This window comes from Enterobacter cloacae complex sp. CDL013 (genome assembly GCF_049238805.1).
Classification (GTDB): Bacteria; Pseudomonadota; Gammaproteobacteria; order Enterobacterales; family Enterobacteriaceae; genus Enterobacter; species Enterobacter hormaechei_C.
The window spans coordinates 1-115343 of sequence record NZ_JBMKGT010000010.1; the positions used below are offsets into that span (position 1 = coordinate 1).

Sequence of the window (115343 nt, forward strand, 5' to 3'; positions counted from 1 at the left end):
GTGTTCACTCGTTGAGACTTGGTATTCATTTTTCGTCCGAGGACGTTAAGAATCCATGTCACTTTGAGTGCCCACACAGATTGTCTGATAAATTGTTAAAGAGCAGTTGCAACGCGGCTTTCAGCACATCGTTGCGAGGTCCCGTATATTACGTTTTCCTCATTCAGAGTCAAGCAATTATTTTCACTTTTCTCTGTTGGCGTTCATCTCTGAACCCCGCTGCCCCGGCGGCTTGCAAGCCGTTGTTCCGTGTCAGTGGAGGCGCATTATAGGGAGTTCTCAGACGTTGACAACCCCTCTTTGAAAAAAAACGTTCAACCGTCTCTTTTTTGCTCAAAACCGTGCTACAGCGCCAGTTTTTCGAGCGTTTCAAAGCCATAACGACGTAAAACGGGCAAAAGTTGTTCAGTTTCTTTTGTTATCGCCACACAAAAAGCGATGTTCGCATCAGCGGATTTCGCATCCGGCGCCTCGTGTTCCAGCAACCAGGCCGTCCGACGCGCAATCGCAGCACCGGAATCCACCAGCCGGGTCCCTTCAGGCAGAACCTTTAACAGCTCTTCCTGTAATAGCGGGAAATGGGTACAGCCGAGAACAACCGTATCCGGTGGTTCCTGCATCCGCAGCCATGGACGCAGAATACGACGCAGCTCTTCAAGCGATACCGTCTCGCCGTGCAGTTTCGCTTCCGCCATTTCCACCAGCTCCGCGGAGCCGAGCATGGCGATCTGGCATTCATTGGCAAAGCGCTCAATAAGCTCACGCGTATAAGGACGTTTTACCGTACCACGCGTAGCCAGCAACCCCACAATGCCGTTCGCCGTCAGACGCGCCGCAGGTTTGATTGCCGGAACAACGCCCACAACCGGGAACGGGAATTTTTCGCGCAGGGCAGGAAGAGAGACCGTGCTTGCCGTATTACAGGCAATGACCGCCAGCGCCAGGGGGTAGCGCTTTTGTACCGCGGTGACGATTTCAACCACACGCTCAACAATAAAGTCTTCACTCTTTTCCCCATACGGGAACGCGACGTTATCGAAGGCGTAGATGTAATGGAGATCCGGCAGGAGCTGCCGAATCTCATCATAGACCGAAAGCCCACCGACGCCGGAATCAAACACCAGCACGGTGGGACGCGGATCAGAAGGTGTAGCTGCCAGACAAGGTGTATTCCCGTCCTGCAGTTTGGTAGCCATAAACTGTCTCGTAATCTTTATCGAACAGGTTGGCTATTTTACCACGAACTGTGAGATGAGAGGTGACGGGATATGAAACCGCGACGTCCCACAGGCTGACGCCGCCCATTTTCACGCGTTCTGTTGCATAGGTATTCGGATCAACGGCAACGTCATAGCGAGTGCCCAGATAACGGTACGCCAGATTCCAGTCGAGATCCCACACCTGCCAGTCAAGCTGATACTTAACCTGCTGCTTTGAGCGACGTGCCAGGACTTCGTTGGTTTTCGCATTGCGCGGGTCGACGTAGTCATAGGAAATTTGGTGCCCTACCGGTCCGGTATCGAACTGCGCCGTCGCCTCAATCCCTTTGATGCGAGCCTCATCCACGTTGTAATAACGGTAGGTCCGCGGGTCGCTGTTAATCAGGTTATCAATATCATTACGATAACCCGTCACGCGCCAGTTTACCGGCCCCGTCAGGCCTTCAAAACCACCTTCCCACTGCTTACTCTCTTCTGGCTTCAGGTCCGGATTGCCGTAATCCTTACTGTGGATCTGGCTCATGGTCGGCGCTTTATACGCTGTGCCGTAAGAACCGATGATGCGATACCCGTCGATGAACTCCCATGCGGCGCTGGTCTGCCAGGTGGCATGATTGCCAAAGTTAGAGTTATCGTCATTACGCGCCGCCGCTTCCAGCGTCACGCTGTTGAACTGCTGCATCGCCGAAAGGAACACGCCGGTATTACGTTGTTCGTAACCTTTTTCCAGATAGCCCGTACCCGCCTGGGTTTTCTGCTTCTGCCAGTCCAGACCCGCGCCGATATTGCCGTGCCCCACTTCAACCGTATTCAGCCACTGGGTGGTGTACTGCTTCACGTCATCCATGGTTGCGGAGTCAGCGTAGCGGCCTTTTTTCGGATCATAGTTCTGATCTTTGCTACGGCCATACCCTGCCACCAGCTGTGACTGGAAAATACCCTGGTTATAGCGCAACCCGGTGTCCCAGTTCTGGCTGTAAACCTGACGCGTGTCCGGCCGCCCATCAATGCCGGTCGCGCCATAGTGATCGTAACCGTCATACGCGGAGCGGTTATCGTAGCCAAAGCCACGGACGAATCCGCTGACGCTGTCGGTAAACTGCTGCTCCACCGAGCCAAACAGCGATTTACTCATAAAACCATCGCGGTCTGGCTGGCGCGGGGCATCTTTTGCGGCAATATCAAAACCACGGGTATAGGTATAATCACCGGCCATGGTGATTTTGGTTTTATCGAACACCTGCTGGAAGGCACCGTTATAGTTTTGATACCCCTTTGAACCGACACCCGCAGAAATTTCCGCACCCGGCTTGTCGCGCCCGGTAATGATGTTAATCACACCGCCAATCGCGTCGGAGCCATACAGCGCCGAACGTGGGCCGCGAATGTACTCAATACGCTGAATCAGCGACGTCGGAATTTGGCTTAAATCGGGAACGTTGCTGATCCCGGCATTATTCAGAGGGATACCATCAATCAGTACCAGAACATGGCGGGATTCCGTACCGCGAATAAACGTTGAAGAGGTCGACCCCATCCCGCCGCTTTGTGCGATGTCCACACCCGGCAGGCGTGACATGATTTCCACAACACTCGTTGCCTGCCAGCGTTCAATATCCTCACGCGTCACGACGGAGGTCGGAGCCAGAACGGTTTTTGCTGGTTGTTCGAAACGGTTTGCTGTCACCACCAACGAGTCGGCACTTTCCTGCGCCCAGCCCGAAAATGCCGTGACGGAAAACACCGTCAACAGCGATACTTTTTTAATCATTGTTAAAGCATCCACAATATAAGAAGGATGCCGCAGGCCTCACCGATAGCACGCGATGATGAAACCAAATGCGACGTGATCCCGGCAGGTCTTCGGGCTGGGTGGCGTTATACGGATGAAGACTTCCCATTTTCACAGTGTCTGCAACTCTCATCCCGCCAGTCTTTACCGCTGCGCGTCAGCTCCAGATTTGCACTGGATTCCCTTTTCACTCTCAGGAGACCGGAAACAGAATGCTACAATTAGACACGTATAGATGTCCAGATAGCTATTAGCCATTAAATCTGGACATCCACTGCACAATCCCTACAATCCCCGCGTAATTCTTTATCACTCAGGACGCATCATGACCCCCGAACACCTCCCGACAGAACAGTACGACGCACAGCTGGCAGAAAAAGTTGTCCGCCTGCAAAGTATGATGACGCCTTTCAACGCGCCCGTTCCCGAGGTGTTTCGTTCTCCGGTCAGCCACTACCGTATGCGCGCTGAGTTCCGCATCTGGCACGATGGCGATGACCTGTACCACATCATTTTCGATCAGCAGACGAAATCCCGTATTCGCGTAGACAGTTTTCCGGCGGCGAGTGAGCTTATCAACCAGCTGATGACGCTGATGATCGACGGTGTGCGCAACAATCCGGTACTGCGCAACAAGCTGTTCCAGATTGACTACCTGACCACCCAAAGCAATCAGGCCATTGTTTCTCTGCTCTATCACAAAGCACTGACTGACGAGTGGCGCGAGCAGGCAGAAGCCCTGCGCGATGCGCTGCGCGCGCAGAATATCAACGTGCACCTGATTGGCCGCGCGACCAAAACCAAAATCATGCTGGACCAGGATTACATCGACGAGCGTCTGCCGGTGGCAGGAAAAGAGATGGTTTACCGTCAGGTGGAGAACAGCTTCACCCAGCCGAATGCCGCCATGAACGTGCAGATGCTGGAGTGGGCGTTGAAGGCGACGGAAGGGTCTAAGGGCGATCTGCTGGAACTCTACTGCGGTAACGGCAACTTCTCGCTGGCGCTGGCGCGTAACTTCGAACGCGTGCTGGCGACGGAAATCGCCAAACCGTCGGTGGCAGCCGCGCAGTACAACATCGCCGCTAACCATATTGATAACGTACAAATTATTCGTATGGCGGCAGAAGAGTTTACCCAGGCGATGAACGGCGTACGCGAGTTTAACCGCCTGCAAGGGATTGATTTGAAGAGCTACCAGTGTGAGACAATTTTTGTCGATCCGCCGCGCAGTGGCCTGGACAGCGAAACCGAGAAGATGGTGCAGGCGTACCCGCGTATTTTGTACATCTCCTGTAACCCGGAGACGCTGTGCAAGAATCTGGAAACATTGAGCCAGACGCACAAGGTTGAACGTCTGGCGCTGTTCGATCAGTTCCCGTATACGCACCATATGGAGTGCGGCGTACTGCTTACTGCACGATAATCTTTAGGCCGGATAAGCGTAGCGCCATCCGGCATTTTTTGGCAGGTGGCGCTTCGCTTACCTGCCCTACAACGACTACAAAACCCTTCTCTACTCCGGCAACTCGCTCTTGCGGCTACGCATGCGAGAGCCAATCCAGAACACCAGCGCCACAGACAGTACCGCAGGCAGGAAGTTAGAGCCAATATCCGGATACTCCGCGCGCACCACCGTGCTATAAAGCAATACACCCAGAATAAAACAGGCTGCGGCCAGTCCCGGTAACCCAACTGGCATCGTGCGGTTCAGATAACGTTGATGCAGGCAGTACACCGTCAGCACCAGCGCGATAATCGGGAAAATCGAGAACGGTACAATTGAGCTGAAAACCGCCGCAAACGTACCATTAATGGATAAGCCAGCGATCAATGCCAGCAACAGCGTTCCTTTATCCTGACCTGACTGTTTCATTACTCACCTTCACTCATCGTTTTGATGTGCCAACTTCTCTTGTTCACGGCGATACCAGTAGTACGCACCTTTAGAAATCATCCGCAGCTGCAATACCAGTCGCTCTTCGAGTTGCTTACGTTGTTCAATGCTGACATCCAGCGCTTCAGCACCCGCGCTGAACACAATCGTCACCATCGCCTCAGCCTGTGCTTCAGTAAACGCACGCGGCATATGGTTTTCGAGTTCAAGATAGTCGGCAAGTTCCGCGATGAAATGCTGAATTTCACGCGCGACGGCGGCACGAAACGCGGCTGACGTTCCGGAACGCTCACGCAACAGCAGGCGAAACGCGTTAGGGTTATTGCCGATAAATTCCATAAATGTCGACACGGAAGTGCGGATCACGCTGCCGCCCTTGGCGATACGCTGACGCGCCTGACGCATAAGCTGGCGCAGCATCAAACCGCTCTCGTCGACCATGGTCAGGCCCAGTTCATCCACATCACGGAAATGACGATAGAAGGACGTTGGCGCAATCCCGGCCTCGCGCGCCACTTCACGCAGGCTCAAACTGGCAAAACTCCGCTCAGCACTCAGTTGACTGAATGCGGCTTCCACCAGCGAACGCCGGGTTTTCTCTTTTTGTTGTGCTCTTACGCCCATCACGATAGTTGAATCCTTCCAAAGGCCCGTTGGCACTATACCAGAGAATAAAATTAATCTGTTTACCTGACTTTGTGAATGATTGTTTACGCGCGGTTTGTGCTCCACTGCCCGAAAAAAGCACAACGATAATTGGGTTACCCTGGCAATGATGTTATGATTCTGTTGCTTTTATGTATAAGAACAGGTAAGCCTTGCCATGCCACATTCCTACGATTACGACGCAATAGTTATTGGTTCCGGCCCCGGCGGCGAAGGTGCTGCTATGGGTCTGGTAAAACAGGGAGCCAGAGTAGCGGTTATTGAGCGCTACCATAATGTCGGCGGCGGTTGCACCCACTGGGGCACCATCCCTTCGAAAGCCCTCCGCCACGCCGTTAGCCGCATTATCGAATTTAACCAGAACCCTCTTTACAGCGACCACTCCCGACTTCTTCGCTCCTCCTTTGCCGATATCCTGAATCACGCAGACACGGTCATTAACCAGCAGACGCGCATGCGTCAGGGTTTCTATGAGCGCAACCACTGTGAAATTCTGCAAGGGAACGCGCATTTTGTGGATGAACACATCCTGGCGCTGGAGTGCCACGACGGTTCGGTTGAGACGCTCACCGCTGAAAAATTTGTGATCGCCTGCGGCTCCCGTCCTTACCATCCGGCAGACGTGGATTTCTCGCACCCGCGCATTTACGACAGCGACTCCATCCTCAGCCTGCACCACGAGCCACGCCATGTGATCATTTATGGTGCGGGGGTGATTGGCTGTGAATATGCGTCGATCTTCCGCGGAATGGAGGTCAAAGTTGATTTGATCAACACCCGCGACCGGCTGCTGGCATTCCTCGATCAGGAGATGTCAGATTCCCTCTCCTACCACTTCTGGAACAGTGGCGTGGTGATTCGCCACAACGAAGAGTACGAGAAAATCGAAGGCTGCGATGACGGTGTGATCATGCACCTGAAATCCGGTAAGAAGCTGAAAGCCGACTGCCTGCTGTATGCCAACGGCCGTACCGGCAACACGGATTCATTGCAGCTGGAGAATATCGGGCTTGAAACCGACAGCCGCGGTCAGCTCAAGGTCAACAGCATGTACCAGACTGCGCTGCCGCACGTTTACGCGGTGGGCGACGTGATTGGTTACCCAAGCCTGGCCTCCGCCGCTTACGATCAGGGCCGCATCGCCGCACAGGCGCTGGTGAAAGGTGAAGCGACGGCGCATCTGATTGAAGATATCCCGACGGGCATCTACACCATTCCGGAAATCAGTTCTGTCGGCAAAACCGAGCAGCAGCTGACGGCCATGAAGGTGCCTTACGAGGTGGGTCGTGCCCAGTTTAAACATCTGGCGCGGGCGCAAATCGTGGGAATGAGCGTGGGTACACTGAAGATCCTGTTCCATCGCGAGACGAAAGAGATCCTCGGTATTCACTGCTTCGGTGAACGCGCGGCGGAAATCATTCATATCGGCCAGGCGATCATGGAGCAAAAAGGTGGTGGCAACACCATTGAGTACTTCGTTAACACCACCTTTAACTACCCGACCATGGCGGAAGCTTATCGGGTCGCTGCGCTGAACGGCTTAAACCGCCTGTTTTAACGCGCTGTCAAAATGGCCATCCATCGCACCGCGGATGGCCTCTGCCAGCTGCTCATAGCGGCTGCGCAGCGGTGAACCCGGGCGATAAACCAGGCCAATCGTACGTCGCGGCTCCGGCTTAATACACGGCAGATAGACCACGCCATCACGTTTACGCTCGTGCGGCACCGCCAGCGCCGGCAACAGCGTAATACCGCTTCCCGCCGCCACCATATTACGCAGCGTTTCCAGGCTGGTTGCGCGGAAATGGGTATCTTCATCGGCACCCGCTTCGAAGCAGAAGCCCATCGCCTGATCGCGCAGACAGTGGCCGTCTTCCAGCATCAGCAGTTTTTCACCGGCCAGATCGGCCATCGGTACGCGATCGCGGTTCGCCCACGGGTGATCTTCATAGATCGCCAGCATCATCGGCTCATCGAACAGCGGTACTTCAATAAACGCTTCACTCTCTTTAACGAGCGCCAGAATCGCACAGTCGAGCTTACCGCTGTCTAACTGCGCCAGCAGCTGATGGGTTTGCGCTTCATGCAGGTACATTTCGAGTTTCGGGAACGTCTGGTGCAGCATCGGAATGATTTGCGGCAACAGGTACGGGCCAACGGTTGGGATCAGGCCAATATGCAGCGGGCCGGACATCGCTTCCCCCTGCTGGCTTGCCATTTCCTTAAGCACTTTGACCTCGCGCAGTACGGTGCGCGCCTGATCCACCAGCAGCAGACCTGCCTGCGTGAACAGTACTTTACGACTGGTGCGCTCCAGCAGCATCACGCCCAGCTCATCTTCCAGCTTGCGGATCTGACCGCTCAGCGTTGGCTGGCTGACATGGCAGGAGTCTGCCGCGCGGCGAAAATGGCGATGCTCAGCTAACGCTACCAGGTATTCAAGATCACGAATATTCATTATTCATCCTCCGTCGCCACGATAGTTCATGGCGATAGATAGCATAGCAACGAACGATTATCCCTATCAAGCATTCTGTTGAATAATACATCACATAGACGAGGCGGCACGTGTTTGACCCTTGACGTCCCCGCACCGTCAGCGAGTTTCTCTCAAAACTCGAAAAACTAAAGCCAACGTGAACTTTTGCGGACCCCGTGGTCCGCTTTTTTTTGCGTAAAAAAAAGCCCAGCACTAAGCCAGGCTCCGTTTTTCTCCCTCTCCCAGTGGGAGAGGGACGGGGTGAGGGCACCAGCCCGCACGGTTTAAACCAACCGGTTTTTCGCATCCGCAATCGCCTGCGCTACCTGCTTCGGTGACACGCCGCCTTTCGCTGCACGCTTATCCAGGCAGGATTGCAGGGCCAGAATCGGGTAGACATCATCCCCGATAACCGCGCTGAATTTTTGCAGGTCGGCAAGCGCCAGCTCTTCAAGGGCTTTACCCTGACGAATCGCTTCCACTACCGCTTCACCCACAATATGGTGCGCCTCGCGGAACGGTACGCCTTTCGCCACCAGGTAGTCCGCCAGTTCGGTAGAGTTAGCATACCCCTGCTGCGCCGCTTCCTGGCAGCGCGGACGTTTCACCTGAATGCCGTCCAGCACCAGCGCGCCCATATGCAGACAGTCCAGCCAGGTGTCGAGCGCGTCGAACAGCCCCTCTTTGTCTTCCTGCATGTCTTTGTTGTACGCCAGCGGCAGCCCTTTCAGGGTCATCATCATACCGGTCAGCGCACCCTGCACGCGGCCACATTTCCCGCGGATCAGCTCCAGCGCGTCCGGGTTTTTCTTCTGCGGCATCAGGGAGGAGCCGGACGTCACACGGTCGGACAGCTCCATAAACCCGGCTTCGCCAGAGTTAAAGAAGATCAGGTCTTCGGCAAAGCGCGACAGGTGCACCATCCCGATAGACGCATTTGAGAGCAGTTCCAGCACGTGGTCACGGTCAGAGACGCTGTCCAGACTATTGCGGGTGGCGGAGGCAAAGCCCAGCCAGCCTGCCAGCTGCTCACGGTCAATTTCATAAGCCGTGCCGGCAAGCGCGCCGCTGCCCAGCGGGCTCACGTCCAGACGCTTTAAGGTATCCTGTAAACGGCTCTCATCACGCGCCAGCATCTCAACATAGGCCAGACACCAGTGCGCGAACGTCACCGGCTGCGCGCGTTGCAGGTGGGTATAACCCGGCATCACCGCGTCCTGATTGTTCTGCGCGGTGTCCACCAGCGCGCCCTGCAACTGACGATTCGCCGCCAGCAGTTCGCCGACGGTCTCTTTGCACCACAGCTTCAGGTCGGTCGCCACCTGGTCATTACGGCTACGCCCGGTATGGAGCTTTTTACCCAACTGGCCGACTTTGTCGATCAGTTTGCCTTCCACCCAGCTGTGAATATCTTCAGCATCGCTCTGGAGGATTTGCTGCGGATCCAGACGCACCTCTTCCAGCAGATTGTTCAGCGCCTCTTCCAGCTGCTGCTGTTCGTCTGCGGTCAGCACGCCAACGGTCACCAGCGCTTTGGACCAGGCCACAGAGCCGACAATATCCTGTTCGGCCAGGCGGTAGTCGAAGCGCAAAGAGTCGTTGAACTGTTTGAACCGCTGATCCGCTGCCTGTGTAAAACGCCCACCCCAAAGTGCCATAACGAATTTCCTTAATGATGATATTTTTGCCCGGTGGCGCTGCGCTTACCGGGCCTACAAAATTCACGTAGGCCGGATAAGCAAAGCGCCATCCGGCACAGAAACTTAAGCCAGAATACGCGTACCAATCGGCGTACCGTTAAACAGCGCCGGGAGTTGCTCCGCGTGCCGCCAGGAGGCGATATCCACCGGGCGACCCAACGTGCGGGCCGCATCCAGCGCCGCATTCACTTTAACAATCATGCCGTCGGTGATAATGCCTTGATCGATCAGCTGCTCGGCTTTTGCGGCGGTCATTTCCGCAATACGCTGGCCTTTGCCGTCCAGTATGCCGCTCACGTCGGAGAGCAGGATCAGGTCTGCGCCCAGCGTGGCCGCCAGCGCGGTTGCCGCCTGGTCAGCGTTAACGTTCATCAGCTCGCCCTCTTCGGTCACGCCGATTGAGCTCACCACCGGCAGGAAACCGCCTTCCAGCAGGGTGTTAATCAGCTTAGGCGAACCCGGCTGCGCCAGTCCAACATGGCCAAGCTCTTCGTCGAGCTGGGTCACTTTCACGCTATCGCCATCGCCCAGACAGAGGCCAACGGAGGCGATATGGTGCTTCTTCGCCCAGGCCAGCAGCGTTTTGTTCGCCGTGCCCGCCAGCGCGCCGGTAATGATGTCAATCTGGTCGGCAGGCGTCACGCGCAGGCCATTTTTCTTTTTCACCGGCAGGTTGAGCCCTTTCATCAGCTCATCCACCACACAGCCGCCGCCGTGCACAATCACCAGCGGACGTTGGTGTGATTCACGATAGTTCACCAGTGCGTTAAACAGGCGCTCCAGCGCTTCTTCGCTGTCCAGCAGTACACCACCGAGTTTGATAATTAATGGATTCATCATCACACCTTAAATAAGAGCCTGCGTTTCAGGGAAGCCGAAACGAATATTTGCACACTGCATTGCCTGTGCGGCAGCGCCTTTGAGTAGGTTATCTTCTGCTGCCACCACGATGAGATGCTCACCCTGCACGGCAAAGCCGATATCGCAGAACGGCAGGCCGACCACATTTTTCAGCGCCGGCACGCCTTTGTCGTACAGACGCACCAGCGGTTTATCCGCGTATGCCTGCATGAAGGCCTCGCTCACCTGCGCCTGGGTCACGCCCGGCTTCAGGCGGCAGGTAATGGTTTCGAGGATCCCGCGCGGGAAGCTGCCCAGATGCGGGGTGAAAATGACGTCCGCGCCCAGATGCGTCGTGATTTCAGGATGATGACGGTGGTTAAACACGCCATACGGCTGAAGGCTCACTTCGCAGAAGCTGTTGGAAATCGCCGCCTTGCGTCCTGCACCGCTCACGCCGCTGGTGGCGTTGATCACCGGCCACTGGTTCAGATCCAGCAGGCCCGCGTCGATCAGCGGCTTCAGGGAAAGCTGCGCCGCCGTCGGGTAGCATCCCGGAACGGCAATCAGGTTCGCTTCTTTCAGTTTATCTGCGCTCCACTCCGCCAGGCCGTAGACCGCTTTTTCAAGCAGATCCGGATGCTGGTGGGTGAAACCGTAATATTTTTCGTAGAACGCGCCGTCGTTAACGCGGAACGCGCCGGAGAGATCGAACACCACGCATCCGGCTGCCAGGAACTGCGGCGCCAGGTCGTGACTGACCTCGTGTGCGGTGGCTAAAAACACCACGTCAACGCCGTCGGTAAACTCGCTGATGTCAGACATGGGCTGCAAAGGCAAATCAACCACGCCCTTAAGCTGTGGATGCAAATCGGAAATTAACTTTCCGGCATCATTGCTTTGCGCTGACACGGTCAAAGCGGTTATGGTCATATGAGGGTGGCGATTTACGTAGCTTACAAGCTCTGCGCCCGCATAACCGCTAGCGCCTACAATCAGCGTATTCAACATCGGGTTCCTTTATGCTCAACGTTAATGTATTTTTATTCACATTTATTGCATGAATATTGATACTATCACGACCTAAGGTGTGTCAACAATGAAAATGAACTTACCGCCATTTATCGAGATTTACCGCGCCCTGATCGCCACACCCTCCATCAGCGCGACGGAAGAAGCCCTGGATCAGAGCAATGAGTCTTTAATCAATCTGCTGGCGGGTTGGTTTAGCGATCTTGGGTTTAACGTTGAGGTTCAGCCCGTCCCCGGAACACGCCACAAATTTAACCTGCTCGCCAGTACCGGACATGGCGCGGGCGGCCTGCTGCTGGCTGGGCACACTGACACCGTGCCGTTTGATGATGGCCGCTGGACGCGCGATCCGTTCACGCTGACCGAGCATGACAACAAGCTTTATGGTCTGGGCACCGCCGACATGAAAGGCTTCTTCGCCTTTATCCTCGACGCGCTGCGTGACGTGGACGTGACGAAGCTGAAAAAACCGCTCTACATTCTGGCGACCGCCGATGAAGAGACCAGCATGGCGGGCGCACGTTATTTCTCTGAAAACACATCGATTCGTCCTGACTGCGCGATCATCGGCGAACCGACCTCTCTGCAACCGATTCGGGCGCACAAAGGCCATATTTCTACCGCGGTGCGCGTACTGGGCCAGTCTGGCCACTCCAGCGATCCGGCGCGCGGCGTGAACGCCATTGAGCTGATGCATGACGCGATTGGCCGCATCATGACCCTGCGCGACGATCTGAAAGAGCGCTATCACTACGAGGCGTTCACCGTGCCTTACCCAACGCTTAACCTCGGCAGCCTGCACGGCGGTGATGCGTCCAACCGTATCTGCGCCTGCTGCGAACTGCATATGGATATCCGTCCTCTGCCGGGCATGACGCTGAGCGATCTGGATGGCTTACTGAACGAAGCGCTGGCACCGGTCAGCGAGCGCTGGCCGGGCCGTCTGACGGTCTCCGAACTGCATCCGCCGATTCCAGGCTACGAATGCCCGCCTGACCATCAGCTGGTTCAGGTAGTGGAAAAACTGCTCGGCGAGAAAACCGACGTGGTGAACTACTGCACCGAAGCGCCGTTTATTCAGACGCTGTGCCCGACGCTGGTTCTGGGCCCTGGCTCCATCAACCAGGCACACCAGCCGGACGAATATCTCGAAACCCGCTTCATCAAGCCCACCCGCGAACTCATTACCCAGGTTGTGCATCACTTCTGCTGGCATTAAAACCGCACCGAAAAGTCCCCTCTCCCTGTGGGAGAGGGTTAGGGTGAGGGCAACAAATCGCATGATCACCGTCACATTTCCATAAGCATCTCTTATCTGACGCAATGCGAATTAAATTTCGTAAATTGCCCGCATTTATTCGTCTGCTGAACCGTTTTCGCAGCAATTGACGACGGGGGTTTTACGTGGCTTTATAAAGGGAGATGACAAAATAATGTCCAGAAGATTTTCGCATGGGCATAAACAAAAATGATGGGGTGACTGGGTTTTTATGAACGAACAATATTCCGCGTTGCGTAGTAATGTCAGTATGCTCGGCAAAGTGCTTGGAGATACCATCAAAGACGCACTGGGGGAGAACATCCTCGACCGCGTTGAAACCATCCGCAAGCTGTCCAAATCTTCCCGCGCCGGTAACGAGGCCAGTCGCCAGGAGCTGCTCACCACCTTGCAGAACCTCTCCAACGATGAGCTGCTGCCCGTTGCCCGCGCCTTCAGCCAGTTCCTGAACCTGGCAAACACCGCTGAGCAATACCACAGCATTTCGCCAAAAGGCGAAGCGGCCAGCAACCCGGAAGTCATTGCCCGCACCCTTCGTAAACTCAAAGACCAGCCCGACCTCAACGAAGCGACCATCAAAAAAGCGGTGGAATCCCTTTCGCTGGAGCTGGTGCTGACCGCACACCCAACCGAAATCACCCGTCGTACGCTGATCCACAAAATGGTGGAAGTGAACAACTGTCTGAAGCAGTTGGATAACAAAGACATCGCCGACTACGAACGTAACCAGCTTATGCGCCGCCTGCGCCAGCTGATTGCCCAGTCCTGGCACACCGATGAAATTCGTAAGCATCGCCCAAGCCCGGTCGACGAAGCCAAGTGGGGCTTTGCGGTGGTGGAAAACAGCCTGTGGGAAGGGGTACCCAACTACCTGCGCGAGCTGAACGAACAGCTGGAAGAAAATCTGGGCTATCGCCTGCCGGTCGACTTTGTGCCGGTTCGCTTCACCTCCTGGATGGGCGGCGACCGCGACGGCAACCCGAACGTGACGGCGGAAATCACCCGTCACGTCCTGCTGCTGAGCCGCTGGAAAGCAACCGACCTGTTCCTGAAAGATATTCAGGTGCTGATCTCCGAGCTGTCGATGGTGGAAGCGACGCCGGAACTGCGCGCGCTGGCCGGTGAAGAAGGCGCCAGCGAGCCGTACCGCTTCCTGATGAAAAAGCTGCGCGGTCAGCTGATGGCCACTCAGGCCTGGCTGGAAGCGCGCCTGAAAGGCCAGCGCCTGCCGAAGCCGGAAGGTCTGCTGAGCCAGAACGAACAGCTCTGGGAGCCTCTATACGCCTGCTATAAATCGCTCCAGGCTTGTGGGATGGGCATCATTGCCAACGGCGAACTGCTCGACACCCTGCGCCGCGTGAAGTGTTTCGGCGTGCCGCTGGTGCGTATCGACGTTCGTCAGGAAAGTACCCGTCATACCGAAGCGCTGGGCGAGCTGACCCGCTACCTCGGCATTGGCGACTACGAAAGCTGGTCAGAAGCCGACAAACAGGCGTTCCTGATCCGCGAGCTGAACTCCAAGCGCCCGCTGCTGCCGCGCAACTGGGAGCCAAGCAATGACACCCGCGAAGTGCTCAACACCTGTAAAGCGATTGTAGATGCGCCGAAAGGATCTGTGGCCGCCTACGTGATCTCCATGGCGAAGACCCCGTCCGACGTGCTGGGCGTTCACCTTCTGCTGAAAGAAGCGGGCATTGACTATGCTCTGCCGGTAGCACCGCTATTTGAGACTCTCGACGACCTGAACAACGCTAACGACGTGATGACCCAGCTGCTGAACATCGACTGGTATCGCGGCTTTATTCAGGGCAAACAGATGGTGATGATCGGCTATTCCGACTCCGCGAAAGATGCGGGGGTGATGGCAGCCTCCTGGGCGCAGTATCAGGCACAGGATGCACTGATCAAAACCTGTGAGAAAGCCGGTATCGAGCTGACCCTGTTCCACGGACGCGGTGGCTCAATTGGTCGTGGCGGTGCGCCTGCACACGCGGCGCTGCTCTCTCAACCACCAGGAAGCCTGAAAGGCGGCCTGCGCGTGACCGAGCAGGGCGAGATGATCCGCTTCAAGTACGGCCTGCCGGAAGTGACCATCAGCAGCCTGTCGCTTTATACCAGCGCGATCCTCGAAGCCAACCTGCTGCCGCCGCCGGAGCCAAAAGAATCCTGGTGCCGGATTATGGACGAACTGTCTGACATCTCCTGCGATCTGTACCGCGGCTACGTGCGTGAAAACAAAGACTTTGTCCCTTACTTCCGCTCGGCCACGCCTGAACAGGAGCTGGGTAAACTGCCGCTGGGTTCGCGCCCGGCCAAGCGTCGTCCGACCGGCGGTGTTGAATCCCTGCGCGCCATTCCATGGATCTTCGCCTGGACGCAAAACCGCTTAATGCTGCCAGCCTGGCTGGGTGCCGGTGCGGCGCTGCAAAAAGTGGTGGAAGACGGTAAGCAGAGCGAACTGGAAACCATGTGCCGCGACTGGCCATTCTTCTCTACCCGTCTGGGAATGCTGGAGATGGTCTTCTCGAAGGCCGACCTGTGGCTGGCGGAATACTACGATCAGCGCCTGGTGAAGCCGGAGCTGTGGGCGCTGGGCAAAGAGCTGCGCGAACTGCTGGAAGGCGACATCAAAGTGGTGCTGGATATCGCCAATGACTCCCACCTGATGGAAGACCTGCCGTGGATCGCCGAGTCTATCCAGCTGCGTAACATCTACACCGACCCGCTGAACGTTTTACAGGCTGAACTGCTGCACCGTTCGCGTCTGGCGGAAGAGGAAGGTAAAGAGCCGGATCCACGCGTTGAACAGGCGCTGATGGTAACGATAGCAGGCGTTGCGGCAGGTATGCGTAACACCGGTTGATCGGTTTTGCCAGGTGGCGCTTACGCTTACCCGCCCTAAAATAGGCTTTTCGTAGGCCCGGCAAGCACCAGCGCCGCCGGGCAATACCCTGGTATCCACACCATGCACCACGACATTACCCAGATCCTGACTAACCTGATCAACGGCACAACGCCGCTGCGTCAGGTGCATTTTGCAAACTCCGCTACCTCCGCCCCCGAACTTGCCTTGCAGGTCGATTTTCCACGTCTGGAGATCGCGATCGAAGGTTCGATGAAAGACCAGGCTGGCTGCGTTTTACAGCAGGGTGATGTTTTATACGTCCCGGCTGGCGGCTGGAATAATCCACAATGGCAAGCACCCGCAACAACGCTGAGCATCCTGTTTGGCAAACAGCAGCTTGGGTTTAGCCTTTTGCACTGGAATGGTATAGACGTTCGAAACCTGACAAAGCAGCACGTTGCCCGCCGCGGTCCCCGTATTGGATCGCTACTCTTACAGACGCTTCATGAAATGCAGATGCAACCGCATGAGCAACAAACCGCGCGGCTGATTATTGCCAGCCTGCTTAGCCACTGCGTCGACCTGCTGGGTAGTCAGATCCAAACCGCCTCCCGCAGCCAGGCTTTGTTTGAAGCAATTCGGGTCTATATTGACGAACACTACGCCACTCCCCTTACCCGGGAATCCGTCGCGCAGGCGTTTTATATCTCCCCAAACTACCTGTCGCATCTGTTCCAGAAAACGGGCGCAGTGGGTTTCAATGAGTACCTGACGCACACCCGACTGGAACACGCGCGCCAGTTACTGAAAGGATATGATTTGAAAGTGAAAGAGGTGGCGCATGCCTGCGGATTTGTCGACAGCAACTATTTCTGCCGGTTGTTTCGTAAAAACACCGAGCGTTCGCCGTCAGAATACCGTCGCCAGTATCACAGCCAGCTCACCGGGAAGGTCATTAGTCCAGAATGACCTGAGTATGCTGCGGAGCGGCTAACATTTTACGCACCGCCCCCATCACCTTTTGTGGGTCGCGTAAAAAGGCGCTAATACCGCACTTCACGTAGCGCGCATGCTCGAAACGTTCGCTGCCCGCCAGTTCGATATCGGTAATGAGCAATACGACATCGGCTCGCCGTATGTCGTCTTCCGTAAGCTCGCACTCAACACCCAGCGCTCCCTGCGTCTCAATGTTAACGCTCCACTTCTCCTGCTGGCAGAGCTTTTCCAGACGTTCGGCAGCCATATAGGTATGTGCGACGCCACTGACACACGCGGTCACCGCCACCAGATGACGTCCCGTTATCACTGTCATGTTCAGCCTCCCACGGTAACATTGAAACCTTCGCGCTCTGCCAGTTGACGCATCGCTGACACCTCATCTTCTGTCGGAGGGGTCGCTTGCCGCATTCCCCACTCCTGTCCCAGCAGACGGTATTTTGGCTCCCCATACTGATGAAAGGGCAATAAATGCAGTTGCCGTATTCCTGAAGGTAGCAGGAAAGCCAGCACGCGCGCCATGTTCGTTTCGTTAAGCGTATAGCCAGGAATAAGCGGCACACGAGGAATCACGTTTATCCCGTCAGCCACCAGCTGGCGGAAATTATCCAGCACTCTGGGAAGATTCATTGCCACAATCGATTGGGCCAGATCCGCGTCCATGATCTTTAAATCAAACAACACTTCATCACACTGGCGAGCCAGCGGCATTAATCGGGACAAAGGGGCATCGCCTGCCGTTTCGATGGCCGTATGCACGCCGAAACGGCGTAAACCCTGTAGAAATTTTGTCGCGAAAGGCGCATGCAGCAACACTTCGCCACCCGAGAGCGTCACCCCACCTCCAGAGGAACGAAAGAAAACATCGTCTTTCATTACCTCGCTTACCAGCTCCTCCAGCGTAACATCCCGCCCAATAGGCTCAAATGCGCCGGAGGGGCACTCATCGACGTCCCGCAAACAGGGTGCGCAGTGAAGACATTTGCTTTCTCTGCGCACCGTTTCGATTTTCGGTGAAATCGACTCCGGATTCGCACACCACGGACAGCGATGAGGACAACCTTTAAAAAAGACCACCGTACGGATGCCGCGACCGTCATTCAATGAGTAGCGCTGGATATTGAAAATACGCGCCACCTCGGCGTGCGTTTCAACCACGTCACAGCTGATGCGCTGTGCGGCGGATAATGTCATCCTGGATCTCCTTCGATAACTCAACAAAGAAGGCGCTGTAGCCAGCAACGCGCACCACCAGCCCGGCAAAATCCTGTGGACGCTGTTGCGCTTCACGCAATGTTTCCGCGTTCACCACGTTGAACTGGATATGCTGCAACTTAAGCTGGGTGAAAGCACGAAGGAAATCCGCCAGCTTTTGCAGCCCGGCATCGCCTTCCAGCGTCGCAGGGGTAAATTTAACGTTTAACAGCGTACCGTTAGATAACAGATAGTTATCCAGCTTGCTTACCGATTTAAGTACCGCCGTTGGGCCCTGCATATCTTGCCCAAGCATCGGGGAGAGCCCACCGTCAGCCAGTTGCTCTCCGGCAAAGCGGCCATCCGGTGTAGCTCCCACCACCGCCCCCAGCGGCACGTGCGCCGATACGGTATAAGAGCCTGGCGTGAACTGTCCGCCGCGCGGGTTCCGGTATTTTTCGACCTCTTTACAGTAATGGCGCAACAGTTCAGCGCTGATATTGTCGACATCATCGATATCATTGCCGTATTTTTCGAAGCGATTGATCAACCTTGCACGCACCTTTTCTCCCTCAGGGGTGGCAAAGTTCGCTTTTAACACGGCTAAGAGCTCATCAAAACTTAAGCGATGCTGTTCAAAGACCAGCCCTTTCAGGGCGTGCAGTGAATCACTCAGGTTGGCTATCCCGATCCCCTGAACGCCAGAAAAGTTATATCGCGCCCCGCCGTCGGTAATATCTTTCCCTGATTCAAGGCAATCGCTGATAAATGAAGAGAGCAACGGTACCGGTGCCCAGTCTCGATGGCCGATATCGCAAATGTTGCTCCCCTCAACCATCAGCGCAATGTAGTGGTTAATTTTGGCCCGAATATGGTCCAGCAAGCCTTCATAACTCAGCGTTGAATTGCCTTCGTTCTCCAGCATCGCGATTTCCATTACTTTCAGCAGGTTAAACATCGCGATATCGTGCAGACCGTAGGTTTTACCCGGAATTGACAGTTCTACACAGCCTACCACCGCGTAGTCGCGCGCATCCTCCAGCGACACACCCCGATTCAGGAAAGCGGGTACCACCACTTCATCATTGAAAATCTGCGGAATACCAGTGCCCAGGCGGATCGTCTCTGCCGTTTTAAGCAGGAAAGGTCGGTCGATAAGTTCATTAACCCGTACGCCAAGGTTCGGTTGAGGAAGCTGAACGCTTTGGTAAGCATCCAGGCACAGGAAGGAAAGCACATTCACTGCGCTACGACCGCTCTCCGTTAAACCGCCCAACAACGCGGTATAACCCGTCGGGAAACCAGCAAAATAACGTGCGCTACTCGTCGAACGTAAAAGCACCACGTCATTGCATTTCACCCACAGCGATTCCAGTAGCTCTTTCAGAAATGCGGGATCGTCCCCCTGCGAAAGCGAAGCCTGATAAAAGGGCAGCATATACTGGTCGAAGCGCCCGATAGAAAGCGAGCTGGCGTTAGATTCGTATTGCAAAATGACGTTCATATACCAGAACAGCTGACACGCCTGCCAGAACGTTTGCGGCTTATGCTGCGCGTTGTGACGCGAGATTTCGGCAATCTTTCGTAGCTCTTCATGCCGTGAAGCGTCATCACAGACGGTTGCAAGCGTTTCAGCCAGCGCAGCATAGCGCAGAATATGGCGCTGGGAGGCTTCAAGCAGAATCAGCGCGGCGGCATAGAACGTGTTCTGCGCATCGCGGGCACAATATTCTCGCATTTGCGCCACCAGCGCACCCAGCCCGTTATTCAGCAGGCGCGGATAATCAATAATGATATGCCCCTGCCCTTTGTCCGTCTGGTTGACGCTGAAAATTTGCGTCCCTACAGCGGCTTTCACCTCATCCGTCATCTGGCTGTTGATGAAATCTTTCATCGACCGTTTTTCCCAGTAGGGATACAGCACGTCGCGGTAGATCTGCTTATCCGCTTCGCCGATCTCGAAGCGGTCCTGCGGACGTGTGGAAAACTGGTCCAGCTCCTTAAGCAGCCAGTACGGATCCATCTCAGGGGACATAATGCCCGCGCGCGGTTTAACGGTCCGGTTTCCGGCAATCAGTTCCTCATCACGAATCGCGATGTTCACATGGTCAAGAATGTACGCCGTGGCTTTTGCTCGCCTGAGGATAACCGGCTCGCCCTCCGTCTGCTGATGGCTGGCGGTATAGAGCAAAGCACGCTCAAGCGAGATTTCACGTGGACTGGCAAAAAGTGCGTCTTTCAAACGCTGGGTACGATTTGTCATGAGGGAACTCCTGTAACGGAAAACGAGCCCGCCCCGAAGGGCGGGAGAGCGTCAGGCGGTTTGCGCCAGGTGGGCATCAATTTTGTTCATGATGGCGTCGGCGCGTTTTACCGCGTCGCTGATATTGACGCGTACAATGGTTTTCCCGGCAAAGCGCTCTTCGAATTTAATGCCGATATCTTTGGTCAGGATCACCATATCTGCGGCGGCAACGTCTTCTGCCGTCAGTTCGTTCTCCAGGCCAATCGACCCTTGCGTTTCAACCTTCACTTCCCAACCTTTAGCTTTGGCGGCACTTTCCAGCGCTTCGGCCGCCATGTAGGTATGGGCAACGCCTGACGGACATGCTGTTACTGCGATAATTCGGGCCATGTTCTTTTCCTCAATCAGTTAATTTCGAAATCCAGATCCAGGTCGTCCTCTTTTTCCTCGACCTGTTTTGCATTCTTGCGTGCAAAACTCTTCAGCACGTTAACGCTAATGGCCGTCACCACAGCCCCCACGGCAACCGCCACGATGTAGCCCAGCTTGCGCTCCACCACAGGGAGAACGATGAGCCCGCCCCAACCGGCATAGCATTGTGCGCCCATCACGGCGGCCGTCACTGCGCCACATGCGGATCCCAGCATGATGGAGGGAATAACGCGCAGAGGATCAGCAGCAGCGAACGGAATGGCCCCTTCGGTGACCCCCACGCAGCCCATCACTAATGCAGCCTTACCCGCTTCACGCTCTTCACCGGTAAAATTCTTGCGATTAATCAGCGTCGCCAGGCCTAATCCTAGCGGTGGTATGCAAATAGCCACGGCGGCAATTGCAACGACGGTATAGACGCCCTGCGCAACGCAAATCAGCATGAAGGCATACGCCACTTTGTTGACCGGGCCGCCCATATCGAACGCCAGCATGAGACCGATAATAATGGCGAGTACCACAATGCTGCCCTGCTGCATTCCTTGCAGCCACTGGGTAAGGCCGGTGGTCAGTGCGCCTACAGGCTCGCCAAGCCCCCACATCATGATGCCTGCTGTGATAAACGTGCCGATAATCGGGATGATGAAAATTGGCATAACGGAGCGCAGCACTTTCGGGACCGGCAGTTTTTTCAGGTACCAAACGACAATCCCACCGAAAATCCCGGCGATAATCGCGCCAAAGAACCCGGCACCGAAGCTGTTGCCCACCCAGGCGGCAATTGCACAGGGAGCCAGCGCGGCGCGTTCTGCAATGGAATAGCCGATATAGGCGGCGAGGAATGGCACCATCAGCGTTAACCCCGCCACGCCGATATCAAAGAGCTTTTTCAGGTTGGGATCAGTTGCGGCATCGGGCACCGCGCCTTTGCCATACAACATGACCGAAACCGCCAGCAGAATGCCGCCCGAGACCACAAAAGGGATCATGTGCGACACCCCGGTCATCAGATGCTGCCGCGTGTTCTTGAGAATATGCACCAACTCTTTCATATGTCGCTCCTGCCCTAAAACCATAAAGATGTTGTGGCAAACAATAGGCAATCAGGAAGACGGCGGACAGGAGACAAAAAGGCCATTTACTGGATTTTTGTAATGTCGAAATAAAAATGCGATCCGCCTCGACATTTCTGATAGACGTTACGCATAAGACAAAGGACCATAACCTGTGAGTCAAATCTCACTTTCCACGTGACATTACATTTGTCCAGCTTTTGGCAGATTTGTCACATGGCGCGCGTCATCAACACACTCGTATGCTGTTGCCCAATGAATGAGGATTGATTTCAGGAGTGTGTATGGCTCTCGTAGTGGAATTTACCTGTGAATTACCCAACGGTGTTCACGCGCGTCCGGCAAGTCATGTGGAAACGCTGTGCAATACGTTTATCTCGCAAATCGAATGGCACAACCTGCGCACAGACCGTAAAGGGAATGCCAAGAGCGCACTGGCAGTCATTGGCACCGATACGCTGGCAGGCGATGCCTGTCGTCTGGTGATCCAAGGTGAAGATGAGCAGAACGCCTATCAGCAACTGGAACAATGGCTCCGGGAAGAGTTCCCACACTGTGATGCGCCGCTCGCAGAAGCCATTAATATTGAGCGCGATCCGCTGCCAGAATCCCTCGCGCGCCTTAATCCAACGCTTTTCCGCGCCCTGCCCGTTTGCAGCGGTAGCGCCCAGGGCGTGTTGACCTTGCTGGCCTCGCTGGATCTCAACGCACTGTCAGATTTACCCGAAGCGAAAGACGAAGGAGATGAGCAGTTAGCACTGGATAATGGTCTCACCCTGCTGGTGAAAAACATTGAGCTGCGCGCGCTGGACAGCGACAGCACCGCCAGCGCCGTTCTTGAAGCCCATCGTTCGCTGGCTACGGATACCTCGCTGCGCCAGCACCTCCTGTCAGGGGTCAACCGGGGCTTAAGCTGCGCCCAGGCCATCATCGCCACGGCGAACCATTTCTGCGAAACGTTCTCTCGTTCCAGCAGCACGTATTTGCAGGAGCGTGTGCTGGACGTTCGCGACGTCTGCTATCAGCTTTTACAGCATATCTACGGTGAAGCGCGTTTCCCGTCTCCGGGGCAACTGACGCAGCCGAGCGTCTGCCTTGCTGACGACCTCACGCCCGGCCAGTTCCTGGAACTGGATAAAACTCTGCTCAAAGGGCTGCTGTTAAAAAGCGGTGGAACAACCTCGCACACGGTTATTCTTGCACGTTCCTTTAATATTCCGACGCTGGTGGGCGTCGACGGTGAAAGCCTGTTGCAGTGGCGCAATCAATCCGTATTTATTGATGGCAATGCTGGTGCCGTCGTGGTCGATGCAAGCGATGCGGTGGCGCGCTACTACCGACAGGAAGCACGGGTACAACAGGCACTACGCGAGCAGCAGGGCATCTGGCTGGACCGGGAAGCCAGAACCGCCGACGGCCTGCGGGTTGAGATTGCCGCGAACATCGCCCATGCGGTGGAAGCGCAGGCAGCCTTTGAGAACGGCGCCGAGGGCGTTGGCCTGTTTCGCACCGAAATGCTTTATATGGACCGCAGCAGCGCGCCCGGTGAAAACGAGCTCTACAACATTTTCTGTCAGGCACTGGAAAGTGCAAACGGGCGCAGCATCATCGTGCGGACCATGGATATCGGCGGCGATAAGCCGGTAGAGTACCTGAAGATCCCGGCCGAAAATAACCCGTTCCTCGGTTACCGCGCCGTACGTATTTACGAAGAGTATGCAGTGCTTTTCACCACCCAGCTTCGGGCGATCCTGCGCGCCTCTGCTCACGGCAGCCTGAAGATCATGATCCCGATGATCTCTTCCATGGAAGAGATCCTGTGGGTGAAAGAGAAACTTGCCGAAGCGAAACAACAGCTCCGCGCTGAGCATATTCCGTTTGATGAGAAAATCCCGCTTGGCATCATGCTGGAAGTCCCTTCGGTGATGTTTATCATCGACCAGTGTTGCGAAGAGATTGATTTCTTTAGCATCGGTAGCAATGACCTGACGCAGTATCTGCTGGCTGTTGATCGCGATAACGCCAAAGTCACACGCCATTACAACAGCCTGAACCCGGCCTTCCTGAGGGCGCTGGATTACGCGGTACAAGCCGTCCATCGCCAGGGGAAATGGATTGGCCTGTGCGGCGAACTGGGTGCAAAAGGCTCGGTGTTGCCATTGCTGGTGGGTCTGGGTTTGGACGAGCTGAGCATGGGGTCGCCCGCTATCCCGGCAACCAAAGCGCGTCTGGCTCAGCTTGATAGCCGCGCCTGCCGCCAGTTGCTGAATCAGGCCATGGCGTGTCGCACTTCGCTTGAAGTGGAGCACCTGCTGGCGCAGTTCCGCATGAATCAGCAGGACACACCTCTGGTTACACCTCGCTGCATTTCACTGGACAATGACTGGAACAGCAAAGAAGAGGTCATGAAAGGAATGACCGATAACCTGCTGCTCGCAGGACGTTGCCGCTACCCACGCAAGCTGGAGGCCGATCTGTGGGCACGCGAAGCGGTCTTCTCCACCGGGCTCGGCTTTAGCTTTGCTATCCCGCACAGCAAATCGGAGCACATTGAGCAATCCACCATCAGCGTTGCACGCCTGAAAGCCCCCGTCATGTGGGGAGATGAAGAAGCACAATTCATCATCATGCTAACGCTGAATAAACACGCCGCGGGCGATCAGCATATGCGTATTTTCTCCCGACTGGCACGCCGCATCATGCATGAGGATTTCCGCAATGCGCTGGTTAACGCCAGCTCAGGGGAGGCGATTGCTTCCCTGCTACAACACGAATTAGAACTGTAAAACGAGGAAGAGTGATGGAACTGTACCTGGATACCGCCAACGTGGCGGAAGTTGAACGCCTGGCGCGCATTTTTCCCATTGCGGGCGTTACCACCAACCCGAGCATCATTGCCGCCAGCCGTGAATCCATCTGGGACGTGCTGCCGCGGCTGCAACAAGCCATCGGGCCGGAGGGCACGCTGTTTGCTCAAACCATGAGCCGCGACGCCGAAGGCATGGTGGCGGAGGCCAAACGCCTGAGTAACGCCATCCCGGGTATTGTGGTGAAAATTCCGGTCACCGCGCAGGGGCTTATCGCCATTAAAGAGCTGAAAAGAGAGGGTATTACCACGCTGGGCACCGCCGTTTACAGCGCCGCTCAGGGTTTACTGGCCGCGCTGGCAGGAGCGAAGTATGTCGCACCGTATGTAAACCGCGTCGATGCGCAGGGCGGTGACGGCATTCGCACGGTACAGGAGCTGCAATCTCTGCTGGAACAACATACGCCAAAGAGCATGGTGCTGGCTGCCAGCTTTAAAACGCCGCGCCAGGCGCTGGATTGCCTGTTGGCAGGATGTGAGGCAATCACGCTTCCCTTAGACGTAGCGCAACAAATGCTCGGCACGCCAGCGGTAGAGTCAGCCATAGAGAAGTTCGATCAGGACTGGAAAAACGCGTTTGGTAACCTCAACCTCTAAGGGAGAACTGTTATGGACCGTATTATTCAATCGCCGGGGAAATACATCCAGGGCGCAGATGTTCTTACTCGCCTCGGCGACTACCTGAAGCCGCTGGCGAATCGCTGGCTGGTGGTGGGCGATAAATTTGTGCTGGGTTTTGCTGAAGAAACCCTGCGTCAGAGTTTTAAAAAAGCCGGACTCCATGCCGAAATCGCACCGTTTGGTGGCGAATGTTCGCAAAATGAAATCGATCGCCTGAAAAAGCTGGCCGACAGCGCCGACTGCCTGGCGGTGCTGGGTATCGGCGGCGGAAAAACGCTGGATACCGCCAAAGCGCTGGCGCACTTTATGGACGTGCCGGTGGCTATTGCCCCGACCATTGCCTCCACCGATGCGCCGTGCAGCGCCCTCTCCGTGATTTATACCGACAGCGGTGAGTTCGATCGCTACCTGATGCTGCCGCACAACCCGAACATAGTGATTGTCGATACCAAAGTGGTGGCAGGCGCACCTGCGCGCCTGCTGGCCGCCGGGATTGGCGATGCACTGGCAACCTGGTTTGAAGCGCGCGCCTGTTCGCGCAGCGGCGCCACGACCATGGCGGGTGGCAAGTGCACGCAGGCAGCGTTAGCGCTGGCAGAGCTGTGCTACAACACGCTGGTTGAAGAGGGCGAGAAAGCGATGCTGGCGGCAGAGCAGCATGTCGTCACACCGGCGCTGGAACGCATTATCGAAGCCAACACCTATCTCAGCGGGGTGGGCTTTGAAAGCGGCGGGCTGGCGGCGGCGCATGCCATTCACAACGGCATGACGGCGGTGCCGGATGCGCATCATTTTTACCATGGCGAAAAGGTCGCGTTCGGCACGCTGACACAGCTGGTACTGGAGAACGCGCCGGTTGAAGAAATTGAGACCGTCGCCGCGCTTTGCCACAGCGTTGGGCTGCCGATCACCCTGGCGCAGCTGAACATCAAAGAGGATATTCCGGCCAAAATGCGGCTGATCGCGGAAGCGTCCTGCGCCGAAGGTGAAACCATTCACAACATGCCTGGCGGCGTCACGCCGGATCAGGTCTATGCGGCGCTGCTGGTGGCCGACCAGTATGGACAGCGATTCTTGCAGGAGTGGGAGTAACGAAAAAAGCCGGGTGGCGCTGCGCTTACCCGGCCTACATGGCACTTTAATTTGTAGGCCGGGTAAGGCGTAGCCGCCACCCGGCACATGGGTTACTTCACGTCAAACCGGTCCAAATCCATCACTCGCGCCCACGCGGCAACAAAATCACGGACGAACTTCTCGTGTGCATCACTGCTGGCGTAAACTTCGGCCAGCGCACGCAGGACGGCGTTTGAACCGAAGACCAGATCGGCGCGGGTGGCGGTGTATTTCACTTCTCCGCTGGCGCGATCGCTACCGGCAAACAGCTCGTTTGAGTCATCGGTCGCTTTCCACTGGGTGTTCATATCCAGCAGATTAACGAAGAAGTCGTTGCTCAGCACGCCCTCGCGGTTGGTAAACACGCCATTCTTGCTGCCATCGAAGTTTGCACCCAGTACGCGCAGACCGCCGATTAGCACCGTCAGTTCCGGCGCGGTCAGGGTCAGCTGCTGGGCTTTGTCGATCAGCAGCGACTCGGTGGTGGACACATCCACCTGCGCACGGTAGTTGCGGAAACCGTCGGCAACCGGTTCGAGCAGGTTAAACATCTCGATGTCCGTCTGGTCCTGACGCGCATCTACGCGGCCTGGGGTAAACGGTACGTTGACGTAAACGCCTGCCGCTTTCGCCGCCTGCTCAACGCCCACAACACCTGCCAGCACGATGATATCGGCCAGTGAGGCTTTATTAGTGGTGCGCTGAATAGCTTCCAGAGCCGGTAACGCCCGTACCGCCGCGGCGTTCACATCCCAGTCGCGCTGAGGCGCCAGCGCCAGACGCGCGCCGTTAGCGCCGCCACGCTTGTCGCCGCCGCGGAAGGTCGATGCCGACGCCCAGGCCACGGAAACCAGCTCGCTCACGGAGAGACCAGAGGCCGCGATTTCCGCTTTCAGGCTTTCAATATCTTCCTGCGTCGGATGGAACACCGGCTGAGGCAGCGGATCCTGCCAAATCAAATCTTCTTTCGGCACTTCCGGGCCAATGTACCGCGCTTTTGGCCCCATATCGCGATGGGTCAGCTTGAACCACGCGCGCGCAAAGGCTTCGTTGAAGGCCTGCGGATCGTTCAGGAAGCGACGGGAAATTTTCTCGAATTCCGGATCAAAACGCAGCGTCAGGTCGGTGACCAGCATGGTTGGCTTGCGTTTTTTCGACGGGTCAAACGGGTCAGGCATAATTTCTGGCGCATCCACGGCTTCAAACTGAATGGCGCCCGCCGGGCTACGCGTCTGCACCCATTCGTATTTGAACAGGTTCTCGAAGAAGTAGTTGCTCCACTGGGTCGGGGTTTGAGACCAGATAACTTCCAGCCCGGAGGTGATGGCGTCAGCGCCAATACCGGTGCCGTGCGTGCTGGCCCAGCCCAGACCCTGCGCTTCAATCGGCGACGCTTCCGGGTCAGTGCCCACATGCGTGGCTTCGCCTGCGCCGTGCGTTTTACCGAGCGTATGGCCGCCTGCAATCAGCGCGACGGTCTCTTCGTCGTTCATGCCCATATTGCCAAAGGTAGCGCGGATCGCCGCCGCCGCAGACAGCGGTTCACCGCTGGCGTTTGGCCCTTCCGGGTTAACGTAAATCAGGCCCATTTCAGTGGCCGCAAGCGGGCGCTTCGCCAGCGCTTCCGGGTCACGGTGGGTCAGCCAGGCTTTTTCATCGCCCCAGTTCACGTCCAGATCCGGTTCCCAGACGTCTTCACGCCCGGCACCGAAACCAAAAGTGCGGAAGCCGGAGTTCTCCAGCGCCACGTTACCCGCGAGGATAAACAGGTCGGCCCAGGAGATTTTTTGTCCGTATTTTTGCTTAACTGGCCACAGCAGACGGCGAGCCTTATCCAGACTGACGTTATCAGGCCAGGAGTTCAGCGGCGCAAAACGTTGCTGGCCGCGCCCCGCGCCGCCGCGACCGTCAACGGAGCGATAGGTACCCGCACCGTGCCAGGCCATACGAATAAACAGGCCCGCATAGCTTCCCCAGTCGGCAGGCCACCACGGTTGTGAGTCGGTTAAAAGGGCTTTGAGATCGCCCTTAAGGGCGGAATAGTCGAGCTTGCTGAATTCTTTGCGGTAGTCGAAGTCTTCACCCAGCGGGTTCGAACGGTTGGAATGTTGGTTTAGAAGATCGATGCGGAGTTGTTTAGGCCACCAATCTTTGCTGCCGGTACCTGCACCCGCGCTGTGATCGACGCCGCCCTGGTGGAACGGACATTTGCCGGCGGATGCCGCGTTATTGGTCTCGTCTGACATGCTCATCGCTATGCTCCCTTTACAGTGTTACCGTTACGATATACACCACTAGCGATAAGAGATAGTTGAATTAATCCACAGATTCGATAGCTAATACCTTTTAACTCTCTGTTCGATTAAAAAGCCCTCGTTTTATGAGGGCTTTTTACTTTACAGCGCCGGGCGAACACCGAGCGTATGGCAAATGGCATAGCTCATTTCCGCGCGATTCAGGGTATAGAAATGGAAATCTTTCACCCCTTCGCGGCTTAAAATCTTCACCATGTCCATCGCGATATTGGCTCCCACCAGCTTGCGGGTTTCCGGGTCGTCGTCCAGCCCTTCATACATTTTGGACATCCACAGCGGAATGCGCACGTTGGTCATATCCGCGAATTTCTTCGCCTGTTTGAAGTTCGAGACCGGCAGAATACCAGGGATGATTTCGACATCAATACCTGCCGAGACGCAGCGGTCACGAAAGCGCAGGTAGCTTTCAACGTCAAAGAAGAACTGAGTAATCGCACGGTTAGCACCAGCCTCCACTTTACGCTTCAGGTTGAGCAGATCCGCCTGGGCACTTTTGGCTTCCGGGTGAACTTCAGGGTAGGCGGCCACGGAGATATCAAAGTCGGCAACGTCTTTCAGCAGGCCGACCAGATCGGCGGCAAACATCTCTGGCTTACCGCTGCCTGGCGGGAGGTCGCCGCGCAGGGCCACAATGTGGCGAATGCCGTTATTCCAGTAGTCCTGGGCAATGGCGCGCAGTTCATCACGGGTGGCGTCGATACAGGTCAGGTGCGGCGCCGCTTCCAGACCGGTTCGGTCTTTAATGCCCTTAATGATGCTGTGCGTGCGGTCACGCTCACCGGAGTTGGCGCCGTAGGTCACGGAGACGAACTTCGGCTTGAGGCTGCTCAGGCGATCGATAGAGCTCCACAGGGTTTGCTCCATTTCACTGGTGCGCGGCGGGAAAAATTCAAAAGAGACGTTAATCTGGCCGTTTACTTCGGCCAGGCTCTGGTTCAGTGCTTCCCGCTGGTTTGCGTGAAAAAAGCTCATACCCTACCCCTATCAATCGCGTGTCATTGTCTGTTGTGTTGTGAACTTCTATACGTTTAGACGTCCAGATGTAAAAATGACGGAAAAGCGGGATGACGTCAACAGAAATAATCAACATTAACGGTGAGGTTTGTTCAGGGAAGATGAAGGGCATTCATGATGGGGGTGAGTGCGGTCTGATACCCTCACCCTGTCCCTCTCCCACAGGGAGAGGGAAATGCAGACGTTACAGCAGCTTAGCCAGACGATTAATGTCGGACTGAATGGCTCCGGCGGTGACATCGCGTCCCGCGCCCGGGCCACGGATCACCAGCGGGTTATCGCGGTACCAGCGGCTTTCGATGGCGAAGACGTTGTCGCATGGCAGGAGCGCCGCCAGCGGATGTTCAGGACGCACCGCCTCCACGCCCACGCGCGCTTTACCGTTCGCCTCGAAGCGCGCCACGTAACGCAGCACCAGCCCCATCTCGTTAGCTGCTTCCAGACGTTGCACCATCTGCTCGTTCAGCTCGTCGCCGTTCTCGAAGAAGTGATCGACGGACCCTTCCTCGCAGCCCGCAGGCACCAGCGACTCAACGCGTACCTGACCCGGCTCAATGTCGTAGCCGGCTTCACGCGCCAGGATCACCAGCTTGCGCATCACGTCTTTACCGGCAAGGTCAACGCGCGGATCCGGCTCGGTTAAACCCTGCTGCCACGCCTGATCCACCAGGTCGGTGAACGGCACGGTGCCGTCAAATTGCAGGAACAGCCAGGAGAGCGTGCCGGAGAAGATCCCGCTCAGCGCCAGAATGCTGTCGCCGCTTTCAATCAGATCGCGCACGGTATGGTTAACCGGCAGACCTGCGCCAACGGTGGCGTTATACAGCCAGTGACGACCCGTTTTTTCGAACGCGTCGTGGATCTGGCGATATTTATCAGTGCTGCTCGCGCCCGCCAGCTTGTTGGCGCTGATGACGTGGAACCCGTGGCTGGCGAAATCCAGATACTGATCGGCCAGCTGCTCGCTGGCGGTCACATCCAGCACTACCAGATCGTCATACGGGTGCGCACGCATCCACAGGAACAGCGACTCTTCATCTTGCTCGACGGCTTCATCATTAAAGAAGGCCAGCGCGCGGCTGGCATCCAGCCCTTCGTAGTTCAGCAGGCTGCGGCGGCTGTCCACCACGCCTGCGAGAATGAATTCGAACCCGGTACGCGCCGAGAGCGTGACCTGTTCGCGGGCGAACAGCTCCAGCCAGCGGGAACCGATGTTGCCTTTACCAAACAGCACCAGGCCGATGCGTTTTTCCGCACGGAACAGGGAGGTATGCAGGCCCTGAATCAGGCTTTCGGTTGGCCCTTTACGCAGAACGGCAACCAGGCTGATGCCCTCTTCTGATTGCCAGGTGAACTCCACCGGCTGGCCTTTCAGCTGCTGCCAGAAGCGGTGGCAGTGCAGCGGGTTACGGGTGACGCCCGCGCCTACCATCGCCACCAGCGCCAGCCCCTGACGCAGGCGAAGCTCGCCCGGCAGGCCCGCTTCATCCAGAATTTTCAGGGCGCTGTCCACCACTTCGGCGGTATAGCAGAACTGCAACAGCTGGCGATCGTTATGCACGCCAACGGCCAGCGGACGCACCTGAGCACGTTTCAGGATGGTGTCGATATCTTTGTGCGCCAGTTTGAAATCCTGGCCCGCAGGCACCTGGAACTCAATCAGGCAGATGTCATCGTGGCTGGTGACAATGCGCGCGCCCGTACCGGATGCCAGCACGCGCTCGATGCGGGTGGAACCCTGATCCGGCGTGTAGCTACAGCGTAGTTGCAGGTCGATGTCGCTGCCGGAAACCGGCTGTAGCGTGCGCGCGTGCAGCACCGGGGCCGCCAGACGCGCCAGCTCGCTCGCTTCGTCGAGACGCAGCAGCGGCAGCAGGCAGGCATCTTTCACTTTGCGCGGGTCCGCGCTGTACACACCGGCCACGTCGCTCCAGATGGTGACGCGGGACACGCCCGCCAGGGCACCAATCTGTGTTGCCGAGTAGTCAGAGCCGTTACGGCCCAGCAGAACGGTTTCGCCGGCATTGCTGCGGCTGATAAAGCCGGTGACGACAATACGTTTACCGGGATGTTGCACCAGCAGCTGTTGCAGCAGCGGGTAGGACAACCCTTCGTCCACCTGCGGCTGCGCGGCACGTTCGGCACGCAGGAAATCACGCGCGTCGAGCCAGGCGGCTTCCACACCCAGGTGTTGCAGCACGGCGGCCATCAGGCGCGCAGACCACACTTCACCGTGGCCAACCACTTCGGCATACACCGCATCGGTAATGCCGCTGTCCAGCAGAGCGGCCAGACGCTCAAGGTCGTGCGTAAAAGCGCTAATCAGCCCGTCCGCCACGTCCGCAGGCAGCAAACCGGCAATCAGTTCGCTCTGGTAACGACGTAAGGACTGTTGCACCTGATGCGCAGAGAGGCGATCGGTCTGGCTCAGTTTCAGCCAGCTAATCAACTGGTTGGTGGTGCTGCCTGCCGCAGAGACAACCATCATGTCCCCCGGCTGTGAATACTCGGTCATGATCCCTGCGACACGCAGGTAACATTTCACATCAGCAAGACTACTGCCACCAAACTTGTGCAGCTGACGACCCTTCGCCCCTGCCTGCGCTATCACACTCATGATTACCCCTTGGCTGCGACCCGGAAGCCATTTTCCAGATCGGCAATTAAATCTTCAGAATCTTCAATACCGGTCGAGATACGCAGCAGCGTCTCGGAAATCCCGGCGGCGGCACGTGCTTCGGGTGCCATACCTGCGTGCGTCATAGTTGCGGCGTGGGAGATCAAGCTTTCTACTCCCCCTAAGGATTCCGCCAGCGTAAACAATGACAACCCGCTCAGGAAGCGACGCAGCGTTTGCTCGTCACCGTCCAGTTCAAAACTTAACATCGCGCCAAATCCTTTCTGTTGGCGCGCGGCAATCTCGTGCCCCTGGTTTTCCGGCAGCGACGGGTGATAAAGCTTTTTCACCAGCGGCTGGTTTTTCAGGAAATCCACGATCGCCTGGGCATTACGCTGCGCCACGTCCATACGCGGTGATAGCGTGCGAATACCGCGCAGCAGCAAATAGCTGTCGAACGCGCCCGCGGTGACGCCAATGTTATTGGCCCACCATGCCAGTTCGGTGACAACGTCGGGATCTCTGGCAATCACCACGCCCGCCACCACGTCAGAATGGCCGTTCAGATATTTCGTGCATGAATGCAACACCAGATCGGCACCCAGTGCCAGTGGGTTCTGAAGGGCCGGACTGAGGAACGTATTATCCACTACACTTATCGCTCCCGCATCCCTTGCGAGCTGACAAATTTTCGCAATATCGACTACGCGCAACAATGGATTGCTTGGACTTTCCACCAGAACCAGCTTCGGCTGCTCGGCAAGCGCCTGTTTCAGCGCCTGTTCGTCGTTTTGATCGACAAACAGCACACGGTAGCAGCCACGTTTCGCCAGGCTATCAAACAGACGATAGCTGCCGCCGTAACAGTCGTGTGGCGCCACCAGCAGATCGCCAGGTTTCAGGAACACTGTGGTTACCAGGTGAATGGCAGACATGCCGGTATTGGTTAATACCGCCCCTGCGCCGCCTTCCAGTTCCGCCAGCGCGCGCTGGGTGACGTCGCGCGTAGGATTGCCGCGACGCGAGTAGTCATGCGCGCGAGGTTCATTAAATCCGGTGAAATTATAGGTACTGGAGAGATGAATTGGCGGGACAACGCAGCCGTACTGCTCGTCATCATTCAATCCGCTACGCACTGCGATGGTGGCCTGTTTACGCGTCATGGTGAGGCTTCCTGGCGAATGAGGTGAAAAGTCAGGCACCAGAGTAAACATTGAAAGTATGGACGTCAATACATCTGGACATCTAAACTTCTTTGCGTATAGATTGAGCAATGCGCAAATAGCCGTTAAAATTATATGCTTTAGGACACGCTACAGCGGCAATATCCGTGCCTCGGTATCGTCTCTACGGTAAACTACGCAAGATTACGGTTCAAAACTGATGGTTACGGGTTTTGCACCTTTAGATTAATGACTGAGAGGATTAAAGGTATCTCATGGCTGAATGGAGCGGCGAATATATCAGCCCATACGCTGAGCACGGTAAGAAGAGTGAGCAAGTCAAGAAAATCACGGTGTCCATTCCTCTGAAGGTGTTGAAGATCCTCACCGATGAACGTACGCGTCGTCAGGTGAACAACCTGCGTCACGCCACTAACAGCGAACTGCTGTGCGAAGCGTTCCTGCATGCGTTTACCGGCCAACCGTTGCCGAACGATGACGATCTGCGTAAAGAACGCAGTGACGAAATCCCGGAAGAGGCGAAGGTGATCATGCGTGAACTGGGTATCGACCCGGAGACCTGGGAATACTAACAGCGATGCGGTCCCGCTGAGGGTGCTCAGCGGGATGGTTTCTCAGAAGTTGTAACCTAAGCCGACACGCAGACGCGTTTGTCGGTCGTCAGTGGTAGCAGTGTTATAGCCGGAAGAGACATTACCCACCTCCACGAATGGCACCCACGAATCGATGTTATACGCCACGCGGAAGTTATATTCGTAATCCTCTTTTTTGTTGTTATACAGATCTTCGTTGTCGGCGAATTTATAAATTCCGTTCAGCTCAAACATCCAGTTATCAATATTATATCCCAGCCACATTTCCGGGCGATATACCAGTCTGTCATCTTTACCGTCTGCATTACGGCGGGTATATTCGGTACGATAACGGAACGCCGTCCACCAGCTTTCATTAATATTATACTGTACGCGTAAATAGGGTTTATAAATAGCCATGTCGTCACCCATTTCAACCGCGATACCCGGCTGCCAGATAAATCCCTGCCAGGTAAACTGGTAGCTGGCAGTATATTCGTTGCTGTTACTTTCCATATTATTGAGCGCATCATTAGATTGCTTTTCGTCTGAGCGTGAGACGGCCTCTACGGCCACACCAAAGCCCGTCCCGAAACGGTGTGACATGTACACACGGTCATAGTTACGTCCATCGTCGTAATACTCGTGTCGGTAATCAACATATCCCGCCTGCGCCGCGCACGATAGTAATGGAAGCACGAATAAAAGTTGCTTCAGTTTCATCCTTTTTCCCTCAAAGTAAATACACCCTGAAAGCCATCGCTGTTGAAATGGCAAATAAGAATTTATGTCGAGCGCAGTGTAATTTTACACCCAGAGGGAAACCTTTTATTTATTGCCATATCCGGCAATAAAATGGCAAACAGGCCAAGAATACAGAGATAAAGCTCACTATCCGTATAAATAGGAATATATTAAGACACGGTGATTATTTTTCGGAAAAATTAAAATATATATTTGAAGAGAAAATATAAATACAGAATTAATTCAGGAGAGATATTACAGGCACAAAAAAACCGCCCGGAGGCGGTTTCTTCTGGATGCTTATTTAGCGCCCGGGATGCTGAAACGCTTGTTGAAGCGGTCAACACGGCCACCGGTTGCAACATCACGCTGCTTACCAGTGTAGAACGGGTGGCATTTGCCGCACACGTCCAGGTTCAGATCGTGACCCACGGTAGAGCGGATCTGGATAGAGTTACCGCAAGAGCAGTTTGCAGTAATCATTTCGTATTTCGGGTGAATATCTTTTTTCATGGGAGAACCTCAGTTAAGGCCGCGTCGCTCTTCCAGCCCTAACGCCAGACACCACGCGATGTTGAATGTAAGTTCTTTGGCGTAAAATACACCAAAGGCGGCGAATCATACAGAATTTGACCAACGTATGCAAACTGATCCGCACGCCGCTTTCACTAATGTGTATACTAACGCGCCACTTTTCAAGTCAGGAAGATTCGATGCCCGTCGCTCACGTTGCCCTGCCCGTTCCGCTTCCCCGCACCTTTGACTACCTGCTGCCCGACAGCATGAGCGCCAAAGCGGGCTGTCGCGTGACCGTGCCGTTTGGCAAACAGCAGCGCGTGGGGATCGTGGTGTCCGTCAGTAATAAAAGCGAACTGCCGCTAAACGAGCTGAAATCGGTTGTTGAGGTGCTGGACAGCGAGCCGGTTTACTCCACCAGCACCTGGCGACTGCTGCTGTGGGCGGCAGATTATTATCATCATCCGATTGGCGACGTCCTGTTCCATGCCCTGCCCATTATGCTGCGCCAGGGTAAGAGCGCCAGCCACGCGCCAATGTGGTACTGGTTTGCCACCGAGCAGGGCCAGGCGGTGGACATTAACAGCCTGAAGCGCTCGCAAAAACAGCAGCAGGCGTTGGCCGCGCTGCGCCAGGGAAAAATCTGGCGCCATCAGGTCGACGAGCTTGAGGTAAGCGAAACCGCGTTGCAGGCATTAAGGAAGAAAGGGCTGAGCGAGCTGGCCAGTGAAGCACCTGCCCTTCACGACTGGCGCGACGGCTTTTCCGTCTCGGGCGATCGTCTGCGTCTGAATACCGAGCAGGCCACCGCCGTAGGCGCGATTCACAGCGCTGCCGATCGTTTTTCCGCCTGGCTGCTGGCGGGCGTCACCGGCTCCGGTAAAACCGAAGTGTATCTGAGCGTGCTGGAAAACGTGCTCGCGCAGGGCAAACAGGCGCTGGTGATGGTGCCGGAAATCGGCCTGACGCCGCAAACCATCGCGCGTTTCCGTGAACGTTTTAATGCGCCCGTTGAGGTTCTGCACTCCGGCCTGAACGACAGCGAGCGCCTCAGCGCCTGGCTGAAAGCGAAAAACGGCGAAGCGGCGATTGTGATCGGCACCCGTTCATCGCTGTTTACGCCGTTTAAAAATCTCGGCGTTATCGTGATCGATGAAGAGCATGACAGCTCCTATAAACAGCAGGAAGGCTGGCGCTATCACGCCCGCGACTTAGCCGTGTACCGCGCCCACAGCGAGCAAATCCCCATTATTCTCGGGTCTGCCACCCCCGCGCTTGAAACGCTGCACAACGTTCGCCAGCGTAAATACCACATGCTGCGCCTGACGCGCCGCGCGGGAAATGCCCGCCCGGCCATTCAGCATGTGCTGGATCTGAAAGGTCAGCAGGTGCAGGCCGGGTTAGCGCCTGCGCTGATTAGCCGCATGCGTCAGCATTTGCAGGCGGGCAACCAGGTGATCCTGTTCCTGAACCGCCGCGGCTTTGCGCCTGCGCTGCTGTGCCACGACTGCGGCTGGATCGCGGAGTGCCCGCGCTGCGATCACTACTACACCTTCCACCAGGCTCAGCGCCATTTGCGCTGCCACCACTGCGACAGCCAGCGTCCGGTCCCCCGTCAGTGCCCGTCCTGCGGCTCAACGCACATCGTGCCGGTCGGTCTGGGAACGGAACAGCTTGAACAGGCGCTCGCGCCCTTCTTCCCGGATGTGCCCATCTCCCGTATCGACAGGGATACCACCAGCCGTAAAGGGGCGCTTGAGCAGCAACTGGCGGAAGTACATCGTGGCGGCGCGCGTATCCTGATTGGTACTCAGATGCTGGCGAAAGGGCACCACTTCCCGGACGTGACGCTGGTCGCCCTGCTGGACGTCGACGGCGCGCTGTTCTCCGCGGATTTTCGCTCCGCCGAGCGTTTCGCCCAGCTTTATACCCAGGTTGCCGGTCGCGCTGGTCGAGCGGGTAAGCAGGGCGAGGTGGTGCTGCAAACGCACCACCCTGAACATCCGCTGCTGCAAACCCTGCTGCACAAAGGCTATGACGCCTTCGCGGACCAGGCGCTGGCCGAACGTCAGACGATGCAGCTTCCCCCGTGGACCAGCCACGTTATCATCCGTGCGGAAGACCATAATAACCAGCAGGCGCCGCTGTTCCTGCAACAGCTGAGAAACCTCCTGCAAGCCAGCCCGCTGGTGGATAATCAGCTGTGGATTTTAGGCCCGGTACCCGCGCTCGCCCCGAAACGCGGCGGCCGTTTCCGCTGGCAACTCTTACTTCAGCACCCCTCGCGTATCCGTTTACAGCAGATCGTCAGCGGCACGCTGGCGCTGATCAATACCCTGCCGGAAGCGCGAAAAGTGAAGTGGGTTCTGGACGTCGATCCGATTGAAGGCTGAAGACGGATCGAAAAATTTAATGCGCCTCACACTTTTTATGAAAATTCTGTAACCGATTCCATTAACTATCTGTAAAAATGGTGCGGTCCGCAGTTCGGTGTTCAGGCGAGGAGAAGACGTTGAAGTCCAGGAAAGAGGTTGCCTCGGCGACCATGAAAGACGTTGCCGAGAAAGCACAAGTCTCAACAGCAACCGTGTCCCGCGCATTGATGAACCCTGACAAAGTCTCCCAGGCGACCCGAAACCGGGTTGAAAAGGCGGCGCTTGAGGTCGGTTATTTTCCGCAAGCCATGGGGCGTAACGTAAAACGCAACGAATCCCGCACCATCCTGGTGATCGTGCCCGACATCTGCGATCCCTTCTTCAGCGAAATCATCCGCGGCATTGAAGTCACGGCCGCCGCCCAGGGCTATCTGGTGCTGATTGGCGATTGTGCCCACCAGAACCAGCAGGAAAAAACGTTCATCGACCTGATCATCACCAAGCAGATTGATGGCATGCTGCTGCTTGGCTCACGCCTGCCGTTTGATGCCAGCATTGAAGAACAGCGCAATTTACCGCCGATGGTCATGGCGAACGAATTCGCGCCGGAGCTGGAGCTGCCAACCGTTCATATCGATAACCTCACCGCCGCGTTCAACGCCGTGAACTATCTTCAGGAACTGGGGCATAAGCGCATCGGTTGTATCGCCGGACCAGAAGAGATGCCGCTGTGTCATTACCGCTTGCAGGGCTACGTTCAGGCGCTGCGCCGTACCGGGGCTATCGTCGATCCGCACTACATTGCGCGCGGTGATTTCACCTTTGAAGCGGGCGGGCAGGCGCTGGAAAAATTGCTGGCCTTGCCAGAACCGCCTACCGCGGTCTTCTGCCACAGCGACGTGATGGCGCTAGGGGCGTTATCCTACGCCAAACGTCACGGCCTGCGTGTGCCGCAGGACCTGTCGATAATCGGTTTTGATAATATTTCGCTTTCGGAGTTTTGCGATCCGCCGCTTTCGACCGTTGCACAGCCGCGGTATGACATTGGCCGGGAAGCGATGCTGCTTTTGCTGGATCAGCTGCACGGTCAAACAGTTAGCAGTGGGTCACGGCTACTGGATTGTGAGCTAATTGTGCGCGGCTCTACCCAGGCATTAACTTAAAGTAAATACCTTTCGACACCCTTATCTGGTCAAAGCCCCGTCGCTTAAGTAACATGGCGGGCTGACGAACGAATAAATACAGCGAAACGATAGTGGCACAACGAGATTATGTACGTCGCGGCCAGCCGGCACCTTCGCGACGCAAAAAGAGTAGTTCAAAAAGCAAGCAACGTAGCCTGTCTGCTGTCTCCCCAGCCATGGTCGCCATTGCTGCGGCCGTGCTGGTGGCCTTTATTGGCGGCCTCTACTTCATTACGCATCATAAAAAAGAAGAGTCTGAAGCCCTTCAGGGTAACAAGGTCGTCGGCAACGGCCTTCCTCCTAAGCCTGAAGAGCGCTGGCGCTACATTAAAGAGCTGGAAAGCCGCCAGCCTGGCGTACGTGCGCCTACCGAGCCTTCTGCCGGGGGTGAAGTGAAGAATGCCGATCAGCTGACGGACGAACAGCGTCAATTGCTCGCTCAGATGCAGGCGGACATGCGCCAGCAGCCTACGCAGTTGAACGAAGTGCCGTGGAACGAACAAACCCCGGCGCAGCGTCAGCAAACATTGCAGCGCCAGCGTCAGGCTCAGCAGCAAACGCAACAGCAGCAGTGGACGCAGACGCAGCCGGTACAGCAGCCGCGTTCACAACCGCAGCAGCAGACGCGTACCGTACAAACTCAGCCTGTCCAGCAGCAACCGAAGGCGCAGCCGCAGAAGCAAACGGCACAGCCGTATCAGGATCTGTTGCAGACGCCTGCGCATACCACTGCGCAACAGCCAAAAACGCAGCAGGCTGCGCCGGTCACCAAAGAGACCGAGGTGCCGAAGCAGACGGCTGAGAAAAAAGATGAACGCCGCTGGATGGTTCAGTGCGGTTCGTTTAAAGGCGCCGAACAGGCAGAAACGGTGCGTGCTCAGCTGGCATTTGAAGGATTTGACTCACGCATTACCACCAATAACGGCTGGAATCGCGTAGTGATTGGACCGGTCAAAGGCAAAGAAAACGCAGACGGCACCATTTCCCGTTTGAAAGTGGCTGGCCACACAAACTGCATTCGACTCGCCTCCGGGGGTTGAAACCCCCAAAATCCCCCCCATCTATCATTTAATTCAGCCCTGAGCACAGGCTCAGGGCTTCTGTTTCCCGAATCTGTAACCAGGGGGTCTGCTCGTGACAACAATAGTAAGTGTACGCCGTAACGGCCAGGTGGTAATTGCCGGTGATGGCCAGGCCACGCTGGGTAATACCGTCATGAAAGGCAACGTGAAGAAAGTACGTCGTCTTTATAACGACAAAGTGATCGCCGGTTTCGCAGGCGGCACGGCTGATGCCTTCACGCTGTTTGAACTGTTTGAACGCAAACTGGAAATGCATCAGGGTCATCTGGTGAAAGCCGCCGTTGAGCTGGCAAAAGACTGGCGTACCGACCGCATGCTACGCAAGCTCGAAGCGCTGCTGGCCGTGGCTGACGAAAACGCCTCGCTGATCATCACCGGTAACGGCGACGTAGTTCAGCCTGAAAACGACCTGATTGCCATCGGCTCTGGCGGCCCGTACGCCCAGGCCGCAGCCCGTGCGCTGTTGGAAAATACCGACATGAACGCGCGCGATATCGCGGTGAAAGCGTTGGATATTGCAGGTGATATCTGCATCTATACCAACCACAATCACACCATCGAAGAATTACCGTCTAAAGCGTAAGGATCGCCCATGTCTGAAATGACCCCACGCGAAATTGTCAGCGAACTGAACAAACACATTATCGGCCAGGACAATGCCAAGCGCTCCGTGGCTATCGCACTGCGTAACCGCTGGCGTCGCATGCAGCTCGACGAAGAGCTTCGCCACGAAGTGACGCCAAAAAATATTCTGATGATCGGCCCGACCGGTGTGGGTAAAACCGAAATCGCCCGTCGTCTGGCCAAACTGGCTAACGCGCCGTTCATCAAAGTTGAAGCCACTAAGTTCACCGAAGTGGGCTATGTGGGTAAAGAAGTGGACTCCATCATCCGCGATCTGACCGATTCGGCGATTAAGATGGTGCGCGTCCAGGCGATTGAGAAAAACCGCTATCGCGCCGAAGAGATGGCCGAAGAGCGTATTCTCGACGTGCTGATCCCACCGGCAAAAAACAACTGGGGACAGGCTGAACAGCAGTCTGAACCTTCTGCTGCGCGTCAGGCATTCCGCAAAAAACTGCGCGAAGGCGAGCTGGACGATAAAGAGATTGAGATCGATCTCGCTGCCGCGCCAATGGGCGTGGAAATTATGGCGCCTCCGGGCATGGAAGAGATGACCAGCCAGTTGCAGTCCATGTTCCAGAACCTGGGCGGGCAGAAGCAGAAAGCGCGTAAGCTGAAAATCAAAGACGCGATGAAGCTGCTGATTGAAGAAGAAGCCGCGAAGCTGGTTAACCCGGAGGAGCTGAAACAGGACGCTATCGACGCGGTTGAGCAGCACGGTATCGTGTTTATCGACGAAATCGACAAAATCTGTAAGCGCGGCAACGCGTCCGGCCCGGATGTCTCCCGCGAAGGCGTTCAGCGCGACCTGCTGCCGCTGGTGGAAGGATGCACCGTCTCCACCAAGCACGGCATGGTTAAAACTGACCACATTCTGTTTATCGCCTCCGGTGCGTTCCAGATTGCCAGCCCGTCTGACCTGATCCCGGAACTCCAGGGTCGTCTGCCAATCCGCGTTGAGTTGCAGGCGCTGACCACCGAAGATTTCGAACGTATCCTGACTGAGCCAAACGCTTCTGTGACCGTACAGTACAAAGCGCTGATGGCGACCGAAGGCGTGAACATTGAATTTACCGATGACGGTATCAAGCGCATCGCCCAGGCCGCGTGGCAGGTCAACGAAACCACCGAGAACATCGGTGCGCGTCGTCTGCACACCGTGCTGGAACGCCTGATGGAAGACATCTCTTATGATGCGAGCGACCTTAACGGTCAAAGCATTACCATTGACGCAGACTATGTGGGCAAACACCTGGATGCGTTAGTGGCAGATGAAGATCTGAGCCGTTTTATTCTATAATCGCGTTCAATGCATTTTCATCACTGTTGATGGGGGCTATGGCCCCCATTTTTATTGGCTAAATAACTATGACTGATATCAGCCGTACACAGGCGTGGCTCGAAAGTCTGCGCCCTAAAACGCTTCCTCTGGCTTTTGCCGCCATTATTGTCGGTACCACGCTTGCCTGGTGGCAGGGTCATTTCGATCCGCTGGTAGCAGGCCTGGCGCTTGTCACCGCCGGGCTGCTGCAAATCCTCTCTAATCTCGCCAATGATTACGGCGATGCGGTAAAGGGCAGCGACAAGCCTGACCGTATCGGGCCGCTGCGCGGGATGCAAAAAGGGGTGATTACCCAGGCACAGATGAAACGGGCGCTGATTATCACCGTGGTATTGATTTGCCTGTCCGGGCTGGCGCTGGTGACGGTCGCGTCGAAAACCACCAGTGATTTCATTGGCTTCCTGGTGCTAGGCTTGCTTGCCATTATTGCAGCCATTACCTATACCGTCGGGACGCGTCCTTACGGGTATATTGGCCTGGGCGACATCTCCGTGCTGGTGTTCTTCGGCTGGCTGAGCGTGATGGGAAGCTGGTACTTGCAGGCGCATACGGTGATACCTGCCCTGTTCCTGCCGGCGACCGCCTGCGGTCTGCTGGCGACGGCGGTGCTGAATATCAATAACCTGCGCGACATCGACAGCGACCGCGAGAACGGTAAAAACACGCTGGCCGTGCGTCTGGGTCCGGTGAATGCACGCCGCTATCACGCCTTCCTGCTCATCGGCGCGCTGGTCTGCCTGGCACTGTTCAATCTGATCTCTCTGCACAGCCTGTGGGGCTGGCTGTTTGTGCTCGCCGCACCGCTGCTGATTAAGCAGGCCCGCTATGTCATGCGTGAACGCAGCCCGGCCGCCATGCCACCGATGCTGGAACGTACGGTAAAAGGCGCGTTACTGACTAACCTGCTGTTCGTCATCGGGATTGTCTTAAGCCAGACGCTGAGTTAGCTGACAAATATCAATTAACAATTGATGATTTTGCCAACAACGCATTTCGCACGATATACTGAACACATTCGCAGCAACAGAGCGTTAAACCTATGAAATACGATACCTCCGAGCTTTGTGACATCTACCAGGAAGATGTCAACGTCGTTGAACCCCTGTTCTCCAACTTTGGTGGACGGTCGTCGTTTGGCGGACAAATCATCACGGTGAAATGTTTCGAGGACAACGGGTTGCTGTACGATCTGCTCGAAGAGAACGGTCGTGGCCGCGTTCTGCTGGTGGATGGTGGCGGTTCAGTGCGCCGTGCACTGATCGATGCGGACCTCGCCCGCCTTGCGGTGCAAAACGAGTGGGAAGGGATTGTGGTCTACGGCTCCGTGCGCCAGGTGGACGATCTGGAAGATCTGGATATCGGTATTCAGGCCATTGCCGCCATTCCGGTTGGCGCAGCGGGTGAAGGCATCGGCGAAAGCGACGTGCGCGTTAACTTCGGCGGCGTGACCTTCTTCTCGGGTGACCACCTTTATGCTGACAATACCGGCATTATCCTTTCTGAGGATGCGCTGGATATTGAGTAGTTAATCGGTAAGCGAGATGCATAAAAAAGCCGGGTGGCGGCTACGCCTTACCCGGCCTGTTCAATTCATTCCCAAGGAAATCAGACTTCTTCCATACGTCCCAGCAGCGCCTGCAAGCGTTCCTGCCAGCCGTTCTGCTGTTCGCGCAGCTGGTTGTTTTCGCGCTCCAGTTCTTCGCGGCTGTGCTGAGCATTCTGAACTTCCTGAGACAGGGAGTTGTTCTTCTCTTTCAGCTCTTCAATTTCCATTTGCAGCAGCGTGATGGTGTCAATCGCCTGCTGTACTTTCGATTCCAGTTTCTCAAACACTTCTAAAGACATGATCCTACCTCTCCTGAATTGCAAGGCGACGCTTTAACGTAAACGCGCACAACATATGTTCCGATTGTATGGAGCGCCGTCGCCCCTGTCCAGCGGCATGCCACGCAGATCGCGGTTTGCAACACTTTTCGGCCTCGTCCTGGTGCGTTCGCCGCATATACCCCTAAGTTGTTAACCCATAAGTTAAAGAAATGATTCAACCCACAATCATTACCTGATGCAAAAACGCGCTTTATGGCGCGAAAACGCTCATTTTATTGACACAGACCACACATTTCGATTTCGATATTTCTCGTTTGTGCTCGTTAACGATAAATTAACACTATGTCTACAGGGCATCGTGACTGTCACGGGCGGTCACGCAAACAATAAACATTACTCTTTTGCAGGATTCCGATTATGAGTCAGACATCAACCTTAAAAGGCCAGTGCATTGCCGAGTTCCTGGGTACCGGGTTGTTGATATTCTTCGGAGTAGGCTGTGTCGCTGCACTGAAAGTGGCGGGTGCCAGTTTTGGTCAGTGGGAAATCAGTATTATCTGGGGTCTGGGCGTGGCGATGGCCATCTACCTGACCGCAGGGGTTTCCGGCGCACATCTTAACCCGGCGGTGACCATCGCGTTGTGGCTATTCGCGTGCTTTGACGGACGCAAAGTTGTTCCTTTCATCATTTCGCAATTTGCCGGCGCCTTTTGCGCAGCGGCGTTAGTTTACGGGCTTTATTACAATCTTTTCATCGACTTCGAACAGACGCATCATATGGTGCGTGGCAGTGTCGAAAGTCTGGATCTGGCAGGCATTTTCTCAACGTATCCGAATCCGCATATCAATTTTGTGCAGGCGTTCGCAGTTGAAATGGTGATTACCGCTATTCTGATGGGCGTCATTATGGCGCTGGGCGACGACGGAAACGGCATTCCGCGCGGCCCGCTGGCACCACTTCTGATTGGCCTTCTGATTGCGGTGATTGGCGCATCCATGGGTCCGCTGACCGGTTTTGCGATGAATCCGGCGCGTGACCTGGGTCCAAAAACCTTCGCCTTCTTTGCGGGATGGGGCGATGTCGCCTTCACGGGCGGCAAAGACATTCCTTACTTCCTGGTTCCGCTGTTCGGGCCAATTGTAGGGGCGGCGCTGGGCGCATTCGGCTATCGCAAATTAATTGGTCGCCACTTACCGTGCGACACCTGTGTGGAAGAGGAAAAAGAGACAACTTCCACCACACAACAAAAAGCTTCGCTGTAATCTGACTACGGGACACATACCATGACCGAAAAAAAATATATCGTTGCGCTCGACCAGGGCACTACCAGCTCCCGCGCTGTCGTAATGGATCATGACGCGAACATTGTCAGCGTGTCTCAACGCGAATTTGAGCAAATTTATCCGCGTCCAGGCTGGGTTGAACACGACCCGATGGAGATCTGGGCGTCACAAAGCTCCACGCTGGTGGAAGTGCTGGCGAAAGCCGACATCAGTTCTGACCAGATTGCCGCTATCGGTATCACCAACCAGCGTGAAACGACTGTGGTCTGGGAGCGCGAAACCGGTAAGCCCATCTACAACGCCATCGTCTGGCAGTGCCGCCGTACGTCAGAGATCTGCGAACAGCTGAAGCGCGACGGGATGGAAGAGTACGTGCGCAGCGCCACCGGCCTGGTGGTTGACCCCTATTTCTCCGGCACCAAAGTGAAGTGGATCCTCGACCACGTGGAAGGTTCACGCGAGCGCGCACGTCGTGGCGAGCTGCTCTTCGGTACCGTCGATACCTGGCTTATCTGGAAGATGACTCAGGGACGCGTTCACGTCACCGACTACACCAACGCCTCGCGCACCATGCTGTTCAACATCAACACTCTGGAGTGGGATGACAAGATGCTGGACGCGCTGGACATTCCGCGAGCGATGCTGCCAGACGTGCGTAAATCTTCAGAAGTGTACGGCCAGACCAACATTGGCGGTAAAGGCGGCACGCGTATTCCTATCGCCGGTATCGCCGGTGACCAGCAGGCAGCCCTGTTCGGCCAGCTGTGCGTAAAAGAAGGGATGGCGAAGAACACCTACGGCACCGGCTGCTTTATGCTGATGAACACGGGCGAGAAAGCGGTGAAATCAGAAAACGGTCTGCTGACCACCATCGCCTGCGGCCCGCGCGGCGAAGTGAACTATGCTCTGGAAGGCGCGGTATTCATGGCGGGTGCCTCCATTCAGTGGCTGCGCGACGAGATGAAGCTGATTAGCGACGCGTTTGACTCCGAATACTTCGCGACCAAAGTGAAAGACACCAACGGCGTGTACGTGGTGCCAGCGTTCACCGGTCTGGGCGCACCGTACTGGGATCCGTACGCCCGCGGCGCGATTTTCGGCCTGACGCGCGGCGTGAACTCAAACCACATCATTCGCGCGACGCTGGAATCCATCGCCTACCAGACGCGCGACGTGCTGGAAGCGATGCAGGCTGACTCTGGCATTCGTCTGCACGCCCTGCGCGTGGACGGCGGTGCAGTAGCCAACAACTTTCTGATGCAGTTCCAGTCCGACATTCTGGGCACTCGCGTTGAACGTCCTGAGGTGCGAGAAGTGACGGCGCTGGGCGCGGCGTATCTGGCAGGTCTGGCGGTTGGCTTCTGGCAAAACCTCGACGAGCTTCAGGAAAAAGCGGTTATCGAACGCGAATTCCGTCCTGGCATCGAAACCACCGAGCGCAACTACCGCTACAGCGGCTGGAAGAAAGCGGTGAAACGTGCCCTGGCGTGGGAAGAGCACGACGAGTAAGCCTATATTCCCTCTCCCCTAGGGAGAGGGTTAGGGTGAGGGGCTCCAACCGCACCGGTCCCCTCGACCCTCCCCACTCTGTGATAAACTTCGTGCAATTCCTTTTGATTGTACGAGTACCTCATGAAACGTGAACTTGCTATCGAGTTTTCCCGCGTCACCGAAGCTGCCGCCCTCGCAGGCTACAAGTGGCTGGGCCGTGGCGACAAAAATACCGCAGACGGCGCAGCCGTCCACGCCATGCGCATTGTGCTTAACCAGGTCAACATCGACGGCACTATCGTCATCGGTGAAGGCGAGATCGACGAAGCGCCGATGCTCTACATCGGTGAAAAGGTCGGGACCGGCAAAGGCGATGCGGTGGATATCGCGGTCGACCCGATCGAAGGCACGCGCATGACGGCGATGGGCCAGGCCAACGCGCTGGCGGTACTGGCGGTGGGCGATAAGGGCTGCTTCCTCAACGCGCCCGATATGTACATGGAAAAGCTGATCGTCGGTCCTGGCGCTAAAGGCGCTATCGACCTTAGTCTGCCGCTGGACGCCAACCTGCGCAATATCGCTGCGGCGCTGGGTAAAGCGCTCAGCGAACTCACCGTGACCATTCTGGCGAAACCGCGCCACGACGCCACCATCGCGTACCTGCAAACGCTTGGCGTGCGCGTATTTGCTATTCCGGATGGCGACGTTGCCGCCTCTATTCTTACCTGCATGCCTGACAGCGAAGTCGACGTGCTTTACGGCATCGGCGGCGCGCCGGAGGGTGTGGTCTCTGCGGCAGTGATCCGCGCGCTGGACGGCGATATGCAGGCGCGTCTGCTGCCACGCCATGAGGTCAAAGGCGACAGCGACGAGAACCTTCGCATTGGTGCAGACGAACTGGCGCGCTGCGCGGCGATGGGCATCGAGGCCAATAAAGTGCTCGCGCTGAACGAGATGGCCCGCAGCGATAACGTGGTCTTCTCCGCAACCGGCATCACCAAAGGCGATCTGCTGGACGGCATCACCCGCAAGGGCAACATGGCCACCACTGAAACCCTGCTGATCCGCGGTAAATCCCGCACCATTCGCCGCATTAAGTCCATTCATTATCTCGATCGTAAAGATCCGGACGTACAGACGCACATTCTGTAAAACCGTTTGATCGATAGAGCTTTCCGGCCCGAATGGGCTGGAAATGTTTCCCACAAGTACGGAAGATAGAAGAGAGAAACAGCACAGGAGAAGATCATGGCGGACTGGGTAACAGGTAAAGTCACAAAGGTACAGTTCTGGACCGATGCGCTATTTAGCCTCACGCTGCACGCTCCCGTTCATCCGTTTACTGCCGGGCAGTTTGCCAAACTCGGGCTGGATATCGACGGTGAACGCGTACAGCGCGCCTACTCTTACGTTAATGCGCCTGATAACCCGGACCTTGAGTTCTATCTGGTCACCGTCCCGGACGGTAAGCTCAGCCCACGCCTCGCCGCGCTGAAGCCGGGCGATGAAGTGCAGATTGTCTCCGACGCGGCGGGGTTCTTCGTGCTGGATGAAATCCCCGACTGTGACACGCTCTGGATGCTGGCGACCGGCACGGCCATCGGCCCGTATCTTTCCATTCTGCAATACGGCAAAGATCTGGAGCGCTTTAAAAATATCGTGCTGGTTCACGCCGCGCGCTACGCCGCAGACCTGAGCTATTTGCCGCAGATGCAGGCGCTGGAACAGCGATATGGCGGAAAGTTAAAAATTCAGACGGTGGTCAGCCGCGAAACCGCAGCTGGCTCGTTAACCGGTCGCGTTCCGGCGTTGATTGAAAGCGGCGCGCTGGAAGAGGCGGTGGGTTTACCGATGAATACCGAAACCAGCCACGTGATGCTGTGCGGCAACCCGCAGATGGTGCGCGATACGCAGCAGTTGCTGAAGGATACCCGGCAGATGACGAAGCACCTTCGCCGTCGGCCGGGCCACATGACCGCCGAACACTACTGGTGATCAGCGGTACTTCACCTCAAGGGTATCTTTTCCATATTTGTTCTCGCTCTGGGTGCCGATAAACGCGCCCAGTTCGACAACCATCATTACAAAGATAACCGTCGGCAGCAGTCTGCCCACCACCCATGGGAGGATTGAGGGCAGCAATGACCAGTTCCCCGCCACCAGCATCCACGCCAGGATAATCAGGAAAGCCCATGCGCCGGAGCGGCCACGATCGTGCAGACGTTTCACCACCACGGCGGCGGTTGGCCACAGTAAACAGACCAGCGCAAATGCCGCGGTTTGCGTGCTCAGCCATGCGTTGTAGGCAACAAAAAACAGAAGCAGCATGGCGACAACCCACGTTGCAATCCAGATCCAGAAGTCACGGCGCCCAATACGCCCTTTGAATGAAAACAGCCACTGCTGTATGGTCATGTAAGGTTCCTTATTATTGTTTAGCCCGCATTTTACCCTGGAGTTGTGACCTTTTGACAAGCCGACCAGATATCGTTTTAATCATGGGCAATGACGGCCAGGGGCAATGTTGATGAAAAGTTCGGCACACTCTCTTTATTTGTGTTTAGCGATGCTGAGCGCCAGTTTTTCCCTGTACGCCACGGAAACGGCTTCCCCGGTCACCGCCCCCTATCTTCTGGCGGGCGCTCCCTCTTTCGATCAATCTATCAGCCAGTTCCGCGAAGCCTTCAACAAAGAAAATCCCTCACTTCCGTTGGGAGAGTTCCGAGCGATTGACAGCGCCCGCGATACGCCGACCCTGACCCGCGCGGCCAGCAAAATTAACGAGAATCTGTATGCCTCTACCGCCCTTGAGCGCGGAACGTTAAAAATCAAAAGCATGCAGATCACCTGGCTGCCGATTCAGGGCCCAGAGCAGAAAGCGGCGAAAGCGAAAGCGCTGGAGTACATGAGCGCTATTCTGCGCGCCTTTACCCCCACCTTCACGAAAGCACAAAGCCAGCAAAAGCTGCAAAAACTTCTTACCGCGGGGAAAAACAAACGCTATTACGCCGATACGGAAGGTGCCGTTCGCTATGTCGTCGCAGATAACGGCGAAAAGGGGCTGACCTTCGCGGTTGAACCGATTAAGCTGGCCCTATCAGACGCACTCGAGGGGGCGAATTAATGACAAAAAGCAAAGCCTTTCGAGGGAAAATCTCTATACTGATTCACAGACCATGCTGCCCTTAAGGGTGGCCATATTCCTTAATTCGCTTATTGAGCGTGGAGAATTGAAATGCGACATCCTTTAGTGATGGGTAACTGGAAACTGAACGGCAGCCGCCACATGGTAAACGAACTGGTTGCTAACCTGCGTAAAGAGCTGGCTGGCGTGACCGGCTGCGCGGTTGCTATCGCTCCGCCGGATATGTACCTGGATCTGGCTAAACGTGCCGCTGACGGCAGCCACATCATTCTGGGCGCGCAGAACGTTGACGTTAACCTGTCTGGCGCGTTTACCGGTGAAACCTCCGCTGAAATGCTGAAAGACATCGGCGCGAAATACATCATCATCGGCCACTCTGAGCGTCGCACCTACCACAAAGAATCTGACGAGTTCATCGCGAAGAAATTCGCTGTGCTGAAAGAGCAGGGTCTGATCCCGGTTCTGTGCATCGGTGAAACCGAAGCAGAAAACGAAGCGGGTAAAACCGAAGAAGTGTGCGCACGTCAGATCGACGCTGTGCTGAAAACCCAGGGCGCGGCAGCGTTCGAAGGCGCGGTTATCGCTTACGAGCCAGTCTGGGCGATCGGTACCGGCAAATCTGCAACTCCAGCGCAGGCACAGGCGGTGCACAAGTTCATTCGTGACCACATTGCAAAAGCAGACGCGAAAGTGGCTGAGCAGGTCATCATCCAGTACGGCGGTTCCGTTAACGCATCAAACGCAGCTGAGCTGTTCACCCAGCCAGACATCGATGGCGCGCTGGTTGGCGGCGCATCCCTGAAAGCAGACGCTTTCGCGGTGATCGTTAAAGCGGCAGAAGCGGCTAAGCAGGCGTAATTGCCTTTGTGGCGGGTGGCGCTTCGCTAACCCGCCCTACAAAACCACTACAAACGTCCTAATACGCTAAACCACAAATAATCCAGCGGCAGCAGCACCAGATACGTCGCAATCGCCAGCGCCAGGCAGAGCAGCATCCCCGCCTTCGCAGGCACTTTCCCTAAGCCCATCGCCACCACAATTGGCGACGCCTGATACGGCAGCAGCGGTGTGGAATACCCCAGCACCTGGATCATGATCACCGACAACAGCGGGAAGCCGGTCGCGTCCGAGAAGCTCTGCGCCAGCGTGGTGTACAGCGCCGGAACGCCATTGGCGGTCATAATGAAGTTGAGCGCCGTGGTGATCCCCGTCAGCGCCAGGAAGCTGGTAAACGGACGGTCTGCATCCAGCGGCATGATATGGAGCAACCCTTCACCTACGGTCGAACCGATACCGGTCTGCGTTACCGTAATGGCCAGCCCGAGTATACCCGCGACGTAAATACAGGTACGCATATTCACCCCCGCCGAGAACTCCTCCCCGGTGATAAAACCTATACGCGGCAGCATAACGACGACCGAGGCCGCCAGCCCTGTCCACGCTGGGCCCACGCCGTGCCAGCTCTCCGTCACCCACATCGTCAACACCACCGCCAGCAGCCAGGCGAGCCGTTTTTCGTCACGCCCCATCGGTTCCGATGGCGCGAGATCCTTCGCCGGTTTCGGGTTGCCGGGGAACAGCCAGCAGATCAGGCCAATCAGAATCAGGCCTTTAAGAATACCCAGCACCGGGGTGTGCAGCAGCAGATACGGAACATAGTTCAGGTGGATACCGTATGAGCCTTCCGCCGCGCCGCTCATCACCAGGTTGGGCACGTTGGCGGGCAAAATAGTGGCCGAGAGCTGGAAGGTGCCAAACCCGACCGCCAGCGCCAGGCCAAACCAGGCCCGCGAGCCATCAGGAATGCCGGCCCGCTTCGCCATCGCGGCGACAATCGGCATCAGCAGCGCAATACGTCCCATGTTCGACGGCATCACGAATGCCAGGGCATAGCTCAGTAGCACAACGCTTGCCACCATCAGCACCCAGGAGTCGGTAAGCTTTGCCGACAGCGCCCGGGCGGCCCTGTCCGCCAGGCCGGTTTTCCGAATCGCCACACCCAGCACAAAGCCGCTGAACACCAGCCAGAAGGCAGACGAGGCGAAGCCGCCGAAGATTACTTCCGGCGGGGCGATTCTGGCGGCCATCGCCGCCGTGAAAAACAGCAGCGCGGTGATAAATTCGGGCAACAGCGACGTCGCCCACAGCACGATGGTGACGCCGACGATCAGCGAGGGAAGCAGCAGAGGATGCGTTAACCAGAGCGACATACCTGTCTCCTGTAGAATTTTTCAGCAAGTCTACGGCGACAGGCAGGGCGAGTAAACGCTATTTATGGTGGGGTCACTTCAGGATATCGCATTGATGATCCTGCAATTCCTCAGCCGACGCGCGGTTAAAGGTAAGCAAATTACGCTCTGTCGCCAGCAATACAAACGAGCCGTCTGACTGCTGCGCCATCGCCAGCGCGAAGCGTCCCATATGGTCGCGCGCTTCTGGCAGCTCTTCCGCCAGCATCATAAACGGGCTGCGCTGCACCAGTTCGTTCTCCGTCACCCGACGGGCAAGATATTCATGCCCTTCCAGCCCGCCCGGAAGCGGTAACCACTGGGTGCTGATTTGCCCCTGCGACGCGTTCAGCTTCTCGCGCACGTCTGGGCGCAGACAGGAGATGTGGATATGAAAATGGTTTTGCGTGCGCCCGGTCGGGGAGTTGATGGTTAGCGAAACGGCGCTGTCAGGCACGTCGGCCCCTCGTTTCATGCTCATAAAATGACGAGACTGCCATGCCAGCCAGAAGAAATTCGGTGTCTGCGGCTCTGTCAGCAGCGGGCTTTCAGTGCCGTTGATACGGTACGTGGGCATCAGCAGGTATTGCAGCGGTCCGTTGCGGTCTTTGAACACCACGTAGCCCGCATCTGGCTTCACCTGCGCGCACGGTGCCGGGTTACGGTTATGCAGCTGGTTGGGCACACACTGGTCGAGAACGATATGACGCAACGCATTCGGATTACCCGCTTTCATCCAGTACACGCCGCCTGCGGCAAGGGCGATAACGATCAGAATCAGTAAGATAATTTTTTTCACAACGCGTTCCCTGTTTTCAATAGAGGCAAAAGAGTAACGCAAAATGATGACCAAATAAAAAACCCGGCGGATTTCTCACACCGGGTTACCGTGTCGTTCTTTGTAAAACGCTTAGCGCTTGCTGATCTGGTCGAAGGTGCCGCCGTTAGAGAAGTGCTCTTTCTGCGCTTTGGTCCAGCCGCCAAAAACATCATCGATAGTAAACAGCTTCAGTTTCGGGAAGGCGTTTTCGTATTTCTTCGCGACGGCCTCATCGCGTGGGCGGTAGAAGTTTTTCGCCGCAATTTCCTGCCCTTCCGGTGAGTAGAGGTACTTCAGGTAGGCTTCCGCCACCGCTTTGGTGCCCTTCTTATCAACAACCTTATCGACGACGGAGACGGTCGGCTCAGCGAGGATGGATTCGCTCGGGGTGACGATCTCGAACTTGTCTTTACCCAGCTCGTTGGTCGCCAGCAGGGCTTCGTTTTCCCAGGCGATCAGCACGTCGCCGATGCCGCGCTCGACGAAGGTGTTGGTTGCGCCGCGCGCGCCGGAGTCCAGCACTTCGACGTTTTTAAACAGTGCTTTGACGAAGTCCTGTGCTTTGGCCTGATCGCCGTTGTTGTGGTGCAGCGCGTAGCCCCAGGCCGCCAGGTAGTTCCAGCGTGCGCCGCCGGAACTTTTCGGGTTCGGGGTAATGACAGACACGCCAGGCTTAATCAGGTCGTTCCAGTCTTTAATCTGTTTCGGGTTGCCTTTGCGCACCAGGAAGACGATGGTCGAGGTGTATGGCGCAGAGTTGTCCGGCAGGCGCTTGATCCAGTTTTTGTCGATACGGCCACGCTCCGCGATCGCATCCACGTCATAAGCCAGCGCCAGGGTCACCACGTCGGCTTCGATACCGTTGATCACCGATGTCGCCTGCTTACCGGAACCGCCGTGAGACTGGCGAACCACCACGTTATCGCCGGTTTCCTGTTTCCAGTGCGCCGCGAAAGCTTTGTTGTACTGGTCGTACAGTTCACGCGTCGGATCGTACGACACATTCAGTAACTGAATGTCCTTTGCCAGAACGCTGGTTGATGCCAGCAATAATGTTAACCCCACGCCCCATTTATTCATCGCCCAGCTCTCTTGTGTAGTGTTTTGATGAATGCAGCGTGCCAGAAAGCTAACCGATGATTAAAGAATAAAAAAAGATTGGCTATAACGTGGAGGAATAAAAAAAGTGAATGAGCGGACTGATGCCCTCACCCCAACCCTCTCCCACAGGAGAGGGAGCAACCATAAAAAACGGTAACCCAAGGGTTACCGTTTTGCATTTACCTTGCCGCCACCGGGCAACAGAGCCAATCAGTACAGTTTTTTCGCGCAGTCCAGCCAGTCACCTTTGAACGGACGCTTCATGTTTTCAATGGCATCGATGATGTCATGGTGAACCAGTTTCTCGTTCTGGATACCGACGCAGCGGCCGCCGTGTCCCTGAAGCAGTAGCTCGATCGCGTACGCGCCCATGCGGGACGCCAGGATACGGTCGTACGGGCCTGGGGAACCACCACGCTGAATGTGACCCAGAACGGTCGCGCGGGTTTCGCGTTTGGTTTCGGTTTCGATGTACTTCGCCAGCTCGTCAACGTCACAGATGTGCTCGGTGATAGCAACGATGGCGTGTTTCTTACCTTTCGCGATACCGGCTTTGATTTCAGCGACCAGATCTTCACGGCTAAATTCCACTTCCGGCACCACCACGAACTCACAGCCACCGGCAATTGCCGCTGCCAGAGTCAGGTCACCGCAGTAACGGCCCATCACTTCAACAATGGAAATACGCTGGTGAGAGGAAGAGGTGTCACGCAGGCGGTCAATCGCTTCCACAACGGTACCCAGCGCGGTGAAGTAACCGATGGTGTAGTCGGTGCCTTTAATGTCGTTGTCGATGGTGCCAGGCAGGCCGATGCACGGGAAGCCCATTTCAGTCAGACGTTTTGCACCCATGTAGGAGCCGTCGCCGCCGATAACCACCAGCGCATCCAGACCCCGTTTTTTCATGTTTTCGATAGCCACTTCACGGATGTGTTCGTCACGGAATTCCGGGAAGCGTGCAGAACCGAGGAAAGTACCGCCACGGTTGATCATGTCAGACACGCTGTAGCGGTCGAGCTGAACCATGCGGTCTTCATACAGACCCAGGTAACCGTCATAGATACCAAAAACTTCCAGACCTTCCGTCAGCGCTGCACGGACAACCCCACGGATTGCCGCGTTCATGCCCGGCGCATCACCGCCGCTTGTCAACACACCGATTTTCTTAATCATGACTACCTCTGAACTTAGGAATGCAAAATTGAAATCTGCTGCCGGAAGAAACTGTTCAACCGTCGAATACTGCAAATAGTATATCAATCCCTTCCAGCTGAATTGATTCAGGTCAGGCCATATGGTGGTAATTTATCCACACAATGCTGCTCTGGCTCACTTTTTTACAACGAATTACGAAAGCTCAAAACGCCCTGGGTACGACAGAGCATGGGTCCTGGTGAATAATGACGTCTGACCCAGGGAAACGCTGCAAAATCGCCTGCTCCACCTGTTCAGCGACCATATGCGCCTGAACCAGTGGCAGGTTGTCTTCCATTTCCAAATGAATCTGAATAAAGCGGGTCGGCCCTGACTGCCGCGTACGAAGATCGTGAGCACCACTGACGCCGGGCCAGTTGGTCACGATGGCATAAATTTCATCACGTTCTGCATCCGGAAGCGCACGGTCAAGAAGCGACTGTACCGCGTCATACCCCATCCGCAAGGCGCTGTATAAAATATAGATCCCTATCCCTAACGCAAACAACGCATCGGCCCGATGCCAGCCATACCAGGCCAGACCAAGCGCAATAAGAATAGCCCCATTCATCATAACATCAGACTGATAATGAAGCATATCGGCCCGTACAGCCTGGCTTTGTGTTTTGCGTACAACCCAGCGCTGGAACGTTACAAGAACAAGTGTGCTTATAAGTGCAACTACCGTTACGACCACGCCAACGCCCGGATCGTTCATCGGTGACGGCGAAACAAGATGCTGAATGCCTGTCAAAAACAGGAAAAGCGCAGAGCCCGAAATAAACATGCTTTGTGCCAGCGCGGCCAGCGATTCCGCTTTGCCGTGGCCAAACGTATGCTCTTCATCCGCCGGTTGCAGCGAGTAGCGCACCACCAGCAGGTTGGTCAGCGAGGCGGCAATATCCACCAGTGAGTCCACCAGCGCCGCCAGAATACTGACCGATCCGGTGTACCACCACGCGAAAATTTTAATGATCAGTAAACACGACGCCATCACCGTCGCGGCTATTGCGGCCCGGCTTACCAGCCGTCCATAGGATTGATTCATAAACACTCCTGTCATGCCATGGCGCTAGTATAACGGATAGTGGTGGAGTGAAAGGATGAATAAAGCGTTAACAAACCGGAACGATGGGCAAAAAAAACCCCCACATCATGTGGGGGAAGACAGGGATGGTGTCTATGGCAAGGAAAACAGGGTTTACTGGTTACTACGGGTACTGCTATTGCTACTGAAAAGCGTCATATCTGAGCTTCGCTGCATCCGTGCAACCTCACGCAACTGGTTCATACGTTGCTGATGTTTGGTATTCAAAACCGCTTGCTGCTCGGGCGTTAGCAGGTGGAACATCTGGTTGCGAACCTTCGCCATCTCTACCTGGCGGGCAACCTGTTCCTGCGCCATTTTTTCGGCCTGAGCGCGTACAGCGCTTTCGTCAAAATTTTCTGCGGTGACAAGGCGATGCATTGTCTCCATTTCGCTAACATTAACAGGGGGCTGGTCGTGTCTTGCCCTCTGCATCAGATCTCGCATCTGTTGACGCTGATGTTCGGTTAAACTTATGCCGTCAAACATATGGCTTTGGCTGCTGTGCTGCGTTGCGCCCTCTGCTGAGGAACCGTTATCGCTGATGATAGCTACAGCAGCCTGGCTAAACGCACTGAAGGCCAGCGTTGAGGCCATGACGGCAGCGGTAACTTTGCGCATCACTTGCTCCCAAAATCTTTCGTGTCGCGATTCAACGAGAGACAGTCTACGATTCAGGCTGCAAACATGCGTCAGGGGGTGTAAAACAACGTAAAGTCATGGATTAGATAGCCTTGATGTCGTAATTTCTGCCTCGGAGGTATTTAAACAATGAATAAAATCCTGTTAGTTGATGATGACCGAGAGCTCACATCTCTTTTAAAGGAGTTGCTCGACATGGAAGGTTTCAACGTCCTGGTTGCCCATGATGGCGAGCAGGCGCTGAGTCTCCTTGACGACAGCATCGATTTACTTTTGCTCGACGTCATGATGCCGAAGAAAAACGGTATTGATACGTTGAAAGAGCTTCGCCAGACACACCAGACCCCCGTCATTATGCTGACCGCACGCGGCAGCGAGCTTGACCGCGTACTCGGCCTTGAGCTGGGTGCGGATGACTATTTACCTAAGCCGTTCAACGACCGTGAACTGGTGGCCCGTATTCGCGCGATCCTGCGCCGCTCTCACTGGAGCGAGCAGCAGCAGAATACCGACAACAGCTCACCTACGCTGGAAGTGGACTCCCTGAGCCTGAACCCGGGCCGACAGGAAGCGAGCTTCGACGGTGAAACGCTGGAGCTAACCGGCACCGAGTTCACCCTGCTGTATCTGCTGGCGCAGCATCTCGGCCAGGTGGTGTCGCGTGAACACTTAAGCCAGGAAGTGCTGGGCAAACGCCTCACCCCGTTTGACCGCGCCATCGACATGCATATCTCGAACCTGCGCCGTAAGCTGCCGGAGCGTAAAGACGGTCATCCCTGGTTCAAAACCCTGCGTGGTCGCGGTTATCTGATGGTTTCCGCTTCATGATAGGCAGCTTAACCGCCCGCATCTTCGCCATCTTCTGGCTGACGCTGGCACTGGTTTTAATGCTCGTTTTGATGTTGCCAAAACTCGACTCACGCCAGATGACGGAGCTACTCGACAGCGAGCAACGTCAGGGCGTGATGATCGAGCAGCACGTGGAAGCGGAGCTGGCAAACGATCCGCCGAACGATTTAATGTGGTGGCGCAGGCTGTTTCGCGCTATCGACAAGTGGGCGCCCCCCGGACAACGTCTTTTACTGGTCACCAGCGAAGGTCGCGTGATTGGGGCCGATCGCAATGAAATGCAGATTATCCGCAACTTTATTGGCCAGGCGGATAACGCCGATCACCCACAGAAAAAGAAATATGGTCGGGTAGAGATGGTTGGTCCTTTCTCGGTTCGGGACGGGGAAGACAATTATCAGCTCTACCTGATTCGCCCTGCGAGCAGTTCCCAGTCCGACTTCATCAACCTGCTGTTTGACCGTCCGCTTTTGCTGTTGATTGTCACGATGCTGGTCAGTTCCCCGCTGCTATTATGGCTGGCGTGGAGCTTGGCGAAACCGGCGCGTAAGCTGAAAAATGCGGCGGACGAAGTGGCGCAGGGCAACCTGAGGCAGCATCCGGAGCTGGAATCCGGGCCGCAGGAGTTCCTGGCCGCCGGAACCAGTTTTAACCAGATGGTCTCTGCTCTTGACCGCATGATGACCGCGCAGCAACGCCTGCTGTCGGATATCTCCCACGAGCTGCGGACGCCGCTCACGCGCTTACAGCTGGGTACCGCCCTGCTGCGCCGCCGCAGCGGTGAGAGCAAAGAGCTGGAGCGTATTGAGACGGAAGCGCATCGCCTGGACAGCATGATAAACGATCTGCTGGTGATGTCGCGCAATCAGCAGAAAAACGCGCTGGTGAGCGAAACGGTGAAAGCCAATCATCTGTGGCATGAGGTGCTGGACAACGCGGCGTTCGAAGCGGAGCAGATGGGCAAATCGTTCACCGTCAACTTCCCGCCGGGCCCGTGGCCGCTCTACGGTAACCCCAACACGCTGGAAAGCGCGCTGGAGAATATCGTGCGTAACGCCCTGCGCTACTCGCACACGAAGATTGAGGTGGCGTTCTCGGTGGATAAAGACGGGATAACCGTCATTGTCGACGACGACGGTCCTGGCGTCAGCCCGGAAGATCGCGAGCAGATTTTCCGTCCGTTCTACCGTACCGACGAGGCACGCGACCGTGAATCTGGCGGTACGGGACTGGGTCTGGCGATTGTTGAAACCGCCATGCAACAGCACCGTGGCTGGGTGAAAGCCGATGACAGCCCGCTGGGCGGGCTCAGGTTAACGCTGTGGCTGCCGCTGTATAAGCGTTCGTAACCGTATGTGCCGGGTGGCGGCTTCGCCTTACCCGGCCTACTTTCTGCGGGAACTATTTCCCCCATAATCTCCGCGAACTGCTCTCGATCTTGCCGCTTATCCGCCGCTTCTGCATCGTTCTGGTCCAGCTGGTGGATAATCCCGCCGCTGACAGCAGACGGTGATACTGATCGTCATCAAACGGCATATGCCAGGCAATTGCGCAGGCCTCGTACACCGACACCTCACTCAAACGCGAAGCCAGCTCAAGCGGCGCATCCGCCGAAACCTGTCCCGCCTGCACAACGCGATACAGCCAGCCGGTTTTACCCGCGTTTTGCAACTGGGCCGACATATCCTGAATGCCGAAATGGTAATTAAGCTTAAAGCACGGTGAGCGCGGCTGGGTGACCTGAATCAAAGCATCGCCCCAGCGGTAAATATCGCCGATAAAGACGTTCTTCTCCGTCAGCCCCTCCGTTGAGAGATTTTCGCCAAACGCGGGGGCGACGAAGAGGTCAGCCTGTTCAGGAAATTCGGTTTTCCAGTGCTGATAGTGCTCGCGCGGATAGTGGCACAGCGCGCGATCGGGCCCGCCGTGGATTTTCTTTTCAGCCTGCTGGTCACCCGCAAGCCCGAGATCGGTCAACGTCAGCTCACCGTCGACCTGCACTTTGGCGATGGCACTCGGGCGGCTGCCTTCGAACTCCCTTACCTTGCCTGTAAACACATTCACCGGGTAATGCATCTCCACTCCTTCAGATACAAAAAAAGCGAGTCATCAGACTCGCTTCTCACAGGCGTCAATGCAACCTTATTTTTTAGCGGCGAAACGCGCTGCTGCTTCGTCCCAGTTCACTACATCCCAGAAGGCTTTGATGTAGTCAGGGCGACGGTTCTGGAACTTTAGGTAGTAAGCGTGTTCCCACACGTCCAGACCCAGAATTGGGAAGCCGGATGCGCCAGAGATAGCTTCACCCATCAGCGGGGAGTCCTGGTTAGCGGTAGAAACGACCGCCAGTTTGTCACCTTTCAGGACCAGCCACGCCCAGCCAGAGCCGAAACGGGTTGCAGCGGCTTTTTCGAATTCCGCTTTGAAGTTGTCAACGGAACCGAAGTCACGCTCGATAGCCGCTTTCAGGTCGCCCTGAAGGGTGGTGCCGGTTTTCAGGCCTTTCCAGAACAGGCTGTGGTTAGCGTGACCGCCCGCGTTGTTGCGCAGCACGGTTTTCTTGTCTGCCGGCAGCTGGTCCAGTTTGGTGATCAGCTCTTCAACAGGCAGATTAGCGAACTCTGGCAGGCTTTCCAGCGCAGCATTCGCGTTGTTCACGTAGGTCTGGTGGTGTTTAGTGTGATGGATTTCCATCGTCTGCTTGTCGAAATGCGGTTCCAGTGCGTCGTAGGCATACGGCAGGGATGGCAGTGTATAACTCATAATCCTCTCCATTATTGTCGGGCGGCACAGCTGTTAATGCCGCGTAAGCAGTTGGTTCATTATAGTTAATTAAATGATATTGAAAATGATTATCAATGCCGTAGTTTTTATAAGGTTATTCGGTTTTTGATAAATGACAAAATTGTGAGTCTGCTCACGTGTTTAACGTGCTGATTGCCATCCTGAACAAAAGTGCGGCAACCTTCTGAAGGTTCCCAAACCGCCTCATTTTTACACTCATCAAGTCGGCGGGAAGCCTCCGGCTATAAAAACGATGAGGATGTAAAAATGAATCATGCGATTACGATGGGTATCTTCTGGCATTTGATAGGCGCGGCCAGTGCAGCCTGTTTCTATGCCCCGTTTAAAAAGGTGAAAGGCTGGTCATGGGAAACCATGTGGTCCGTTGGCGGTACCGTGTCCTGGCTGATTTTGCCGTGGACAATCAGCGCCATGCTGCTGCCCGATTTCTGGGGCTACTTCTCCTCCTTCAACGCCTCCACCCTGCTGCCGGTATTCCTGTTCGGCGCGATGTGGGGCATCGGTAATATCAACTACGGCCTCACCATGCGCTACCTCGGCATGTCGATGGGGATTGGCATCGCGATTGGCATAACGTTGATTGTTGGCACCCTGATGACGCCAATCCTCAACGGCAACTTCGATGTGCTGATCAACACCCAGGGAGGGCGAATGACCCTGCTGGGCGTGCTGGTGGCAGTGATCGGCGTGGGCATCGTCACCCGCGCGGGCCAGCTGAAAGAACGCAAGATGGGCATCAAAGCCGAAGAGTTCAACCTGAAGAAAGGGCTGCTGCTGGCGGTGATGTGCGGCGTCTTCTCGGCGGGCATGTCGTTCGCCATGAACGCCGCCAAACCGATGCACGACGCCGCTGCGGCGCTGGGCGTCGATCCGCTGTACGTTGCCCTGCCAAGCTACGTGGTGATCATGGGCGGCGGCGCGCTGGTAAACCTCGGTTTCTGCTTCATTCGTCTGGCAAAAGTGAAGAACCTGTCGGTAAAAGCCGACTTCTCGCTGGCAAAACCGCTGATCGTCACCAACGTCCTGCTCTCCGCCCTTGGCGGCCTGATGTGGTATCTGCAATTCTTCTTCTACGCCTGGGGTCACGCCAGTATTCCGGCGCAGTATGACTACATGAGCTGGATGCTGCACATGAGCTTCTACGTGCTGTGTGGCGGGCTGGTTGGGCTGGTGCTGAAAGAGTGGAACAACGCCGGGCGTCGTCCGGTTGGCGTGCTGAGCCTGGGCTGCGTGGTGATTATCATTGCGGCCAATATCGTCGGCCTCGGCATGGCGAACTGATTACGCTGCCTTTCGACTGCGATGACGCCACTGAACCGGCGTCATCCCCACCTCACGGTTAAACACCACCGAGAAGTAGTTACTGTCCTCAAAGCCGCAGCGCATCGCCACTTCACTCACCATCAGCTCCGTATGCTGTAACAGGTACTGGGCGTGGCAGATGCGCAGCTGGCGCAGATAGTGGTTTACCGTCATCCCCGTCTGGGTGCGGAACTGCTGGCGCAGCGCGCGCTCGCTGCACTGCTCCTGCTCGCAGAATTTTTCCAGCACGAAACTCTTGTTCAGACTGCCCGCAAGCCGGGTGATGAGCTTATCCAGCAACGCTTCCTGCATGGTGGCAGAGGGATTATCCGTAGCGTAACGATGGCGCTTCAGGGTCATCACCAGCTGGGCGAAAAGCAGCTCCGACATCTGGTTTGCCACCGGATCGCTCTTCTGGCTCTCCTGCTCCAGCTGGGAAATCGTCTGGCGCACCTGAGCCATGCCGTTGCTGCTTAAGCGCCAGTGCGGTTCGCCTCTGGCATCATGAAAACCGGGGATATTGCCCGCCCAGTCGACATTCAGTTTAAGTCTGTCGGGGCAATAGATGACGTTCTGCAACACCAGATCGTTAACCGAGGCGTAGGAGTGTTTGTCTTCAGCGCGGATGTAGAACAGGTCTCCGCGCGTGATGCGGTAGGGACGGTCGTTGAGGACGTGCAGGCCATTGCCCCGCCACACCAGCACCAGCTCGCAAAACTCGTGGGTGTGCTCGGCGAAGACGTTTTGCGGGTAGCGGTCGGCCACCGCGACGGCCTGACTCGCGGAGGCAAAAAAATCATCTTTGCGAAGAATGAGCTGAGCAGCCACACCACAACCTCTACGGCGAATAACCGGACATTATTAGCCTTTTTGCAGCAAAAAAACGGTGACTGCCCTCGCGTTACTGAAGCAACGCGTCTTTCCCCTGACGAATATCGCGCGGCGACCAGCTAAACTCCCGGCGAAACAGCGTCGAAAAGTGGTTACTGTCGCCGAAACCGCAGCGATAGGCGATATCGGTGACGCTTTCGTCGGTATGACGTAAAAGGTGACGCGCTTTGATCAGGCGCAGACGGTTAAGGTAACGCTGCGGCGTCAGGCCGGTATGCTGCTTGAGCTGACGATGCAGCGTGCGCAGCGAGAGCGAAAAGTCATCCGCCAGCGTTTCCCAGCAGACATCTTCGGCGAAATGATCTTCCAGCCATGCCATCAGCTGATTCAGGCGCGCGTCGTTATTTTCCAGCCCTTCCACCAGGCTGCTGCGCCGCAGCAGCACCAGCAGCTGCATAAACAGCAGCTCGCGGGTAGCAATGGCGTGCGTCTCCTGTCCATCCTCGCTCTGCTCCATCTGGCTCACCAGCTGACGCACCTGCTGCAACGTGGACTGATTCACCCGCCAGTGCGACGGATAATGGCCGTCCTTCTCCTGCGGCAACAGCTGATTCAGCCCGGAAAGAAACTGGAACGCATCCGGAGAACGATAGAGCACATTGGTCAGGCACAGGTTGTCGGTATGTTCATACAGGTGCCTGTCGTGATCGCGCACGAAGCACACCGTACCGCCGCTAATGGTATACGGCTGACCGTTAAACACGTGGATGCCCGTTCCGTGCTCAACAATCACAATTTCATGAAAATCATGATGATGCTCCGGGAACGCAGCCTGAGGCAGCCGTGGCTCAATCGCGACCGGCGAAGCCCCCGTAGGAAAAAAATCGACGCTGTGCAGTACGGTCATAACGGCCCCCACCAATGAGAAAAGTTCTCAAAATAGTAATTAAGGCCTTTCACGCTCACCTTAAATTTTTGACAGCAAACCGCGCAAAAGCTGTCGGTTTTTCAAGAAACAGGCGGAAAGATCGGGAAATGCGGTCAGCGTCACACTGCCTGCAAACCCCGCCATTACTGGAAACTGTGAACTCCCTCACGTTCATCTTTGCTTTCTTGCCAGCGCGAGATTTGGGCTGTCAGTGGCGAGAAGGTGGCTATTTCTTCCCTTTCTTACACTCCTCGCTAATGACTTAAGAAAGGACCCGACCATGACTTTTCGCCATTGTGTGGCTGTCGATTTAGGCGCATCCAGCGGCCGTGTAATGCTCGCCACCTGGGACTGCGACCTGCACACCCTTACGCTTCGCGAAATGCACCGTTTCGCCAATTGTCTGCAAAAACAGGACGGTTTTGTTACCTGGGATATCGACGCCCTGGAAGCAGAGATCCGCACCGGACTTCACAACGTCTGCGAAGACGGTATTCGCATCGACAGTATCGGCATTGATACCTGGGGTGTGGATTACGTACTGCTGGACCGTCACGGCGAACGCGTCGGCCTGCCCGTCTCCTACCGCGACAGCCGCACCGATGGGCTAATGGCGCACGCCATCGCCCAGCTTGGCAAGGAGAACATCTATGGTCGCAGCGGCATTCAGTTTCTGCCGTTTAACACGCTGTATCAGCTGCGCGCGCTGGTTGAGCAACAGCCAGAGCTGGTCGAAAAGGTGGCGCATTCGCTGCTGATCCCGGACTACTTAAGCTACCGTCTGACCGGCAACATGAACTGGGAATACACCAACGCCACCACCACGCAGTTGGTCAACATCAACACCGATAACTGGGATGAACATCTGCTGGCCTGGACGGGCGCCTCGCCGTCCTGGTTTGGCGCGCCAACCCATCCGGGCAATGTGATCGGCCACTGGCTTTGCCCGCAGGGGAATAAAATCCCCGTTGTCGCCGTCGCCAGCCACGACACCGCGAGCGCGGTCATTGCCTCGCCGCTCGCCGGCAAAGATGCGGCCTACCTCTCATCCGGCACCTGGTCGCTGATGGGCTTTGAGAGCAAAACGCCCTACACCAGCGATGCCGCGCTGGCCGCGAACATCACCAACGAAGGCGGTGCCGAAGGGCGCTACCGGGTGCTGAAGAACATCATGGGCCTGTGGCTGCTCCAGCGGGTGCTGAAAGAGCAGAACATCACCGACCTGCCCGAGCTTATCGCCGAAACCGAAACGCTGAAGGCCTGTACCTTCCTGATTAACCCGAACGATGACCGCTTTATCAACCCGGCGCACATGAGCGCCGAAATCCAGGCCGCCTGTTTTGAAGCGGGGCAGCCGGTACCTTCCCGCCCCGCCGAGCTGGCACGCTGCATTTTTGACAGTCTCGCCCTGCTGTATGCCGACATCCTGAGCGAGCTGGCTGACCTTCGCGGCAAACCGTTCACACAACTGCATATCGTGGGCGGCGGCTGCCAGAACCAACTGCTGAACCAGCTCTGCGCGGATGCATGCGGCATTACCGTGGTGGCAGGTCCGATTGAAGCCTCCACGCTCGGCAATATCGGCATTCAGCTGATGACCCTGGACGAACTGTCCAACGTCGACGATTTCCGTTCGGTGGTGACGGCGAATAACAGCCTGACCACCTTCACCCCCCATCCCTGCCATGAAATTGCCCGCTACCGGGCGCAGTTTCAGCAAAAACGACTGACTAAGGAGCTTTGCGCATGACCACTCAACTTGAACAAGCCTGGGACCTGGCTAAACAGCGTTTCGCCGCCGTCGGCGTGGATGTCGAAGAGGCGCTGCGCCAGCTCGATCGCCTGCCCGTCTCCATGCACTGCTGGCAGGGTGATGATGTCGCCGGTTTCGAGAACCCGGGCGGTTCCCTGACGGGGGGTATTCAGGCCACGGGTAACTATCCTGGCAAAGCGCGCAACGCCACCGAACTGCGTGCGGATCTGGAGCTGGCGCTGAGCCTGATCCCCGGGCCAAAGCGCCTGAACCTGCACGCCATTTATCTCGAATCCGATGAGCCGGTCGCGCGTAACGAAATCAAACCGGAACACTTTACGAACTGGGTGGCGTGGGCGAAAGCCAACCGGCTGGGTCTGGATTTTAACCCGTCCTGCTTCTCGCACCCGCTGAGCGCGGACGGGTTTACCCTTGCGCATGCCAACGATGAAATCCGCCAGTTCTGGATCGACCATGTCAAAGCCAGCCGCCGCGTCTCGGCTTATTTTGGCGAGCAGCTTGGCACGCCATCGGTAATGAATATCTGGATCCCGGACGGCATGAAGGACATCACCGTAGACCGACTGGCCCCGCGTCAGCGCCTGCTGGCCGCGCTGGATGAAGCCATCAGCGAGAAGCTGGACCCGGCGCACCACATCGACGCCGTCGAGAGCAAGCTGTTCGGCATTGGCGCAGAGAGCTACACCGTGGGCTCAAACGAGTTCTACATGGGTTATGCCACCAGCCGCCAGACCGCGCTGTGCCTGGATGCTGGCCACTTCCACCCAACGGAAGTCATCTCCGACAAGATCTCCGCCGCCATGCTCTACGTGCCGCGCCTGCTGCTGCACGTCAGCCGCCCGGTGCGCTGGGACAGCGACCACGTGGTGCTGCTGGATGACGAAACCCAGGCCATTGCCAGCGAAATCATCCGCCACAACCTCTTTGACCGCGTACATATCGGCCTCGACTTCTTCGACGCCTCCATCAACCGCATCGCGGCGTGGGTTATCGGCACCCGTAACATGAAGAAAGCCCTGCTGCGCGCGCTGCTGGAGCCTGTCGCCGCCCTGAAACAGCTGGAAGAAAACGGCGACTACACCGCGCGCCTGGCGCTGCTGGAAGAGCAGAAATCCCTGCCGTGGCAGGCGGTGTGGGAGATGTACTGCCAGCGTCACGATGCACCTGCGGGCAGCCAGTGGCTGGATAACGTGCGGGCGTATGAGAAAGAGGTTCTTTCCGCTCGTCAGTAAAAAACATCGCCCGGCGGCGCGTTGCTTGCCGGGCCTACAGATAAGACCAGGCCGGGTAAGCGTAACGCCACCCGGCATTTTCAAAGGAACTACAGTATGCAGACCATCACCACCTCCTGGTTCGTCCAGGGCATGATCAAAGCCACCTCCGACGCCTGGCTGAAGGGCTGGGATGAGCGCAACGGCGGCAACCTGACGCTACGCCTGGACGACGCGGATATCGAGCCATTTGCCTCCGATTTCCACCAGAAGCCGCGCTATATCGCCCTGAGCCAGCCGATGCCGCTGCTCGCCAACACGCCGTTTATCGTCACCGGTTCCGGGAAGTTTTTCCGCAACGTACAGCTGGACCCGGAAGCCAACCTCGGCGTGGTGAAGGTGGACAGCGACGGCGCGGGTTACCACATTCTCTGGGGACTGACGGACGACGCGGTACCCACATCCGAACTGCCGGCGCACTTCCTCTCCCACTGCGAGCGCATTAAGGCGACCAATGGCAAGGACCGCGTAATCATGCACTGCCACGCCACCAACCTGATCGCCCTGACCTACGTGCTGGAAAATAATTCTGATTTCTTCACCCGCAAACTGTGGGAAGGCAGCACCGAGTGTCTGGTGGTGTTCCCGGACGGCGTCGGCATTCTGCCGTGGATGGTGCCGGGTACCGACGAAATCGGCCAGGCGACCGCGACGGACATGCAGAAGCACTCACTGGTGCTGTGGCCGTTCCACGGCGTCTTCGGCAGCGGCCCGACACTGGATGAAACCTTCGGCCTGATCGACACCGCCGAGAAATCCGCGGAGGTGCTGGTGAAGGTCTATTCCATGGGCGGCATGAAGCAGACCATCACCCGGGAAGAGCTGATTGCCCTGGGCAAACGCTTTGGCGTCACCCCGATGCAGTCGGCGTTAGATCTGTACCAATAACAACATCGCGCCCCGCTCACCGAGACGGGGCGAAAACCACCTGCAATCCCTACAACTAACTCAAGTCAGTGGAGTAAAAGCAATGAAAATAAAAGCAAGCTTGATCCTCACCGTTGCCGCTCTGGCGTTGTCCGGTTCCGCTTTAGCAGAAGTGAAAATCGCCCTGGTGGCGAAGTCCTTAGGGAATGGATTCTTCGAGGCAGCGAACGTCGGCGCGCAGGAGGCGGCCAAAGAGTTAGGCGATGTAAAAGTGATTTATACCGGCCCGACCACCACCACGGCGGAAGCGCAGATCGAGGTGCTGAACGGGCTGATCGCCCAGGGCGTGGATGCGATCGCAATTTCCGCGAACGATCCGGACGCCGTCGTGCCGGTGCTGAAAAAAGCGATGCAGCGCGGCATTAAGGTTGTGTCGTGGGATTCCGGGGTGGCGAAAGCCGGGCGTCAGATCCATCTCAACCCGTCCAATAACGCCCTGATTGGCGAAACCAACGTCAAGCTCGCCGCCGATGCCCTGAAAGCGCTGAACGTGGAGAAGGGCGAAGTAGCGGTGCTGAGCGCCACGCCAACCTCCACCAACCAGAACACCTGGATTGCGGAGATGAAAAAGGTGCTGCCGAAGTACCCGTCCGTCAATCTGGTGACCGTGGCCTACGGAGACGATCTCTCTGACAAAAGCTACCGCGAAGCGGTCGGCCTGCTGAAAACCTACCCGGAGCTGAAAGTCATCGTCTCGCCGTCGTCCGTGGGCATTGTGGCTGCCGCGCAGGCGGTGAAGGACCAGGGCAAGATTGGCAAAGTGTACGTCACCGGTTTAGGCCTGCCGTCTGAGATGGCGGGCGCGGTGAAATCCGGCGCGAGCAAGAGCTTTGCCATCTGGAACCCGATTGACCTGGGCTATGCCGCGACTTACTTAGCGGACGATCTGGTGAAAGGCACGGCCACGAAAGGTGAGGCCAGCATGGGCAAACTGGGCAAAGTGAAGCTGGATGCGGACGGCAACGGCGCGATGGCCGAGCCGTTCGTCTACGATGCCAGCAATATTGATAAGTTCTCGAAAATCTTTTGATCCTTTCCCCCCTCACCCTAGCCCTCTCCCAAAGGGAGAGGGTCGGGGTGAGGGTGAACCAAACGGAGAACTATCATGACCCCATTGCTACAGCTTTCTGGCATCACCAAGGTGTTCCCCGGCGTACGTGCTCTTGAGAACGTGCAGCTTGCGCTGTGGCCCGGCAAAGTGACGGCGCTTATCGGCGAAAACGGCGCGGGCAAGTCGACGCTGGTCAAAGTGATGACCGGCATATACCAGCCCGACGAGGGCGAAATTCTCTACAAGGCGATCCCCGTTCACCTTCCAACGCCGGAGTCGGCGCATAAAATGGGTATCACCGCCATACACCAGGAAACCGTCCTGTTTGATGAACTCTCGGTCACCGAAAATATCTTTGTTGGTCAGTACCTTCACAAAGGCTTCCTGAAAAAGCTCGACTGGCCGGAAATGCACCGCCGGGCGCAGGCTATTCTCGCCCGCCTTGAGGTGCAAATCGACCCGCGCGCAACGCTGAAAACCCTAAGCATCGCCCAGCGTCACATGGTGGCGATTGCCCGCGCGCTGTCGTTTGAGGCGCAGGTGGTGATCCTCGACGAACCCACGGCGGCGTTGTCGCAGCATGAAATCCTCGAGTTTTACCAGATTGTGGAGCGCTTAAAGCAGGAGGGAAAAGCCATCCTGTTTATCTCCCACAAGTTCGACGAGATTTTTGAGCTGGCCGATCACTACACCATTTTGCGCGACGGCGTGTTCGTCGGTGCAGGGGCAATAAATGAGATCACCGAGGAGCGGATGGTGTCGATGATGGTCGGGCGCGCCATTACCCAAACCTTCCCGAAAATCGACTGCGAAAAAGGCGAGACGGTGCTGGAGGTGAAAAACCTCTGCCATCCGACCGAGTTTGCGCATATCTCGTTCTCCCTGCGTAAAGGGGAAATCCTCGGCTTTTACGGGCTGGTGGGTGCCGGGCGTACCGAATTGATGCAGACGCTTTCCGGCGTCACGCGGCCATCGTCCGGGGAAATTATCCTCAACGGACAGCCCCGGCGCTTCCGCCAGCCTGCGGATGCGATCAAAGCCGGTATTGTCTGCGTGCCGGAAGAAAGGCAGAAACAGGGGGCGATTATCGCCCTGCCGATTGCCCAGAACATCAGCCTGCCTCAGCTTAGCACGCTCAATCCGAACGGCGTGCTGCATGACGACCGTGAATGGAAACTGGCGAACGAGTACGCCAAACGCCTGCAAGTGAAAGCCTTCAGCTGGAAGCAGGCGGTGGCGACCCTCTCTGGCGGCAACCAGCAAAAGGTGGTGATCGGCAAATGGCTGGCGACGCACCCTGACGTGATCATCCTCGATGAGCCAACAAAAGGCATCGATATCGGCTCAAAGGCAGCCGTGCATCAGTTTATGTCCGAGCTGGTCAGTCAGGGGCTGGCGGTGATTATGGTCTCGTCCGAACTACCGGAAGTGATGGGCATGGCGGATCGCATTATCGTCATGCACGAGGGGCTGATGGTGGCCGAATACCAGGCGGGAGACGCGACGGCGGAAACCATCGTCAGTGCCGCCAGCGGTGCAAAACAGGAGGCGGCATAATGCTTAGCTCACTCTTAAAACACCGCGAAGCCCTGCTGGGCGCGGTGATTATCCTGATGATCCTCGCCATTGGCAGCCGCGTGCCATCGTTTATCGCGCCGGGCAACCTGGTGGAGATGTTTAACGACACCGCCATTCTGATCGTCCTCGCGCTCGGGCAGATGATGGTGCTGCTCACTAAAGGCATCGACCTGTCGATGGCGGCCAATCTGGCCCTGACCGGGATGATTGTCGCCCTGATTAACTTCCATTACCCGGACGTGCCCGTCTGGGCGCTGCTGATCCTCGCCAGCGCGCTTGGGCTGCTGATGGGCGCGATAAACGGCCTGCTTGTGTGGAAGCTGGGCATTCCGGCGATTGTGGTAACACTCGGCACCATGAGCATCTACCGCGGAATGATCTTTTTGCTCTCCGGCGGCGGCTGGGTGAACTCCAACCAGATGGGTGCAGACTTCCTCGGCCTGCCGCGTGCGTCAGTGCTGGGCCTGCCGGTGCTGAGCTGGTGCGCCATCGCCGTACTGCTGCTGGTGGGCTACTTCCTGCGCTACAGCCGCACCGGACGGGCGCTCTACACCGCAGGCGGTAACGCCACGGCAGCGTACTACACCGGGATCAACGCCGGGAAAATGCAGTTCATCAGCTTCTGCCTTTCCGGTCTGCTGGCCGGGTTCTGCGGCTACCTGTGGATATCGCGCTTTGCCGTTGCGTATGTTGACGTCGCTAACGGTTTTGAATTGCAGGTGGTGGCAGCCTGCGTGATTGGCGGGATCAGCACCATGGGCGGCACCGGTCGCGTGCTCGGCTGTCTGTTCGGGGCGCTGTTCCTTGGCGTCATCAACAACGCCCTGCCGGTGATCGGCGTCTCCCCGTTCTGGCAGATGGCGATTTCCGGCTCGGTCATTGTCATCGCTGTGCTGCTGAACGAGCGCGGCAACAAACGCAAAGGCAGGCTGATCCTGCGCGACGCGGCGCTGGCACGTCAGAAACTGGCGGTGAAACCATGAGCAAAATGATGACATCTGAAGAGTTCAAACCCACTTCTGCGCCGGGCATCTTCCAGCGTCTGCTGTGCTGGGAGGGCTTCCTGCTGGCGGTGACGCTGGCGGTGTTTGTGGTGAACGCGCTCGCCTCGCCCTACTTCCTCAATATCTGGAACCTCTCCGACGCGACGTTCAACTTCACGGAAAAAGCGATCATTGTGTTGCCGATGGCGATGCTGATTATCGCCCGGGAAATTGACCTGTCGGTGGCCTCCACCATCGCGCTCAGCTCCACGGTGATGGGCTTTTGCGCGGCGGCGGGCGTCGATACGCCACTGCTGGTGTGCGTGGGATTAGGCGTCGGGCTACTGTGCGGGTTGTTCAACGGCATTCTGGTGACGCGCTTTAACCTGTCGTCCATCGTCATCACCATCGGCACCATGAGCCTGTACCGCGGGATCACCTACATCCTGCTCGGGGACCAGGCGCTGAACAGCTACCCGGAGAGCTTTGCCTGGTTCGGCCAGGGCTACGTCTGGGGCGCGTTGTCGTTTGAGTTCGCGCTGTTTATCGTCCTGGCCGCTCTGTTTGCCTTTGTGCTGCACCGTACCAACTTTGGCCGCCGCACCTACGCCATCGGCAACAACCCGACCGGCGCGTGGTACTCCGGCATCAACGTGAAGCGCCACAACCTGATCCTCTTCGCGCTGGTGGGGCTGATGTCCGGCCTGGCGTCGGTGCTGCTCACCTCGCGTCTGGGCAGCACCCGTCCGACCATCGCGATGGGCTGGGAGCTGGCGGTGGTGACGATGGCGGTGCTCGGCGGCGTCAACATTCTCGGCGGGTCCGGCAGCATGGTGGGCGTGATTATCGCCGCCTTCCTGATGGGGCTGGTGACCTTCGGCCTGAGCCTGCTCAACGTGCCCGGCATTGTGATGTCGGTGATTATCGGCGCGATGCTGATCGTGGTGATTTCGCTGCCGATTATTACCCGCCGGATTATGCAGCGAAGACGGATCTCATAGCCGGGTGGCACTGCGTTTACCCGGCCTGCTTAACCGTAGGCCCGCGCAAGCGCAGCGCCGCCGGGCATAAAATTCACAGTAATTAAGGAGAATTATCATGAGCTTTATGTTGGCACTCCCCAAAATCAGCCTGCACGGCGCGGGCGCGATCGGCGATATGGTCAATCTGGTGGCAAACAAACAGTGGGGAAAAGCGCTGATTGTCACCGACGGTCAGCTGGTGAAGCTGGGCCTGCTCGACAGTTTGTTTTCCGCGCTCGACGCCCATCAGATGTCGTATCACCTGTTCGATGAGGTATTCCCGAATCCGACGGAAGCGCTGGTGCAAAAAGGCTATGCGGCATATCAGGATGCGGAGTGTGATTACCTGATTGCCTTTGGCGGCGGCAGCCCGATTGATACCGCCAAGGCAATCAAAATCCTCACCGCCAACCCCGGTCCGTCAACCGATTACTCTGGCGTCGGCAAGGTGAAAAACGCGGGCGTGCCGCTGGTGGCGATCAACACCACCGCAGGCACGGCAGCGGAGATGACCAGCAACGCGGTGATCATTGACGCCGCACGACAGGTGAAAGAGGTGATTATCGACCCGAACATCATCCCGGATATCGCCGTGGACGATGCCAGCGTGATGCTTGATATTCCGGCCTCCGTGACCGCCGCAACCGGCATGGATGCCTTGACTCACGCCATTGAAGCTTACGTGTCCGTCGGCGCGCACCCGCTGACCGATGCCAACGCGCTGGAGGCGATTCGCCTGATCAACCTCTGGCTGCCGAAAGCGGTCGACGACGGTCACAACCTGGAAGCGCGCGAGCAGATGGCTTTTGGTCAGTATCTGGCGGGCATGGCGTTTAACAGCGCCGGTCTGGGGCTGGTGCATGCCCTGGCGCACCAGCCGGGCGCGACGCACAACCTGCCGCACGGCGTGTGCAACGCCATTCTGCTGCCGATCATCGAAAACTTTAACCGCCCGAACGCGGTTGCCCGATTTGCCCGCGTGGCGCAGGCGATGGGCGTTGACACGCGCGGCATGAGCGATGAAGCGGCCAGCATGTCAGCCATTCAGGCGATTCGCGACCTGAGCGCCCGGGTCGGCATTCCGTCCGGATTTAGCCAGCTCGGCGTGACCAAAGCCGATATTGAAGGCTGGCTGGATAAAGCTCTCGCCGACCCGTGCGCGCCGTGTAACCCGCGCACCGCCAGCCGCGATGAGGTCCGCGAGCTGTACCTGGAGGCTTTATGATCCGCAAAGCGTTTGTGATGCAGGTAAACCCGGACGCGCACGAGGAGTACGCGCGTCGCCACAACCCGATCTGGCCCGAGCTGGAAGCGGTACTGAAAGCCCACGGTGCGCACCACTACGCCATTTACCTCGACAAAGCCCGCAACCTGCTGTTTGCAACCGTGGAGATTGAATCGGAGGAGCGCTGGAATGCGGTGGCAAACACCGATGTCTGCCAGCGCTGGTGGAAACATATGGCTGACGTTATGCCGTCTAACCCTGACAACAGCCCGGTGAGTGCGGCGCTGAACGAGGTGTTTTACCTGGACTGATGTGTTAACGCTGCTGCCCCAGCGGTAGCAGCAATCTCCCGCCTGCCACTCAGCGTAAACGCCGACACCACCGTGATCGCCAGCACGAAACAGCCCAGTATCAGATACGTCTCCTGGAAGCCGACCCGGTCATACATATTTCCGGCAAAGGCGGAGAGGAAGATCGCCGCCGACTGTTTGGCAAACTGGAAGCCAATCAGGTAGATGGTGGCCGACAGGCGCGTATCAAACACCCCGGTGATGTACTTGAATGCCCCCACCAGCAGGAACGGGACTTCCAGCGCGTGCAGCATCTTCAGGGCAATCACCTCCACGGCGGTGGTGGCAAACGACGATCCGATAATGCGCGTCGCCATGATCACCCCGGCAATCAGCAGCGTGTTTTTCGCACCGATGCGGTTAATGATCCACGGCGAGCAGAACATGATGATCGCGTTACAGATTTCCCCCGCTGTGGTGGCGAAACCAAAGGCGCGGGTCCCCTCCTGCGGCGTGGCGAAGAAGGTTTTGAAGAAGGTAGCAAACTGCTGGTCGAAGACGTCATATACGCAGGCCACGCCAATCACGTACAGGATGAACATCCACATTCTGCGCTGGCGGAACAGGTTGAACACGGTTTTAGCAGTGATCTGCCGCTGGTTCGCGCCCAGGGCGTTCATGACCTGCGCCGTCTGGTTGGGCTTCGGTTTCGCGACCACCAGCAGCAGCATCAGCAACAGCGCCGCCGCCGATCCCATCCAGAAAACATACGACGGATCGATGCCGAACAGGATGCCGCCCGTTGAGGCGCACAGCCCCCAGCCGAGACAGCCGAACATGCGCGCCTTGCCGTACTCAAAAAAGCTGTTGCGGCTCACGCGTTCAATGTAGGCCTCAATCGCCCCCGAACCCGCTGAGAAGACAAAGCCGATATACAACCCACCGCTCAGCGCCCCCAGCCAGATATTGGTTTTCAGCAGCGGGGCGAAGACGTACAGGAAGAACGGCGCGAACAGGAACAGCAGCACCGAAATGATCCAAAGCAAATGTTTTTTCAGCCCCAGCTTGTCCGAAATGACCCCCAGCACCGGCTGGAAGGCAATGGCCGACAGCGAGATGCAGGAGAAAACAATCCCCGTATGGGTTTTGTTCAGGCCGATGATGTCCGACAGCCAGATCGGCAGGAACGGAAAACAGGTGGCCATGATGAAGAAGTAGAGAAAGAAGAACAGCCCGAAGATCCAGAAGTTAGGGTTGTCTTTGTGGGTACAGGTTGTTGTGTTCATTATTTTTATCCTCAACGGAGGGCCGGTTGCCCGGCCCGTCACCCTTACACGCGTTCCACACCAATCAGAATGGTGGTTTCCGGATCCAGAATCGGCAGCGCAATACCCGCCTGCATCAGCCATTCACCGCTTACCGTTTGCGGCGCGTCCATCCACGCCGGCAGCTTGCGCATGGTGTGCCCGCCCTCGCCCGTAATCTGAATGTTCGGGTGATCGAGCAGCGTGATGCGGTACTGCGCGCTGGCGTCTAACCCCGGCATGCGCAGCGGCATCATCAGGGTGTAATCCGGCATCGCGAGCTGGCTGACCAAAAACAGCCCCTGCGTCTTGTCTTCGCTCACTATACCCTGCGCCAGGGTGGTGGCGTCCGGCATATCCACGCGCCACTGGGTGCCGTGATGAATGACCCCGCGCCACCGCTTATACAGCGCGGCGTAATGTCGATAGCCTTCACGCTCCTGCGCGTCGACGGTGAGCGGATCCAGCTCCAGCCCCATATGGCCAAACAGCGCCGTCAGCCCGCGGAACTGAATGCTGTGCTGGCGGAAGGTAGCGTGACACTTATGATGACCGATATGCGCGCCCATCACCTCCGGCGGGAAGAAGTAGCTCATGCCGCGCTGGATAGTGTTGCGCTCCAGCGCGTCGTTATTGTCGGACGCCCAGAAGCGGTGGCAGCGGGTCAGCACTTCATAATCGATTCGCCCGCCGCCGGAGGAGCAGGATTCAAACTCAATGTGCGGGAAACGCTCGCCCAGCACGTCCAGCAGGCGATAAAACTGGCGCGTCTGGGCATCGGCGGCGGCTTTGCCCTTGTGCCCTGGCTGCACCAGCTCGCGGTTCATGTCCCATTTCACGTAGTCGACCGCGTGTTCGCCCAGCAGCCAACTCATGCGCTCGACCAGATAATCAAAGGCCTGCGGAATATTAAGATTGAGCACCAGCTGATGTCGCCCGGTCGCCTGGGCGTAGCCCGGCAGCGCCAGCACCCAGTCAGGGTGCGCGCGGTACAGATCGGAATCCGGGTTAATCATCTCCGGCTCAACCCAGATACCAAACTCCATGCCGAGCTGTTTAACGTGATCGATCACCGGCTTAAGGCCGTTCGGGTATTTTTTCTCGTCCAGATACCAGTCGCCCAGCGCGGCGTGGTCGTCGTTGCGGCCTTTGAACCAGCCGTCGTCAATGATAAAGCGCTCCACGCCCAGCGCTGCGGCCTCGTCGGCCATGCGCATGATGTAGTCCGGATCGTGGTCGAAGTAGATCCCCTCCCAGGTGTTGAGATGCACCGGGCGCGGTTTATCTTCCGGGAAGCGGATAACGTTATCGCGCAGGTAGCGGTGGAACTGCTGGCTCATGCCGTTCAGCCCGTGCGGGGAGTGGCTGGCATACAGGCGCGGCGTCCAGAGCGTTTCCCCCTCTTCAATCGCCATTTCACCCGGCAGGTAGAGCGCTTCGGCCTGCATATAACGGCGGCCATCGGTTTTCGCCTCTGCGCGCAGGCGGTGGTTGCCGCTCCAGCCCAGATGCACACCCCAGACGTGGCCGTGCATTTCACTGAATGACGGCGTACCTGAAATCAGTGCCGGGAAATGTTCGTGGGAGGTTTTACCCCGGCGGTTTTCAATCACGAAGCTGTCGTGCTCAAGCGTAACGCGGTGCGGCTGAAACTCCCTGATCCAGCGTCCGTGGAAGGCCATCACCTCCTGCGCGCGTTCGGCCACCGGCAGCGTCACGGCAAAGCGATCCACCTGCCACGCCAGCGTTTTCAGGTTGGTTAACCCATGGCGCACCACCAGTACGCCGCTGGCATCCAGCGTTATTTCACTGGTCAGGCGCAAGCCTGCATGCTCGTCTTCAGCAGTGATTGTCAGGGCGTTTAACGCCTGCTGCACCTGCGTGGTTTTAAATACCGGCGATCCGTCCAGCCCCTGGCGATGCCCCTCGATGCCCGGCGAGCCAAACAGCCCATGCCCCAGCTCTGCCATCAGCGTGACGGGGGAGTCGACGTCCAGCCTGCCGTTAGCAACCGGGCGCGCAATACTCAGGACATCCTGCGGCGAGAAGTGCTGAAGGTGCGGCCCCCAGTAGAGAATTTCGGCGAACGGGTGGGTTTTTAGCACCACGTCAACCGTATTGCTTTCAAGTCGAAAAATGGCATCTTGCATCGGACATCTCCTGTCATCGGGATGTCCTGAGTTTTGATCCGAAACGTTTCGGATACAAACCAAAACGTTTCGGATCTGTGATCGGGTTTGGAATTTTTCGTGTGATTAGGCCGTCTGGCCTGGGGAGAATTCTGGCTGCCAGAGCACCTGAAGGGTGTCAATGTCGTCGCCGTTAATCAGCTGGCGCACCATATCGGCAATCTGTTTCCCGACGCCCTGACGGGTAGACTGGATCACCGCCGCGACGTCGATATCGACAATGCTGTCCTGCGGTAAGCCGTCATAGACCACCAGCGAGACGGCATTTTCACCGGTTAAGCGTCCCATCTGCGCCAGGGCCATCGCTGCGCCGTCGCCGTGGGTGTTGCAGTCGGTAATGATGGCCGTGGGCGGCTGCGGCAGGGAGAGAAGTTCTTGCGTGGTGGCATAACCCACGCGGCGCGAAGGGGGCATGGCGCGCAGCCATTCGCTGGAAAGCCCGGCTTCCCGCAGCGCGTCCAGGTAGCCCTGGCGGCGCTGGGTGATGAATGCCTGGTTGTTGCTTTCGCCCAGCAGCGCAATGCGCTGATGGCCTTTCTCGATCAGCCAGCGGGTGGCCTGATACGTACCGGCATAGTTGTCGAAATCGAACCACGCGTACGGCTGCGGGAGCTGGCTGCGGCCGAGCGCCAGGAACGGAAACCCGGCGGCCTGAAGCTGCTCAAGACGCGGATCGTGATCCAGCGTATGCGCCACTATCAGCGCATCCACGCGTCGGCTTTGCACCATGCGCATATAGCTGTGTTTGTCCGCCAGATCGTCGTCAGCGATGAGCAGCAGGTCAATTTCATGTCGCGCCAGTTCGTGGCTAATTTCGCCGACCATGTCCATAAAAACGCTGTTATTGAGCGGAACAGGATGCACCGGAAATACCAGCCCGACGGCGTCGATTTTGCCCATCTTCAGGCGACGGGCAAAGGTATTTGGTCGGTAGCCACGGCGCTGGGCCTCCGCTTCCACGCGGGCGCGCGTCTCAGCAGAAACGTCGTCATATCCGTTGAGGGCGCGGCTGACGGTGGTAACAGACAGCCCCAGTTCTTTGGCAATGGCTTTAAGCGACATGATTTTCCGTATCTTCTTTAGTTTTGTTCCGCCACCAGCAGCGCGTGCGTATCGGGCTCCAGCGCCTTAAAGATATGCGGCTGGTCAGCGGGGTAGCAAATGTAATCTCCCGGGCCGAGTTCTTCCGCCGCGTCGATCAGACCGACCATCGCCCGCCCCTGGGTCACGATAATATGCTCAACCGAACCAGGCGGATGGGGCTGGGAAATACGGTCTGCCCCCGGCTGAGTCAGCAGCAGATAGATATCACGACGCGCGCCCGGCGGACACGCCGCGAGCAAAATCGCCTCGTAGTTCGCCTGCCCGGCGACGACTTTTGTGCCCTCGCCGCGGCGGATGACCTGCGTGACGGGTTGCTGCGGCTCCAGTAACCGGGCAAACGGAATATCCAGCGCCACGCAAAGCGACCACAGCGTTTCCAGGCTAGGATTGCCGTTGCCAGACTCCAGTTGTGAAAGCGTGGATTTGGCGATCCCGGCACGGCGGGCAATTTCCGCCAGTGAGAGCCCGGTTCGCAGGCGTTCTCGTACCAGGCTTTTGGCGATCACGCTGATTGGCTGCGTCATAAAAACGGCCTCTTTCCCTCTATAACGAACGAATCGTTCGCCTTGTAAAACGATTTTGATGCGTTCATTATAATGGAAATACGTTCGATATGGCTAAAATGGTATGAAGAAACACCTCTCCTGTCTGAAAGGCGACACGATAAAAGCGATCGTCCTGGTCTGCCTCGCGGTGGGCGTAGTCGGCATGTCTTATGGCTCACTGGCGATGGCCTACGGTTTCCCGCTGTGGGTGCCGTTTGTCCTCTCCCTCACGGTGCTGGCAGGCGCATCCGAGTTTATGTTTATTGGCATCGTGGCGAGCGGCGGGAATCCGCTGGCAGCGGCCGCGGCCGGTTTACTGGTAAACGCGCGCCATGTGCCGTTCGGCGTAACGGTGCGTGACCTGGTGGGCAAGCGCGGCCTGAGCTTTCTGGGCTGTCATATCATGAACGATGAAAGCGTGGTGTTCGGCCTTTCGCAAAAAACCGCCGAGCAGCGTAAAGCGGCCTACTGGCTGTGCGGCCTGGGCGTGGCAATTATCTGGCCGCTGGGGGCGGTGCTGGGGGCGATGGTCGGCAAGCTGCTGCCAGACCCGGAAACCATCGGGCTGGACGCGGTGTTCCCGGCGATCCTGCTGGCGTTAGTGGTGCCGGCATTTAAAAACCGTACCACGCTGATCCGCGCCTGTAGCGGCGCAGTGTTGTCGCTGGCCGCCGTACCGTTTGTGCCGGTGGGTCTGCCGGTGCTGCTCTCTTTGCTCGGCCTTGCCGCGAGGAAAAAATAATGGAAAACATGACGGTCTTTATTCTCGGCATCGCCATTCTTTCTGCCGGAACCTATCTGATGCGTCTTGGCGGAGCGAAGCTTGGCAACCGGCTGGCGCTTTCAGAACGGTCGCAGGCGCTGCTTTCAGACGCGGCTACCGTTTTGCTGTTCTCCGTCGCGCTGGCGACAACGTTTTATGAAGGGGACCATTTTGCCGGGATGGCACGTGTGCTGGGCGTGGGGTTCGCGGTGTTTCTGGCCTGGCGCAAAATGCCGTTAATTGTGGTGATCGTCGCGGCGGCGGTGGTGACCGCACTGCTGCGTCTGGCAGGCATAAACTAAAAAGCGCCCCAGGGGCGCTCTTTCGACGGTATAGCGGAATTATTTGTTCAGTTCAGCGGTCATGTGTACGCGGTTACCGGTGAATGCCTGGGTAATTTTGTAGGATGACGCGCCCGCTTCCTGAGCCTGTGCAGCGATTTTAGCTTCTGCACCATCCAGGGTAGAGGCGGATGCGGTCACTGTCTGCGCAGCGAAAGAACCAAAAGAGGTAGCCAGAGCGATTACTGCGACAAAAGTTTTGATGCTTTTCATGAGATAAACCCTTTCGTTAAGTTGTTTAGATAAGGCGCTGTGCCTTGATGAGATAAATATTAGACCTCATCATGAACAACTAAAAGCGGAAGGATTTGCTATACTCATTCAAAATTACTGATCAACTATCAATCGCTGCGGATGAGTGTAAATAGTTGCTCTACCCGGCTTGCAGAACCCCACCAGCGTCAGGTTGCAGCGCTCCGCCACTTCCACCGCCAGCGTGGTTGCCGCTGACACCGCAAACAGAATTTCCACGCCGCACATGGCGGACTTTTGCACCATCTCATAGCTGGCGCGGCTGGAGACTAACGCCGCGCCCTGCTGCCAGACGTTGCTTTCCCGAGCGCGGCGACCTAACAGCTTATCCAGCGCGACGTGGCGGCCCACATCTTCATGACCGCCGGCAATGTTGCCTGACGGCAATATCCATGCCGCCGCGTGGGTACAGCCGCTGAGCTGACCGATGGGTTGCACGTCGTTCAGGTGCTCAAGCGCCCGATCAAGGTGCGCCAGATTGAACGTCTGGGTGAACGGCAGCGGGATAATGGGTTTGCCGATATCGTTAAGCTGTTCAACGCCGCACACGCCGCAGCCGGTACGTCCGGCCAGCGCCCGGCGGCGCTCTTTCAGCCCCATAAAGCGGCGGCTGGAGAGTTCGATTTGCACTTCAAGACCATTACAGGCATGAACCACATCCATGCCGTAGATCTCCTGCGGATGCGCAATGATGCCTTCCGAGAGGGAAAAACCTATGGCGAACAGCTCCAGATCTTTCGGCGAGGCCATCATCACCACATGCGAAATACCGTTGTAAACCAGGGCAACGGGGACCTCTTCCGCCAGAAAATCCGGCGTGGCATGTGAAATGTGAGGCGGTCTGTGTACCGACAGTTCCACAATACCCGCAGGCAGTGGCGACGCGTGGGCAACACGGTTTTGTTTAGACACAACGGTATTCCTGAACAACCACGGAAGTGAGCCTGCTATTGCAACACAAACGGCAGGCCTTACGCATAGTATGGATCAACTTTTCAGCAACCATTCTCCTACTCAATACGGAGGGGTGCAACCGATCACCTGCTACACCTCTTTAACATGCACAGGGTAAAATGTGATTGATATCACATTTTATAATCAATGCCGTGATAATACGTTCACTTTGTTTTAACCCCGTTGGAACAGGCGTACCGACATTGTGGTATTCTGGGCTTATCCCTCGGAGAAATGAGGGATTAACGCAAATTTTTCTCCTTTGCGGTTAATTCTCAACCGCAGAGTAAAACTACATAGCAATGTCGTAATGAACCAAGGAGTGACCCATGCAGGTCAGCAGAAGGCAGTTCTTTAAGATCTGCGCTGGCGGTATGGCAGGCACCACGGCGGCGGCACTGGGCTTTGCGCCCGGTGTAGCGCTGGCGGAAACACGGCAGTATAAACTGCTGCGCACCCGCGAAACCCGTAACACCTGTACGTACTGCTCCGTCGGCTGTGGGCTGTTAATGTATAGCCTCGGCGACGGTGCGAAAAACGCCAAAGCATCTATTTTCCACATCGAAGGCGATCCGGATCACCCGGTAAACCGTGGTGCACTCTGTCCGAAAGGGGCCGGTCTGGTAGATTTTATCCACTCCGAAAGCCGCCTGAAGTTTCCTGAGTATCGCGCTCCCGGCTCTGACAAATGGCAGCAAATCAGCTGGGAAGAAGCGTTCGATCGCATCGCTAAGCTGATGAAAGAAGACCGCGATGCCAACTTTATCGCGAAGAATGCCGAAGGCACCACCGTTAACCGTTGGCTCTCCACCGGCATGCTGTGTGCTTCAGCGTCCAGTAACGAAACCGGCTATTTAACCCAGAAATTTACGCGCGCACTCGGTATGCTCGCGGTCGACAACCAGGCGCGTGTCTGACACGGACCAACGGTAGCAAGTCTTGCTCCAACATTTGGTCGCGGTGCGATGACCAACCACTGGGTCGACATCAAGAACGCCAACCTTATTGTGGTGATGGGCGGTAACGCCGCTGAAGCGCACCCTGTCGGGTTCCGCTGGGCGATGGAAGCCAAAATCCACAACGGCGCGAAGCTGATTGTGATCGATCCCCGCTTTACGCGTACAGCGTCAGTGGCGGATTTCTACACCCCTATTCGTTCAGGTACTGACATCACTTTCCTGTCAGGCGTACTGCTGTACCTGATGACCAACGAAAAATATAACCGCGAGTACACCGAAGCCTATACCAACGCCAGCCTGATCGTGCGTGAGGATTACAGCTTCGACGATGGCCTGTTCAGCGGTTACGACGCCGAAAAACGCAAGTACGACAAAACCAGCTGGAACTACGAGCTGGACGAAAACGGCTTTGCGAAGCGCGACACCACCCTGCAACACCCGCGCTGCGTGTGGAACCTGCTGAAAGAGCACGTTTCCCGCTACACGCCGGAGGTTGTCGAAAACATCTGTGGGACGCCGAAAGCGGATTTCCTGAAGGTGTGCGAGTTGATTGCGGAAACCAGCGCGAAAGATAAAACCGCGTCGTTCCTGTATGCGCTCGGCTGGACGCAGCACTCCATCGGCGCGCAGAACATCCGCACCATGGCGATGGTTCAGCTGCTCCTCGGCAACATGGGGATGGCAGGCGGCGGCGTGAACGCCCTGCGCGGTCACTCCAACATTCAGGGTCTGACCGACCTCGGCCTGCTGTCTCAGAGCCTGACGGGTTACATGAACCTGCCGAGCGAGAAACAGACTGACCTGCAAACCTACCTGACGGCCAGCACGCCAAAACCGCTGCTCGAAGGCCAGGTGAACTACTGGGGCAACTATCCGAAGTTCTTCGTCTCGCTGATGAAAGCCTTCTACGGCGACAAGGCGACGGCGGAAAACAGCTGGGGCTTTGACTGGCTGCCGAAGTGGGACAAAGGTTACGACGTACTTCAGTACTTCGAAATGATGCACCAGGGCCAGGTCAACGGCTATATCTGCCAGGGCTTTAACCCGGTGGCATCGTTCCCGAACAAGAACAAGGTTGTCGAGTCTCTGTCGAAGCTGAAGTTCCTGGTGACAATTGACCCGCTCAATACCGAAACGTCTACGTTCTGGCAGAACCACGGTGAGTCGAACGACGTCGATCCGTCGAAGATTCAGACCGAAGTGTTCCGTCTGCCGTCCACCTGCTTCGCGGAAGAGAACGGGTCTATCGTCAACTCCGGCCGCTGGTTGCAGTGGCACTGGAAAGGCGCAGACGCCCCGGGCATCGCCCTGAACGACGGCGAGATCCTGGCCGGCATCTTCTTACGCCTGCGTAAGATGTACGCCTCTGAGGGCGGCGCAACGCCTGAGCCGGTACTGAACATGACCTGGAACTACTCGACGCCGGAAAACCCAGCGCCGGAAGAAGTGGCCATGGAGAGCAACGGTAAAGCGCTGGCGGACGTTATCGACCCGGCGACCGGTGCGGTGCTGGCGAAGAAAGGCGATCAGCTCAGCACCTTCGCGCACCTGCGCGATGACGGTACGACGTCAAGCGGCTGCTGGATCTTTGCCGGGAGCTGGACGCCGAAAGGCAACCAGATGGCCAACCGCGATAACGCCGACCCGTCGGGCCTCGGTAATACGCTGGGCTGGGCATGGGCGTGGCCGCTTAACCGCCGCATCCTCTATAACCGTGCCTCCGCTGATCCGCAGGGCAACCCGTGGGATCCGAAGCGTCAGCTTCTGAAGTGGGACGGCGCGAAATGGGGCGGCGTGGATATTCCGGACTACAGCACTGCCGCACCAGGCAGCGATGTCGGGCCGTTTATCATGCAGCCTGAAGGGATGGGCCGTCTGTTTGCTATCGATAAGATGGCGGAAGGGCCATTCCCGGAACACTACGAGCCGTTTGAGACGCCGCTGGGTACTAACCCGCTGCACCCGAACGTGGTCTCTAACCCGGCAGCCCGTATCTTCAAGAGCGATTTTGAAGCGCTGGGTAAAAAGGACAAGTTCCCGTATGTCGGCACCACTTACCGTCTGACCGAACACTTCCACTACTGGACCAAGCACGCGCTGCTGAATGCCATCGCGCAGCCGGAACAGTTTGTGGAGATCGGCGAGAAGCTGGCGAACAAACTCGGCATTGCCCATGGCGATACCGTGAAGGTCTCCTCTAACCGCGGCTACATCAAAGCCAAGGCGGTGGTGACCAAGCGTATTCGCACGCTGAACGTTCACGGTCAGCAGGTGGATACCATCGGCATCCCGATTCACTGGGGTTATGAGGGCGTGGCGAAGAAAGGGTTCATTGCGAACACCCTGACGCCGTTCGTCGGTGATGCGAACACGCAGACGCCGGAGTTTAAGGCCTTCCTCGTGAACGTGGAAAAGGTGTAACGGAGACGACTTATGGCTTATCAATCTCAAGACATTATCCGTCGTTCCGCGACTAACGGTTTCACGCCCGCGCCTCAGGCGCGGGACCACCAGCAGGAAGTGGCGAAGCTTATCGACGTGACCACCTGTATCGGCTGTAAAGCCTGTCAGGTGGCCTGCTCTGAGTGGAACGACATCCGTGACGAAGTGGGTCACAACGTCGGGGTGTACGACAACCCGGCGGACCTGACCGCCAAGTCCTGGACGGTAATGCGTTTCTCGGAAGTGGAGCAGAACGACAAGCTGGAATGGCTTATTCGCAAAGACGGCTGTATGCACTGTGCGGATCCGGGCTGCCTGAAGGCGTGTCCGTCAGAAGGGGCTATCATTCAGTATGCCAACGGCATCGTCGACTTCCAGTCCGAGCAGTGCATTGGCTGCGGCTACTGCATCGCGGGCTGTCCGTTCGACGTGCCGCGCATGAACCCGGAAGACAACCGCGTCTACAAATGTACGCTGTGCGTTGACCGCGTAAATGTCGGCCAGGAGCCAGCGTGCGTGAAGACCTGTCCAACCGGCGCTATCCACTTTGGCTCTAAAGAGGATATGAAAACGCTGGCGGCAGAGCGCGTGGGCGAGCTGAAAACTCGTGGTTACGATAACGCGGGCCTCTACGATCCGGCCGGGGTTGGCGGTACGCACGTCATGTACGTGCTGCACCACGCCGACAAGCCGAACCTGTATCACGGCCTGCCGGAGAACCCGGAAATCAGCGCCACCGTGAAGTTCTGGAAAGGTATCTGGAAACCGCTGGCCGCGGTCGGTTTTGCGGCCACCTTCGCAGCGAGCATCTTCCACTACGTCGGCGTTGGTCCGAACCGCGCGGAAGAGGAAGACGACAACCTGCATGAAGAGAAAGACGAGGTGCGCAAATGAGAAAACGTGACACCATCGTGCGCTACACCGCGCCGGAACGTATCAACCACTGGGTCACCGCCTTCTGCTTCATGCTGGCGGCGATAAGCGGGCTGGGGTTCTTCTTCCCGTCCTTCAACTGGCTGATGCAGATCATGGGGACACCACAGCTGGCGCGTATACTGCACCCGTTTGTGGGCGTCATCATGTTCGCGTCGTTCATCATCATGTTTTTCCGTTACTGGCACCATAACCTAATCAATCGGGATGATATCTTTTGGGCGAAGAATATTCGTAAGATCGTCGTCAACGAGGAAGTAGGTGATACCGGGCGTTATAACTTCGGCCAGAAATGCGTATTCTGGGCGGCGATTATCTTCCTGGTCCTGTTGCTGGTGAGCGGCGTGATCATCTGGCGTCCGTACTTTGCGCCTGCTTTCTCAATCCCGGTGATCCGATTTGCGCTAATGCTGCATTCATTTGCCGCAGTAGCGTTAATTGTGGTTATCATGGTGCATATTTACGCCGCCCTTTGGGTGAAAGGCACCATTACCGCGATGGTGGAAGGCTGGGTCACCAAAACGTGGGCGAAGAAACATCACCCGCGCTGGTACCGTGAAGTCCGCCAGAAACAGGAAAAGTCATCTGAATGAGTATTCGCATAATCCCGCAAGATGAGCTGGGGTCGAGCGAGAAACGTACGGCGGAGTATATTCCGCCGTTGTTATTCCCCAGACTCAAGAACCTCTACAACCGCCGCGCAGAGCGTCTGCGCGAGCTGGCAGAGAACAACCCGCTGGGCGATTTTCTGCGTTTTGCCGCGCTGGTCGCCCATGCGCAGGAAGTGGTGCTGTACGACCATCCGCTGCAAATGGACCTGACCGCACGCATCAAAGAAGCCAACGAACAGGGCAAGCCGCCGCTGGACATTCACGTTCTGCCGCGCGACAAGCACTGGCATAAGCTGCTGCATTCGCTGATTGCCGAGCTGAAGCCCGAGATGAGCGGCACGGCGCTGGCGGTCATTGAGAACCTGGAAAAAGCCTCAGAGCAAGAGCTGGAAGAGATGGCGAGCGCGCTGTTTGCCTCCGACTTCTCGCTGGTGAGCAGCGATAAAGCGCCGTTCATCTGGGCTGCGCTGTCGCTCTACTGGGCGCAAATGGCGAGCCTGATCCCAGGCAAAGCCCGCGCCGAATACGGCGAAGCGCGCCAGTTCTGTCCGGTGTGTGGTTCAATGCCGGTCTCCAGCATGGTACAGATTGGTACGACACAGGGGCTGCGCTACCTGCACTGCAACCTGTGTGAAACCGAATGGCACGTGGTGCGCGTGAAGTGCAGCAACTGCGAGCAGACCCGCGATCTGAACTACTGGTCGCTGGAAAACGAAGACGCGGCGGTGAAAGCCGAAAGCTGCGGCGACTGCGGGACTTACCTGAAGATTCTGTATCAGGAAAAAGACCCGAAAGTCGAAGCGGTGGCCGACGATCTCGCCTCGCTGATTCTGGACGCCAAAATGGAGCAGGAGGGCTTTGCCCGCAGCTCGATCAACCCGTTCCTGTTCCCGGGTGAAGGGGAGTAATCTCCTGTGACAGTGCCGGGCGGCGCGAGCTTGCCCGGCCTACACCTCGACAGCAATACCTGCCGTCTTATATGCCAGATGCTCTTCAGCCCGTAGTCCAGGATCCGTCTAAAGACGCGTTATCGCTTTAGCATCGCTTCCACGGCAAATCTCAGGCAACATCCGCACTTTATGTCTGTGACGAAAGCAGATAATAAAAAAGCTCTCGCCTTTGCGAGCAGCTTTCAAGACTTTTCCCCTCAATAATATTCTTGTTTTCTTTTGAATCAAACCAGGCTATAAAGCTGTACATTCATACAGTTAAAAGGTGTTTTCATGGCACTGGAAAAGGGTATTGAACGGCTGGTTCAAGGATTTATCGCTGCAGGTCGCCCCTCATCGCGTCGCCAGACAATTGAGGTACGACGAGCAGGCTATATTGCCAGCACGGAGCTTGCCGGGAAGACCGAAACGCGCGTTCAGCTGGAGACGCTTGTTCTTGAGGGTCTTACCATTCGGGTATTTTCACCTCTCAATGCGCCTGAAATATTGCCTGCTGCCATCTACTACCACGGCGGATGTTTTATCAGCGGCGGCTTTGATACCCATGACAACCAGCTCCGTCAGTTAGCCTACTACGGCAATTGCCGGGTGATTGCGATTCAGTACAGACTGGCGCCGGAGCATACCTTCCCCGCCGCACATGACGATGCTGAAAGAGGTGCGAATCTGGTCTGGCAGTATGCAGACGAATTAGGCGTGGATAAGAACCGACTCACCCTCTGTGGAGACAGCGCAGGAGGGCATTTGGCGCTGGTAACGGCGCTGCGGCTTAAGGTTAAAGGGCTGTGGCAACCTGCGCAGCTTATTCTTATCTATCCCATGCTCGACGCCACGGCCAGTTTTGAAAGCTATACCCTCAATGGCATGGATTACGTGATTACTCGCGATACCCTTTTGAGCGGCTATGAAATGTATCTGGCTGGAGCCGACCGTCAGCATCCTGAAGTCAGTCCACTGTGGCGCAACGACTTTAGCGGTCTGCCAAAGGTCCATATTGTTACCGCTGAGTATGATCCGTTACGCGACGAAGGCGAGGCGCTTTATCAGCGCCTCACGGCGCAAGGCGTGAAGTGTACCGCTCAACAATGGCGGGGTGTAATTCACGGCTTCTTCCAGTTGGGTGGAATTAGCCAGTCAGCGCGAGACATTATGCGAGATATTGCCTGGCGCATTAACCATGCCGGGCGAGAGTGAGAAGGAGACTACTCCTCCTCGTTCCCACCCTCTTCATACGCGCCATACGGCTTCGCAGGCAGAACGATATAGGTGCCTTCAAACACCGCGCCTGGCGTTTCATCGCCGAACAGCTCAACCTGCATCTGTACGCGTGCTTTACGTCCACGCGCCAGACGGTCGAGATCGCCGCCCAGTGCGCCCAGGTCAGCTACCGCGCTCGGCTTGCCGCTGATCGGCGCGCTGTAGCGGATATGGGCATCGGCCAGAATAATGGTGCCGCCGAGATGACGTTCGCGCAGCATCAGCCAGATCAGTCCCCATCCGGTGAGCGTGGCGAGTGAAAACAGGCTGCCGGCAAACAGGGTATGGTGCGGGTTCTGGTTGCCGGTTTCCGGCATGGTGGTGATAAATTTTTGTCCGGTATACTGCTGAATACGCACGCCCATTTTTTCACTGAGCGGTATGTGCTGATACCACGCCTGCTGGAGCTGCCCGCACCAGTCGGCGCGATGGAGAATATCGTCCAGTGTGGCGATGGGTTTGATCATCAAAAAGTGACGAATCGGCGTAGTTTGCGGGGCGGTGATTTCCCCCTGATTCACGAAACCAAGCTTGGCAAAGAACTCAACGGCATCTTCGCGGGCGCTACAGGTGACGCGCTTGACCCCTTCCTGACGGGCAACGGATTCCAGCGTCATTGCCATCAGCGTTCCAAGGCCTTTGTCCTGCACGGAGGGATGAACGGCCATAAAGCGGATTGAAGCTTCGTTGTCGGCATTGATGTACAGACGTCCCACGGCAACGAGGTTGCCCTCTTCATCAACCACCATCTGGTGGTGCGCCATCGCGTCCCAGGCGTCGCGTTCAGAGCCTTTCGGTTGATGCAGTGGCTTGCGCAGCATTTCCCAGCGGAAATGGTAATAAGCGTCTAATTCTTCTTCCGTTTGCGGTACTCGAAGGTGATACATAGCTGTACTCTCTCTTGTTACCCGCGGCCATACCGCCAGTTGGCTCATACCTGGAGCCAGAATGTGACGGGGCCATCGTTCACCAGCGAAACCTGCATATCCGCAGCGAATCGTCCGGTTTGTGTATTCATGTCCTGTTGGCGACAGCGCTCAACAAAGTACTCGTATAGAGCTTCTGCGCGATCCGGTGCCGCGCCCTTCGAAAAACTCGGCCGCATGCCGCGTTCGGTATCCGCAGCCAACGTAAACTGGGAAACCACCAGCACGCTGCCGCCCGCCTGCTGAACGTTCAGGTTCATCTTGCCTTCCGCATCGCTGAAAATGCGGTAGCCCAGCACGCGCTCACATAAGCGGTTAGCTTTTTGTTCGTCGTCATCTTTTTCGACACCCAGGAGCACCAAAAGTCCTGGGCCAATTTCACCCGTCACCTCATCCGCCACGGTGACGCTGGCACGGGTTACGCGCTGAATCAATGCAATCATGGTTGGTCTGCTTCTTGTTGTTTTTCAGCTTCTGCTGCTTTTTTGAGTTCGCGGTAGACTCCGAGAGTGACAGTTATTTCGGCGCCAAGCAAGACGATACACCACGTCCAGTAGACCCAGACAAACAAAATGGGGATCACCGCTAGCACACCGTAAATCAGCTGATAAGAGGGGAACATGGTGATATAAAGCGCGAATCCTTTCTTGCCCAGCTCAAAGAGCAACGCCGCGACCAGCGCACCCACCACGGCATCCCGGTTGGGTACGCGCGTGGTTGGTACCACGCTGTAGAGCAGCCAGAACGAAAGCCACGATAAAATCAGCGGGAAGATACGCAGCACGTTATCGATCACGCTGTTTAAGTCGGTCGCCCAGCGCAGCGAAAGAAGGTAGGAGCTGATCGCCAGGCTTGCCCCCGCCAGCAATGGGCCAAGGGTTAAAATCATCCAGTAGACGGCAAAGGAGTAAACCTTCGGGCGGACTTTTTTGCTCCGCCAGATGGTGTTGAGCGCACTGTCGATGGAGTACATCAGCAGCAGCGCGGTAACAATAAGCCCACACGCCCCCACCGCCGTCATCTTGCTGGAGTTTGCGACAAACTGCTCAATGTAGTTCTGGATCACATCGCCGGTGGCAGGAATAAAGTTTGCGAAAACAAAATGGCGAAGCTGCATGCTCACATCGGCAAACATTGGAAATGCCGAAAAAAGCGCAAAAATCACCGCCACCAGCGGCACCAGCGAGAGCAACGACACGTAAGCGAGATTGCCCGCCAGCGTGGTCATGTTGTCCTCATCAATGCGATGCCAGAGGAGTTTCAGCCACGCCCTCAGCGGGCGCGTGTGGTGATTGGCTTTTTGATGAACGGTTTTTAGCATAACTGCTTCGCAAAGTAGTTCGGTATCGTCTCTTTTCCGGTCACCAGAATGGAGGTGATACCTAACTGATTAGCCCCTTCTATATTATCGGCGTTGTCGTCAAAAAAGACCGCATCCGCTGCCGTGAATCCTTCTTCCTGCAATACTGCCTGATAGATGCGCGCCTCAGGTTTACGCATCCCCATCTCCTGGGAGAGATACACTTTATCTGCCGCCGCGTGAATTTCCGGGTATTCATCCGGCCAGAAGGTGGTATGCAGGCGGTTAGTATTAGACAGCACGACAACACGATGCCCCTGCTCGCGCAGCTTGTGCATGATGTCGATCACTTCCGGGCGGATCGCGACAAATATGGCCTGCCAGCCGTGGGAAAACTGCTCGTAGCTTAACGAAAGACCCATTTCCTGGCAGAAACGCTCTGCGAACGCTTCGTCGCTGATCTCACCTCGCTCGTGCAGATGGAAAGTCTCACCCATCGCGAAATTCTGCTTTAACGTCGCCAGCGGAACACGGCTAAAATCGCTCCATGCGCCCAACACCCGGTTAAAATCGATATCGACGATTGCATTTCCTAAGTCAAAGATATAAAGCATGTTTATCTCCTTTCGCCGTGGAGAAGTAACTGTAGCGGGAAAGAGAAACTTTAGCTATGCGCCAGATTCAGCTTAGAGAAAGGAAAGGCCCGAATCGCAATATCGGGCCATAGGATGATCAGCCAGCCTGCTGCTCTTCTCCGGAATTGACTTCGACAATCTCAACCTTGCTGGATTTGAGGTGATTTTGCAGCGCCGGGCCGGGCAGCTCATCGGTGAACAGCGCCGTCGCCTGCGCCACGTTGCCGATTTCAACCGCCGCGGAGGCGTGGTATTTCGTATGATCGGCCGCCAGTAAAATGTGACGGGAGTGAGCGATCATGGTTTTCACCACGCTGGCTTCGTTAACGTCAAATTCCATCATCGCGCCGTCGTGCTCTATCGCCCCGACGCTGGTGACCAGGTAATCTGCGCGAAATCCTGACACGAACGCCGTTGCCGCAGGACCGATAATGCCGCCGTTATGCGGGCGCAGCGTACCGCCGGTCACCATCACCTCAAAGCGCGGGTTCTTATAAAGAATGTGCGCCACCCGCAGGCTGTTAGTGATGATGCGCAGATGATTATGGTTGAGCAGCGCCCGGGCAACGTGCTCCACGGTCGTCCCGATAGTGATAAAGATGGTCGAACCGTCGGGAATATAGTCCGCAATGGCCTCGGCAATCGCCCGCTTCTCTTCGGTAAGCGAGACTTCACGCTGCTCGAACGCCGTGTTCACCACGCTGGATGCCCTGCCCGCCCCGCCATGATGACGCGTGATCAGCCCCTGCTCGCTGAGCTTACGGATATCCCGGCGCACGGTTTGCGTCGACACATCCAGCAGCTGCGCCAGTTCATCAATGTTCATATAGCCGCGATCGGCAATCAGCGTCAGCAGCTGATCGTGACGCGGGTTGCCGGTCAGTTCGGTAAGGCTCATGGGCTGTCCTCTGAAAACCATCACGCCCCGCATTTTATACAAAAAGTGACAAAAAAGAGCGGGTTTGATCACAGTCGGGTATACCCGCGCGCCCGCCGGGCTTTGTGCATTTCAGTGCTGCGACGGCGCTGGCAAAACGCACGGCGTCTGCGGCGGGTAATTTCTGCCCCAGGCTGACCGCCAGCGCACCGTGGAACACGTCGCCCGCCCCGGTGGTATCAATGACGTTCACCTCAAAGCCGGGCTGATGACACAATGCGCCGTTTTCCAGCCAGAAGCAGCCGTCTCGCCCCTGCGTAACATACACATGTCCATTTGTGAGCGTTTGTGCTTTCTTCAGCGCGTTTTCGGTTTCATCCAGCTGCGTCAACCGCCGCAGTCCTGGTGCGGAGAAGGCCGCGTGGTCGCTTAGGGCGATCAGCTCCGCGATGTCCTGCGGGGTGACATCCGCATCAAGCAACGTCGGTACGCCCTGCTGGCGGGCCAGGGTAAATGCCTGTTTTGCCCCGTCATGCCAGCGCACGTCGGCTAAGACAATGTCCCACTGCGAGAAGTCGATTTCATGCAGCCAGTCTGCCGCCGCAGGGAGATCGGGGCTGGGGTAGTTGGCAATCACTCTTTCCCCACCTGCGTCCACCAGCACCGCCGATTGCGACGATCGGGCTCCCTTAACTATGCGCGTATAGCGGGTGTTCACCCCCAGGGATTCCAGCTCCGCAAGCAGTCGTCTGCCGGTATCGTCGTCCCCCACCCGGCCAATAAAATCCACTTCCGCGCCTAGTTTCGCGGCTGCCACTGCCGCCGTTGCCGCCGGGCCACCGCCCACTTCCGTATAGTCTTTTGCGACATATTTCCCACCTTCTTTCGGTAAATCATCGAGATACCAGATGCGATCCAGCACGGTAATGCCGACACAAACGATGCGAGTCATGGTGATTCCTTCTGCGATTTCTGATGCCTTCATTTTAATTTCACCAAATGTTTAAAAAGTGACCCGTGTCAATTTTTTGACCATAAATTACAAATACGATCAAAAACAGACAACATAAACGCGCAAAAATTGACACGATGTGACAGGAGAAAGGCATGTCAGCAATCGCATTTATCGGTTTAGGGCAGATGGGCGCGCCAATGGCGATGAATCTGTTGAAGCAAGGCCACCAGCTTAACGTCTTTGACGTGAACCCGCAGGCGGTTCAGGCGCTGGCAGAGAGCGGCGCTCGGGCGGCGGCAACGCCAGCGCAGGCAGCAACGGACGCCGAATTCGTGATCACCATGCTGCCAAACGGCGACCTGGTACGCAGCGTCCTGTTCGGCGAGCACGGCGTGTGCGAAGGGTTATCCCGCGACGCGCTGGTCATTGATATGTCCACCATTCACCCGCTGCAAACCGACGCGCTGATACGCGACATGGCTGAGCAAGGCTTCAGCCTGATGGACGTGCCTGTGGGACGCACCTCTGACCATGCCATCGCCGGCACGCTGCTCCTGCTGGCAGGCGGCACGGCCCAGCAGGTTGAGCGCGCCACCCCGGTCTTAATGGCGATGGGCAATGAGCTGATTAACGCCGGCGGGCCAGGCATGGGCATCCGCGTGAAGCTTATCAATAACTACATGAGCATTGCCCTGAACGCCCTTTCCGCCGAGGCCGCCGTGCTATGCGAAGCGCTTGGCCTCTCCTTTGACGTGGCGCTCAAGGTCATGAGCGGTACGCCTGCGGGTAAAGGCCACTTCACGACATCCTGGCCGAACAAGGTGCTGAAAGGGGATCTTTCTCCCGCCTTCATGATCGACCTTGCGCATAAAGATCTGGGGATCGCCCTCGACGTGGCCAACCAGCTCCACGTTCCGATGCCGCTGGGCGCGGCCTCCCGCGAAGTTTACAACCAGGCACGCGCCGCCGGGCGCGGGCGCGAAGACTGGACGGCCATTCTTGAACAGGTTCGCGCGTCTGCCGGGCTGAAAAAATCACACTGATACGAAAGGACTGAGGAATGACGATGTACACCCTGAAAGATATCACCCGACCTTCCGGCGGTTTTGCGATGCTGGCCGTGGATCAGCGCGAAGCGATGCGCATGATGTTTGCTGCCGCAGGCGCGCCGGTGCCGGTAACCGACCAGAACCTGACCGATTTTAAGGTCAACGCGGCAAAAATTCTGTCGCCGTACGCCTCGGCCATTCTCGTCGACCAGCAGTTCTGCTATCGCCAGATTGTCGAGCAGCAGGCCGTGGCCAACAGCTGCGCGATGATTGTGGCCGCCGACGAGTTTATTCCGGGAAACGGTATTCCGGTCGACAGCGTGGCGATCGACAAGAACGTCGACGCGCAGGCGGTCAAACGCGACGGCGGCAAGGCGCTCAAGCTGCTGGTGCTGTGGCGCAGCGATGAAGATCCGCAGCAGCGCCTGGAGATGGTGAAAGCGTTCAATACGCTCTGCCACGATAACGGTCTGCTGAGCATTATCGAGCCGGTGGTGCGTCCGCCACGTCGCGGTGCCGCGTTTAACCGCGAACAGGCGATTATCGACGCGGCCAAAGAGCTGGGCGACAGCGGTGCCGACCTCTACAAAGTGGAGATGCCGCTGTTTGGCAAGGGCACGCAGCAGGCGCTGCTGGCGGCCTCGCAAAAGCTGAACGAGAACATCGCCATGCCGTGGGTGATCCTCTCGTCCGGCGTGGACGATAAGCTCTTCCCGCGCGCCGTCAGCGTCGCCATGCAGGCGGGGGCATCGGGCTTTTTAGCCGGTCGCGCCGTCTGGTCCTCTGTGATTGGCCTGCCGGACACCGAGCTGATGCTGCGTGATATCTCCGTCCCCAAACTTCAGCGTCTGGGTGAGATCGTCGACGAAATGATGGCTCGCCGTTAAGAAAGGACCCGAACATGAAATGGTTTAACACCCTGAGCCATAACCGCTGGCTCGAGCAAGAGACCGACCGCATTCTCGATTTCGGTAAAAACGCCGCCGTACCGACCGGCTTTGGCTGGCTGGGCAATAACGGCCAGGTGCGCAGCGATATGGGCACCCACCTGTGGATCACCGCGCGAATGCTGCACGTTTACGCGGTGGCGGCGAACATGGGACGCCCCGGCGCGTATGCCATGGTTGAGCACGGCATTAATGCCCTCAACGGTCCGCTGCGCGACAAGCAGCACGGCGGCTGGTACGCCTGCGTAAACGATGAAGGCGTCATTGACGCCTCCAAGCAGGGCTATCAGCACTTCTTCGTCCTGCTGGGCGCGGCGAGCGCCGTGACCACGGGTCACCCGCAGGCACGTAAGTTGCTGGACGATGCCATCGAGGTGATTGAGCGCTACTTCTGGAGCGAACAGGAGCAGATGTGCCTGGAGTCCTGGGATGAAGCCTTCAGCAAAACGGAAGACTATCGCGGCGGTAACGCCAACATGCACGCCGTGGAAGCCTTCCTCATCGTCTATGACGTGACCCACGACCGTAAATGGCTCGACCGCGCCCTGCGCATCGCCTCGGTGATTATTCACGACGTGGCGCGCAAAGGGGAGTACCGCGTTAACGAGCATTTCGACACCAGCTGGAACCCGATCCGCGATTACAACATCGATAACCCTGCTCACCGCTTCCGCGCCTACGGCGGCACGCCGGGACACTGGATTGAGTGGGGCCGCCTGATGCTGCACCTGCGCGCCGCCCTGGAAGCGCGCTTTGAAACCCCGCCGGAGTGGCTGCTGGAAGATGCAAAAGGCCTGTTCCACGCCACCATCCGCGACGCCTGGGCACCCGACGGCGCCGACGGGTTTGTCTATTCCGTGGGCTGGGACGGCAAGCCAATCGTCCGCGAACGCGTGCGCTGGCCGATCGTCGAGGCGATGGGCACGGCCTATGCCCTTTATACCGTGACCGGCGAGGCGCAGTACGAAGCCTGGTATCAGAAGTGGTGGGATTACTGCATCAAATACCTGATGGACTACGAAAACGGTTCGTGGTGGCAGGAGCTGGACACCAACAACGAAGTGACCACCAAAGTCTGGGACGGCAAGCAGGATATTTACCACCTGCTGCACTGCCTGGTGATCCCCCGCCTGCCGCTGGCCCCGGGCTTAGCCCCTGCCGTCGCCGCCGGATTACTGGATAGCCAGGCCAAATAATTAAGACGGAGTGTTTATGCGTACCCTACACAATATTGACCTGAAAAATAACGAAAGTGGCTTCACCCTGCGCTGGCAGGACCGTCTGATTTTATCCCACACCGCGGATGCCCCTTGCCTGTGGATTGGCGCAGGCGAGGCGGATATCGAGATGTTTCGCGGCAACTTCAGCATCAAAGACAAGCTCAACGAAAAGATTGCCCTGACGAACGCGACCGTTACGCAGCAAAGCGCGGGCTGGGCAATCCGCTTTACCCGCGGCGACGCGGTGAGCGCCACGCTGCTGGTGGGCGTGGATGCGGAAGGCCGTCTGGAGCTGAAGCTGAAAAATGATGCCGCCAGCCATAACCGCATCTGGTTGCGGCTGGCAGCTCAGCCTGACGATCATATTTACGGCTGCGGCGAGCAGTTCTCGTATTTCGATTTGCGCGGCAAGCCGTTCCCGCTGTGGACCAGCGAGCAGGGCGTGGGCCGCAATAAGCAGACCTACGTCACCTGGCAGGCCGACTGCAAAGAGAACGCAGGCGGTGACTACTACTGGACCTTCTTCCCGCAGCCCACCTTCGTGAGCACCCAGAAGTACTACTGCCACGTGGATAACAGCTGCTATATGAACTTCGACTTCAGCGCCCCTGACTTCCACGAGCTGGCGTTCTGGGAAGATAACGCCACGCTGCGCTTCGAATGTGCGGAAACGTACGTCGATCTGCTGGAAAAACTGACCGGCCTGCTGGGACGCCAGCCGGAGCTGCCGGACTGGGTGTACGACGGCGTGACGCTGGGCATCCAGGGCGGCACCGAGGTGTGCCAGCAGAAGCTCGACACCATGCGTAACGGCGGCGTAAAGGTGAACGGCATCTGGGCGCAGGACTGGTCCGGCATCCGCATGACCTCCTTCGGCAAACGCGTAATGTGGAACTGGAAGTGGAACAGCGCGCTCTATCCGCAGCTTGATACGCGGATTGCGCAGTGGAAAGAAGAAGGCGTGCAGTTCCTCTCCTATATCAACCCGTACGTCGCCAGCGATAAAGATCTCTGCGAAGAGGCCGCGAAACGCGGCTATCTGACCAAAAACGCCGACGGCAAGGACTACCACGTCGAGTTCGGCGAGTTCTACGCGGGCGTTATCGACCTGACCAACCCGGCAGCCTACGACTGGTACAAAGAGGTCATTAAAAAGAACCTGATCGAACTGGGCTGCGGCGGCTGGATGGCCGATTTCGGGGAGTACCTGCCGACCGATACCTTCCTGCACAACGGCGTGAGCGCGGAGATCATGCATAACGCCTGGCCTGCCCTGTGGGCGAAATGTAACTACGAAGCGCTGGAGGAGACCGGCAAGCTCGGGGAGATCCTGTTCTTCATGCGCGCAGGCTACACCGGTAGCCAGAAGCACTCGGTGATGATGTGGGCGGGGGATCAGAACGTCGACTGGAGCCTGGACGACGGTCTGGCTTCCGTCGTACCGGCGGCGCTGTCGCTGGCGATGACCGGGCACGGCCTGCACCACAGCGACATTGGCGGCTATACGACGCTCTTCGAGATGAAGCGCAGCAAAGAGCTGCTGCTGCGCTGGTGTGATTTCAGCGCCTTTACGCCGATGATGCGTACCCACGAGGGCAACCGCCCTGGCGATAACTGGCAGTTCGACGGCGACGCGGAAACCATCGCGCACTTCGCGCGCATGACCACCGTCTTCACCACCCTGAAGCCGTATATCAAAGCTGCGGTTGCGCAGAACGCGAAAAGCGGCCTGCCGGTGATGCGTCCGCTTTTCCTGCACTACGAGGACGACGCGCGCGCCTACACGCTGAAATACCAGTATCTGTTTGGCCGCGATCTACTGGTGGCGCCGGTCCATGAAGAGGGACGCCGCGACTGGTCGATCTATCTGCCGCAGGACACCTGGGTCAATGCGTGGACCGGAGAAACCTGCCAGGGCGGTGACATCACCGTTGATGCCCCGCTCGGCAAACCGCCGGTCTTCTATCGCCAGCAAAGCGAATGGGCCGATCTGTTTAGCACCTTACGTCATATCTGATAAGGCTCGCCCGCGGGAAAACCTGCGGGCAGACGGAGAACAATAATGAGTCAACATACTTCTGATCCGGCAACCCTGCGCCTGCCGTTTAAAGAAAAACTCGCCTACGGGATGGGCGATCTCGGCTCTAACATCCTGCTTGATATCGGCACGCTGTATCTGCTGAAGTTCTACACCGACGTGCTGGGGCTGCCGGGCACCTACGGCGGGATTATCTTCCTGATTGCGAAGTTTTTTACCGCCTTCACCGATATGGGCACCGGGATCATGCTCGATTCCCGGCGCAAGATCGGCCCGAAAGGGAAATTCCGCCCGTTCGTGCTGTATGCAGCCTTCCCGGTAACGTTGCTGGCGATTGCCAACTTCGTCGGCACACCGTTTGAAATCACCGGTAAAACGGTGATGGCGACGGTGCTGTTCATGCTGTACGGCCTGTTCTTCAGCATGATGAACTGCTCTTACGGCGCGATGGTGCCCGCCATCACCAAAAACCCGGACGAGCGCGCCTCGCTGGCGGCCTGGCGTCAGGGCGGCGCCACGCTCGGCCTGCTGCTCTGTACGGTGGGCTTTGTCCCGGTGATGAACCTGATTGAGGGTAACGACCAGCTTGGCTACATCTTTGCCGCCACCCTCTTCTCGCTGTTCGGGCTGTTCTTTATGTGGTGGTGCTATAAGGGCGTTACCGAGCGTTACGTCGAGACGCAGCCTGCTAACCCGGCGCAGAAACCGGGGCTGTTGCAGTCGTTTCGCGCCATCGCCGGGAACCGTCCGCTGTTCATCCTGTGCATCGCTAACCTGTGCACGCTGGGCGCCTTTAACGTCAAACTCGCCATTCAGGTCTACTACACGCAGTACGTGCTGAACGACCCGATCCTGCTGTCGTATATGGGCTTCTTCAGCATGGGCTGTATTTTTATCGGCGTCTTTATGATGCCCGGCGCGGTGCGGCGCTTCGGCAAGAAAAAGGTCTACATCAGCGGGCTGATGATTTGGGTGGCGGGCGATCTGCTTAACTACTTCTTCGGCGGCGGCTCGGTGAGCTTTGTGGCGTTCTCCTGCCTGGCGTTCTTCGGTTCCGCGTTCGTGAACAGCCTGAACTGGGCGCTGGTGTCCGATACCGTGGAATACGGCGAGTGGCGCACCGGCGTGCGCTCCGAGGGAACGGTCTACACCGGCTTTACCTTCTTCAGGAAGGTCTCGCAGGCGCTGGCGGGCTTCTTCCCGGGGATCATGCTCACCCAGATCGGCTATGTGCCGAACGTGGTGCAGTCCGCCGGGACGGTTGAAGGGCTGCGGCAGCTGATATTTATCTACCCGAGCCTGCTGGCGGTCATCACCATCGTGGCGATGGGCTGCTTCTACAACCTCAACGAGAAGATGTATGTGCGCATCGTCGAAGAGATCGAACTGCGCAAACGTACGGCATAAATGACGTGATTGAGCGCCCTGCGGGGCGCTTTGAGGATCGACCATGACACATAATACTGATCCGTTAACCCTGAAATTGAGCCTGCGAGAGAAGTGCGCCTACGGGATGGGTGATTTTGGCTCGAACCTGATGCTGTGTATTGGCACGCTGTATCTGCTGAAGTTTTACACGGACGAGCTGGGCATGCCCGCGTTCTACGGCGGCATCATTTTTCTGGTCGCCAAGTTCTTTACCGCGTTCACCGACATGCTGACCGGGGTGCTGCTGGATTCCCGGCGTAACATTGGCCCGAGGGGGAAGTTCAGGCCATTCATACTTTACGCCTCCGTCCCGGTGGCGCTGGTCGCGACGGCGCAGTTTATGGCCAACGACTTTAGCCTGACGGTGAAAACGGCCCTCGCCACCGTGCTCTTCATGATGTTTGGCCTCTGCTACAGCCTGATGAACTGCGCCTACGGTGCAATGGTCCCTGCCATCACCAAAAACCCGAACGAGCGCGCGCAGCTTGCGGCGTGGCGTCAGGGCGGCGCAACGGTAGGACTGTTGCTCTGCACCGTCGGCTTTATGCCGATTCAGGCGCTGTTCATCAGCCAGCCCTCACTCGGCTATCTGGTGGCCGCGCTGGTGTTCGTTACCGGCGGCCTGTTCTGCATGTGGTGGTGCTACAGCGGGGTGAAAGAGCGCTACGTGGAGCTCACACCCGATCACCATAAGCCCGGCATTCTGAAATCATTCTGCGCGATTTTCCGCAATCCGCCGCTGCTGGTGCTGTGCATCGCCAACCTCTGTACCCTCGCCGCGTTTAACATCAAGCTGGCGATTCAGGTCTATTACACCCAGTACGTGCTGAACGATCTGCACCTCCTGTCGTGGATGGGCTTTTTCAGCATGGGCTGCATTCTGATTGGCGTGTTTCTGGTGCCCGGCGCGGTGAAGCGCTTTGGCAAGAAGCCGGTCTATCTGGGCGGGCTGGCGCTGTGGGCGGTGGGCGACGTGCTGAATTTCTTCTGGGGGACCAGCTCCCTGCTGTTCGTGCTGTTTTCCTGCATGGCCTTCTTCGGCACGGCGTTTGTTAATAGCCTGAACTGGGCGCTGGTGCCGGATACCGTCGATTACGGCGAGTGGAAAACCGGCATTCGCGCCGAAGGGTCGGTGTATACCGGCTATACCTTCTCGCGCAAAATCTCCGCCGCGCTCGCCGGTTTCCTGCCCGGCATCATGCTGACCCAGATTGGCTACGTTCCTCACGCCGTGCAGAGCGCGGGCACGCTGCTGGGTTTGCGTCAGCTTATTTTCCTCTGGCCGTGCGGCCTGGCAATCGTCGCCGCCGTGACCATGGGGCTGTTTTATAAACTCAACGAAGCGCGCTTCGCCTTTATTATCGAGGAGATTGGAAAACGGAAGAAACAGACAGCAAATACCCCTGAGATAACCACCAACAATAAAGCGTCAGCAGTCACTTTATAACTATAAATCCGGCCACTATGTCCTTCCTGTTTATCAGGAGGGAGGCCTTTCTGTACCTGATACATGGACAAATTATGAAAAGAATCATCACCGTACTGATCGTGTCGTCTGTGTCCTGCCCGGTATTTGCCGGGGCCTATGTCGAAACGCGTGAAGCCTACAATACGGCCTCTGAGCTGCACGAAGTGATCCTGCGTGCGGGCTATAACTTCGATATGGGCGCGGGACTGATGTTCACCAACGCTTATAACGTGGGGAAATGGGACGAACTGAAACACAGCTATAATGAAATCGAGGGGTGGTATCCGCTCTTCAAACCGACCGACAAACTGACCTTCCAGCCCGGCGGCTTAATTAATGACAGCAGCGCAGGATCAGGTGGCGCGGTTTATTTAGATACCAATTACAAATTTACGGACTGGTTTAATCTGACGTTCCGCTATCGCTATAACCATAACAATTACGATACGCCGGACTATAACGGGCAGATGGATAAGAACGACACGCATGAATTCGCCAACTACTGGAATTTCAAAGTGACGGATGCGTTTTTCTACACCTTTGAGCCGCACTTTTTCCAGCGGGTGAATGATTACCACAGCAAAAATGGCAAAGATCATCACTGGGAAATTACTAACAAGTTCAGCTATAAAATCGACAGAAACTGGCTGCCGTATCTTGAGCTACAGTGGCTGGACCGATGGAATGATTACAACCGGGAGCAGTACCGGATCCGTTTAGGGTTACGGTATTCGTTCTAATAAAAAAGCCGCTGATCGCTCAGCGGCTTTTTCGTTGCCGGGCGGCGCATGCGCTTACCCGGCCTACGGCATAATCGAATTAGTCTTCTTTCGCACCGCGCATTGCACGTTTACGATCGTTCTCAGTCAGGTGACGTTTACGGATACGAATTGACTGAGGCGTCACTTCGACCAGTTCGTCATCATCGATGAATTCCAGCGCCTGCTCCAGAGTCATCTTGATCGGTGGAACCAGAACCGTTGCTTCGTCAGTACCGGACGCACGCATGTTGGTCAGTTTCTTACCGGTCAGACAGTTTACCGTCAGGTCGTTAGAACGGCTGTGAATACCGATGATCTGGCCTTCGTAAACTTCAGCACCGTGACCCAGGAACAGCTTACCGCGATCCTGCAAACCGAACAGCGCAAACGCAACCGCTTTACCCTGACCGTTGGAGATCAGCACGCCGTTGTTACGCTGGCCCACTTCGCCCGGACGAACGTCGTCGTAGTGGCTGAAGGTGGAGTACAGCAGACCGGTACCGGAAGTCATGGTCATGAACTCAGAACGGAAGCCGATCAGGCCACGGCTTGGGATCACGTAGTCGAGACGTACGCGGCCTTTGCCATCTGGATTCATGTTTTTCAGGTCGCCTTTACGCTCACCCAGTGCCTGCATCACAGAACCCTGGTGCTGCTCTTCAACGTCCAGCGTTACGTTTTCGAACGGCTCTTGTTTACGGCCATCGATTTCGCGGAAGATAACTTTCGGACGGGAAACCGCCATCTCGAAACCTTCACGACGCATGTTCTCAATCAGAACAGACAGGTGCAGCTCACCACGACCCGAAACGCGGAATGCATCAGCGTCTTCGGTTTCTTCAACGCGCAGCGCAACGTTGTGCACCAGCTCTTTGTTCAGGCGGTCAAGGATCTGACGAGAGGTAACGAACTTACCTTCTTTACCACAGAACGGAGAGGTGTTGACGTTGAAGAACATGGATACGGTTGGTTCATCAACGGACAGGGCTGGCAGCGCTTCGACGTTCTGCGGATCGCAGATGGTGTCGGAGATGTTCAGTTCACCCAGACCGGTGATGGCGATGATGTCGCCCGCTTCAGCGATGTCGCTCTCGATACGCTCAAGACCCAGGTGAGTCAGCACTTTACCGACTTTACCGTTACGGGTTTTGCCTTCGCTATCGATGATAGTGACCTGCTGGTTAGGCTTCACTTTACCGCGCTTGATACGACCAATGCCGATTACGCCAACATAGTTGTTGTAGTCGAGCTGAGAGATCTGCATTTGCAGGGTGCCTTCCAGGTCAACGTTTGGCGCAGGAACGCGGTCAACAATCGTCTGGTACAGCGGAGTCATGTCTTCCGCCATGTCTTCGTGATCCAGACCGGCGATACCGTTCAGCGCAGACGCATAAACGATAGGGAAGTCCAGCTGTTCGTCGGTCGCGTCGAGGTTAACGAACAGGTCGAAGACCTGGTCAACAACCCAGTCAGGACGCGCGCCAGGACGGTCAACCTTGTTGATCACAACGATAGGTTTCAGGCCGTGGGCAAATGCTTTTTTGGTCACGAAGCGCGTTTGCGGCATAGGGCCATCAAATGCGTCAACCACCAGCAGCACGGAATCCACCATGGACATCACGCGCTCAACTTCACCACCGAAGTCGGCGTGCCCTGGGGTATCAACGATGTTGATACGGTAGTCATTCCATTTGATAGCGGTGTTTTTGGCGAGGATGGTAATCCCACGCTCTTTCTCCAAATCGTTGGAGTCCATCACACGCTCTTGAGTTTCGGCACGAGCATCAAACGTACCGGACTGCTGTAGCAGCTTATCAACCAGGGTAGTTTTACCATGGTCGACGTGCGCGATGATGGCGATATTACGCAATTTTTCGATCACAACTTTGCCTCAGGCATTTAGAAATAGCGCGTTATTGTACACGGATTAATCGCACTACAAAACAGGATCACAAACATCCCCCGCAAACAAGTATTGCAGAGATGCTTTGTGATCGCTTTCACGGAGCGGTAAAAGGGCACTTTAACGTAAATTGCACCAATATGGTGCTCGATGTTCACACAGAAGCACTATAATGGTGCAACAAATCCAATGTGGTGCAGCCCTTCTGCACTATGGTGCGCATGATAACGCCTTTTTGGGGTGTTTTAAAAGTTGGCACAGATTTCGCTTTACAGAAATACAGTAAAAATATGGCAGCCCAGCCGATTTGAAGACCTCGTTACCACGACGACAATGACCAATCTGGAGAGTTAAGTATGTCCGCTGAACACGTTTTGACGATGCTGAACGAACATGAAGTGAAGTTTGTTGATCTGCGCTTCACCGATACCAAAGGTAAAGAACAGCACGTCACGATCCCTGCTCATCAGGTGAACGCCGAATTCTTTGAAGAAGGCAAAATGTTTGACGGCTCCTCCATTGGCGGCTGGAAAGGCATTAACGAATCTGACATGGTTCTGATGCCAGATGCAACCACTGCGCTCATTGACCCGTTCTACGAAGAACCTACGCTGATCATCCGCTGCGATATTCTGGAACCTGGCACGCTGCAAGGCTATGACCGTGACCCACGCTCCATCGCAAAACGCGCTGAAGAGTACCTGCGCTCTACCGGCATCGCAGACACCGTTCTGTTCGGGCCAGAGCCAGAGTTCTTCCTGTTCGACGACATCCGTTTTGGTGCTTCCATTTCTGGCTCCCACGTCGCTATCGATGACATCGAAGGCGCATGGAACTCTTCCACCAAGTACGAAGGTGGTAACAAAGGTCACCGTCCGGGCGTGAAAGGCGGTTACTTCCCGGTTCCTCCGGTCGATTCTTCACAGGACATCCGTTCTACCATGTGTCTGATCATGGAAGAGATGGGCCTGGTTGTTGAAGCGCACCACCACGAAGTGGCAACGGCTGGCCAGAACGAGATCGCTACCCGCTTCAACACCATGACCAAAAAAGCGGATGAGATTCAGATCTACAAATACGTTGTACACAACGTTGCGCACCGTTTCGGTAAAACCGCGACCTTCATGCCAAAACCAATGTTTGGCGACAACGGTTCCGGCATGCACTGCCACATGTCCCTGTCCAAGAACGGCACCAACCTGTTCTCTGGCGACAAGTATGCGGGTCTGTCTGAGCAGGCGCTGCACTACATCGGCGGTGTTATCAAACACGCTAAAGCGATCAACGCCCTGGCGAACCCGACCACGAACTCCTACAAGCGTCTGGTTCCAGGCTACGAAGCACCCGTGATGCTGGCGTACTCTGCCCGTAACCGTTCTGCTTCTATCCGTATCCCGGTGGTTGCGTCTCCGAAAGCGCGTCGTATCGAAGTGCGCTTCCCGGACCCGGCGGCTAACCCATACCTGTGCTTCGCAGCACTGCTGATGGCCGGTCTGGACGGTATCAAGAACAAGATCCACCCGGGCGAAGCCATGGACAAAAACCTGTACGACCTGCCGCCAGAAGAAGCGAAAGAGATCCCACAGGTTGCCGGCTCTCTGGAAGAAGCCCTGCAAGCGCTGGACGCAGACCGCGAGTTCCTGACCGCTGGCGGCGTGTTCACCGATGAAGCTATCGACGCTTACATCGCGCTGCGTACCGAAGAAAACGACCGCGTTCGCATGACGCCGCACCCGGTTGAGTTTGAACTGTACTACAGCGTTTAATTGTTTTGTTTTACCCGGCGCATACGCGTCGGGAGTAGTTGCCGTGGAAACTTTAGCCCATCTTCGGATGGGCTTTTTTCTCCACCAACAACCTGATCTCACGCGCTTTTTACCTCTAAAACGCTATACTGCACTAAAATAGTGCAACGACTCCAGGAGACTGCTGAATGGCAACTGGCACGCTGCCCGATGCTGGGCAGATCCTCAATTCTTTGATTAACAGTATTTTGCTGGTCGACGACGAGCTGGCGGTGCATTACGCCAACCCGGCGGCGCAACAGCTGCTCGCCCAAAGCGCCCGAAAACTGTTTGGCACGCCGCTGCCGGAACTGCTGAGCTATTTCTCGCTGAATATTGGTCTGATGCAGGAGAGTTTGCAGGCGGGTCAGGGCTTCACCGATAACGAAGTGACGCTGGTGATTGACGGACGCTCGCATATTTTGTCCCTCACCGCACAGCGCCTGCCAGATGGCATGATTCTGCTGGAAATGGCGCCGATGGATAACCAACGTCGTCTCAGCCAGGAGCAGCTTCAGCATGCGCAGCAGATTGCGGCGCGCGACCTGGTGCGCGGGCTGGCCCATGAGATCAAAAACCCGCTGGGCGGCTTACGCGGTGCGGCACAGCTTTTGACCAAAGCGCTGCCTGACCCTGCCCTGGCGGAGTATACCAACGTCATTATTGAGCAGGCGGACCGTCTGCGTAATCTGGTCGATCGCCTGCTCGGGCCACAGCAGCCGGGGATGCATGTTTCAGAAAGCATTCACAAGGTCGCGGAGCGGGTGGTGAAACTCGTCTCTATGGAGCTGCCGGATAACGTCACGCTGGTGCGTGATTACGACCCAAGCCTGCCGGAGCTGGCGCACGATCCGGACCAGATTGAACAGGTGCTGTTGAACATTGTGCGTAACGCGTTGCAGGCGCTGGGCCCGGAGGGTGGCGAAATTATTCTGCGTACCCGCACCGCGTTCCAGCTGACGCTGCACGGCGTGCGTTATCGTCTGGCGGCACGTATTGATGTGGAAGATAACGGGCCGGGGATCCCGCCGCATCTCCAGGACACTCTGTTCTACCCGATGGTCAGCGGTCGCGAAGGCGGCACCGGGCTGGGGTTATCCATAGCCCGTAATTTGATTGACCAACACTCCGGCAAAATTGAATTTACCAGTTGGCCGGGACATACCGAGTTTTCGGTTTTCCTGCCGATTAAAAAATAAAGGTGACGTTTATGCAACGAGGGATAGTCTGGGTAGTCGATGACGATAGCTCCATCCGTTGGGTGCTTGAACGCGCACTCACGGGAGCGGGATTAAGCTGCACGACGTTTGAGAGCGGCAGCGAGGTGCTCGACGCACTCACCACCAAAACGCCGGACGTTCTGCTCTCGGATATTCGCATGCCGGGCATGGACGGACTGGCGCTCTTAAAGCAGATCAAACAGCGCCACCCCATGCTTCCGGTCATCATAATGACCGCCCACTCCGACCTGGATGCCGCCGTTAGCGCCTACCAGCAGGGGGCGTTTGATTATCTGCCAAAACCGTTTGATATCGACGAAGCCGTTGCCCTGGTCGAACGCGCCATCAGCCACTATCAGGAGCAACAGCAGCCCCGCCACGCGCCGGATTTCGGGCCTACGACGGACATCATCGGTGAAGCGCCGGCCATGCAGGACGTGTTTCGCATCATCGGGCGTCTGTCGCGCTCGTCTATCAGCGTCTTGATTAACGGTGAATCAGGGACCGGTAAAGAGCTGGTTGCGCACGCCCTGCATCGCCACAGCCCGCGGGCGAAAGCGCCTTTCATCGCCCTGAACATGGCGGCGATCCCCAAAGATTTGATTGAATCTGAGCTATTCGGCCACGAAAAAGGGGCGTTTACCGGGGCAAATACCATTCGTCAGGGACGCTTTGAACAGGCTGACGGCGGAACGCTATTCCTGGATGAAATCGGCGATATGCCGCTGGATGTTCAGACCCGATTGCTGCGCGTGCTGGCAGATGGCCAGTTTTACCGCGTGGGCGGGTATGCGCCGGTGAAGGTGGACGTGCGTATTATTGCCGCGACGCACCAGAACCTGGAGCTGCGCGTGCAGGAGGGGAAATTCCGTGAAGATTTATTCCATCGTCTGAACGTGATCCGTGTCCACCTGCCGCCGCTGCGCGAGCGTCGGGAAGATATCCCGCGTCTGGCGCGCCATTTCCTGCAAGTGGCGGCCCGCGAGCTGGGCGTGGAAGCCAAGCAGCTTCATCCGGAAACGGATGCCGCCCTCACCCGTCTGGCGTGGCCTGGCAACGTGCGTCAGCTGGAAAACACCTGTCGCTGGCTGACCGTGATGGCCGCCGGACAGGAAGTGTTGATTCAGGATCTCCCCGCCGAGCTGTTTGAAGCCACCGTGCCCGAAAGCACCGCCGGACATGCGCTGCCGGACAGCTGGGCGACGCTGCTGGCGCAGTGGGCAGATCGCGCGCTGCGTTCCGGTCATCAAAATCTGCTCTCCGAAGCGCAGCCTGAGATGGAGCGCACGCTGTTAACTACCGCGCTTCGTCATACCCAGGGCCACAAACAGGAAGCGGCTCGCCTGTTGGGATGGGGTCGAAACACCCTGACGCGCAAGCTGAAAGAGCTGGGAATGGAGTGATCTTACTCCGCTGTGTAAAGGTTACTAATTGAGCGCAAAGTGCCGTTATTTTGCGCTTTACTGTTCCGATGAGTTTTGTATGATCGTGCCCGGAAACAGGGGGGAGCATCATGCTGGAATCATTAGTGACTTTGCTTTCGAGCGGAGCAGCAGAAAGCCACACGCCACAAACTGCCGTTGCGGCGGTGCTGTGTGCGGCGCTGGTTGGGCTGTTTAGCTAACGAGCTGTTGATGAAAAGCCGGGTGGCGCTTCGCTTACCCGGCTTTTCAACTTAAATCACCCGCGAGAACTGCTGTAAACGCGCCTTCTGACGTAGATAGGCATCGAAGCACATGCAGATATTACGAATCAACAGACGTCCTTTCGGCGTGACGACCACCGCGCTTTCCGACACATCCACCAGCCCGTCCTTCGCCAGCGGCGCAAGGAGTTTCAGGTCTTCGGCAAAGTAATCGCTGAATTGCAGATCCCATTGCGACTCCACCTCGCGGAATTCGAGACGGAAGTTGCAGATAAGCGCCTTAATCACATCACGACGGATGCAGTCGTCACGCGTTAACGCAATGCCGCGCCACAATGCGTTACCCGTTTCATCAACCTGCTGGTAGTACAGCTTCAGCTCTTTCTGGTTCTGAGCGTAGCAGTCGCCAATCATGCTAATGGCGGAGACGCCCATTCCGAGCAGATCGGTATCGCCCTGGGTGGTGTAACCCTGGAAGTTACGGTGGAGAACACCTTCGCGCTGGGCAATTGCCAGTTCGTCGTCAGGGCGGGCAAAGTGATCCATCCCGATAAACTGATAGCCGGTTTCGGTCAGCGAGGCGATGGTCTCCTGCAAAATGTCTAGCTTCTGCTGGGCGGAAGGCAGATCCGCATCTTTGATTTTGCGCTGAGCGGCGAACAGCGTCGGCAGGTGCGCGTAATTAAAGACGCTCAGACGGTCCGGGTTAAGCTCAGCCACGCGTTTAAGCGTGTAGGCGAAGCTCTCCGGCGTCTGCTTCGGCAGGCCGTAAATCAGGTCTATATTCGTTGAGGTAAAGCCGATTTCACGCGCATGGTTGAGTAAGGCAAAGATAAACGCTTCGTCCTGCTCGCGGTTTACCAGGCGCTGTACTTCTTTATTGAAGTCCTGTACGCCCATACTCAGGCGGTTGAAGCCTTCAGCGCGTAAATGATCCAGCACATCCAGCTCGATTTCACGTGGATCGACCTCGATCGAAATTTCGGCGTCGTCGTTAAAACTGAAATTGTCGCGCAGCAGCGCCATCAGGCGGCTGATCTGCGCTTTATTCAGATAGGTTGGCGTACCACCGCCCCAGTGAAGCTGGCTAACGTGACGCCCTTTAAACAGCGGTGCGCGGTGCAGAATTTCCTGTTCGAGCGCATCGAGGTATTGATCGGCTTTGTGCTGCTGGCGGGTAACGATTTTATTGCAGCCGCAGAAGTAGCAGAGCTTATGGCAGAATGGAATATGGACGTAGAGCGACAGCGGGCGCTCGGGATAGCGCGCCACAGCATGCTGAAAATCCGCCTCGCCGAAAGCGTCAGAAAACTCCAGCGCGGTGGGGTATGAGGTATAACGCGGCCCGGAATAGTTATATTTCTGGATCAGGGCCAAATCCCAGTCGATAGATGGTACAGACATGCTCACTCCTTCCGTTGGTGTCGCGTTCTTATACGGCGGCCCGTTCTGGTCCCGTTGCGGGCCATCATTCGGGTGCGCAGCCACTTCTGTCGCCGCGACAACCGCCGTAGTTTAACGAATAACCACACCAGATAACATATAACCGGAAGGGTTATAAGCAGGACGAGTGTACCTGCCGGGTGCAAATGTTAGTTTCCACCCTTCAGAAGACGCATCATATCTTCCTGCTTGTCGTCTTCCTCTTCGTCTTCTTCATCATCGTAGGACAGACCCAGCTTCTGCATCAGCTCGTCGATGCGATCCAGTTTGGCATCCACCCATGACTGCTCTTCGGCGGTCAAGGTTTCACCCTCTTCAAGACGTTCCAGCAGCGCGTCCAGGCGCTCATCGTTCTCCAGCAAATCCAGCTCAGCCTGCGGTGAAAGCATAGGTTTCTCGCTCTTTGGTTTATGCTGCTTAGTGACCGGGGTGTCTGTCACGCCCAGTGGAATGGGAGTTTTACTGCCGATACGAGGATCTTTCTGCTGCTTGCTTTTTGCAGAAGCGCCTGCGGCACCGCCACCGTTAGCACGGCTACCCGCAGCATGGCCACGATGTTTTTTATCGCGTTTGCGATCGCGCGCTTCCTGATTCAGTTCTTCGCGCGTTTTGCGGCGTGCTTTTGCAGGGCGTTTCGCGCCCGCAGCGGAGGTCGGTTTTTTCATGATGTTTTATCTTTAAGTCGTTTTCTTCAGTATAGAATTGCGGCGAAATCTAGCAGAAAGCAAGCAAAGAAAAAAGGCGACAGAGCAATCTGTCGCCTTTTTTCCTGACTCACAACCCTTAACGGGTCAGACATTCCCTGTTTGCCTGCAACAAACCCTGTTTATCCCTTGGCTACTACCGTCCGTGATACGGTTCCGTTTCCTGTTAAAAACGCCTCCAGGCGCCGGTCGTCCTGACAATCCTGAGTCTTCGCCTCCTGGCGCTCCTGACCCTTATCCTTAAGTCGTTATCCTGTTGGCATCCTCGCCGTAGCACACACTTTACCTTGTTCCTTTAAACTAACAAGCAACGAAAAGGTACAAAACCGGATTTTCAGATAATTACTCATTAATAACTCTTTGAATTTTAATATCTTGAGTTTTTTAGCCCCTGCGATTTCTCTTAAATTTCTCATACGCTTAAGGGCAAATCTCTTACATTTCGCAGGGCTTTCACTTACATGTCAATGACGAAGGGAAAAGCCTTTTGCCCGCATTCAGGTATAATCCCCGCAGATTACGATTTTTGGAGACGACCACGTGACTACCTGGAACTACCAACAGACGCATTTTGTCACCAGTGCGCCCGATATTCGCCACCTGCCCTCAGACACAGGGATTGAAGTGGCATTTGCTGGCCGCTCCAATGCGGGAAAATCCAGTGCCCTGAATACGCTGACCAATCAGAAAAACCTGGCGCGTACCTCAAAAACACCTGGCCGTACACAACTGATTAACCTGTTTGAAGTGGCTGAAGGCAAACGCCTGGTCGATTTACCGGGCTACGGTTACGCGCAGGTACCGGAAGAGATGAAGATCAAATGGCAGCGTGCGCTGGGTGAATACCTGGAAAAACGCATGTGTCTGAAAGGCCTGGTGGTGCTGATGGATATTCGTCATCCGCTGAAAGATCTCGACCAGCAGATGATTGACTGGGCGGTGGCAAGCGATATTGCGGTGCTGGTACTGCTGACAAAAGCGGATAAGCTGGCGAGCGGCGCGCGCAAGGCACAGGTGAATAAGGTTCGTGAAGCGGTGCTGGCATTCAACGGTGATGTACAGGTTGAACCGTTCTCCTCGCTGAAAAAGCAGGGCGTGGATAAACTGCGTCAGAAGCTCGACAGCTGGTTTAACGATCTGGAACCGGCGACAGAAGCGGAAGCAGAGTAATAACAGGCGCGGCGATGACCGCGCTTTTTTCGCCTGAAACTTTCTTTGCCGCAATAAAAAACGCCCCAGTCATTACTGACTGGGGCGGCTAAAATATTCAGCCAAATCCGATTACGTGAAGTAAAAGGTCTGAAAGATAGAACATCTTACCTCTGTACCCTACGTCGTTAACTCTACTCTTTTTTTATCGCTGGACAAAGCACTTTTTGTAGTTTTTTTTCATTTTTTACATAGGGAATTCTAATGATCGTCACAAAACGCGCGTACTTATGTTGCTTACTTACATAAAACGCGCGTTATTCCGTTAGCCCTTAGTGAGCCTGATCCCAGTTTTCGCCGCTACCCACTTCCACCAGCAACGGAACGTCCAGCTTCATGCTGTTTTCCATCAGTTCATGGATCTTCTGAGAGACCGTCTCCAGATCGTCTTTATGAACTTCAAAGACCAGTTCATCGTGTACCTGCATGATCATTTTCACGCGCGGCTTCTCTTTTTCCAACCAGGCATCGACGGCGATCATTGCGCGTTTAATGATGTCCGCCGCAGTGCCCTGCATAGGGGCGTTAATCGCAGCACGTTCAGCACCCGCGCGGCGCGCGGCGTTGCTGGATTTGATGTCCGGAAGGTAGAGACGACGGCCATCCAGCGTTTCAACGTAGCCTTTCTCTTTCGCCTGCGCGCGGGTACGTTCCATATATTCCAGCACGCCCGGATACCGCTCGAAGTAGAGATCCATATACTTCTGCGACTCTTTACGCGGAATATTGAGCTGGCGTGAAAGACCAAAGGCACTCATGCCGTAAATCAGACCGAAGTTGATCGCTTTTGCGCTACGACGCTGCTCATTTGTCACGCTCTCCAGCGGCAGCCCAAACACTTCGGCAGCGGTTGCCCGGTGAATGTCCTTCCCTTCGGCAAAGGCCGTCAGCAGGCCTTTGTCGCGTGACAGGTGCGCCATAATACGCAGTTCGATTTGCGAGTAGTCCGCGGAGACAATCAGATAATCCTCTGGCGCAATGAAAGCCTGGCGAATACGGCGGCCCTCTTCATTACGCACCGGAATGTTCTGAAGGTTAGGATCGGTTGACGAAAGTCGCCCGGTCGCCGCCACAGCCTGGTGATAGGAGGTGTGCACGCGGCCCGTTTTCGGGTTGATCATCAACGGCAGTTTGTCGGTATAGGTCGATTTCAGCTTAGCCAGACCGCGGTATTGCAGAATAACTTTTGGCAGCGGATAGTCCAGAGCCAGCTCTTCCAGCACCTCTTCAGACGTTGAAGGAGCGCCGCCCGGGGTTTTCTTCAGCGGCTTGATACCCTGTTTTTCAAACAGGATGGTTTGCAGCTGTTTCGGTGAAGACAGGTTAAATGCCTCGCCAGCAAGCTCATGCGCTTTCTGTTCAAGCTCGGTCAGGCGCTGCGCCAGCTCACCAGAGTGGTTATGCAGCACCGTTGGGTCGATTTTAACGCCATTGCGCTCAATGCGGGACAGCACAGGCACCAGCGGCATCTCAATGTTCTCGAACACATTCAGCGGCCCTTCGTGCTTCTGCAATTTCGGCCACATTTTGAGATGCAGCTGTAGCGTGACGTCAGCGTCTTCCGCGGCGTAGCGGCCTGCCTCTTCCAGCGCGATCTGGTTAAAGGTCAGCTGATTTTTACCCTTACCGGCAATTTCTTCAAAGGTGATGGTTTTGTGTTTCAGCCAACGATCGGATAAGGAATCCATATCATGGCGGCCCGCCACGCTGTCCAGAATGTAAGATTCAAGCATGGTGTCAAAAGCGATACCACGCAGCTCAATGCCGTAGTTTTGCAGAATACCGCGGTCATACTTCAGGTTTTGCCCGACCTTCAGCGCTTTCTCGTCTTCCAGAATCGGCTTCAGTAGTTCTAAGGCGCGCTCGCGGGAGATTTGCTCCGGCGCATCCAGATAGTCGTGAGCAACCGGAACATAGGCGGCAACCCCCGGCTCCGTCGCGAATGACAGACCCACCATATTAGCCGTAATGTTATCAAGGCTGTCCGTTTCGGTATCGAAAGCAAATACTGGCGCTTTTTTTAGCTTTTCAATCCAGGCGACGAGCCGTGACTCTTCCAGGATGGTTTCATAGTTGTCGAAGGAGAGCGCTACCGCCTCTTCTTCTGACTGCTCTTCGGCATCGACAACGATGGTCTCTTTCGGCTTCGCCGCAGGTTTAGCCCCTTTCGCCTGAAGCCATTTACCGGCTTCAACATCCGCGGTCCAGCGTTTAAATTCGTATTTTCTGAACAGACCAAGCAGTTCGTCGGCGGCGGGTTCCTGCACTTCCAGCTGCTCGCAGGTAAGCTCCAGCTCTACGTCAGTTTTGATGGTGGCCAACTGATAGGAGAGATAAGCCACCTCTTTGTTATCGGCGAGCTTTCCGGCCATGGTTTTTGCGCCACGGAAGGTAAGACCGGCAATTTTGTCGGACTCTGCATACAGCGTATCCAGCCCGCCCAGCCCTTGCAGCAGCGCCTGAGCTGTTTTTTCACCCACGCCCGGCACGCCAGGAATGTTATCCGAGGAATCGCCCATCAGGGCGAGGAAATCAATAATGAGCTCTGGCGGCACACCATATTTGGCGACCACTTCTTCCGGGCCAAGAATGGTGTTTGTCATGGTGTTGATCAGCGTAATCCCTGGCGTTACCAGCTGCGCCATGTCTTTATCACCGGTACTGATCAGAACCGGGCGGCCTGCTTTTTCCGCTTCGCGCGCCAGGGTACCAATTACGTCGTCAGCTTCAACGCCAGAGACCGCCAGCAGTGGCAGCCCCATCGCTTTCACCATAGCGTGCAGCGGTTCAATCTGCGCACGCAGATCGTCAGGCATAGGGGGACGGTGTGATTTGTAGTGCTCAAATAATTCATCGCGGAAGGTTTTACCCTTCGCATCAAACACCACGGCCGCATGGGTTGGATGGTATTGCAGAATCAGGCTGCGCAGCATATTCAGCACGCCGTACATTGCGCCGGTAGGTTCCCCTGCGCTGTTGGTCAGAGGAGGAAACGCATGATACGCCCGATACAGGTAAGAAGAGCCATCGACGAGTATAAGTGGGTTTTCTGGGATCTGAACCATAATGTCCGTGCCTGTTATGAATTTATGGGTAAAGGATGCCACAGAAGGATGAAAACATCAGGTTTTAGCGCTTTATACAGAAAAAGATTTTGCGATCGGGAAGATCGCTCGCAAAACAAAACTGTGGATAAGTTTGTGCATATTTTTAATACAGGTGAATAACAGCTTGATAAAAGTGATATTGAAAACTTATTTATCTATTTAAATCAAATAATTAATACAAGATCAATTAAGATCACACCTCACTGATGGTTATTTAGTCTATGTGGATATAAGGCTTAAGCACCTTGTCTATAGGGAAGAATTCGCGGCCTGCCAGGAAAAGCCGCGGCCTCCTGGTGTGAAAGCGCCCTGGTCTGAGCGAATTTCTGATAAGATCGGTGCCCAGCACCGGATAGCCGGCTGCTCAATTACAGCTAACTATCTGAAAAAATTCATCATGTCGAGAATACTCGCTGCGATAACATTATTGTTAAGCGTCATTTTAACTATTCTGGTTACTATCGCCTGTTCTGTGCCAATCATCGTTGCCGGAATAATTAAGCTCCTGCTGCCTGTCCCTCCGGTATGGCGCGCGGTGTCTGCTTTTTGTAATTTTATGATGTACTGCTGGTGTGAAGGCCTGGCGATCCTGCTGCATCTGAACCC

At 56.5% G+C, this 115343-nt stretch carries 101 protein-coding genes and 1 riboswitch (1 of these 102 running past the window's edge); of the genes, 54 read left to right on the forward strand and 47 right to left on the reverse strand.

The window, feature by feature from the left end; translation table 11 throughout:
* Positions 1-344: 344 nt before the first annotated feature.
* Both murI and btuB read right to left on the reverse strand, forming a co-directional pair.
* Positions 345-1196: a glutamate racemase gene (gene murI / locus ACOTXD_RS19435; protein WP_061856750.1), complete on the reverse strand. Its 852-nt coding sequence runs from the start codon at positions 1194-1196 to the stop codon at positions 345-347.
* Positions 1141-2991 carry a TonB-dependent vitamin B12 receptor BtuB gene (gene btuB / locus ACOTXD_RS19440; protein ID WP_045346533.1) on the reverse strand — a complete coding sequence of 617 codons (1851 nt, stop codon included), beginning with the start codon at positions 2989-2991 and terminating at the stop codon, positions 1141-1143. Before btuB ends, murI begins: the two co-directional genes overlap by 56 nt.
* Before the next feature lie 66 nt (positions 2992-3057).
* Positions 3058-3233: riboswitch (cobalamin riboswitch) on the reverse strand.
* Between the two features lie 104 nt (positions 3234-3337).
* Between btuB and trmA the strand changes: the two genes are divergently transcribed.
* Entirely contained in the window at positions 3338-4438 is a 1101-nt protein-coding gene (gene trmA, locus ACOTXD_RS19445; protein WP_003862063.1) for a tRNA (uridine(54)-C5)-methyltransferase TrmA, read from the forward strand.
* A gap of 90 nt (positions 4439-4528) precedes the next feature.
* Here the strand turns inward: trmA and ACOTXD_RS19450 are convergent, their stop codons facing one another.
* Together ACOTXD_RS19450 and fabR are read right to left on the reverse strand one after the other, a co-directional pair.
* Positions 4529-4888: a YijD family membrane protein gene (locus ACOTXD_RS19450; protein WP_003862061.1), complete on the reverse strand. Its 360-nt coding sequence runs from the start codon at positions 4886-4888 to the stop codon at positions 4529-4531.
* Between the two features lie 9 nt (positions 4889-4897).
* Positions 4898-5536, reverse strand: a complete 639-nt coding sequence (gene fabR, locus ACOTXD_RS19455) for an HTH-type transcriptional repressor FabR (RefSeq protein WP_003862059.1) — start codon at positions 5534-5536, stop codon at positions 4898-4900.
* Positions 5537-5732: 196 nt separating this feature from the next.
* Between fabR and sthA the strand changes: the two genes are divergently transcribed.
* The gene (sthA, locus tag ACOTXD_RS19460) at positions 5733-7133 is read left to right on the forward strand and encodes a Si-specific NAD(P)(+) transhydrogenase (RefSeq protein ID WP_061856749.1); all 1401 of its coding nucleotides are present in this window, start codon (positions 5733-5735) and stop codon (positions 7131-7133) included.
* On the opposite strand, the gene oxyR is transcribed toward sthA, so the two are convergent.
* The 4 genes from oxyR to argC all read right to left on the reverse strand — a co-directional run bounded on the left by oxyR (position 7116) and on the right by argC (position 11605).
* On the reverse strand, positions 7116-8033 hold the full coding sequence (oxyR, locus tag ACOTXD_RS19465) for a DNA-binding transcriptional regulator OxyR (RefSeq protein WP_003862055.1): 918 nt from the start codon (positions 8031-8033) through the stop codon (positions 7116-7118). The two genes, sthA and oxyR, sit on opposite strands and share 18 nt — an antisense overlap.
* A 305-nt stretch (positions 8034-8338) precedes the next feature.
* On the reverse strand, positions 8339-9712 hold the full coding sequence (gene argH, locus ACOTXD_RS19470) for an argininosuccinate lyase (RefSeq protein ID WP_061856748.1): 1374 nt from the start codon (positions 9710-9712) through the stop codon (positions 8339-8341).
* 105 nt (positions 9713-9817) lie between these two features.
* Complete coding sequence (gene argB, locus ACOTXD_RS19475) at positions 9818-10594, reverse strand: acetylglutamate kinase (RefSeq protein WP_086527949.1); 777 nt, start codon at positions 10592-10594, stop codon at positions 9818-9820.
* Positions 10595-10600: 6 nt separating this feature from the next.
* Positions 10601-11605 (reverse strand): N-acetyl-gamma-glutamyl-phosphate reductase, encoded by a 1005-nt coding sequence (gene argC / locus ACOTXD_RS19480; protein ID WP_061856747.1) that lies wholly within the window; start codon positions 11603-11605, stop codon positions 10601-10603.
* Positions 11606-11693: 88 nt separating this feature from the next.
* On the opposite strand from argC, the gene argE reads away from it, so the two are divergent.
* The 3 genes from argE (at position 11694) to ACOTXD_RS19495 (ending at position 16719) form a co-directional block, all read left to right on the forward strand.
* Complete coding sequence (argE, locus tag ACOTXD_RS19485) at positions 11694-12845, forward strand: acetylornithine deacetylase (protein WP_003862050.1); 1152 nt, start codon at positions 11694-11696, stop codon at positions 12843-12845.
* Positions 12846-13116: 271 nt separating this feature from the next.
* A complete protein-coding gene (gene ppc / locus ACOTXD_RS19490; protein ID WP_045343487.1) occupies positions 13117-15768 on the forward strand; it encodes a phosphoenolpyruvate carboxylase in 2652 nt (883 codons plus the stop codon).
* A gap of 102 nt (positions 15769-15870) precedes the next feature.
* A complete protein-coding gene (locus tag ACOTXD_RS19495) occupies positions 15871-16719 on the forward strand; it encodes a helix-turn-helix transcriptional regulator (RefSeq protein WP_045343486.1) in 849 nt (282 codons plus the stop codon).
* Here ACOTXD_RS19495 and ACOTXD_RS19500 read toward each other — a convergent pair.
* The 5 genes from ACOTXD_RS19500 to ACOTXD_RS19520 are packed head-to-tail and all read right to left on the reverse strand — an operon-like array spanning position 16706 to position 21669.
* Positions 16706-17062, reverse strand: coding sequence for a PTS fructose-like transporter subunit IIB (locus ACOTXD_RS19500; RefSeq protein WP_045343485.1), 357 nt, complete (start codon positions 17060-17062; stop codon positions 16706-16708). The two genes, ACOTXD_RS19495 and ACOTXD_RS19500, sit on opposite strands and share 14 nt — an antisense overlap.
* Positions 17063-17064: 2 nt before the next feature.
* On the reverse strand, positions 17065-17940 hold the full coding sequence (locus tag ACOTXD_RS19505) for a [formate-C-acetyltransferase]-activating enzyme (RefSeq protein ID WP_045343484.1): 876 nt from the start codon (positions 17938-17940) through the stop codon (positions 17065-17067).
* The gene (locus tag ACOTXD_RS19510) at positions 17906-20203 is read right to left on the reverse strand and encodes a formate C-acetyltransferase (RefSeq protein ID WP_061856746.1); all 2298 of its coding nucleotides are present in this window, start codon (positions 20201-20203) and stop codon (positions 17906-17908) included. Before ACOTXD_RS19510 ends, ACOTXD_RS19505 begins: the two co-directional genes overlap by 35 nt.
* A gap of 51 nt (positions 20204-20254) precedes the next feature.
* Complete coding sequence (locus tag ACOTXD_RS19515; protein ID WP_023326311.1) at positions 20255-20575, reverse strand: PTS fructose-like transporter subunit IIB; 321 nt, start codon at positions 20573-20575, stop codon at positions 20255-20257.
* Positions 20576-20589: 14 nt separating this feature from the next.
* The gene (locus tag ACOTXD_RS19520; protein ID WP_061856745.1) at positions 20590-21669 is read right to left on the reverse strand and encodes a PTS fructose transporter subunit EIIC; all 1080 of its coding nucleotides are present in this window, start codon (positions 21667-21669) and stop codon (positions 20590-20592) included.
* Between the two features lie 305 nt (positions 21670-21974).
* On the opposite strand from ACOTXD_RS19520, the gene ptsP reads away from it, so the two are divergent.
* From ptsP to gldA, 3 genes are read left to right on the forward strand one after another with little or no spacing between them, the layout of a single operon-like run.
* Complete coding sequence (ptsP, locus tag ACOTXD_RS19525; RefSeq protein ID WP_058658240.1) at positions 21975-24476, forward strand: phosphoenolpyruvate--protein phosphotransferase; 2502 nt, start codon at positions 21975-21977, stop codon at positions 24474-24476.
* Positions 24477-24490: 14 nt separating this feature from the next.
* Positions 24491-25153 (forward strand): fructose-6-phosphate aldolase, encoded by a 663-nt coding sequence (fsa, locus tag ACOTXD_RS19530; protein WP_061856744.1) that lies wholly within the window; start codon positions 24491-24493, stop codon positions 25151-25153.
* A 12-nt stretch (positions 25154-25165) separates the two neighbouring features.
* On the forward strand, positions 25166-26269 hold the full coding sequence (gldA, locus tag ACOTXD_RS19535; RefSeq protein ID WP_061856743.1) for a bifunctional L-1,2-propanediol dehydrogenase/glycerol dehydrogenase: 1104 nt from the start codon (positions 25166-25168) through the stop codon (positions 26267-26269).
* A gap of 92 nt (positions 26270-26361) precedes the next feature.
* Here the strand turns inward: gldA and katG are convergent, their stop codons facing one another.
* The 4 genes from katG to metB form a co-directional block, all read right to left on the reverse strand.
* Positions 26362-28542 carry a catalase/peroxidase HPI gene (katG, locus tag ACOTXD_RS19540; RefSeq protein WP_003862046.1) on the reverse strand — a complete coding sequence of 727 codons (2181 nt, stop codon included), beginning with the start codon at positions 28540-28542 and terminating at the stop codon, positions 26362-26364.
* Between the two features lie 144 nt (positions 28543-28686).
* Positions 28687-29577: a methylenetetrahydrofolate reductase gene (gene metF, locus ACOTXD_RS19545; protein ID WP_003862045.1), complete on the reverse strand. Its 891-nt coding sequence runs from the start codon at positions 29575-29577 to the stop codon at positions 28687-28689.
* Positions 29578-29803: 226 nt separating this feature from the next.
* Positions 29804-32236 carry a bifunctional aspartate kinase/homoserine dehydrogenase II gene (locus tag ACOTXD_RS19550; protein ID WP_003862044.1) on the reverse strand — a complete coding sequence of 811 codons (2433 nt, stop codon included), beginning with the start codon at positions 32234-32236 and terminating at the stop codon, positions 29804-29806.
* A 2-nt stretch (positions 32237-32238) separates the two neighbouring features.
* Complete coding sequence (gene metB, locus ACOTXD_RS19555) at positions 32239-33399, reverse strand: cystathionine gamma-synthase (RefSeq protein ID WP_023323886.1); 1161 nt, start codon at positions 33397-33399, stop codon at positions 32239-32241.
* Between the two features lie 275 nt (positions 33400-33674).
* Between metB and metJ the strand changes: the two genes are divergently transcribed.
* Positions 33675-33992, forward strand: a complete 318-nt coding sequence (metJ, locus tag ACOTXD_RS19560) for a met regulon transcriptional regulator MetJ (protein WP_003862042.1) — start codon at positions 33675-33677, stop codon at positions 33990-33992.
* A 42-nt stretch (positions 33993-34034) separates the two neighbouring features.
* Here metJ and ACOTXD_RS19565 read toward each other — a convergent pair whose 3' ends face one another.
* The gene (locus ACOTXD_RS19565; RefSeq protein WP_061856742.1) at positions 34035-34715 is read right to left on the reverse strand and encodes an oligogalacturonate-specific porin KdgM family protein; all 681 of its coding nucleotides are present in this window, start codon (positions 34713-34715) and stop codon (positions 34035-34037) included.
* A 321-nt stretch (positions 34716-35036) separates the two neighbouring features.
* The gene (rpmE, locus tag ACOTXD_RS19570; RefSeq protein WP_003862040.1) at positions 35037-35249 is read right to left on the reverse strand and encodes a 50S ribosomal protein L31; all 213 of its coding nucleotides are present in this window, start codon (positions 35247-35249) and stop codon (positions 35037-35039) included.
* 200 nt (positions 35250-35449) lie between these two features.
* Between rpmE and priA the strand changes: the two genes are divergently transcribed.
* The 7 genes from priA to rraA all read left to right on the forward strand — a co-directional run bounded on the left by priA (position 35450) and on the right by rraA (position 43384).
* Positions 35450-37645 carry a primosomal protein N' gene (gene priA / locus ACOTXD_RS19575; protein ID WP_023315037.1) on the forward strand — a complete coding sequence of 732 codons (2196 nt, stop codon included), beginning with the start codon at positions 35450-35452 and terminating at the stop codon, positions 37643-37645.
* 119 nt (positions 37646-37764) lie between these two features.
* Positions 37765-38790, forward strand: coding sequence for a DNA-binding transcriptional regulator CytR (cytR, locus tag ACOTXD_RS19580; protein ID WP_003862038.1), 1026 nt, complete (start codon positions 37765-37767; stop codon positions 38788-38790).
* A 92-nt stretch (positions 38791-38882) separates the two neighbouring features.
* Positions 38883-39851, forward strand: a complete 969-nt coding sequence (gene ftsN / locus ACOTXD_RS19585) for a cell division protein FtsN (protein ID WP_003862037.1) — start codon at positions 38883-38885, stop codon at positions 39849-39851.
* 94 nt (positions 39852-39945) lie between these two features.
* Positions 39946-40476 carry an ATP-dependent protease subunit HslV gene (gene hslV / locus ACOTXD_RS19590; RefSeq protein ID WP_003862036.1) on the forward strand — a complete coding sequence of 177 codons (531 nt, stop codon included), beginning with the start codon at positions 39946-39948 and terminating at the stop codon, positions 40474-40476.
* Positions 40477-40485: 9 nt separating this feature from the next.
* Complete coding sequence (gene hslU, locus ACOTXD_RS19595) at positions 40486-41817, forward strand: HslU--HslV peptidase ATPase subunit (RefSeq protein ID WP_003862035.1); 1332 nt, start codon at positions 40486-40488, stop codon at positions 41815-41817.
* Positions 41818-41885: 68 nt separating this feature from the next.
* Positions 41886-42806 carry a 1,4-dihydroxy-2-naphthoate polyprenyltransferase gene (gene menA / locus ACOTXD_RS19600; RefSeq protein ID WP_022652060.1) on the forward strand — a complete coding sequence of 307 codons (921 nt, stop codon included), beginning with the start codon at positions 41886-41888 and terminating at the stop codon, positions 42804-42806.
* A gap of 92 nt (positions 42807-42898) precedes the next feature.
* A complete protein-coding gene (rraA, locus tag ACOTXD_RS19605; protein ID WP_003862032.1) occupies positions 42899-43384 on the forward strand; it encodes a ribonuclease E activity regulator RraA in 486 nt (161 codons plus the stop codon).
* A gap of 80 nt (positions 43385-43464) precedes the next feature.
* Here rraA and zapB read toward each other — a convergent pair whose 3' ends face one another.
* Entirely contained in the window at positions 43465-43704 is a 240-nt protein-coding gene (zapB, locus tag ACOTXD_RS19610) for a septal ring assembly protein ZapB (protein WP_003862031.1), read from the reverse strand.
* A 399-nt stretch (positions 43705-44103) separates the two neighbouring features.
* Here zapB and ACOTXD_RS19615 point away from each other — a divergent pair, with 399 nt between their 5' ends.
* The 4 genes from ACOTXD_RS19615 (at position 44104) to fpr (ending at position 48456) form a co-directional block, all read left to right on the forward strand.
* The gene (locus ACOTXD_RS19615; RefSeq protein ID WP_003862030.1) at positions 44104-44949 is read left to right on the forward strand and encodes an MIP/aquaporin family protein; all 846 of its coding nucleotides are present in this window, start codon (positions 44104-44106) and stop codon (positions 44947-44949) included.
* A 21-nt stretch (positions 44950-44970) separates the two neighbouring features.
* The gene (glpK, locus tag ACOTXD_RS19620; protein ID WP_003862028.1) at positions 44971-46479 is read left to right on the forward strand and encodes a glycerol kinase GlpK; all 1509 of its coding nucleotides are present in this window, start codon (positions 44971-44973) and stop codon (positions 46477-46479) included.
* Positions 46480-46602: 123 nt separating this feature from the next.
* The gene (glpX, locus tag ACOTXD_RS19625) at positions 46603-47613 is read left to right on the forward strand and encodes a class II fructose-bisphosphatase (RefSeq protein WP_023315041.1); all 1011 of its coding nucleotides are present in this window, start codon (positions 46603-46605) and stop codon (positions 47611-47613) included.
* A gap of 96 nt (positions 47614-47709) precedes the next feature.
* Complete coding sequence (gene fpr, locus ACOTXD_RS19630; RefSeq protein WP_003862024.1) at positions 47710-48456, forward strand: ferredoxin--NADP(+) reductase; 747 nt, start codon at positions 47710-47712, stop codon at positions 48454-48456.
* Here fpr and ACOTXD_RS19635 read toward each other — a convergent pair whose 3' ends face one another.
* A complete protein-coding gene (locus tag ACOTXD_RS19635) occupies positions 48457-48876 on the reverse strand; it encodes a DUF805 domain-containing protein (RefSeq protein ID WP_003862022.1) in 420 nt (139 codons plus the stop codon).
* 112 nt (positions 48877-48988) lie between these two features.
* Here ACOTXD_RS19635 and ACOTXD_RS19640 point away from each other — a divergent pair, with 112 nt between their 5' ends.
* Complete coding sequence (locus ACOTXD_RS19640) at positions 48989-49585, forward strand: DUF1454 family protein (protein ID WP_003862020.1); 597 nt, start codon at positions 48989-48991, stop codon at positions 49583-49585.
* Between the two features lie 111 nt (positions 49586-49696).
* A complete protein-coding gene (gene tpiA / locus ACOTXD_RS19645) occupies positions 49697-50464 on the forward strand; it encodes a triose-phosphate isomerase (RefSeq protein ID WP_003862019.1) in 768 nt (255 codons plus the stop codon).
* A 47-nt stretch (positions 50465-50511) separates the two neighbouring features.
* Here tpiA and ACOTXD_RS19650 read toward each other — a convergent pair whose 3' ends face one another.
* The 6 genes from ACOTXD_RS19650 to cpxP all read right to left on the reverse strand — a co-directional run bounded on the left by ACOTXD_RS19650 (position 50512) and on the right by cpxP (position 56657).
* Positions 50512-51816 (reverse strand): SLC13 family permease, encoded by a 1305-nt coding sequence (locus ACOTXD_RS19650; RefSeq protein WP_048209936.1) that lies wholly within the window; start codon positions 51814-51816, stop codon positions 50512-50514.
* Positions 51817-51889: 73 nt separating this feature from the next.
* The gene (locus ACOTXD_RS19655) at positions 51890-52633 is read right to left on the reverse strand and encodes a CDP-diacylglycerol diphosphatase (protein ID WP_003862014.1); all 744 of its coding nucleotides are present in this window, start codon (positions 52631-52633) and stop codon (positions 51890-51892) included.
* A gap of 111 nt (positions 52634-52744) precedes the next feature.
* Entirely contained in the window at positions 52745-53734 is a 990-nt protein-coding gene (locus tag ACOTXD_RS19660; RefSeq protein ID WP_003862012.1) for a sulfate ABC transporter substrate-binding protein, read from the reverse strand.
* A 231-nt stretch (positions 53735-53965) separates the two neighbouring features.
* Positions 53966-54928: a 6-phosphofructokinase gene (pfkA, locus tag ACOTXD_RS19665; RefSeq protein WP_003862009.1), complete on the reverse strand. Its 963-nt coding sequence runs from the start codon at positions 54926-54928 to the stop codon at positions 53966-53968.
* A 184-nt stretch (positions 54929-55112) separates the two neighbouring features.
* Positions 55113-55997 carry a CDF family cation-efflux transporter FieF gene (gene fieF, locus ACOTXD_RS19670; protein ID WP_022652064.1) on the reverse strand — a complete coding sequence of 295 codons (885 nt, stop codon included), beginning with the start codon at positions 55995-55997 and terminating at the stop codon, positions 55113-55115.
* Between the two features lie 153 nt (positions 55998-56150).
* On the reverse strand, positions 56151-56657 hold the full coding sequence (gene cpxP / locus ACOTXD_RS19675; RefSeq protein ID WP_003862006.1) for a cell-envelope stress modulator CpxP: 507 nt from the start codon (positions 56655-56657) through the stop codon (positions 56151-56153).
* 150 nt (positions 56658-56807) lie between these two features.
* Here cpxP and cpxR point away from each other — a divergent pair, with 150 nt between their 5' ends.
* Together cpxR and cpxA are read left to right on the forward strand one after the other, a co-directional pair.
* A complete protein-coding gene (gene cpxR, locus ACOTXD_RS19680; protein ID WP_003862004.1) occupies positions 56808-57506 on the forward strand; it encodes an envelope stress response regulator transcription factor CpxR in 699 nt (232 codons plus the stop codon).
* On the forward strand, positions 57503-58876 hold the full coding sequence (gene cpxA, locus ACOTXD_RS19685; RefSeq protein ID WP_015569937.1) for an envelope stress sensor histidine kinase CpxA: 1374 nt from the start codon (positions 57503-57505) through the stop codon (positions 58874-58876). The genes cpxR and cpxA overlap by 4 nt, the downstream gene beginning before the upstream one ends.
* A 52-nt stretch (positions 58877-58928) precedes the next feature.
* Here cpxA and yiiM read toward each other — a convergent pair whose 3' ends face one another.
* Together yiiM and sodA are read right to left on the reverse strand one after the other, a co-directional pair.
* Positions 58929-59603 (reverse strand): 6-hydroxyaminopurine reductase, encoded by a 675-nt coding sequence (gene yiiM, locus ACOTXD_RS19690; protein WP_032660783.1) that lies wholly within the window; start codon positions 59601-59603, stop codon positions 58929-58931.
* Positions 59604-59669: 66 nt separating this feature from the next.
* The gene (gene sodA, locus ACOTXD_RS19695; RefSeq protein ID WP_003861999.1) at positions 59670-60290 is read right to left on the reverse strand and encodes a superoxide dismutase [Mn]; all 621 of its coding nucleotides are present in this window, start codon (positions 60288-60290) and stop codon (positions 59670-59672) included.
* Positions 60291-60578: 288 nt separating this feature from the next.
* Between sodA and rhaT the strand changes: the two genes are divergently transcribed.
* Positions 60579-61613 (forward strand): L-rhamnose/proton symporter RhaT, encoded by a 1035-nt coding sequence (rhaT, locus tag ACOTXD_RS19700; protein WP_022649813.1) that lies wholly within the window; start codon positions 60579-60581, stop codon positions 61611-61613.
* Here rhaT and rhaR read toward each other — a convergent pair whose 3' ends face one another.
* Together rhaR and rhaS (ACOTXD_RS19710) are read right to left on the reverse strand one after the other, a co-directional pair.
* A complete protein-coding gene (gene rhaR / locus ACOTXD_RS19705) occupies positions 61614-62462 on the reverse strand; it encodes an HTH-type transcriptional activator RhaR (protein WP_003861996.1) in 849 nt (282 codons plus the stop codon).
* 73 nt (positions 62463-62535) lie between these two features.
* Positions 62536-63372 carry an HTH-type transcriptional activator RhaS gene (gene rhaS, locus ACOTXD_RS19710; RefSeq protein WP_022652068.1) on the reverse strand — a complete coding sequence of 279 codons (837 nt, stop codon included), beginning with the start codon at positions 63370-63372 and terminating at the stop codon, positions 62536-62538.
* 301 nt (positions 63373-63673) lie between these two features.
* Here rhaS (ACOTXD_RS19710) and rhaB point away from each other — a divergent pair, with 301 nt between their 5' ends.
* The 9 genes from rhaB (at position 63674) to rhaM (ending at position 73535) form a co-directional block, all read left to right on the forward strand.
* Positions 63674-65143, forward strand: a complete 1470-nt coding sequence (gene rhaB, locus ACOTXD_RS19715; protein ID WP_003861992.1) for a rhamnulokinase — start codon at positions 63674-63676, stop codon at positions 65141-65143.
* Positions 65140-66399: an L-rhamnose isomerase gene (gene rhaA / locus ACOTXD_RS19720; RefSeq protein WP_058652390.1), complete on the forward strand. Its 1260-nt coding sequence runs from the start codon at positions 65140-65142 to the stop codon at positions 66397-66399. Before rhaB ends, rhaA begins: the two co-directional genes overlap by 4 nt.
* Before the next feature lie 96 nt (positions 66400-66495).
* Positions 66496-67326, forward strand: a complete 831-nt coding sequence (gene rhaD / locus ACOTXD_RS19725) for a rhamnulose-1-phosphate aldolase (protein ID WP_003861989.1) — start codon at positions 66496-66498, stop codon at positions 67324-67326.
* Positions 67327-67408: 82 nt separating this feature from the next.
* A complete protein-coding gene (gene rhaS, locus ACOTXD_RS19730; RefSeq protein WP_003861987.1) occupies positions 67409-68395 on the forward strand; it encodes a rhamnose ABC transporter substrate-binding protein in 987 nt (328 codons plus the stop codon).
* A 75-nt stretch (positions 68396-68470) separates the two neighbouring features.
* A complete protein-coding gene (locus ACOTXD_RS19735) occupies positions 68471-69973 on the forward strand; it encodes a sugar ABC transporter ATP-binding protein (protein ID WP_061856739.1) in 1503 nt (500 codons plus the stop codon).
* The gene (locus ACOTXD_RS19740) at positions 69973-70977 is read left to right on the forward strand and encodes an ABC transporter permease (RefSeq protein ID WP_061856738.1); all 1005 of its coding nucleotides are present in this window, start codon (positions 69973-69975) and stop codon (positions 70975-70977) included. The genes ACOTXD_RS19735 and ACOTXD_RS19740 overlap by 1 nt, the downstream gene beginning before the upstream one ends.
* Positions 70974-71978: an ABC transporter permease gene (locus ACOTXD_RS19745; RefSeq protein WP_003861982.1), complete on the forward strand. Its 1005-nt coding sequence runs from the start codon at positions 70974-70976 to the stop codon at positions 71976-71978. Before ACOTXD_RS19740 ends, ACOTXD_RS19745 begins: the two co-directional genes overlap by 4 nt.
* A gap of 97 nt (positions 71979-72075) precedes the next feature.
* Positions 72076-73224, forward strand: coding sequence for a lactaldehyde reductase (fucO, locus tag ACOTXD_RS19750; RefSeq protein WP_003861980.1), 1149 nt, complete (start codon positions 72076-72078; stop codon positions 73222-73224).
* Positions 73221-73535, forward strand: coding sequence for an L-rhamnose mutarotase (rhaM, locus tag ACOTXD_RS19755; protein ID WP_022652074.1), 315 nt, complete (start codon positions 73221-73223; stop codon positions 73533-73535). Before fucO ends, rhaM begins: the two co-directional genes overlap by 4 nt.
* Here rhaM and ACOTXD_RS19760 read toward each other — a convergent pair.
* From ACOTXD_RS19760 to ACOTXD_RS19775, 4 genes are all read right to left on the reverse strand, one after another.
* The gene (locus ACOTXD_RS19760; RefSeq protein ID WP_003861977.1) at positions 73523-74800 is read right to left on the reverse strand and encodes an MFS transporter; all 1278 of its coding nucleotides are present in this window, start codon (positions 74798-74800) and stop codon (positions 73523-73525) included. The two genes, rhaM and ACOTXD_RS19760, sit on opposite strands and share 13 nt — an antisense overlap.
* A gap of 44 nt (positions 74801-74844) precedes the next feature.
* Positions 74845-76968 (reverse strand): alpha-galactosidase, encoded by a 2124-nt coding sequence (locus ACOTXD_RS19765; RefSeq protein ID WP_032608117.1) that lies wholly within the window; start codon positions 76966-76968, stop codon positions 74845-74847.
* Positions 76969-77073: 105 nt separating this feature from the next.
* A complete protein-coding gene (locus tag ACOTXD_RS19770; RefSeq protein ID WP_003861974.1) occupies positions 77074-78069 on the reverse strand; it encodes a LacI family DNA-binding transcriptional regulator in 996 nt (331 codons plus the stop codon).
* A 17-nt stretch (positions 78070-78086) separates the two neighbouring features.
* Positions 78087-78635, reverse strand: coding sequence for a helix-turn-helix domain-containing protein (locus ACOTXD_RS19775; RefSeq protein ID WP_003861973.1), 549 nt, complete (start codon positions 78633-78635; stop codon positions 78087-78089).
* 103 nt (positions 78636-78738) lie between these two features.
* Between ACOTXD_RS19775 and ACOTXD_RS19780 the strand changes: the two genes are divergently transcribed.
* Positions 78739-79398 (forward strand): AzlC family ABC transporter permease, encoded by a 660-nt coding sequence (locus ACOTXD_RS19780; RefSeq protein WP_061856737.1) that lies wholly within the window; start codon positions 78739-78741, stop codon positions 79396-79398.
* On the forward strand, positions 79398-79721 hold the full coding sequence (locus tag ACOTXD_RS19785) for an AzlD domain-containing protein (RefSeq protein WP_003861969.1): 324 nt from the start codon (positions 79398-79400) through the stop codon (positions 79719-79721). The genes ACOTXD_RS19780 and ACOTXD_RS19785 overlap by 1 nt, the downstream gene beginning before the upstream one ends.
* Positions 79722-79760: 39 nt before the next feature.
* Here ACOTXD_RS19785 and ACOTXD_RS19790 read toward each other — a convergent pair whose 3' ends face one another.
* Both ACOTXD_RS19790 and fdhD read right to left on the reverse strand, forming a co-directional pair.
* Positions 79761-79973 carry a DUF1471 domain-containing protein gene (locus ACOTXD_RS19790; RefSeq protein ID WP_003861966.1) on the reverse strand — a complete coding sequence of 71 codons (213 nt, stop codon included), beginning with the start codon at positions 79971-79973 and terminating at the stop codon, positions 79761-79763.
* 114 nt (positions 79974-80087) lie between these two features.
* Positions 80088-80924 carry a formate dehydrogenase accessory sulfurtransferase FdhD gene (gene fdhD / locus ACOTXD_RS19795; RefSeq protein WP_003861964.1) on the reverse strand — a complete coding sequence of 279 codons (837 nt, stop codon included), beginning with the start codon at positions 80922-80924 and terminating at the stop codon, positions 80088-80090.
* 371 nt (positions 80925-81295) lie between these two features.
* Between fdhD and fdnG the strand changes: the two genes are divergently transcribed.
* From fdnG to ACOTXD_RS19820, 5 genes are all read left to right on the forward strand, one after another.
* Entirely contained in the window at positions 81296-84346 is a 3051-nt protein-coding gene (gene fdnG / locus ACOTXD_RS19800; RefSeq protein WP_086623598.1) for a formate dehydrogenase-N subunit alpha, read from the forward strand.
* Positions 84347-84358: 12 nt separating this feature from the next.
* Positions 84359-85261 (forward strand): formate dehydrogenase subunit beta, encoded by a 903-nt coding sequence (gene fdxH / locus ACOTXD_RS19805; RefSeq protein WP_003861960.1) that lies wholly within the window; start codon positions 84359-84361, stop codon positions 85259-85261.
* Positions 85258-85893, forward strand: coding sequence for a formate dehydrogenase cytochrome b556 subunit (gene fdoI, locus ACOTXD_RS19810; protein ID WP_003861958.1), 636 nt, complete (start codon positions 85258-85260; stop codon positions 85891-85893). Before fdxH ends, fdoI begins: the two co-directional genes overlap by 4 nt.
* Positions 85890-86819: a formate dehydrogenase accessory protein FdhE gene (fdhE, locus tag ACOTXD_RS19815; protein WP_023323896.1), complete on the forward strand. Its 930-nt coding sequence runs from the start codon at positions 85890-85892 to the stop codon at positions 86817-86819. Before fdoI ends, fdhE begins: the two co-directional genes overlap by 4 nt.
* A 315-nt stretch (positions 86820-87134) precedes the next feature.
* A complete protein-coding gene (locus tag ACOTXD_RS19820) occupies positions 87135-88055 on the forward strand; it encodes an alpha/beta hydrolase (protein ID WP_023323897.1) in 921 nt (306 codons plus the stop codon).
* Positions 88056-88063: 8 nt separating this feature from the next.
* Here ACOTXD_RS19820 and fabY read toward each other — a convergent pair whose 3' ends face one another.
* The 6 genes from fabY to ACOTXD_RS19850 all read right to left on the reverse strand — a co-directional run bounded on the left by fabY (position 88064) and on the right by ACOTXD_RS19850 (position 92808).
* Entirely contained in the window at positions 88064-89005 is a 942-nt protein-coding gene (fabY, locus tag ACOTXD_RS19825; protein WP_015569910.1) for a fatty acid biosynthesis protein FabY, read from the reverse strand.
* 44 nt (positions 89006-89049) lie between these two features.
* A complete protein-coding gene (gene dtd / locus ACOTXD_RS19830) occupies positions 89050-89487 on the reverse strand; it encodes a D-aminoacyl-tRNA deacylase (RefSeq protein WP_015569909.1) in 438 nt (145 codons plus the stop codon).
* On the reverse strand, positions 89484-90365 hold the full coding sequence (locus ACOTXD_RS19835; RefSeq protein ID WP_003861949.1) for a virulence factor BrkB family protein: 882 nt from the start codon (positions 90363-90365) through the stop codon (positions 89484-89486). The genes dtd and ACOTXD_RS19835 overlap by 4 nt, the downstream gene beginning before the upstream one ends.
* Positions 90359-90958 (reverse strand): glucose-1-phosphatase, encoded by a 600-nt coding sequence (yihX, locus tag ACOTXD_RS19840; RefSeq protein ID WP_421766479.1) that lies wholly within the window; start codon positions 90956-90958, stop codon positions 90359-90361. Before yihX ends, ACOTXD_RS19835 begins: the two co-directional genes overlap by 7 nt.
* Before the next feature lie 118 nt (positions 90959-91076).
* A complete protein-coding gene (locus ACOTXD_RS19845) occupies positions 91077-91877 on the reverse strand; it encodes a DeoR/GlpR family DNA-binding transcription regulator (protein WP_061856736.1) in 801 nt (266 codons plus the stop codon).
* A gap of 34 nt (positions 91878-91911) precedes the next feature.
* On the reverse strand, positions 91912-92808 hold the full coding sequence (locus tag ACOTXD_RS19850; RefSeq protein ID WP_061856735.1) for a sugar kinase: 897 nt from the start codon (positions 92806-92808) through the stop codon (positions 91912-91914).
* 155 nt (positions 92809-92963) lie between these two features.
* On the opposite strand from ACOTXD_RS19850, the gene yihU reads away from it, so the two are divergent.
* The 7 genes from yihU (at position 92964) to ompL (ending at position 101701) form a co-directional block, all read left to right on the forward strand.
* Positions 92964-93854, forward strand: a complete 891-nt coding sequence (gene yihU / locus ACOTXD_RS19855) for a sulfolactaldehyde 3-reductase (RefSeq protein WP_046092216.1) — start codon at positions 92964-92966, stop codon at positions 93852-93854.
* Positions 93855-93871: 17 nt separating this feature from the next.
* Entirely contained in the window at positions 93872-94747 is an 876-nt protein-coding gene (gene yihT / locus ACOTXD_RS19860) for a sulfofructosephosphate aldolase (RefSeq protein ID WP_061856734.1), read from the forward strand.
* Between the two features lie 14 nt (positions 94748-94761).
* Complete coding sequence (gene yihS / locus ACOTXD_RS19865; RefSeq protein WP_025912313.1) at positions 94762-96003, forward strand: sulfoquinovose isomerase; 1242 nt, start codon at positions 94762-94764, stop codon at positions 96001-96003.
* Positions 96004-96019: 16 nt separating this feature from the next.
* Positions 96020-98044 (forward strand): alpha-glucosidase, encoded by a 2025-nt coding sequence (locus tag ACOTXD_RS19870; RefSeq protein ID WP_126501310.1) that lies wholly within the window; start codon positions 96020-96022, stop codon positions 98042-98044.
* A 45-nt stretch (positions 98045-98089) separates the two neighbouring features.
* Positions 98090-99472, forward strand: a complete 1383-nt coding sequence (locus ACOTXD_RS19875; protein ID WP_003861932.1) for an MFS transporter — start codon at positions 98090-98092, stop codon at positions 99470-99472.
* Between the two features lie 43 nt (positions 99473-99515).
* On the forward strand, positions 99516-100940 hold the full coding sequence (locus ACOTXD_RS19880) for an MFS transporter (protein WP_032608125.1): 1425 nt from the start codon (positions 99516-99518) through the stop codon (positions 100938-100940).
* 74 nt (positions 100941-101014) lie between these two features.
* Positions 101015-101701, forward strand: coding sequence for a porin OmpL (gene ompL, locus ACOTXD_RS19885; RefSeq protein WP_003861929.1), 687 nt, complete (start codon positions 101015-101017; stop codon positions 101699-101701).
* A gap of 79 nt (positions 101702-101780) precedes the next feature.
* On the opposite strand, the gene typA is transcribed toward ompL, so the two are convergent.
* On the reverse strand, positions 101781-103604 hold the full coding sequence (gene typA / locus ACOTXD_RS19890) for a ribosome-dependent GTPase TypA (protein WP_003861927.1): 1824 nt from the start codon (positions 103602-103604) through the stop codon (positions 101781-101783).
* A gap of 377 nt (positions 103605-103981) precedes the next feature.
* Between typA and glnA the strand changes: the two genes are divergently transcribed.
* The 4 genes from glnA to ACOTXD_RS19910 all read left to right on the forward strand — a co-directional run bounded on the left by glnA (position 103982) and on the right by ACOTXD_RS19910 (position 108253).
* Positions 103982-105391: a glutamate--ammonia ligase gene (glnA, locus tag ACOTXD_RS19895; RefSeq protein ID WP_003861925.1), complete on the forward strand. Its 1410-nt coding sequence runs from the start codon at positions 103982-103984 to the stop codon at positions 105389-105391.
* Between the two features lie 167 nt (positions 105392-105558).
* Positions 105559-106608 (forward strand): nitrogen regulation protein NR(II), encoded by a 1050-nt coding sequence (gene glnL / locus ACOTXD_RS19900; RefSeq protein ID WP_003861923.1) that lies wholly within the window; start codon positions 105559-105561, stop codon positions 106606-106608.
* Between the two features lie 11 nt (positions 106609-106619).
* Positions 106620-108032 carry a nitrogen regulation protein NR(I) gene (glnG, locus tag ACOTXD_RS19905; RefSeq protein ID WP_003861919.1) on the forward strand — a complete coding sequence of 471 codons (1413 nt, stop codon included), beginning with the start codon at positions 106620-106622 and terminating at the stop codon, positions 108030-108032.
* A gap of 110 nt (positions 108033-108142) precedes the next feature.
* On the forward strand, positions 108143-108253 hold the full coding sequence (locus tag ACOTXD_RS19910) for a YshB family small membrane protein (RefSeq protein ID WP_017382667.1): 111 nt from the start codon (positions 108143-108145) through the stop codon (positions 108251-108253).
* Between the two features lie 51 nt (positions 108254-108304).
* Here ACOTXD_RS19910 and hemN read toward each other — a convergent pair whose 3' ends face one another.
* Together hemN and yihI are read right to left on the reverse strand one after the other, a co-directional pair.
* Positions 108305-109678 carry an oxygen-independent coproporphyrinogen III oxidase gene (gene hemN, locus ACOTXD_RS19915; RefSeq protein WP_022652087.1) on the reverse strand — a complete coding sequence of 458 codons (1374 nt, stop codon included), beginning with the start codon at positions 109676-109678 and terminating at the stop codon, positions 108305-108307.
* Between the two features lie 188 nt (positions 109679-109866).
* Entirely contained in the window at positions 109867-110382 is a 516-nt protein-coding gene (yihI, locus tag ACOTXD_RS19920; RefSeq protein ID WP_061856732.1) for a Der GTPase-activating protein YihI, read from the reverse strand.
* A gap of 579 nt (positions 110383-110961) precedes the next feature.
* Here yihI and yihA point away from each other — a divergent pair.
* Positions 110962-111591 (forward strand): ribosome biogenesis GTP-binding protein YihA/YsxC, encoded by a 630-nt coding sequence (yihA, locus tag ACOTXD_RS19925; RefSeq protein WP_003861913.1) that lies wholly within the window; start codon positions 110962-110964, stop codon positions 111589-111591.
* Between the two features lie 311 nt (positions 111592-111902).
* Here the strand turns inward: yihA and polA are convergent, their stop codons facing one another.
* Positions 111903-114695 (reverse strand): DNA polymerase I, encoded by a 2793-nt coding sequence (gene polA / locus ACOTXD_RS19930; protein WP_048209949.1) that lies wholly within the window; start codon positions 114693-114695, stop codon positions 111903-111905.
* A gap of 439 nt (positions 114696-115134) precedes the next feature.
* Between polA and ACOTXD_RS19935 the strand changes: the two genes are divergently transcribed.
* Positions 115135-115343, forward strand: partial view of an acyltransferase gene (locus ACOTXD_RS19935; RefSeq protein ID WP_047053839.1) — the beginning only. The gene runs 700 nt beyond the window's last position; 209 of the gene's 909 nt are visible here — the first part of the coding sequence; the start codon lies at positions 115135-115137; its stop codon lies beyond the right edge, outside the window.

Bases quoted from the DNA above. Each gene is read 5' to 3' on its own strand.
- murI (WP_061856750.1), bottom strand. From the start codon at position 1,196: ATGGCTACCAAACTGCAGGACGGGAATACACCTTGTCTGGCAGCTACA.
- btuB (WP_045346533.1), bottom strand. From the start codon at position 2,991: ATGATTAAAAAAGTATCGCTGTTGACGGTGTTTTCCGTCACGGCATTT.
- trmA (WP_003862063.1), top strand. From the start codon at position 3,338: ATGACCCCCGAACACCTCCCGACAGAACAGTACGACGCACAGCTGGCA.
- ACOTXD_RS19450 (WP_003862061.1), bottom strand. From the start codon at position 4,888: ATGAAACAGTCAGGTCAGGATAAAGGAACGCTGTTGCTGGCATTGATC.
- sthA (WP_061856749.1), top strand. From the start codon at position 5,733: ATGCCACATTCCTACGATTACGACGCAATAGTTATTGGTTCCGGCCCC.
- oxyR (WP_003862055.1), bottom strand. From the start codon at position 8,033: ATGAATATTCGTGATCTTGAATACCTGGTAGCGTTAGCTGAGCATCGC.
- argH (WP_061856748.1), bottom strand. From the start codon at position 9,712: ATGGCACTTTGGGGTGGGCGTTTTACACAGGCAGCGGATCAGCGGTTC.
- argB (WP_086527949.1), bottom strand. From the start codon at position 10,594: ATGATGAATCCATTAATTATCAAACTCGGTGGTGTACTGCTGGACAGC.
- argC (WP_061856747.1), bottom strand. From the start codon at position 11,605: ATGTTGAATACGCTGATTGTAGGCGCTAGCGGTTATGCGGGCGCAGAG.
- argE (WP_003862050.1), top strand. From the start codon at position 11,694: ATGAAAATGAACTTACCGCCATTTATCGAGATTTACCGCGCCCTGATC.
- ppc (WP_045343487.1), top strand. From the start codon at position 13,117: ATGAACGAACAATATTCCGCGTTGCGTAGTAATGTCAGTATGCTCGGC.
- ACOTXD_RS19495 (WP_045343486.1), top strand. From the start codon at position 15,871: ATGCACCACGACATTACCCAGATCCTGACTAACCTGATCAACGGCACA.
- ACOTXD_RS19500 (WP_045343485.1), bottom strand. From the start codon at position 17,062: ATGACAGTGATAACGGGACGTCATCTGGTGGCGGTGACCGCGTGTGTC.
- ACOTXD_RS19505 (WP_045343484.1), bottom strand. From the start codon at position 17,940: ATGACATTATCCGCCGCACAGCGCATCAGCTGTGACGTGGTTGAAACG.
- ACOTXD_RS19510 (WP_061856746.1), bottom strand. From the start codon at position 20,203: ATGACAAATCGTACCCAGCGTTTGAAAGACGCACTTTTTGCCAGTCCA.
- ACOTXD_RS19515 (WP_023326311.1), bottom strand. From the start codon at position 20,575: ATGGCCCGAATTATCGCAGTAACAGCATGTCCGTCAGGCGTTGCCCAT.
- ACOTXD_RS19520 (WP_061856745.1), bottom strand. From the start codon at position 21,669: ATGAAAGAGTTGGTGCATATTCTCAAGAACACGCGGCAGCATCTGATG.
- ptsP (WP_058658240.1), top strand. From the start codon at position 21,975: ATGGCTCTCGTAGTGGAATTTACCTGTGAATTACCCAACGGTGTTCAC.
- fsa (WP_061856744.1), top strand. From the start codon at position 24,491: ATGGAACTGTACCTGGATACCGCCAACGTGGCGGAAGTTGAACGCCTG.
- gldA (WP_061856743.1), top strand. From the start codon at position 25,166: ATGGACCGTATTATTCAATCGCCGGGGAAATACATCCAGGGCGCAGAT.
- katG (WP_003862046.1), bottom strand. From the start codon at position 28,542: ATGAGCATGTCAGACGAGACCAATAACGCGGCATCCGCCGGCAAATGT.
- metF (WP_003862045.1), bottom strand. From the start codon at position 29,577: ATGAGCTTTTTTCACGCAAACCAGCGGGAAGCACTGAACCAGAGCCTG.
- ACOTXD_RS19550 (WP_003862044.1), bottom strand. From the start codon at position 32,236: ATGAGTGTGATAGCGCAGGCAGGGGCGAAGGGTCGTCAGCTGCACAAG.
- metB (WP_023323886.1), bottom strand. From the start codon at position 33,399: ATGACGCGTAAACAGGCCACCATCGCAGTGCGTAGCGGATTGAATGAT.
- metJ (WP_003862042.1), top strand. From the start codon at position 33,675: ATGGCTGAATGGAGCGGCGAATATATCAGCCCATACGCTGAGCACGGT.
- ACOTXD_RS19565 (WP_061856742.1), bottom strand. From the start codon at position 34,715: ATGAAACTGAAGCAACTTTTATTCGTGCTTCCATTACTATCGTGCGCG.
- rpmE (WP_003862040.1), bottom strand. From the start codon at position 35,249: ATGAAAAAAGATATTCACCCGAAATACGAAATGATTACTGCAAACTGC.
- priA (WP_023315037.1), top strand. From the start codon at position 35,450: ATGCCCGTCGCTCACGTTGCCCTGCCCGTTCCGCTTCCCCGCACCTTT.
- hslU (WP_003862035.1), top strand. From the start codon at position 40,486: ATGTCTGAAATGACCCCACGCGAAATTGTCAGCGAACTGAACAAACAC.
- menA (WP_022652060.1), top strand. From the start codon at position 41,886: ATGACTGATATCAGCCGTACACAGGCGTGGCTCGAAAGTCTGCGCCCT.
- rraA (WP_003862032.1), top strand. From the start codon at position 42,899: ATGAAATACGATACCTCCGAGCTTTGTGACATCTACCAGGAAGATGTC.
- zapB (WP_003862031.1), bottom strand. From the start codon at position 43,704: ATGTCTTTAGAAGTGTTTGAGAAACTGGAATCGAAAGTACAGCAGGCG.
- ACOTXD_RS19615 (WP_003862030.1), top strand. From the start codon at position 44,104: ATGAGTCAGACATCAACCTTAAAAGGCCAGTGCATTGCCGAGTTCCTG.
- glpK (WP_003862028.1), top strand. From the start codon at position 44,971: ATGACCGAAAAAAAATATATCGTTGCGCTCGACCAGGGCACTACCAGC.
- glpX (WP_023315041.1), top strand. From the start codon at position 46,603: ATGAAACGTGAACTTGCTATCGAGTTTTCCCGCGTCACCGAAGCTGCC.
- fpr (WP_003862024.1), top strand. From the start codon at position 47,710: ATGGCGGACTGGGTAACAGGTAAAGTCACAAAGGTACAGTTCTGGACC.
- ACOTXD_RS19635 (WP_003862022.1), bottom strand. From the start codon at position 48,876: ATGACCATACAGCAGTGGCTGTTTTCATTCAAAGGGCGTATTGGGCGC.
- ACOTXD_RS19640 (WP_003862020.1), top strand. From the start codon at position 48,989: ATGAAAAGTTCGGCACACTCTCTTTATTTGTGTTTAGCGATGCTGAGC.
- tpiA (WP_003862019.1), top strand. From the start codon at position 49,697: ATGCGACATCCTTTAGTGATGGGTAACTGGAAACTGAACGGCAGCCGC.
- ACOTXD_RS19650 (WP_048209936.1), bottom strand. From the start codon at position 51,816: ATGTCGCTCTGGTTAACGCATCCTCTGCTGCTTCCCTCGCTGATCGTC.
- ACOTXD_RS19660 (WP_003862012.1), bottom strand. From the start codon at position 53,734: ATGAATAAATGGGGCGTGGGGTTAACATTATTGCTGGCATCAACCAGC.
- pfkA (WP_003862009.1), bottom strand. From the start codon at position 54,928: ATGATTAAGAAAATCGGTGTGTTGACAAGCGGCGGTGATGCGCCGGGC.
- fieF (WP_022652064.1), bottom strand. From the start codon at position 55,997: ATGAATCAATCCTATGGACGGCTGGTAAGCCGGGCCGCAATAGCCGCG.
- cpxP (WP_003862006.1), bottom strand. From the start codon at position 56,657: ATGCGCAAAGTTACCGCTGCCGTCATGGCCTCAACGCTGGCCTTCAGT.
- cpxR (WP_003862004.1), top strand. From the start codon at position 56,808: ATGAATAAAATCCTGTTAGTTGATGATGACCGAGAGCTCACATCTCTT.
- cpxA (WP_015569937.1), top strand. From the start codon at position 57,503: ATGATAGGCAGCTTAACCGCCCGCATCTTCGCCATCTTCTGGCTGACG.
- yiiM (WP_032660783.1), bottom strand. From the start codon at position 59,603: ATGCATTACCCGGTGAATGTGTTTACAGGCAAGGTAAGGGAGTTCGAA.
- sodA (WP_003861999.1), bottom strand. From the start codon at position 60,290: ATGAGTTATACACTGCCATCCCTGCCGTATGCCTACGACGCACTGGAA.
- rhaT (WP_022649813.1), top strand. From the start codon at position 60,579: ATGAATCATGCGATTACGATGGGTATCTTCTGGCATTTGATAGGCGCG.
- rhaS (WP_022652068.1), bottom strand. From the start codon at position 63,372: ATGACCGTACTGCACAGCGTCGATTTTTTTCCTACGGGGGCTTCGCCG.
- rhaB (WP_003861992.1), top strand. From the start codon at position 63,674: ATGACTTTTCGCCATTGTGTGGCTGTCGATTTAGGCGCATCCAGCGGC.
- rhaA (WP_058652390.1), top strand. From the start codon at position 65,140: ATGACCACTCAACTTGAACAAGCCTGGGACCTGGCTAAACAGCGTTTC.
- rhaD (WP_003861989.1), top strand. From the start codon at position 66,496: ATGCAGACCATCACCACCTCCTGGTTCGTCCAGGGCATGATCAAAGCC.
- rhaS (WP_003861987.1), top strand. From the start codon at position 67,409: ATGAAAATAAAAGCAAGCTTGATCCTCACCGTTGCCGCTCTGGCGTTG.
- ACOTXD_RS19735 (WP_061856739.1), top strand. From the start codon at position 68,471: ATGACCCCATTGCTACAGCTTTCTGGCATCACCAAGGTGTTCCCCGGC.
- ACOTXD_RS19740 (WP_061856738.1), top strand. From the start codon at position 69,973: ATGCTTAGCTCACTCTTAAAACACCGCGAAGCCCTGCTGGGCGCGGTG.
- ACOTXD_RS19745 (WP_003861982.1), top strand. From the start codon at position 70,974: ATGAGCAAAATGATGACATCTGAAGAGTTCAAACCCACTTCTGCGCCG.
- fucO (WP_003861980.1), top strand. From the start codon at position 72,076: ATGAGCTTTATGTTGGCACTCCCCAAAATCAGCCTGCACGGCGCGGGC.
- rhaM (WP_022652074.1), top strand. From the start codon at position 73,221: ATGATCCGCAAAGCGTTTGTGATGCAGGTAAACCCGGACGCGCACGAG.
- ACOTXD_RS19760 (WP_003861977.1), bottom strand. From the start codon at position 74,800: ATGAACACAACAACCTGTACCCACAAAGACAACCCTAACTTCTGGATC.
- ACOTXD_RS19765 (WP_032608117.1), bottom strand. From the start codon at position 76,968: ATGCAAGATGCCATTTTTCGACTTGAAAGCAATACGGTTGACGTGGTG.
- ACOTXD_RS19770 (WP_003861974.1), bottom strand. From the start codon at position 78,069: ATGTCGCTTAAAGCCATTGCCAAAGAACTGGGGCTGTCTGTTACCACC.
- ACOTXD_RS19775 (WP_003861973.1), bottom strand. From the start codon at position 78,635: ATGACGCAGCCAATCAGCGTGATCGCCAAAAGCCTGGTACGAGAACGC.
- ACOTXD_RS19780 (WP_061856737.1), top strand. From the start codon at position 78,739: ATGAAGAAACACCTCTCCTGTCTGAAAGGCGACACGATAAAAGCGATC.
- ACOTXD_RS19785 (WP_003861969.1), top strand. From the start codon at position 79,398: ATGGAAAACATGACGGTCTTTATTCTCGGCATCGCCATTCTTTCTGCC.
- ACOTXD_RS19790 (WP_003861966.1), bottom strand. From the start codon at position 79,973: ATGAAAAGCATCAAAACTTTTGTCGCAGTAATCGCTCTGGCTACCTCT.
- fdxH (WP_003861960.1), top strand. From the start codon at position 84,359: ATGGCTTATCAATCTCAAGACATTATCCGTCGTTCCGCGACTAACGGT.
- fdoI (WP_003861958.1), top strand. From the start codon at position 85,258: ATGAGAAAACGTGACACCATCGTGCGCTACACCGCGCCGGAACGTATC.
- fdhE (WP_023323896.1), top strand. From the start codon at position 85,890: ATGAGTATTCGCATAATCCCGCAAGATGAGCTGGGGTCGAGCGAGAAA.
- ACOTXD_RS19820 (WP_023323897.1), top strand. From the start codon at position 87,135: ATGGCACTGGAAAAGGGTATTGAACGGCTGGTTCAAGGATTTATCGCT.
- fabY (WP_015569910.1), bottom strand. From the start codon at position 89,005: ATGTATCACCTTCGAGTACCGCAAACGGAAGAAGAATTAGACGCTTAT.
- dtd (WP_015569909.1), bottom strand. From the start codon at position 89,487: ATGATTGCATTGATTCAGCGCGTAACCCGTGCCAGCGTCACCGTGGCG.
- ACOTXD_RS19835 (WP_003861949.1), bottom strand. From the start codon at position 90,365: ATGCTAAAAACCGTTCATCAAAAAGCCAATCACCACACGCGCCCGCTG.
- yihX (WP_421766479.1), bottom strand. From the start codon at position 90,958: ATGCTTTATATCTTTGACTTAGGAAATGCAATCGTCGATATCGATTTT.
- ACOTXD_RS19845 (WP_061856736.1), bottom strand. From the start codon at position 91,877: ATGAGCCTTACCGAACTGACCGGCAACCCGCGTCACGATCAGCTGCTG.
- ACOTXD_RS19850 (WP_061856735.1), bottom strand. From the start codon at position 92,808: ATGACTCGCATCGTTTGTGTCGGCATTACCGTGCTGGATCGCATCTGG.
- yihU (WP_046092216.1), top strand. From the start codon at position 92,964: ATGTCAGCAATCGCATTTATCGGTTTAGGGCAGATGGGCGCGCCAATG.
- yihT (WP_061856734.1), top strand. From the start codon at position 93,872: ATGACGATGTACACCCTGAAAGATATCACCCGACCTTCCGGCGGTTTT.
- yihS (WP_025912313.1), top strand. From the start codon at position 94,762: ATGAAATGGTTTAACACCCTGAGCCATAACCGCTGGCTCGAGCAAGAG.
- ACOTXD_RS19870 (WP_126501310.1), top strand. From the start codon at position 96,020: ATGCGTACCCTACACAATATTGACCTGAAAAATAACGAAAGTGGCTTC.
- ACOTXD_RS19875 (WP_003861932.1), top strand. From the start codon at position 98,090: ATGAGTCAACATACTTCTGATCCGGCAACCCTGCGCCTGCCGTTTAAA.
- ACOTXD_RS19880 (WP_032608125.1), top strand. From the start codon at position 99,516: ATGACACATAATACTGATCCGTTAACCCTGAAATTGAGCCTGCGAGAG.
- ompL (WP_003861929.1), top strand. From the start codon at position 101,015: ATGAAAAGAATCATCACCGTACTGATCGTGTCGTCTGTGTCCTGCCCG.
- glnA (WP_003861925.1), top strand. From the start codon at position 103,982: ATGTCCGCTGAACACGTTTTGACGATGCTGAACGAACATGAAGTGAAG.
- glnL (WP_003861923.1), top strand. From the start codon at position 105,559: ATGGCAACTGGCACGCTGCCCGATGCTGGGCAGATCCTCAATTCTTTG.
- glnG (WP_003861919.1), top strand. From the start codon at position 106,620: ATGCAACGAGGGATAGTCTGGGTAGTCGATGACGATAGCTCCATCCGT.
- ACOTXD_RS19910 (WP_017382667.1), top strand. From the start codon at position 108,143: ATGCTGGAATCATTAGTGACTTTGCTTTCGAGCGGAGCAGCAGAAAGC.
- hemN (WP_022652087.1), bottom strand. From the start codon at position 109,678: ATGTCTGTACCATCTATCGACTGGGATTTGGCCCTGATCCAGAAATAT.
- yihI (WP_061856732.1), bottom strand. From the start codon at position 110,382: ATGAAAAAACCGACCTCCGCTGCGGGCGCGAAACGCCCTGCAAAAGCA.
- polA (WP_048209949.1), bottom strand. From the start codon at position 114,695: ATGGTTCAGATCCCAGAAAACCCACTTATACTCGTCGATGGCTCTTCT.